This is a genomic window from Tateyamaria sp. GN1-10 (genome assembly GCF_055693845.1).
Genome location: NZ_JBVFUR010000004.1, coordinates 2,073,874 through 2,184,789, shown reverse-complemented (window position 1 = coordinate 2,184,789; position 110,916 = coordinate 2,073,874). Strand labels below are relative to the sequence as shown.

The following is a 110,916-nucleotide window of genomic DNA, read 5'->3' as shown; positions in this document are numbered from 1 at the left end:
GCGCCCATACCGGTGACGTGGCCGCAACCATGCTCAAGGATGCAGGTGCAAGTGCCGTGATCGTCGGCCACTCCGAACGCCGCGCCGATCATCACGAGACCAACGCACAGGTCCGGGCCAAGGCCGAAGCGGCCTATGCCGCGGACCTGACCGCCATCATCTGCATCGGCGAAAGCGAGGAAGAACGACTGGGCCCTGACTGCCTCGACATCATCGCCGCGCAACTGGATGGCTCAACGCCGGACAGCGCCACGGCAGAGAACACAGTGATCGCCTACGAACCCATCTGGGCCATCGGCACTGGGCGTGTGCCCACAATGGACCAGATCGTGGAAACCCACGACATGATCCGCGAAAAACTGACCGCGCGCTTCGGCAGCCAAGGCGCAAACATGCGCGTCCTCTACGGCGGCTCGGTCAAACCCACCAACGCAGCCGAAATCTTCCAGGCCGAGAACGTCGATGGTGCCCTCGTAGGCGGCGCGTCCCTGAAGGCGGCGGACTTCCAACCCATCATCGACGCCCTCGCCGCCTCCTGATCCACTTCATCTTGCCGGGTAAACTTCGGGGGGTTTGGGGGGCAGAGCCCCCATCAGCAAAAATGAATCGCGTCGCCGCAAGGCGCCCTTTGGATCACTAACCCGTCACTGCACGATAATCTCCGGCCCCATCATCAGGGTCGGCAACCAGATCGAAATGGCCGGAATATAGGTCACCATGATCAGGAAGACGAAGAGGACGGCCAGGAACGGCAGCGCCGCCCGGACGACCCGCATCATCGGCATCCCCGCCACGCCTGAAGTGACGAACAGGTTCAACCCCACAGGCGGCGTGATCATCCCGATCTCCATGTTCACCACCATGATGATGCCCAGGTGAATGGGGTCGATCCCCAGCTCAATGGCGATGGGAAAGACCAGCGGCGCCACGATGACCAGCAGGCCCGATGGCTCCATGAACTGTCCGCCAATCAGCAGAATCACGTTCACGATGATCAGGAACACCACCGGGCCAAAGCCGGCATCCAGCATCGCCCCGGCAATCTGCTGCGGGATCTGCTCATCCGTCAGAACATGTTTCAGGATCAAGGCATTGGCGATGATGAACATCAGCGTGACGGTCAGCTTGCCCGCCTCGAAAAGCGCGTGCTTCGTGTCGCGGTGCACCAGCGCCAACGGCATCCGGGCAAAGTCCGTGGCGATCGAAACAGGGTTCAGGTCCAACCCACGGACCATACGCTCTGCCACAGCGCCCAAGGCCGCAAGCGCAAAGCCGATCAGGACTGAGGTGGTCAGATCCAGACCTCCCGACACCAGCCAGATGACGATCCCAAGCGCCAACCCGCCCATCAGCGTGATGCCAGTGAAATTGCCCGCCTTTGGTGCGACCTTCGAAAACGGCCCCATGTCCCGATAGATGAAACTGGCAATCAGGAAGGAATAAACGGCTGCTACGGCGGCGGCTTCGGTCGGGGTAAAGATACCGCCATAAATCCCGCCCAGAATGATGATGATCAGAAACAGACCACCGGACGCGGCCCCGGCAGAGGAGGCCACCTCACCCCAGCCCAGCCAGTCCCCTTTCGGCAGGTTCTTGATCTTGGCAATGGCATAGATCGTGACCATCAGCATCGTGCCCGCCATCAGGCCGGGAATCACGCCAGCCAGGAACATGCGCCCCACGGAAACATCCGTGGCCGAGGCATAGACCACCATCACGATGGAGGGTGGAATAAGGATGCCCAGCGTGCCCGCATTAGCGATGACGCCCGCCGCAAAATCCTTGGAGTACCCCACCTGCCGCATGCCCGCGATCACGATGGAGCCGATGGCAACAACCGTAGCCGGAGACGATCCGGACAAGGCCGCGAACATCATACAGGCGAACACGCCCGCGATGGCCAGACCGCCGGGGAAATGGCCCACAACCGCGATGGAAAACCGGATGATCCGTTTCGCCACCCCACCCGTCGACATGAAGGTCGAGGCGAGGATGAAGAAGGGAATTGCCAGCAACGTGTAGTGCCCCGCCATCGCCTGGAACAGCGTCTGCGCAATTGAGGCGAGCGACGTGTCACTCAGCACCAACAGGAACACGATCGACGACATGCCAAGGGCCACGGCAATCGGCACGCCGATCAGCATCATCCCCACGACGAGGGTAAAGAGAATTGCAACTTCCATGGTCTCAGTCGTCCCGGTTTAGGTGTTTGACGTCTTCGATGGCGTCTTCGGCCTCGTGGCTGACGATCAGGCTGGTGGTTTGTCCTCGCCAGACGCGCACGGTCGCCTGCACGAAGCGGAACAGCAGCAGGCCCATACCGAAAGGCAGAATGGCGTAGGGAATGAAGCGCGGAATTTTCTCGTAGGCTTCACCCTCATTCATCAGGGGTTCGATCCATTTCAGCCATGTGGGATGCGGAATATCGACCGTCTCGTACCACCCGCGATAGGACGAACGCTTCATCTCTTCGAACCCCGTGGGGAACCAGCGGCCCGTGGTCTGCGGCAGGTTGGCGAAGTTGGCCCAATAGTCCCACGCGCCCTTGAAGACGAGGAAGGCGTAGGCGATGCAGATGGCACCTGCGACCAATGCGATAACCCGGCGGACCGGAGCAGAGAAAAGGTTGATGACGGCATCAACGCCAAGGTTCGCGGTGATCTTGACCGCGTAACTGACCCCGAACAGGACCAGCCAGGCAAAGAGGAAGGTCACCATCTCGAGGCCCCAGATCAGGCCTGTGTTGTAGCCGTAGCGCAACACCACGTTGATGAAGGTGATGAGTGTCATCAAGGCCAGCAGGATCGCGATGGCCGTTTCTTCGATTTCGTTGACCCAGCGGCCAAAGCCCGAGCCGGGATCATAAGCGCCTGCCATGGTCCTGCCCCCTTCCCCAAATTTTCAAGAAAAGATGGGCCCGGCGGATGTCCCCGCCGGGCCGCGTCGCGCGACCTTTAGTTGGTCGCGGCGTTGATGGCTTGCGCCGCGTCGATATTGTCCTGGCCTACGTCGTCCTTGAACTGGTCCCAAACGGGTTTCATCACGGACACCCAGGCTTCGCGCTGTGCGGCGTCCAGCTGGCGCACAGTACCACCGGCGTCGATGATGGCCTGCTTGGCCTCTTCATTGACCTCGAAGGCTTGCGTGTTGCGCGTCGTGGTCACCTCTTCGACGATGGTGGCCAGTTGGGCACGTGCGTCGTCGGGCATGCTGTCCCAGAAGTCCGTGGACGTCACGACGAGGTAGTCGATGATGCCGTGGTTCGTCTCGGTGATACCGTCCTGCACCTCGAAGAACTTCTTGCCGTAGATGTTGGACCAGGTGTTTTCCTGACCGTCCACAACGCCGGTCTGCAGCGCGCCATAGACTTCGGAAAAGGCCATGGGCTGGGGCGAGCCACCGATGGCCGCCATCTGCGCCTTGAGCACGTCGGAGTTCTGCACGCGGAACTTCAGGCCGTTGGCATCCGCGGGTGTCATCAGCGGCTTGTTGGCCGACATCTGCTTCATGCCGTTGTGCCAGAACGCCAGACCCAGCAGGCCGCGGCGGGTCATCGATTCTTTCATCGCCTGACCAGTTTCGGAGGCTTGGAACGCGTCAACCGCGTCGATGTCCTTGAACATGAACGGCAAGTCGAAGATGCGGAACTGCTTGGTGAACTGCTCGAATTTCGACAGCGAGGGCGCAGCCATCTGAACGTCGCCCTGCAGCAGCGCTTCAAGCACCTGGTCGTCGTTGTAGAGGGTCGAGTTCGGGAACACTTCCATGCAGGCGGTGCCGTTCATTTCCTCGTTCACGCGCTCTTGCAGCAGCGAGGCGGCGATGCCTTTGGGGTGTTTGTCAGTGTTGGTGACGTGGCTGAACTTGATGACGATTTCGCCATCGTCACAGGCAGCGGCCACGGCGCCTGCGCTGACGGTCAATGCCAGGGCGGCGGCGGTCAGGAATTTCATTGTCTGTCTCCTCCCAGAGATCGTGTTTTTGGGACGTGTCCCCGCGGGGACAGCAATTTGGATAAAAGCAGAGCGTACGGTGGGGTACATAGAAGGAAGTTTTTAACCTCTCTCGTCACCGTCTTATCCGTTATTTTTCAATATCTTAAAGAACACTTTGGAAGTTGTTCAGGTGTTGCGCGCTGCCTGTGTGTGCGGATTTTCGCACTACCCCACGCAACACTGTGTGGAAATCCGCACAATGTTAGCGCCGATAGTCCTCGGGTCAGATCCCGTACTTCTTGAGCTTGTCGTAGAAGGTTTTGCGCGGCAGCCTCAGCGCTTCGGCAGCCGCGCTGGCATGTCCGTTCTGCCGCCCCAACGCCGCAACAAGCAATGACCGCTCAACCCGCGCCATCTGCTCGGCCAAGCCGAGATCAACCGCCTTGGACGCATCCTCGGGCATACCCAGCACAAAGCGCATGGCGGCACTCATCAACGATCGCGCGTTGCCGGGCCAATCCTGTGCCATCAGGGCGGCCATATGATCCGGGGCCAATTCTGGCGGGGTCAGGCCCGCCTGCTCTGCCGCCTGGGCAACATAGTGGCGGAACAGGATCGGGATGTCCTCGGGCCGTTCGCTGAGCGACGGGATGCGGATCGGGAACATCTCGATCTTGTAGTAGAGATCAGCGTTCAAGGCCCCCTCTTCTACGGCTGAGCCAAGGTTGCGCGTGCTGCCTGCGATCAGTCGAGCGCCTTCGCCCGCCTCAAGCGCTTCGAGCAAGGCAAGTTGGCTTGCATGAGGCAGCCCGGTGATTTCATCCAGAAACAGACTGCCCCCGTTGGCCTTGTCCATCGCCTCGGCCAGTGCGCCGGGGCGCAGATCGGCGGCGGCGCGTTTAACAAAGGGCGCCTTGGACCGCAGGGAACTGAGGTGAATGACCTCGGCCACCTTGGAAATGCCCGTACCAGGCGCGCCGGTCACCAGAACCTCGGTCTCGAGCGGCGCCAGCAGGCGCACGCGGTCGCGCAACCCGTTGGCAAGATCGCTTTCGCCAAAGAGCATTCGGGCAGCGGGATCACCGCTTTCCACCAGTTGCCGCAGGCGGCGGTTTTCCAGAACCAGGGCGCGGGTTTTCAATGCGCGCTCAAGAACAGCCAGCAACTCATTGGGTGCACAGGGTTTTTCGAGGAATCCAAATGCGCCATCGCGCATCGCTTGCACGGCCATGGGAATGTCACCTTCACCCGTCAGCAGGATCACCGGCAGGTCCGGGTCGATCTTGCGCGTGTGGGCCAGAAGGTGGAACCCGTCACGCCCCGGCATGCGAATGTCCGACAGGATCACGCCGTTGAAGTCGCGTGTGATGTGATCCTTGGCGACCACGAAAGAGCCAGCCGGGATCGGCTCAAGATCTGCAAGCTCAAGCGTCTGGGCCAGCGCGTCACGCACGGCGGCGTCATCATCGACGAGCAGCACTTGGGTGGTCACGCGGCTACCTCTTGGGTCCAGGGTTGCAGATCGACCGTGAACACGGCGCCATCGGGGCCATTGTCGCCGTGGATTTCGCCGCCAAAGCTTTGCACGATGCCGTATGAGATCGAGAGGCCCAGCCCCATCCCTTCGGATGCGCCAACCTCTTTGGTGGAATAGAACGGGTCGAACACGCGGTCCGGCGTTTCGATGCCCGGGCCGGTGTCGGAGATGATGACGGACGTGTCATGCATGTCGATGGTCAGTGCGCGCGTGTCACGCCCAGCCATGGCGTCGACCGCATTCGAGATCAGGTTGACGAAGACCTGACCCAGCCGCACCTCGCCCCCCGACACCCAGACGGGGGCGTCGGGCAGGTTGAGTGTGAGTGTCACGTCCTCGTTCCGCATGCGGGGCGTGGTCAGTTCCACAGCACTGTGCACAACGTCCACAAGGTTCACGCGCAGCGCCGGTTCGCTTTCCTGCCGGGCAAAGGCGCGCAGGTTCTTGATGATGCGCCCCATGCGGCGGGCCATGTCGGCGATGCGGCCCAGATTGTCCTCGGCCCGGTCGGGTTTGTCGCGCTGCAGAAAGGCCTGCGCGTTGTCGGCATAGGTCTGGATCGCCATGAGCGGTTGGTTAAGTTCATGGCTGAGCCCCGCACTCATCTGCCCCAAGGCGCTGAGCTTGCCCGCCTGAACAAGGTCGGCCTGCGCCCGCGCGAGAGCGGCTTGCGCCTCTTCCCGCTCTTCGGCCTCGCGCCGGAGCTGGGTGTTGGTGTCGGACAGGGCGGCGGTGCGTTCAGCCACGCGTTGTTCCAGTTGCGCATTCGCTTCGGCCAATGTGCGGCGCCGTTCCGTGGCAAGAAACAGAAGCGCGCCGAAGGCAAGGCACAGTCCGGCCACCGCTGCGGCCTGCAGCGTCGCAAGGCGGCGAGCCGGAGCGACATCCACAAGTGCTTCGCCCGTCATGCCGATCACCGGCAAGGGCCGTACAAGGTGCAGGGCGTTTTGCGGCAGGTACGGCCCCCACCCCAGTTGCCAGACCTCGTGCCGGCCCAGTTCGTAGCTGTCGAACGGCAACGCAGGGCCGGTGGCCGGTTTCAGGCCCGGCCCCTCATCCGCGCGCTGCCAATAGACGATTTCGGATCGGTTGGTGATGAACACCCGGTCGCGCGCGTCGGTGAAGAACACCGCAGGGTTCGAGCCGACCCAATCCCATTCGATCCCGGCCAGGTCCGCCGTCACAACCACAGTCCCAGTGACACGCGACCGGGCATCGAACACCGGAGCGGCATAGGCAAAGACGCGGGTGCCGTGCGCCGTGCGCCCGTTGCCCCATCCCAGCGCCCCTTGCGCCGCCCGCGCCACCAGCGGTGCGATGTCGAGCCCCGGTTGATCGGGCCGTGCGGCCGCCAGCACGAGGCCGTCTGCGTTCGTCAGGCGGATGTCCTGCGCCGCCGTTTTGTCTGCAATTTCAAGGAACAGCGCTTCGGCCTGGCTGACATCTTCCCCTGCAAGTGCCGCACTGACACGGGGATGATCCGCCACCAGCACTGCGAGTTCACGGTAGCGCTGGAGCTGCCCTGTCAGGCGGTCCGAGGCAAGCGCAAGATCCGATTGCCCCTGCCGGGCCAGTTGATCAAGTGCCTGGAAGTACCCGTAGCGCCACACGCCGGCGGCTGCCGCCGCAACCAGCGCAACAAAGCCCAGCACCACGCTGATCCGTCTGAGGTATCCGTTTCCCATGGCGGCCACCCTATCCGCGTGCGCAAAGGCTTGCCAAGGCGCGTCCGGCCTGAGACATCTGCCCCATGTTGATCCAGTCCCCGCATGACCCAGCCTTTGTTCAAGACCCATACGCCTTTTACGACCGTGCGCGGGCCGACGGCCCTGTGCTGTTCTGGCAGGATTACGGGATGCACGCGGCCTTTGACCATGCCACCGTGCATGCGCTGTTGCGCGACCGGCGTTTGGGACGTGCGGTGCCGGGGCGCGGGGCAGCACAGGCCCATTTGACCGATTTCGATGCGGTGGAGCGCTATTCGCTGCTGGAGCTGGAGCCACCCGAGCACACCCGCTTGCGCCGGTTGGTCCTGCACGCGTTCACCTCGCGCCGGATTGCAGGTCTTGAGGGCGATATTCGCGCCATCTGTGCCGATTTGTTGGCGAGTTTGCCTGCGGGTCCGTTTGATGTGATCCCAACCTATTGCCAGCTGGTCCCCGTGCGCGTGATTGCGCGCCTGCTGGGTGTGCCGGAGGAGATGGGCCCGGACCTGTTGCGCTGGTCGTCAGCGATGGTGGCGATGTATCAGGCCGGTCGTGATCGGGCGATCGAGGATGCGGCGAATGCGGCGGCCAAGGAGTTTTCGGCCTTTCTGCGCGGCTATATCGAGGAGCGACGGGACGATCCCCGCGATGACCTGATCACCGAGTTGATCGCGGCAGAGGAAGACGGCCAGACGCTGAGCCACGACGAGATGATCGGAACGTGTATCCTGCTGCTGAACGCAGGGCACGAGGCGACGGTGCATAGCTTGGGCAACGCCGTGAAGGCGCTGGTCGAGACCCGCCAGACTGATGCGCTGAACCCGGACCGCGTGGACAGAACGGTGGAAGAGGTCATGCGTTTTGACCCTCCGCTGCATATGTTCACACGCCACGTCTATGAGCCCATCGAAGTGGGTGGTCACAGCCTTGGCCCGGGTGACGAGATTGCCCTGATGCTCGGGGCAGCGGGACGCGACCCAGCCGTGTTTGACGCCCCCGATCAGTTCAACCCTGGGCGGGTCAAGAACACCCATGTCGCCTTTGGCGGCGGGCTGCATTTCTGCGTGGGGGCACCGCTTGCGCGGCTCGAGATGCAAATCGCCCTGCCCATGTTTTTCGAAACGATGCCAAACCTGCGCATTACCGAAGCCCCGAAATACGCAGACAGCTACCACTTCCACAAGCTGGACCAGCTGATCGTCGCAGCGTGAGTCGGGACCGGGTCAAGGATGGCCGGAGGCCACCGCCAGAGGCGGCTTGTCCTTGATGCGGGTGCGACTCACATCACACTTGATCAGGTCGCTTAAGACGCAAAGCGCCTTAAGCGACCTCTCAGCAAAACACCTCGCACCAAGCAACCCGCGCGACGCCAAAAGCAAAGCGGCGCCTCACCGCTGGCTGAACAAACAATGCGCGGTAGCGCTCAATTTGGCTACGTTTCCAAAGGGAGCATCGTGGTGGATTTGATCTCTTCCATCGACAAGAGCGCCGTGACGTTGTGCACCCGCACCTCGGAAATCAGCGCCTGGTAAAACGCATCATAGGCACGTGCGTTTTTCACCCGCACTTTCAATATATAGTCGATGTCGCCGGCCAGCCGATGCGCTTCCTGCACCTCCGGGCGCTCCTGAAGCGCACGCAGGAACTTGGCTTGCCAGTCCGCCTCATGCTCAGACGTGCGGATCAGGACAAAAAAACAGGCCTCGAACCCCAGCGCCTCGGCATCCAGCACAACGGTCTGTTGCCCCACCACGCCCGCCTCGCGCAGCTTGCGAATCCGGTTCCACACAGGCGTCTTCGAAGACCCTACTGCCTTGGCAATATCGTCCAGAGACTGGCTGGCATCGCGCTGCAGCTCGGCCAGAATTTTGCGATCTACCTCATCGATGCGAACAGACATTCCAAAGCGCTCCAAATCGGGAAACAGATGTTCTGCACCTGCACAGAGACAGAACAATCATCCTTATCTGCGCCGCTGTCTAGCAGAAAACCGGGATAATTTCCTATATTGGGGGTCAGTTTTACGGGATCGAGGCCGATATGAACCATTTCCCCATCTTCCTGAACACCGCCGGACGGCGGATCGTGTTGTCAGGCGGCGGCGATGCGGCGCTGGCCAAGCTGCGGCTGCTGATGAAAACAGCGGCCCATATTACCGTCTTTGCACCAAACGCCGATAACCAGATCAAGGCATGGGCGACGGATGGCAAGCTACGCCTGATCGACCGCGCCATGGAGCCCGGCGATGCGATGTGCGCCGCCCTCTTCTATGCCGCCGATGAAGATGAGGTGGAAGACAAGCGCACCGCGGCTATTGCCCACGCAGATGGCGCGCTGGTCAACATCGTGGACAATCTGGCTGACAGTCAGTTCATCACCCCCGCTATCGTGGACCGTGATCCTGTTACGGTCGCCATCGGCACCGAAGGGGCCGCCCCGGTGCTGGCCCGTGCGATCAAGGCCGATCTGGAGGAGCGCTTACCTACATCCTCGGCACCCTCGCCCGCATCGGCAAGGCGTTCCGCAAGGCGGCGGACGTCCTGCCCTTTGGCCGCCCGCGCCGCGACTTCTGGCGCGACTACTATTTCAATGCCGGTCCCAAGGCGATGAGTGATGGCGAAGATGCCGTGCAGCCCGCCCTTGATGGTCTGCTGGCGGATCATCTGATGCGCGACACCCGCAAAGGTCACGTGACCTTTGTCGGCGCAGGCCCGGGTGATCCAGAGCTGCTGACCCTAAAGGCGCGCAAGGCCTTGGATGAGGCAGACGTGGTGATCTACGATCGCCTGATTTCGAAGGAAATCCTGGAGCTTGCCCGCCGCGAGGCCACGATGATCGACGTGGGCAAAGAGGCCTTTGGCCCTTCCACTCCGCAAGAGACCATCAACGATCTGATCGTGGAACATGGGCTGAAAGGTGCGCAGGTCGTGCGCCTGAAATCCGGTGACGCCACTGTCTTCGGTCGTCTGGATGAAGAGATCGAGGCCATGACCGAGGCCGGGGTGGACTATCACATCGTGCCGGGCATCACGGCGGCGTCCGCTGCTGTCGCCTCCATCGGTCAGTCGCTGACCCGCCGAGGCCGCAACTCCTCCGTCCGGTTCCTGACCGGCCACGACACCCGCGGCTTTGCCGATCACGATTGGAAGGCGTTGGCCCGCCCCGGTGAGGTAGCGGCCATCTACATGGGCAAGAAATCGGCCCGTTTCATTCAAGGTCGCCTGATGATGCATGGCATTGATCCAGCCACGCCCGTGACCTTCGTGGAAAACGCGAGCCGCGCTGATCAGCAGGTCCTCTCCACCACGGTGGCCGAGATGGAACCGACCCTCACCGAGGCCGGTCTGGGCGGCCCTGCCCTGACCTTTATTGGCCTTGCCCCACGTGCGGCCATCGCCGCCATCCCCGAGATCCCCATGCCCCACATGCAGGAGGCGCACTGATGCCCAAAGCGTTCACCCCCAAAGTTGTCACCGCCAACCACCTGCTGGCAGGCGATGTGATCTACCAAACTGCTGATGGCTGGACCCGCAAGCTGGAAGAGGCCGAAGTACTGACCGATGAGGCCGATGCCGATCTGCGCCTCATCGAAGCCAGCCAACAGGTGGACGAAGTTGTCGGCGCCTATCTGGCCGATGTGGCGGTTGAGGACGGCGTGCCTGTCCCCACCCATTTCCGCGAAACCTTCCGGGCCACCGGCCCCAGCAACTACGCCCATGGCAAGCAAGTGGAGCTGTCCTGATGTATAGCTATTCCGAATTCGACGCCGCCTTTCTGGCCGAACGCAACCGCCAGTTCCGCCAGCAGGTGGAGCGCCGCGTCTCGGGCGCACTGACCGAGGATGAATTCAAGCCCTTGCGCCTGATGAACGGTCTGTATCTGCAACTGCACGCGTACATGCTGCGCGTCGCCATCCCCTATGGCACGCTGTCGTCAGCCAAGATGCGCAAGCTGGCTGAAATCGCGGAGCGCTGGGACAAGGGCTATGGCCACTTCACCACGCGCCAGAATATCCAGTACAACTGGCCCGAACTGAAAGACGTGCCGGACATGCTGGACGCGCTGGCCGAAGTTGGCATGCATGCCATCCAGACTTCTGGCAACACGATCCGCAACGTGACGGCGGACCATTTCGCGGGCGCTGCGGCGGACGAGATTGCCGACCCGCGCCCCGTGGCCGAGCTGATGCGCCAGTGGTCCACCGACCACCCTGAATTCCAGTTCATGCCGCGCAAGTTCAAGATCGCGATCACCGGCAGCCCGAATGACCGTGCCGTGACAAAGGCGCATGATATCGGCATCCGCATGGTCGCGCGTGACGGCGCGCGCGGCTACGAAATTATCGTGGGTGGTGGTCTGGGCCGGACCCCGATGATCGGCAAGGTTATCAATGACTTCCTGCCCGAAGCTGATTTGCTTCCCTATCTTGAGGCCATCGTGTCCGTCTGGAACCAGATCGGCCGCCGCGACAACAAGTACAAGGCGCGGATCAAGATCACTGTGCATGAACACGGCATTGATGAAATACGCCGCCTTGTGGACGAACGGTTCGAAGAGACACGTAAAACCTTCTCGGGCGTGGACGTGCAGATGCTGCGCGAGATCGAAGAACATTTCGCGGCCCCCGCCTTTATCACGAAGTCGGAGGCACCATTCAAAGACGCCTATCACAACGATCCCGTGTTCCGGTCATGGGCAGATACGAACCTGACGGCGCACAAGGCGGATGGGTACAAGATCGTGTCGATTTCGCTGAAGAAACATGGCGATACCCCCGGCGACGCCACGGCTGACCAAATGCGCCTGATGGCGGACCTTGCCGAAGAGTTCGCCCATGACGAGCTGCGCGTCAGCCACGAGCAAAATGTGATCCTGCCACATGTGCATGTGTCCGACCTGCCCGCGATCCACGCGCGGCTTAAAGAAGCTGGCCTCGCCACTGCCAATATTGGACTGATTAGCGATATCATCGCCTGCCCCGGTATGGATTATTGCGCGCTGGCCACCGCCCGCTCGATCCCGATTGCGCAAGAGATTGCGACCGCCTTTGACGATCTGAAACGCGAGCACGAGATCGGCGCGCTGAAGATCAAGATCTCGGGCTGCATCAACGCCTGTGGCCACCACCATGTGGGCCATATCGGCATCCTAGGCCTCGACCGCGCGGGAGTGGAGAACTACCAGATCACGCTGGGCGGCGATCACACCGAGACGGCCGCCGTAGGGGACCGGGTTGGCCCCGGCTTCTCTGCCGATGATGTGGTGCCAGCGGTCGAGCGGATCGTGGACACGTATCTCGATCTGCGCAGCAGCGAAGATGAGGAGTTCATCGACACCTACCGCCGCACCGGCCTCGCCCCGTTCAAGGCGGCACTCTACCCCGAGACCAAGGTGGCGGCGGAGTAATATCCCATGCTTCATCTTGCCCAGAAAACTTCCCCCGGAGGGCCGGTCCGCCCGGAAGCGCACGTGATGGTCAGCGCGCTGAATGCGCAACTGACCCATCACGGCGCCACCGATGTGCTGCGCGCGGCATTCGAGGCGGTGCCAGACATCGCATTGGTGTCCAGTTTCGGGGCGGAATCGGTGGTTCTGTTGCACCTTGCGGCGATGGTGAAGCGGGACGTGCCGGTGATCTTCATCGACACGGAAATGCTGTTTGCTGAAACGCTGGTCTACCAGCAAGACGTGGCCGAGCGACTCAGATTGGAAAATGTGACCGTGATCCGGGCGGATGAAATCCGCAAGCAGGACCCGGATGGCACGTTGCATCAGCGCGACACAGATGCGTGCTGCGCGTTACGCAAGACCGTGCCACTACAACGGGCACTCGCGCCCCACAGCGGCTGGATGACGGGTCGGAAGCGGTATCAGTCGGGAACGCGCTCGACGCTGGAATTCTTCGAGGTCGAAGAAGCGACGGGGCGCATCAAGGTCAACCCGCTGGCCCGCTGGGCACCTGAGGATGTGCGCGACTACATGGAAGAGAACCGCCTGCCCCGGCACCCGCTGGTGGCACAAGGATATCCCAGCATCGGTTGTGCGCCCTGCACGTCGCCGGTGGCAGAGGGCGAGGACCCGCGCGCGGGGCGCTGGCGGGATCAGGACAAGGACGAATGTGGCATCCACTTTGTCGATGGCAAACTGGTGCGCGTAGGAGAAAGCAAATGACAATTGTTGTAACGGATCAGGGCTTTGGGCCGGACACTTGGGATGGCGGCTACGCTCCGCTTGGCGAGGCTGCGAATGATGCGGCAGCGCTCGACGTACCAAGCGATGCGGACCCCGATCAGATCCCGCTGAATGCGGATATCATCCGCGTGGATTTCCCCAGCTTTGCCGATGGCCGCGGTTTCACCATTGCCCGGATGCTGCGCCTGCGCGGGTATCAGGGCCGTCTGCGCGCCAAGGGCCACGTGATTTCGGATCAATACGCCATGGCCCGCCGCTCGGGCTTTGACGAGGTTGAGATCAGCCAAGCCCTAGCCGCGCGCCAACCCGAGGATCAGTGGCAGTTCCGCAGCGAGTGGCAAGCCCATGATTATCAGGCACGGCTGCGCGGTGCGTCCAACCACTAAAGCCCCGTCATCTGACCCAGATCAAGGCGCGCGACCTTTCGCGCACTTACCCAACTACAAAATTCTTCCCAAATAGAGAGGCGCGGGTGTAAACCCGCGTTGACATATACATGACCGAGCAAACACCCGTGAACGAGACAACCGCCGTCAAGGCCACCCCGACCCTGCCCGATGCCCAGACGGTGACGGAGATCGAACACTACACCGATCGTCTGTTCCGCTTCCGCTGTACGCGACCCGCATCCTTGCGCTTTCGCTCGGGCGAGTTCGTGATGATCGGCCTGATGGGTGATCCGCACCCCGAGACCGGCAAACGGAAGCCGCTTTTGCGCGCCTACTCCATCGCGTCGCCATCCTGGGACGAGGAACTGGAATTCTATTCCATCAAGGTACAGGACGGCCCGCTGACCTCGAAGCTGCAGCACATCCAGCCGGGCGACGAAATCATTCTGCGCCCCAAGCCTGTGGGCACGTTGGTGCATGACGCCCTTCTGCCCGGCAAGCGCATCTGGTTCTTTGCCACGGGCACGGGCTTTGCGCCTTTCGCGAGCCTGCTGCGCGAGCCGCAGACCTATGAGGATTACGACGAGGTCATCATCACCCACACCTGCCGTGAGGTGGGCGAGCTGACCTATGGCCGCGACCTGATCGAGAGCCTGAAAACGGATGAGCTGCTGAACGAGGTGATCGGCGAAGGCTTCTGGAAGAAGATCAAGTACTACCCCACTACCACCCGCGAAGAGAGCCCCAAGATGGGCCGCATCACCGACCTAATGAAATCCGGTGAAGCCTTCAAGGATCTGGGCGTGGAACCGCTGAACCCTGAAAGCGATCGCGCGATGATTTGCGGCAATCTGGCCTTCAACCTCGAACTGAAAGAGATGTTCGAGGAGTACGGGCTGGAAGAAGGCGCCAATTCCAAGCCGGCGCATTACGTGGTGGAAAAAGCGTTCCTCGACTGACGTAAGTGCATCCTTTGCATCAGCTATCCTGATCCTGTGCAATCAGGGTCAGGAACGTATCGATCAGCGTCATGTCTTTGGACACTTCGGGGTCGAACACCCCTTTGTGGGTCCAGCTGAGCGACAGGGCGCTGTAAGCAGCGGCCCATGACAGCAGATGGGTTTGCGAGACATTCAGCGCGGCGGACCACTGCACCGCCCGGCGCAGGATCACAGCCGGGTCAGAAAAGATCGCATCCGATCCAAGCGGGTTTCGGAACGCGTTGGCCAGTTCGTATGTCGCCTCACCCAACACACCCTTGGCGTCAAAGGCCAGAAAGCCGCGGTCGCTGCCCCGCACGTTGTCGTGGTGCAGGTCACCGTGCAACGGGCGGATATTCGTTTGATTGGCCAGCAGCGGCTGCGCCAGTTCGCGTGCGGCTTGTACCGTTGCCCGCACGCTAGACGGACAATCCGGGGTGAAGGTCGCTGCAAAGAGCGCCTCGAACCTATGCGGCAACGGATCAAGGCTGCGCGGCGGGTCTATCCGGCTTTGGTGCAATTGCTGTGCGACATCGCCAAGGATTTGGGTTGCCTGCTGATCGTCCCCCTGACGCACCATGTCGCCCAGCGACGGGCCGTCCAGCCATTCCATCAGAACGGCTGCGCCTGCCCTCTCGAATACGCGCGCCGCACCCTGCCCGTTCAAGGCGGTGAGCAAGTCGAACCCCGGGGCTTCGTCCCGCAAGTCATCATCTGTGTAGCATTTCAAGCAGGCTGTGGTGCCGTCCGCACGTTTGACCCGCCAGAGCGATGCAATAGGCGTGTCCGTCAGGTGTTGAGCCTGTGTGATTTGGAAGGCGGTCAGTAAACTGGTGTCAGGTTGCATGTCGCATGGGTATTGTTCCTGCTTCGACATGTCCAATGCCCGATCAGGTGGGCAAGAAAAAGGCCGCGCCCCAAGGGTTGGGACGCGGCCATATCACCGTTTGCTGACAGCTTGGATCAGAGACCCATCGCCTGTTTCAGCTGGTCCAGAAGGCCTTCCAGCACTTCGGGATTGTTTTGCGCCTGTTCGATCCCGGCTTTGAGCGTTGTTTTTTGCACGACGCTCAACGCTTCGGAGTTGTCGATCATCTCGGCGACCTTGTCGAACTCGAAGCCGTCGACGGTCAGCAGGTCAGCGACACCGCCATCCGTTGCACTTTCAGTTGCTACGCTTGCGGTGTCGGTCGCTGCGTCAGTCGTTGCATCCGTCGCTTCGGCTGCCGTGTCTTCCACGGCCTCTGTCGTTTCGGTTGCTGCACCTTCCGCGGTGTCGGTCGCGGCATCTGCCGTATCGGTCACAGCATCCGTTGTCGCCTCGACGGCGTCGGTTGCACCTTCGGCAGCATCTGTCGCTGTCTCGGTCGCGGCATCAACCGCATCAGAGGCGGTTTCAGTTGCGGCATCCGCTGCATCCGTTGCCGTCTCTGTTGCTGCGTCAACCGCGTCTGCTGCAGCGTCGGCAGTGTCTTCGACCAGGCTCTGCGCGCCTTCCACGGCATCCGCAGACGCATCGGCGGCGCCTTCGGCTGCGTCTGTAGCGGTATCGGCCACGGCATCGGCAGCCGCTTCTGCGCCTTCAGCCACCGCTTCGCCCGCGTCCGTTGCCGCATCCACGGCTTCACCCACGGCGCTTTCGGTCGCTTCTGCAGCCTCGCCAACGGCATCACTTGCGCTTTCCAGCGCTTCGGGTGCGTTCACGGCGTCCGCCGCTTGCGTCGCCACGTCTTGAGGGGTCTGACCCGAGTATAGCAGATACGCCCCCCGCGATCACGACCGCCACGATAATCCAAATGAGATTCTTCATTGCCCACTCCTTTTGTCCGCGGTCACCCCCTGTGACCGTGTCTTTACTCTCGCGTGTCAGATGCGCAGGCCTGTGAAAAGGTGCAAGGGGGAAATTTGCAGATTTCGGCGCAGGATGGCCGATTCAGAGGGTTGAAGAAAACCAGGGCAAAGAGTAGGTTTTGGCCTCATATTTTTCGGAACGATCAAAGGACGACCACCATCGCTCGCAGACCCCACAACGCGCCGCCGCAACGCGACACCGGCCCGCGCGTCAACGACAAGATCCGCGCCAACGAAATCCGCCTGATTGGCGCCGACGGCGAAAATGTCGGTGTCGTCACCCCCGCCCGCGCCATGGATATGGCCGACGATGCAGGCTTGGACCTGGTTGAAATCTCGCCCAACGCCAATCCGCCCGTGTGCAAGATCATGGATTTCGGCAAGTTCAAGTACGAGACGCAAAAGCGCGAAGCCGAAGCCCGCAAGAAGCAGAAGATCATTGAGGTGAAGGAGGTGAAATTCCGCCCCAACACCGACACCAACGATTACGAAGTGAAGATGCGCAATGTCTTCAAGTTCCTCGAGAACGGGGACAAGGTGAAGGTGACCCTACGGTTCCGCGGGCGCGAGATGGCGCACCAGGATCTGGGGCGTGAGTTGCTGGAGCGCGTGGCCGAAGACACCAAGGAAATCGGCAAAGTCGAAAACTTCCCCAGGATGGAAGGCCGCCAGATGGTCATGATGATCGGGCCGCTGCCGCAGAAGTAACGACCTGTTGTTATCCCAAGTCCCAAGGGCGTCGCTTTCGCGGCGCCCTTTTTGGTGTCAGACGGTCTAGACGTTCACGTTGTCTTTCGTATCGTCATCCTCGGACGGCTCGAACAGTTTGGAACTTAGTTCGATCATCTTGCCCGTTTCTGCCGTGTACTGATCAATCGCCTTCTGCAGAAAGGCCATTTGTACCTCCTGCACTTCGGTGGGCGTCTTGGCGTGTAGCAAAGAGTGCTGCAAGGCAACGTCCTCGCGCACCCGTTCGGCAACAAAGGTCATCCATTCGGCACCCATATCGCTCATTCGTTCGATGGAAGAGGCCCCGAACCAATTGAGCGCGCCGAGGCCAGCCGCTTGCCATTGTGACATGGCATCCGCCATGGTTGATTGGTCTGTATCCTTCGTGTGTTTGTCTGTGCGTTTCATCGTGCGCAATCCTCCCTGTGGCGGGATTATGCTAACACGAGTGGCGCCTGCGTACCTTGCGCACAGTCAAAATTGATGTGCGCACGCGGCCCCTTGCCGAAAAAAGAGGCCAACTTGCGTTGGTGCCTTGTCAGGACGAATATCAGGTCTGCGGATTTGCAGCCGTATCGGCAACAACCACCGCCTGCACGAAGCCGCTGAACGGATCGTCAATGTTGCCTGAGCCATCGCGCAGCAGGAAGTCAGTCGCCACAGTCACGGCATTGCCCGATATCCGGGTGATATCCAGGTCAACCTCTTGCTCCAGCACGTGGTGATCGCCGTTGTTGTACCGCTGGCGAAAGCCTTTGAGCATCGCTTCGGCCTTTTGCACTGTGGATCCAAAGGTGACGGTCTGGGATTCCCGCTGTTTGCGCCCGCGGGTTGGATCGAAATGAATAGTCAGTTGGCGAAATTCGACAGCCATAATAGTAACTCCTTGAATAAATCAGTTTTTCAAATCACTGCTAAATATGCAGTGACACTATCATAACGCGAACCCCTCTTTTTTACCCGTCCATATCTGTATCGCCCTGCCCAACTTGTGAATGTCTGCATGTGAGCGCTCACAGACCCAGCCTTGACCTTGCCCGGGGCGCATTCGACAAGGGGCCGTCATCAACGGAGCCAGAGACCATGCCTGAATTTGCCCGCTACCCCAGCCTTGACGGCGCACCTGTCCTTGTCACCGGCGGCGCATCCGGCATTGGCCGGTTGACGGTCGAAGCCTTTGCCGAACAAGGGGCTAAGGTTGCGTTCCTGGATCGGGATGCGGACGGCGCGGCGGAGGTGACGAAAGCAGCCGGTGCCCCCCATGCATTGTGCGACTTGCGCGACATTGCAGCCACACGGGAAGCGATCGCGGACCTGGCCAGGCAGGTTGGCCCCTTCAAGGTTCTCGTCAACAACGCGGCCCGTGATGACCGGCACAACTGGCAAGACGTGACCCCCGAGTATTGGGACGAACGGATGCAGACCAACCTGCGCCACATGTTCTTTGCCATCCAGGCCGTGGCGCCGGACATGATCAAGGCCGGGGGCGGCTCCATCATCAACATGGGCTCCAATTCCTGGTGGGAAGCTGGAGGTGGCTTTCCGGCGTACACCACGGCCAAAGCTGCCGTACACGGCCTGACCCGCACCATGGCCCACGATCTGGGCGACCACCGCATTCGGGTGAACACGGTTGTGCCCGGCTGGATCATGACGGATCGCCAAAAAGAGCTGTGGGCCACGCCAGAGGCGCTGGAGGCGCACCGTGCACGGCAATGCCTGCCCGACCTGATTGATCCCGTGTACGTGGCGCGGATGGTGCTGTGGCTGGCCTCAGACGATGCTGCAATGTGCACAGCGAACAACTTCATGGTCGAAGCCGGCTCGATCTAGGGCAGTGAAACACCTGCGGACCTTGCACCATCGAACAACTCCCGCAGATGACCGAATTCCGCCACAAGCACGCAGCGTGCAAGGTTCGTGTCCTCGCTGTAGCGGGCAATACACAGCGTGTTTGACGCTCCCCGCTGCACGGCGGCCGTATCCAAAAGCGGCTCAAGCAGTTCCGCATAGCGCTGCATGACCATCGTCAGGTCGTTAAAACATGCTTGGGCCGGTCCGCTCTCTGACCCTTCGCATCTTGCGATTGCCAGAGAAAGGCAATGGGTTTGCATCGGCGCGCGCAGCGCATCTCCCAGACCATCAACAGCCTTGGCACACCCCACAATGTTGGCCCGTTGGAATTGTATGTCCTCCGCAAGCAAACTGCAGGCAAAAAGCAAAAGGGCCGCCAGCAGGCAGCCCTTCGATAGGTGAGTCCAAGCGCGGTTCACGCGGCCGCTGTGACGGCCCGCTTGGTCATCACGGCGCAAATATGCGCGCGGTAGTCACCCGTTCCATGCAGATCACTGATCATATTGTCGCCGGACAAGCTCAGGCCGTCGATGGCGTCTGCCGAGAAGTTCGACGACAGCGCCGCCTCGGCCTCGGTCCAGCGGAACACACCGTCATTGCTTGCGCCGGTGATCGCAACACGCACGCCATCAGCGTATTTCGCCACGAATACGCCCACGAGCGCAAAGCGCGATGCAGGTTGCACGAACTTCTGGTAATTCGCTTTCTCCGGCACCGGAAAGCGCACCTCGGTGATGATCTCACCTTCGTCCAGCGCCGTGGCGAACATGCCTTGAAAGTAGTCGTCCGCCGCGATCTCACGCGCGTTGGTCTTGATCGTGGCCCCCGATCCCAAGGCAGCCGCCGGATAACAGGCGGAGGGGTCGTTGTTGGCAAGGCTGCCACCGATGGTGCCACGATTGCGCACGGCCGGGTCACCTATATGCGCCGCTGTCGCCGCCAATGCGGGGTAGCCCCCAGCCTCTGCCGCGACCGTGGCGTGGTTGGTCGCTCCACCAACGCAGATTGATCCGTCTTCTCCTGTGCAAACACCGCGCATTTCGTCGATAGCTGACAGGCTCACCAGCTTGTCCGGGCTTGCAAGCCGCTGCTTCAGCGTGGGGATCAGGGTCTGACCGCCGCCAAGGGGCTGGCTTTCGGTACTGTCCGACAACTCCTTGACCGCATCTGCGATCCGGGTCGGTTTTACGACATCAAAGTTGTACATCTTTGGTCCTTTCTCTCGGCAGGATGCGCGTCTTCATCTTGCCAAATAAACTTCGGGGGTCCGGGGGCTGCCCCCCGGTCCCACACTTTCCATTCAGCCGTTCATTGCCCCCCAAACCCTGTCGGGTGACAGCGGCATGTCGATATGGGTCACATCCTTGCCTGCCGATTGCAGCGCATCGACCACAGCGTTGACCACTGCAGGCGGTGACCCGATGGCCCCGGCCTCGCCACATCCCTTCACACCCAACGGATTGTGTGTGCAGGGCGTCTGGCTGGAGTGATCGACAGCGAACATCGGCAGATCGTCGGCGCGTGGCATCGCGTAATCCATGTAGGACGCACTTAGAAGCTGGCCGTTTTCGTCATAGGCGCAGTTTTCCAAGAGCGCCTGGCCAATGCCCTGCGCAATACCGCCATGGACCTGACCGGTCACGATCATCGGGTTGATGATGTTGCCAAAATCATCGGCGGCAGCGAACCGTTCGATGGTCACTTTGCCGGTGTCGGGATCCACTTCAACTTCACAGGCATAAGCCCCTGATGGATAGGTGAAATTCGCCGGATCGTAGAAGGCCGTTTCCTCAAGCCCCGGCTCGATATCCTCAAGCGGGTAGTTGTGCGGCACATAGGCCGCGAGGGTCACATCGCCCCAGGCGACCGACTTGTCGGTCCCCGCAACAGAAAACGCGCCGTCCTTCAACTCAGTGTCGGCCTCGGACGCCTCCAGAAGGTGAGAGGCGATCTTCTTGGCCTTGTTGATGATCTTTTCGGTCGCGCGCACCATGGCGCTTCCCCCAACAGCGATTGAGCGGGAGCCATAGGTTCCCATGCCCATCGGCGTGTTGGCGGTGTCGCCGTGCACGATCTCGACCATGTTCTCGTCGATGCCGATCATCTCGGCCACCACTTGCGCAAAGGACGTCTCGTGCCCCTGCCCGTGGCTGTGACTGCCGGTCATCACAACCAGACCGCCAGTGGCATTCACACGGACGGTCGCGCTTTCATAGAGACCGGCACGTGCACCAAGTTGCCCGACAAGGTTCGACGGAGCAATGCCGCAGGCCTCGATATAGCAGTTCACACCCAAGCCACGCAGCTTGCCGTTCTTTTCACTTTCCGAGCGGCGCGCGGCGAAACCGGCGAAGTCGCCCATCTCCTCAAGCTTGTCCATGGTGCCGTGATAGTCACCGGTGTCGTACTCGACAGCGACCGGTGTGGCATAGGGGAACTCCGTGATGAAGTTCTGGCGGCGCAGTGCAATTGGATCAACGCCCAACTCGCGCGCGGCCTTGTCCACGACACGTTCCAGCTGGAACGTCGCTTCGGGGCGGCCTGCGCCACGGTAAGCGTCGACTGGCACCGTATTGGTAAAGACCGCCTTGACGTTCACGTAGATCAGCGGGGTTTTGTAGTTCCCTGCCATCAGCGTGCCGTGCAGCCAAGTTGGGATCGACGGCGCGAAAGTCGAAAGATACGCGCCCATGTTGGCGTGCGTCTCGGTCCGGACCGCGGTGAAGTTGTTGTCCGCATCCAGCGCCAGTTCGATCTTGGTCACGTGGTCGCGGCCATGCGCGTCCGAGATGAACGCCTCTGTGCGCGAGGATGTCCACTTGACCGGACGGTTGCAGGCCTTGGCGGCAAAGGTGCAAAACGCTTCTTCCTGGTAGTGGAAGATCTTGGTGCCGAAACCGCCGCCCACATCGGGGGCCACGACGCGCAGCTTGTGCTCGGGGATGCCGAGGACGAATGCGCCCATCAGCAACCGGATCACGTGCGGGTTCTGCGACGTCGTATAAAGCGTGCTGTCGTCGGTGCCCTTGGCATAGTCACCAACGGCGACGCGCGGTTCCATTGGGTTGGCGACGAGGCGGTTGTTGACCAGTTCAAGCGAGGTCACATGCGCCGCATCTTCGAACGCCTTGTTCACGGCATCCTTGTTCTCTTCGACAAAGCCCCAGTCGTAACAGAGGTTGTCGTTGAGATCGTCATGCACCTTGGTGGCACCACTTTCGAGCGCCGCTTTCATATCCACCACGGCAGGCAGCTCGTCGATGTCGAGCACGATGGCCTCGGCGGCATCACGGGCCTGTTCGGCGGTGTCGGCCACAACGGCAGCGACAGGTTCGCCCACGTGCCGGACCTTGCCCTGTGCAAGGATCGGGTGTGCTGGTTCCTGCATGGGCTGTCCATGACGGTCCGTGACCTGCCAACCGCAGGGCATGCCGCCCACGCCCTCGAAGTCCGAGCCGGTAAAGACGCGCACCACACCGGGCATCCCGGCAGCGGCCGCGGTGTCGATGCTTTTGATCGTCCCATGCGCGATATCCGAGCGCAGGAAATGCACATAGGCCTGGCCACGGATGTTGATGTCGTCGGTGTAATTCCCGGCCCCTGTCAGGAACCGCACGTCCTCGCGCCGCTTGCTGCTGGCGCCGATGCCTCCGTCTTTTGGCATGTTGTTATTCCTCCCTGTTGGCGTGGCGCGCCTCCCCGCGCGCCTGCTGACTTACAGCCCGGAAGGATATCCGGGCTGCGGAATTTGGTGCTACTCGGCGGCGATGGCCGACACGTCCTGGCCGCTGGCAGCCATGATCGCCTTGACGATGTTGTGGTAGCCCGTGCAGCGACAGATGTTGCCCTCAAGGTATTCCCGGACTTCCGTCTCGGTCGGCTTTGGGTTGTCCTTGAGCAGTGCTGCTGCCGACATCACCATGCCGGGTGTGCAGAAGCCGCATTGCAGTCCGTGATGGTCTTGAAAGGCCTGCTGGATCACGTTCAGCGATCCGTCCGCGTTGGCCTGACCTTCAATCGTGGCCACATCGGCCCCTTCGGCCTCAACAGCGAGCATCGTGCAGGATTTCACGGCCTGCCCATCCACATGCACCACGCAGGCGCCACATTGTGACGTGTCGCAGCCCACGTGGGTTCCTGTCAGCATCAGCTGGTCGCGCAGGAAAGACGACAGCAATGTGCGTCCCTCGACCTCGCCAGACGCAGCCTTTCCGTTCACGGTCATCGAGACCTGTGCCATGGCATCCTCCCTTTTGGCGTTCTTGTTGTCATCAAGTTAAGCATGGGTCGTGGCACTTGAGAATAGAAAACTTCGCCGCATCCGCGAAATCGCAAGATCGCGCAGTGCCTTAGCATATCAGCTTTCTCTCGGTCGGGGCCGTGTCGGGATTTCCTTGAGCAAACCGCCAACCCCCATCTGCGCGATGTCTGCGGGCGTCAGGTCCACGCCACAGATCAGCCGTTCCAGCACCCAATCAGCACCGTTGAGTGCAGGTGAGCGCGCGCATCCGGGCAGGCCGATCACTGGCCTGTCCTGGTGTGTTCCGAAAAAGAGCAGATTGCCCGGATCAACTGGCATGCCATAGGCAGTGACGGTTCCACCTGCCTCACGCACCGCTGACGGTGCGACATCGTGCATGTCCGATGTGGCGGACGCCGTAAGGATGAAAACAAATTCGCCCTCTGCCTCTGCGACGGCTTGGGCCAGCGGGGCGTCGCGATGCGGCACCACCACCCGGGGCGTCAGCGACACATTCAGGCGGTCAAGCCGTCCGGTCAAAGCAGCGCGGCCCTTGGACGACGGTTCGGCGTTGCCGACCTGTGTTTCGATCAACGTTGCCGTTGAGTATTGCGGGCTCACGATACGGATTGCGTTGGCCGCATCTGCTGTTGCTCTGTCCAGTGCGTCCTGCGACACGGCATAGGATATGATCTTGATCGTGGCGACCATCGTGCGCGCATCGACTCGATGGAATGGCGGCACCGTGGCAATGGTGATCATAGGATCAACGGCATTGATGCCTGAGAGCCGGTCCGCATCTAGCAGGGCGACACCCGGCCCTGTCGCGTAGAGGTTCACGCGCCCTGCCCCAGCCGCACTGACACGCAGCCCCTGTTCCTCGGGCGTTGGCACGACGGCCGCGGCGAGAGCTTCGGCAGCACTGTTTTCTTCGATGTCGCCTGGGTCGAGCGCCGCGACCGTCAGCGTGTCGTGACCCGCCGCTGTCAGTTCTGCAATGTCGTCAACGGTCAGCACGGTTCCTTTGGGCACGCGGCGGGACTGACCCACCAACGAATGGGCGAGCGTTGTGCCAAGCGCATCCGCTGCGGGCCTTGGGCCGAACTTCATGCGTCTTGCCTGAGTGTTGCCACCATCTGTGCCAGGATGGACACCGCGATCTCTGGCGGGCTTGCCGCACCAATATCGAGTCCAATGGGCCCTTTAATCCGCGCGATCTGGTCTGCGGTGAACCCCGCCTCTTCCAGCCGGGCCGCGCGTTTGGCATGTGTGCGCGTCGAGCCGAGCGCGCCGATATAGAACGCCTCGGACTTCAACGCGATATGGAGCGCCGGATCATCCAGTTTCGGGTCATGTGTCAGCAGGACCAGGGCGGTGCGGGCATCCACACCGATCTCGGCCAGCGCTTCGTCCGGCCAGTCATTGATCACGCGTTCACCTGGGAAGCGGGCCTCTGACCCGAAGGCTTCTCGGGGGTCGATGATATAGGGGTCATAGCCAGCCAGTTTCGCCATGGGCACAAGCGCCTGGGCGATGTGCACACCGCCAACAATCGCCAGTCGCAGCGGAGGGTTGTGAATGGCGACAAAGGTCTTGCCATCCTCCTCCATCCCCGTGCGGTCCTTGGCAAAGCGTGCCGCATGGCCGTCGTAGTCCAGCCGCCTGTCCCAGCTTTCAGTGTCGACCACATAGGCTGCCTGTCGGCGCGTCGCGCGGGCCGTAACAAGCGCATCAAGCGTGTCTTCGGGCATCGCCGACCCCACCGGCTCAACGAGGATCTTGATCGTGCCGCCGCAGGCCAGCCCCACTGCAAAGGCGTCGCCATCGCTGACCCCGTATTCAAGCAACCTCGGACTACCATTTTCGAGCGCTTCCATCGCCTCGACCACCACGGCGCCCTCGACGCAGCCGCCCGAGACGGAGCCCATCATATCGCCGTCGCCCGACACGACCATCTGGGCGCCTGCGCGACGTGGCGCGCTGCCCCATGTTTCGATCACGGTGGCAAGGGCCGCGCCCTTGCCCGCTTTGATCCATTCGAGCGCTTGTTCCGGCGCGGTTTCAACCGACGACATGCGATCCGTCCATTTTTGCTGGTTCCATCCCACGCAAAGCGTATGCGGTGACTTTGCGGGAACACAACCCTGACTTAAGCACAGGTTGTTGCGCGCGCTTATGCTTGCGCGTTCCCCGCCTGCGGCCTACATCCGTATGCAAGACCAGCCGGAGACCAGCCAGATGCCCATGCAAGCCCGAGAGATCGAAGATCTGATCCGCGAGAGCTTTCCCGACGCCAAGATCACCATCACGGATTTGGCGGGTGACGGAAACCACTATTCGGCCGAGGTGATCGACGCATCGTTTGCCGGTATGAACCGTGTGCAACAACACCGGGCCGTCACAAAGGCGCTGAAGGGCAAGATGGATGGCAGTCATGGCGAGTTGCATGCGCTGGCCCTGACGACAAAGGCGCCATGATGAATGCCGTTTGGCATATGGTGACCATGCCGTTTCGACGGGCACCGCGGCGTCCATTGTCGGCGCGCCGTCCCGATCGTGACGAGATGGGTCAGACCAGGGTCGTACCGTTGGGTATGGAAGCGACTGATCTGACGCTTGTGAACAAGGTCAACCGACGCAATGACGCTTTGGAGCGTGTAAACCAGGTCAAAACGGATGGAACCGCGAAAAAGGGCGGCTACATGGCGGAAGCCAGCACGCATATCCAAGCGATGCCCGAAGATGAAACCTATGCCGCGCGGTTTCACCGCGCTTTCCACAAGAAAGGCAAATAGAATGAGCGACGCCGCAAACCGGATCACCGAAACCATCAATGCAAACCCTGTGGTGCTGTACATGAAGGGCACCAAGTCGATGCCACAATGCGGTTTTTCCAGCCGCGTGGCCGGTGTGCTGAACTACATGGGCGTGGATTTCGCCGACGTGAATGTTTTGGCGGATGAAGACCTGCGCCAAGGCATTAAGGAGTTTTCGGATTGGCCGACCATCCCTCAGCTGTATGTCAAAGGCGAGTTCGTCGGCGGATGCGACATCATCACCGAAATGACACTGTCCGGCGAATTGGACACGCTGTTTGATGAAAGCGGCGTAACCTATGACAAAGACGCGGCGGACAAAATCCGCGAAGCCAACGGATAAGCAGTTGGGCGCACGACACGTGCGCCTTACGGTTCAAAGAAAGAAGGCGTGCCGGGTTGGCACGCCTTTTTTTGTTTCGCGGGAATGCGCAGCAAGTTGCGCTTTATGCTGTCTTCTCTTCCACTTCTGCGGCGAGAGCTTCGGCTCGGGCCGCCAACTCGGCCAGCGTGTCGGTCACCGCTTGCGGCACGACGGGCACCTCTATCCTTTCCGGCTCTGGCGCGCCCATGGTGCGCAGCCCTTCCAGTTCCGCCTCGCGTTCGGCCAGTTTGGCTTCGACCTCGGCCACGCGATCTTCGACGCTCGCCGTCTTGTCCGCCAGCATCAGACCGGCCATCAGCAGCATCCGCGCTTCCGGCATGCGCCCGGCCTGATCGGCCAGCACCTGCGCTTCGTCATCGAGCATCTTGGCCGCGGAGTGCAGATAGCTTTCTTCACCCTCCTGGCAGGCAACCTGAAAAGGGCGCCCGCCGATGTTGATTGTGACCTCAGGCATCTGCATCCTCCTCTTCCGGGGCTTCGAGTTGGTCGAGCAGCGGGGTCAGCGCCCCGATGATGCTGTTGGCTTCGGCCACATCTGCAGCGCGGGCAGCCCGCAGACCTTCAAGCTCGGCCATCATGGATTTGTTGATCAGGTGCGCTTCCCCGACGCCTTCCTCGTTCGCTGTGCGCAAGGCGGCGTTCGACTCGCGTAACTGCTCGTTCGCCTTGCGCAGCCTTTGGAGTTCAAGGTCCAATTCCTGCACTCGGGCTTGCGCCGCATCGGCAGTGGCCTTGGCGTCGGAGGTGGCAGCTTCTTGCCGTTCGGACAGCTTGCGCACCCGCTCCGTCAGCTGCGCGTTCGCAACACGCTCATCATCCAAGGCTGTTTGCAAGGCCCCCGTGTCGTCGGCCCCTGCCGTGTCCAGCCCCTCAAGGCCGGTGGCGATCCTGTCCATCGCGGCGGTCAGCCGCTGCTGCAATCCGTCGATATCGCTCATTTCCTGTGCCTGTCCCCTTTTTCCTCGCGCATGGGCGCAATGGTTCCATCCGCCCGGACTGTTCAGATCGATTTAGCGTCCGGTTGGGCCTGAGTTTAGCCAAAGAGGTATGGAAATGCGCCCCCCTTTGCGATCAACCACTTGCAGGGCGGCTTTGATGTAGCAAAACGCCGCTTGCCGTCAGATGCCCCGATTTGCTTGGGCACAGCGCCTTGATCTTTGGTCTTTGCCTGATATGCAGCCTCAAACCAAATTCCAAAGGACGAGCAATTCCGTGGATCTGACAGCCCTTCGCACCGCCCATCCCGACCACTGGTCCAAGGCCACCGCCATCCGTGCCTTGACCCTTGATGCCGTGGCCGCCGCCAATTCCGGCCACTCAGGCATGCCCATGGGGATGGCCGATGTGGCCACCGTCCTGTTTGAAAAGCACCTGAAATTCGACGCCAAGTCACCGGACTGGCCCGACCGCGACCGGTTCATTCTGTCTGCCGGTCACGGCTCAATGCTGCTTTATTCCCTGCTGCACCTGACCGGCTACGAGGATATGACCCTTGAGCAGGTCAAGAACTTCCGTCAGTGGGGCGCGATCACTGCAGGCCACCCGGAATATGGCCACGCCAAGGGAATCGAGACTACCACTGGCCCACTGGGCCAAGGCGTTTCGAACGCCGTAGGCTTTGCCATGGCCGAGGAAATCCTGCGCGCCCAATACGGCAAGAAGGTTGTCGATCACTATACCTATGCCATCGCAGGTGATGGATGCCTGATGGAAGGTGTCAGCCAGGAAGCCATCACGCTTGCTGGCCGTCACCAACTGGGCAAGCTGATTGTCTTCTGGGACAACAACAACATCACGATTGACGGGCCGCTATCACTGGCAGACAACACCGACCAGCCGCAGCGCTTCAAGTCTGCAGGCTGGGCCGTGATCGAGATTGACGGCCACGATCCGGAGGCAATTGACGCCGCGATCACCAAGGCGAAGACACAGAAAAAGCCCACCATGATTGCCTGCAAGACGCATATTGCACTGGGTCATGCGGCACAGGATACGTCCAAAGGCCACGGCGCGTTGACCGACCAGACGCAGTTGCAGGACGCCAAGGCGGCATATGGCTGGACCACCGGACCGTTCGATGTGCCCGCCGATGTCAAAGCCGCGTGGGAGGCCATCGGCACCCGTGGGGCCGAAGCGCGCGCAGCCTGGGAAGAGCGGTTTGCCTCCATTTCAGGCTCAAAGCAGGCTCAGTTCAACCGGACCCTCGCCCGTGAGGTGCCCAAGAAGCTGTCGGCTATCATCAAAGCGTTCAAAAAGCAGATGTCGGAAAGCGCGCCCAAGTTGGCGACGCGGGCGGCATCTGAAAAGGCACTTGAAGTCATCAACCCGGTGATGCCTGAAACCGTAGGCGGCTCGGCTGACTTGACCGGATCGAACAACACCAAGACGGGCGATCTGGGTGTGTTCGACACCGACAACCGTGGCGGTCGCTATGTGTACTGGGGTATCCGTGAGCACGGCATGGCCGCCGCAATGAACGGCATGGCGCTGCATGGTGGCATCCGTCCGTATGGCGGCACGTTCATGTGCTTCACTGACTATGCCCGCCCCGCCATGCGTCTGGCGGCCCTGATGAAAATCCCGACGGTGTTCGTCATGACCCATGACAGCATCGGCCTGGGCGAAGATGGCCCGACTCACCAGCCGGTCGAGCACCTGGCCATCAGCCGGGCCACGCCCAATACCATGGTGTTTCGCCCCGCCGATGCGGTGGAAACCGCTGAAAGCTGGGAACTTGCGCTGTCATCCACTGAAACGCCGTCGGTCCTGTCCCTGACCCGTCAGGGCCTGCCGACAGTACGCACAGAGCACAAGCTGAAGAACATGACGGCCCAGGGCGCTTATGTGCTGGCTGAGGCGGAAGGTAAGCGCCAGGTGATTCTGATTGCCTCAGGTTCAGAGGTCTCTATCGCACTCGAAGCCCGTGAAACCCTGCAAAATGCCGGTATCGGTACACGTGTCGTATCCATGCCCTGCATGGAGTTGTTTGCACAGCAGGATGAGAGCTATCGCCGCAAAGTCTTGCCTGCGGGAGCCGCTCGTATCGGCATCGAAGCAGCGGTGCGTCAGGGCTGGGATCGTTGGCTGCTGGGCGAACGTGGCAAGGCCAACAAGGCGAATTTCGTGGGTATGGACGACTTTGGCGCATCCGCGCCTGCCGACGTCCTGTTCGAAAAATTCGGCATCACGGCGGAAATAGTGGTCAAGAAGGCAAAGGCGCTTATGTGAGCGAATGAGTGCCGTTAACGCCCCGGTTGAAATTTTGTGCTGTTATTAGTGTCCCAGGTGTGGAAACTGGCACACACGTATTTGGAGAGTGAGCGCAAACAATAGGGCACGCGTGATTGGCATATTGATCATAGCCACAATTCTGGCCGCCGGTGGGGCAATAACAGCTTTGGCAATGGGCGCCAGTTGGTGGGTTGCCCTGCTTATCTATTCGTTCGGCGGCGCGGCTTTGACCGTTGCCATGACTATGCTTGTTTCGCTTAGAAAAGATACGTGTGATCCCGCCCTGCCCATGTCTTCTGCGGCAGAATCTCAGGACTCGATGGTGGACGCCAAGATCAGTCCCAAGCCGCACGCGGAAACGGTCTGACATCAGATCGCCCGCGCCAGGAAAACTGTACTTAGCTTAATGATCAGGCACGCGAAAGCGATGCAGACACGCCGCGCCAGATCGGCGTGATGATCTTTTCTCCAACCGGAATGAGTGCAAAGCCCAAGGCAAGGCCCAAGATTCCATCAACGCCAGCCTTGGTGATCCAAGACACAAAGCCCGACGCCCCCTCGACCATGGCTCCCGCCGATTTGCCGAGGCCATAGATTATCTCTTCCGGTGTGTGCCAACCCATTTCTGCCAAACCGTGCACGATGATGGACCCACCAACCCACAGCATGGCTGCCGTTCCGACGATTGTCAGCAGCTTCATAAAGCCTGGCATCACCTTGACCAGCCCTCGCCCCAGCGCGCGTGTCAGGCCAAGGCGACCATTGTTTGCCATGGCGAGGCCAGCGTCATCCGCCTTCACGATCAATGCAACGGATCCATAGACCGCCACTGTAATCATGATGGCCACCGCCGCCAGCGTCGCGGCTTCCATCCAAAAATTGCTTTCGGGGATGGCTGCCAGTGAGATCGTCATGATCTCCGCCGATAGGATAAAATCGGTCTTGATGGCACCTTGGGCCTTCTGCTCTTCCAGATGCGCCGGGTCTTGAACTTCAGTCTCTTTGCCTGGGTAATCATCGTGCCCATGGCCCCACCCCAGCACATGCGCCACCTTCTCCGCCCCTTCGAAACACAAATAGGCTCCGCCCAGCATCAGAAGCGGCGGAATGGCCCAAGGCGCGAAGTTGGCCAGCAGCAGACCGATGGGCAACAGGAACACGAGCTTGTTCTTGAACGACCCCTTGGCGATACGCCAGATGATTGGCAATTCGCGGTCAGCTGAAAAGCCCGCAACGTATTTCGGCGTCACCGCAGCGTCGTCGATCACAGCGCCAGCCGCCTTTGCCCCTGCCTTGGCCGCCTGCCCAATCACATCATCCACCGATGCGGCCGCCACTTTGGCGATTCCCGCAACGTCGTCCAAAAGAGCCAAAAGTCCGCTCATTTCGCCCGTTCCCTCGTTTTGTCCTTACGTTAGCGCATAACACAGTGTGGCGGTTCCGCATACTGTTAGCGCGAACTGCATACAATGGAACACGTTTATCGCTAACACTCTGATTAATATTCTCTTTTCCCCTTCTCTCATTGCGGCGTAGCGGCTATCACGCTCGCGACATTCAAGCTGCCCCAGCGGAAGGACGACCGGAAACATGACCATCAAAGTCGGAATTAACGGGTTTGGACGCATTGGGCGCTGCACCCTCAGCCATATTGCAACGTCGCTGCGCAACGACATCGACGTGGTGGCTGTGAACGCCACGGGGCCGTTGGAAACGGCCGCCCACCTGATCAAGTATGACAGCGTGCACGGTCGTTTCCCAAACGAGGTGAAACTGACCAACGATACGATGGATCTGGGCCGTGGGCCGATCCGCATGATGTCCACCTACGACATGAATGAATTGGACTGGACCGGCGTGGACGTGGTGCTGGAATGCACGGGCAAGTTCAACGACGGCGAAAAGGCCAAGGTCCACATGGACCGCGGCGCTAAGAAAGTGCTGCTGTCGGCGCCGGGCAAAAACGTGGACAAGACGGTTGTCTTCGGCGTGAACGACGAACAGCTCGCCGCCAATGACCGGATGATTTCCAACGGGTCGTGTACCACGAACTGCCTTGCCCCACTGGCCAAGGTTCTGGACCGCGCGTTTGGCATCGAACGCGGTGTGATGACCACGATCCACAGCTACACGGGCGATCAGCCGACACTGGACCGTCGGCACGACGATTTATACCGGGCCCGCGCCGCGGCGATGGCCATGATCCCAACCTCGACCGGTGCTGCCAAGGCTCTGGGCGAAGTCCTACCGAACCTCGCAGGCAAGCTCGATGGCACCGCCATGCGCGTGCCCACGCCGAATGTGAGCGCCGTGGACCTGACATTTGAAGCCAGTCGCGACGTGACCGTCGAAGAGGTCAATGCCGCCATGGCCGAGGCTGCAGCCGGCCCCATGGGTCGTGTGCTGGCCTATGATGACGAACAGAAGGTCAGCGTTGATTTCAACCACACCGAACACTCGTCCATCTTTGCCCCCGACCAGACAAAGGTGGTGGGCAACCGAATGGTGCGCGTGCTGGCATGGTATGACAATGAATGGGCGTTTTCGGTCCGCATGGCAGATGTCGCGGTTGCCATGGGTCGCCTGACCTGAACAACTCTACAGGTTGCAAGCATCGGGTGGGGCTGTCACAACAGCCCTGCCCTTTTTCTTTGTGACGCAGCCCCATGACCAACCGCATCGCCCTTGTCCTTGCCCTGCTGATCATCGGCGCGATCACCCTGGATGTGATGCTGTATGGTAAGGAACACCTCATTTTCCTGGGCAAGAAATTCGCTGAGCTGCTGGAGTGGATCGCGTTCTGGCGCTGACCCGCGCCCGACATGTCGCACCGATTTGACCGGCATCCCCGGTTGACAATCGCGTCGCTTTGCATTTGTTAGCGGTAACGGCGCTCCCCTCAGCTTCGGGGCCGCGTTCAGACATCATTCTGACACCAGACATGGGGGATACCATGGCCATCAAAGTTGCAATCAACGGGTTCGGGCGCATCGGGCGCAACGTGCTACGCGCGATCGTCGAAAGCGGTCGGACAGATATCGAGGTGGTCGCGATCAACGACCTCGGGCCGGTCGAGACCAACGCCCACCTGCTGCAATATGACAGCGTGCACGGCCGCTTCCCCGCGACGGTGACCGTCGCAGGCGACAGCATCGACGTGGGCCATGGCCCCATCAAGGTCACGGCAGAGCGCAACCCCGCCGACCTGCCTTGGAGCCATGTAGACATCGTGATGGAATGTACCGGCATCTTCACCTCGAAAGAGGCGTGTCAGGCGCATCTTGAGAACGGCAGCAGCCGCGTGCTGATCTCTGCCCCCGGCAAGAACGCCGACAAAACCATCGTCTATGGTGTAAACCATGACACCCTGTCGGGTGACGATGTGGTTGTGTCGAACGCCTCCTGCACCACCAACTGCCTGACGCCCGTCGCCAAGGTGCTGCATGACCAGTTCGGCATCAAGCGCGGCTTCATGACCACCGTGCACAGCTATACCGGCGACCAGCCAACGCTGGACACGATGCACAAGGATCTCTACCGCGCCCGCGCTGCGGCGCTGTCGATGATCCCCACCTCGACCGGGGCAGCCAAGGCCGTTGGTCTGGTCATGCCGGAACTGAACGGCAAGTTGGACGGTGTGGCGATCCGCGTCCCCACACCGAACGTATCCTGTGTCGACCTCACGGTTGAGGTGAATGGCGACGTGACCGTTGAGCAGATTAACGCAGCCATGACCGAAGCCGCCGCCGCTGGCCCACTGAAAGGTGTGCTGGGCATAACGGACGCCAAACTGGTGTCGATGGACTTCAACCACGATCCGCACTCGTCGATCTTTGCCACCGACCAGACCAAGGTCATGGATGGCAACATGGTCCGTATCCTGAGCTGGTATGACAACGAATGGGGTTTCTCGAACCGCATGGGTGACACAGCGGTTGAGATGGGCAACTACCTCTGACCTTTATCGCACCACAGATCGAAAAGGCGCCCCACATGGGCGCCTTTTTTGTTTGCAGCCCCGGCCCCGCGACACAACGCAGATATCCGAGTGGCCACTCGATCTTTCCCGCTTGACGCGCCCCTGTTTCTAGCAGATCGTTTTTTGCGATGGTTCCCGGATGCCGACGGCTAACCGGGATGAAAAGGGAATACGGTGAGGATGCCGATTGGTGCCAAATCCGTAACTGCCCCCGCAACTGTGAGCGGTGAGCGACCCCGATGATCACCACTGAACGCCTGCGTTCGGGAAGGATCGGGCAAGCCCGGACCCGCGAGTCAGGAGACCTGCCATCATCGATGTAACTTCAACCCGGACGGGGCGTCCGGACAGGAAGCCATGATGGTTTTTGCGGAACGACCCGCCAAAAGTGACATGTCTGCCGTACGCCTCGAACTATCGCGGAGGGCGACATGGGCCAACCACCACAGAAGATCACGATATGTACATCCTGTCGGCACAAGGGCAGCAATTGCCGACCCGGCTATGAACTGATTGCAAAATTGCGCGCTGCGATTGCCGCGGCGGGCGACAGCATCACGGACGAGTTTGAAATCTCTGGCGTGGCCTGCATGGCCGGATGCGATCGCCCCTGCACCGTTGCCTATCATGGCACCCGCAAGGCCACTTACCTGTTTGGGGATATCGAAGCGGACACAGACATAGACGACCTCATGGCATTTGCCCGGCAATATGCACAGATGGACGACGGATGGTGTTCATCAGTGGACCGCCCCGGAAAATTGCGCACATCAACACTTGCCCGGGTCCCGGCCGCCATCATCGCGCTGGAAGACAGCAACGTGCGGGCGTCATGAGCGCCGCTGATCTTGTTGCCGAAAACGTCAGTTGGACACCACAGCGTGGCTCGGCCCCGCTGCTGAAACCGACCAGCTTTCACGTTCAGGCTGGGCAGGTTCTGGGTGTCGTTGGGCCAAACGGGGCTGGTAAATCAACGCTGCTGCGGATGATCTACCGCTACTACCGCCCTTCGACCGGCCAAATTCGCATCGCTGGCAAAGACATCTGGTCTGTCCCGCCGCGCACGGCGGCGCAACGTGTGGCGGCGGTCTTGCAGGAACAGGTCTCTTCCTTTGGACTGACAGTGCGCGAGGTCGTGACACTGGGTCGCACACCGCACGGCGCCGGGTTTTCCGCCAGCGGCGCACGAGATGCTGGCATCGTCGCAAGCACGATCAAGCAGTTGCACCTTCAGGATTTCGCGGATCGGGACGTGGCAACACTGTCAGGTGGAGAACGGCAGCGGGTTATGGTGGCCCGTGCACTGGCGCAGGAACCGCAGGTCCTGGTGCTGGATGAGCCGACCAACCACCTTGATATCCGTCATCAGCTCGAGGTGCTGGCACTGATCCGCCAGCTTGACCTCACCATCATCGTCTCGCTGCACGACCTGAACATGGCCGCGCAGACCTGTGACGCCATCCTGCTTCTTGAGAATGGCCACACCAAGGGCTTTGGCCCTCCCGATCAGGTGCTGACCGAAGCACAGGTGTCATCCGCATTCCGTGTCGATGCGCGGCGCGAGCGGCTGAGCCCAAGCGATACCAAACATTTTTCATTCCATTTGCCGACATAGGGCCCCCAATGAAATTCACACTCACCACCCTCATCGCCATCCTGTGCGCCACCGGCGCATTCGCACAAACCACGGTGCAAAGCTGTGACCGTACTGTCACCTTCGATGCCCCGCCACAGGCTGCAATCTCGAACGACGTAAACCTGACCGAGATGATGCTTGTGCTTGGCCTTGCAGACCGGATGGTCGGTTACACAGGTATTTCGGGCTGGAAAACACTGGACGAAGAGATGACGGCGGGCATCGAAGCGCTGCCAGAACTGTCCGCAAAATACCCCAGCAAAGAGGTGCTGATAGGCGCAGACGCAGACTTCTTCTTTGCCGGTTGGAACTACGGCATAAAGGTTGGGGGCGACGTTACACCCGAAACGCTCGCGCCCTTTGGCATCGACGTCTACGAATTGACGGAAAGCTGCATTCACATCGGCGACAAAGATGCCGCCAGCATGGACGACATGTACAACGACCTGCTGAACCTGGGTGCGATTTTTGACGTTTCTGACAAGGCCGAAGCATTGGTCGCAGACTACCGCGCCGATCTGGAGGGGTTTACGGCGGAGCTAGAGCCACTTGAGGCGGCCCCCCGTGTCTTTGTCTATGACAGTGGTGAAGATGTGCCATTTACGGCAGGGCGCTATGCCATGCCCAACGCCCTGATCGAAGCAGCGGGTGGCGCCAACATCATGAATGACTTTGAAAAAAGTTGGGCCACCGTCGGTTGGGAAGCGGTGGTTGAGCGCAATCCCGAAATCATTGTGATCGTGAATTACGGTGAGGTCACAGCTGAGGAAAAACGCGCCTTCATGATGTCCAACCCCGCCTTTGCCGAGATTGATGCAGTCAAAAATAATCGCTTCGTCACCTTGGAATATGTCGAGGCAACACCGGGTCCCCGCAACATCAACGCGGTCAAGACGCTCGCCGCCGCATTCCGCGTGGAGTGATCCGCATGGAGAGAACCAATGCAGCTGTAAAAAACCGCACTTTGACGCGCCCGTTCGCGATCATGGTGAGCTTTGCTGTTCTGGTCCTTTCCATTTCTGCAGCTATTGGCCTGGGTGCGATTCCGATCCCGATGTCGGTGGTTTGGGGCGTAGTCGCTAGCAAGATATCGCCCGACTGGGTGCCCGTGGCATGGTCCTCGGGTCGCGAGGCGATAGTGTGGGACATCCGCTTTCCCCGCACGCTTCTGGCCTGTTGTGTCGGGGCCGGACTTGCAATGGTCGGGGCCAGCCTGCAGGCCGTTACGCGCAACCCGCTGGCCGATCCCCATCTTCTGGGCATCTCTGCCGGCGGCGCGTTTGGCGCCATTCTGGCCTTGCTGCATACGGGTCTGTTTCTGGGCCTGCTCACCGTACCGCTTTTGGCCTTCCTTGGTGCGCTCGCAGCGACGCTGCTTGTGCTGGCGGTGTCCCAGTTTGCCTCGGCAACCAGCGCAGATCGTCTGATCCTCGCAGGTGTTGCCGTGTCCTTCATCGTCATGTCACTGGCCAACATGCTGATCTTTCTTGGTGATCCGCGCGCAACCCATACTGTAGTGTTCTGGATGCTGGGTGGGCTTGGCCTCGCCCAGTGGGGCCAGCTTGTCTTTCCATTTGCAATCCTGGTCGCAGGCGGCGCTTACCTGCGGTTCAACTCCAGCAACCTGAATGCCATGACCATCGGAGATGAAACAGCATCCACATTGGGTATCCCCGTGGCTCGGTTTCGCCTCTCCGTTTTCGTGGTGGGCGCGCTGATCACCGGTGTCATGGTGGCCTTCTCCGGCATCATCGGTTTTGTTGGCCTGATGGTGCCACACATCGTGCGCCTGATCGTCGGGGGCGACTATGCGCGCGTTCTACCTGCTTCTGCCCTACTGGGTGCCGTGTTCCTGATCTGGGCCGATGTTCTTGCGCGCACATTCATGGCGCCCGACGAGGTGCCAATTGGCGTCATCACCGGGCTAATTGGTGGTGTCTTCTTTGTCTGGCTGCTGCGACGGCGCGTGGGCTAGGTAAAGTTCCCTCGACAAACGTGTCGAAAGATCCAGATCAACCGAACCGCTGTTCCAGCGCGTCATTCACAAGCGGTGTCACAAATTTACTGACATCGCCCCCAAGGCGGGCGATTTCCTTGACCAGCTTGGATGCAATCGCCTGGTGTTCGGCTTCGGCCATCAGGAATACGGTTTCGATGCTGTTATCAAGCTGGCGGTTCATGCCGACCATCTGGAATTCGTATTCAAAATCGGCAACGGCCCGCAGTCCACGAATGATAAGCTGTGCTCCGACGTCACGAGCACAATCGATCAACAGGTTTTCAAAGGGATGGGCGACAATCTCGGTCCCCGTCTGCGCGCTCAACTTCGCGCATTCGGCCTCGATCATTGCCACGCGTTCTTCCAATGAGAACAAAGGCCCTTTGTCGCGGTTGATGGCAACGCCAATCACCAACCTGTCGACCATGGGACTGGCCCGCCGAATGATATCAATGTGCCCCAGCGTGATGGGATCGAAGGTGCCAGGGTAAAGGCCGATGCGCATTGGCGGCTCCGTCAGTCGTCTTGGCCGCAATGCAGCATTTCAGACACGCGATTGCAAGCAAACACGACGCAAGCGTCTGGTCAGTGGCCCATAATCATGCCTTGAAGCGCTTCCTTCTCCATCGACAGCTCGGTCAGCCGCGCCTTGACCACGTCGCCGAGGGTGATCAAGCCCACAAGTTGTCCGTCCTCGACGACGGGCATGTGGCGAAATCGGCCTTCCGTCATCTGGGCCAAGATATCGTCCGCCTTGTCGTCGCGCTGGCATGTCACCAGTTTCGACGTCATGAAGTTGTCCACCGGCTCGTTCAGGATGGCTCCACCCCGCTTGGCCAGAAACCGCACGATGTCGCGCTCCGACAGGATACCCTCGGCGGTTAGCCCATCTGTTGAGATGACGACTGTCCCGATCCTGCGCTCGGCAAGGATCTTCGCCGCTTCGGACACCTGCGTGCCGGGTTTCACCGTAACAACAGCGTCATCGGATTTGGATTTGAGAATCTGGTGCACAAGCATGGATCTGGACCTCGTCAATACTGCGACATAACTCAGCGTCTGCCGCCAAGGCCCTGTCTGTCAAGTGTACGAACGTCGCCCGGCGATCCACTGCCGGTTGAAATTTGTCCATGAGCGCGCACCCCAAGCATCAAAAAAGAAGTTGAATATATTCTCGCAAGAGCTTGATTTTATTTATACATATCCTTCAAGTCTCGCAATCTCGGACCGGACACCCTGCACCAAAAGCTCGGCAAACGCGCTCAACCGTCGGTCACGGGTGTCAGACTGATGCCGGATCAGGAAAAAACTGCGCAACAGAGACATCTGGTCCAGAAGCACGCGGCGCAGACCAGGTGCGAATGGCAAGGCAAAGTCGTGCACCACACCGACGCCCGCACCCTGCCGCAGAAGGTTCAACTGCACCGCGACCGAGTTGGACGCCAGTGCAACCCGTTCGACCCCGGCATCGGCCAGATAATCCAGTTCTCGATCAAAGATCATGTCAGGGATGTATCCAACAATCCGGTGTGACTGCAGGTCGGTCATCTTGGCCAGCGGCGCGGCACCCTCCAAATAAGTCTCGCTGGCAGCCAGATGCAGCCGGTAATCTGTAATACGTTGCACCGTCAGCTGCCCCGCTGTCGGTGCACTTACGCCAATGGCCAGATCCGCCTCGCGCCGGGACAGGTTGAACACCCGGGGCAAGGCAACGATCTGAATATCGAGCGCGGGGTGCGCTTTCCCCAAGGCGGCACAGACCTGCGGCAGCACGTAGTTCGCGCATCCATCCGGTGCACCGATGCGCACCTGACCGGTCAACCCGGTCTCAGCCTGGGTAGGCCCTGCCCCGGAAATCCCTTCCGTTGCGGCGCGCATGGCGGCCTCTGCGGTTTCTGCCCGCTCCAGCAACTGCGCCCCCGCATCCGTCAACGCATATCCCTGCGGAGATTTGCGAAACAGAACCACATCCAGATCCCGCTCCAGTCGCGCCACACGCCGACCCAAGGTCGCGGCATCCTTGCGGACATCCTTGGCGGCCGCCGAAAGCGTTTCAGCGCGCGCCACTGCCAGAAACAGGCGCAGATCATCCCAATGTGGCAGCATCAAAACCCCTTCCAATCTGCAAAAATGCAAAATGGTTTTGCCTACTTGCCTCTTTTGCCAGATATTTTGCAAGACTATCCTGCCGCCAACTTCGAAATTCAACACCCCCTCGGGAGGACGCAGAATGCAGGAACTGACCCACTACATCGATGGTGCCCACGTCAAAGGAACATCGGGCCGTTTTGCCGACGTCATGAACCCCGCCACGGGTGAGGTGCAGGCAAGGGTGCCGCTCGCTTCGGCAAGCGAATTGGCCCATGCCGTCGACATTGCTGCCAAAGCGCAACCGGCTTGGGCGGCCACCAACCCGCAACGCCGGGCACGCGTCCTGATGAAATTCGTGACTTTGCTCAACCGCGACATGGACAAGCTGGCCGAAGCGCTCAGCCGCGAGCACGGCAAGACACTTCCCGATGCGGCAGGCGACGTGCAGCGCGGCCTCGAAGTTGTCGAGTACTGCATCGGCGCGCCGCACCTGCTGAAAGGCGAATACACCGACAGCGCCGGCCCCGGCATCGATATGTACTCCATGCGTCAGGCGCTGGGTGTGACGGCGGGCATCACGCCATTCAACTTCCCCGCCATGATCCCGATGTGGATGTTCGCGCCTGCCATCGCCTGCGGCAACGCCTTCATCCTGAAACCCTCCGAGCGCGACCCGTCGGTTCCCCTGATGCTGGCCGAATTGATGGAAGAGGCGGGCCTGCCCAAAGGTATCCTGCAAGTGGTCAATGGCGACAAGGAAGCCGTGGACGCGATCCTGCACCACGACGTGATCCAGTCCATTGGCTTTGTCGGATCAACCCCCATCGCCGAATACATCTATGCCACGGGCTGTGCGAACGGCAAACGCGTTCAGTGCTTTGGCGGGGCCAAGAACCATATGATCGTCATGCCCGATGCCGACATGGATCAGGCCGCCGATGCGCTGGTCGGTGCAGGCTATGGCGCAGCGGGCGAACGCTGCATGGCAATCTCGGTGGCGGTGCCCGTCGGCGACGAAACCGCAGACCGTCTGATTGAAAAACTGGTGCCGCGCATCGAAAAGCTCAAGGTTGGCCCCTACACCGCAGGCAATGACGTGGACTATGGCCCCGTTGTGACCGGCGCAGCCAAGGCCAACATCGAACGGCTTGTGCAAACCGGTATTGATCAGGGCGCCGAACTGGTTGTCGATGGGCGTGATTTTAAACTGCAAGGCTACGAAGAGGGATACTTTGTCGGTCCGCATCTTTTCGACCGTGCGACCAAAGACATGGATATCTACAAGCAGGAAATCTTTGGCCCTGTCCTGACAACTGTCCGCGCACAAACCTACGAAGAGGCCATCGGCCTCGCCATGGATCATGAATACGGAAACGGGACCGCAATCTTCACCCGGGACGGTGACACGGCCCGCGATTTTGCCAACCGAATCAACATCGGCATGGTAGGCATTAATGTCCCAATTCCCGTGCCATTGGCCTATCATACATTTGGGGGCTGGAAAAAATCCGTATTTGGTGACCTAAATCAACACGGTCCTGACGCATTTAAGTTCTATACGCGTACGAAGACAGTGACGGCCCGTTGGCCATCTGGAATAAAGGAAGGCGGAGAATTTTCGATCCCCGTAATGGAATAGCATGCCCATACGTTTTCGCATCATCCCGGACCGCGGCTTGGTCGTGGTCCGGTATTCAGGTTTCGTGACCATAGACGACACACTCGGTGCCACCCAAACCTATTTGGCCCACCCGCACTATGCGCTTGGCCAAAAGCAGTTGGTCGATTTCAGCAGCATCACCGACTATGAACGGGACTATGTTCGTTTCATGCAGATGCAAGCGACCAAAGTAGATCGCTTTGCTAACTCCGGCGTGCAATCGCTTGTTGTCTATATCGCACCAACGCAGATCAGTCAGGAACTGAGCGCGTTGTTCATCAAATCCTGGGACAACGTGGATGCGGTTGTGCCGATGGTGCAGCACTCGGAATCCGAGGCACTGACGCTACTTGGTCAGCCTGAAAAATCCCTTGATATGCTTCTGCCCCCGGTCGGAAAGCAGGCCTTGCAATAGTCCTGCAAACATCGGAATTTAACGTGCGTTCAATTCAAGCCATTGCGCTATGGGAGGCAGCATGGATTTCGCACTGACCGAGGAACAGACCGCAATTTTCGACATGGCCCATGCCTTTGGCCAGTCCGAGATCGCGCCCCATGCGCGCGATTGGGAAGCTGCTGGCACCATCCCCAAGGACCTGTGGCCCAAGGTCGGTGAACTGGGCTTTGCTTCGCTCTATGTCTCGGAAGATGCGGGCGGCGCGGGTCTGTCGCGGCTTGATGCAACGCTGGTGTTCGAAGCACTAAGCATGGCCTGCCCGTCCGTTGCGGCCTTCCTGTCGATCCACAACATGTGCGCCAAGATGCTCGACAGCTTTGCGGGTGACAATCTGAAGGCCCGCGTGATGCCGGACGTCCTGAGCATGAACACCGTGCTCAGCTATTGCCTGACCGAACCCGGCTCTGGCTCCGACGCGGCGGCCTTGCGCACCCGTGCGGATCGCACGAATGAAGGCTACACCCTGAACGGCACCAAAGCGTTCATCTCTGGTGGCGGATACTCGGATGCGTATGTCTGCATGGTGCGCACTGGAGAAGACGGGCCAAAGGGCGTGTCCACAGTCTATGTCGAAGACGGCACCGAAGGTTTGTCATTTGGTGGGTTGGAAGACAAGATGGGCTGGCGCAGCCAACCCACTGCGCAGGTCCAGTTCGACAATTGCAATATCCCCAGCGGCAATCTGGTCGGAGAAGAAGGCCAAGGCTTTAAATATGCGATGATGGGCCTTGATGGTGGTCGTCTGAACATTGCCGCCTGTTCATTGGGCGCAGCCCAGACGGCTTTGAATGTGACGCTGGCCTATATGGGCGAGCGCAAGGCGTTTGGTCAGCCCATCGACCAGTTCCAGGGCCTGCAATTCCGCCTCGCGGATATGGAGATCGAACTGCAAGCCGCCCGCACCTTCCTGCGCCAAGCCGCATGGAAGCTCGACAATGGCGCGCCTGATGCCACCAAATTCTGCGCCATGGCCAAGAAGTTCGTAACTGACGCTGGGTCCAAGGTCGTTGACCAGTGCCTGCAATTGCACGGCGGTTACGGCTATCTGGCGGATTACGGTATCGAAAAACTGGTCCGCGATTTGCGCGTGCATCAGATCCTCGAAGGCACCAATGAAATCATGCGCGTGATCGTGGCGCGCGACATGTTGAAGAACCGATGACCGACATCAAGCGCTTCGATACGGACAAACGGATGAGCCAGGCGGTTGTGCACGGCGAGACCGCTTATCTTGCCGGGCAGTGTGGCACCGCCTTTGCACCGATCCAGATCCAAACACGCGAAGCGCTGGCCAAGGTCGATCATGACCTTGCCGCCATGGGCACTGACAAAACCCGATTGCTGTCCGTGACCATCTGGCTCGCCTCCATATCCGACTATGACGCCATCAACGAGGTTTGGGATGCATGGGTGCCCGCTAGCACCGCCCCCGCCCGGTCGTGTGGAGAGGTACAGATTGGTGGCGAAGGCTACGACATCGAAATCATCTGCACGGCGGCCTTGCCATGACTGACATCTCCATCCGTATCACCGGGCGCGCGGGCCGAATCACCTTGCAGCGTCCCCAAGCGCTCAACGCGATGACCTATGACATGTGCCTCGCCATCGAGGCGGCACTGGACGCATGGCGCAGCGATGACAGTGTCGAAGTGGTGGTGTTCGACGCGATCGGCGACCGCGCCTTCTGCTCGGGCGGTGACATTGCCGAACTCTACGAAACCGGAACCAAGGGTGACTATGCCTACGGCCAAACATTCTGGGCCGATGAATACCGCCTGAACCACAAGATCTTTCACTATCCCAAACCGGTGGTCAGCTTCCTGCAAGGGTTCACCATGGGCGGCGGCGTCGGCATTGGGTGTCACGGGTCGCACCGGGTTGTGGGCGACAGCAGCCAGATCGCGATGCCGGAATGCGGCATCGGCCTTGTTCCGGATGTGGGCGGGTCGCTGATGCTCGCCCTCGCCCCGGGTCGCCTGGGGGAGTACCTAGGCACGACCGCCGCGCGGATGAATTCAAGCGACTCGATCTTTGCTGGCTTCGCGGACCACTACGTGGCCGAAGCACACTGGCCCGCCCTGATCGCCACGCTTGAGGCCACGGGCGACACATCTTGCATCGCTGCTGCCACCACGGATCCGGAGAGCGGACCACTTCAACAAGCGATGCCCGATATCGACAGACACTTTCATGGCGCGTCACTCAACGATGTGCTGACCACGCTGCGGGACGAGGACAGCGACTTTGCCCGCGATACACGCAAGCGCATGGGCCGCAACAGCCCCCTCTCCATGGCCTGTACCATCGAAGCCCTGCACCGCCTGCGCGGTCCATCGCTGACCTTGGAAAAGGCGCTGGACCTTGAATACCGCTTCACCGCGCGCGCAATGGAGCATGGTGACTTCCTTGAAGGGATCAGGGCGGCCATCATAGACAAAGACCGCGCACCGAAATGGCAATACGCCGACGGCGCGGTCCCGCCCGCCGCGGTCAGCAAGATGCTGATGCCGCTTGGGGACATGGCACTCAAACTGGGAGGAACGGGCATGAAGATCGGATTTGTTGGGCTGGGCAACATGGGTGCCCCGATGGCCGCGAACCTTGCCAAGGCCGGGCATACGGTGACCGGGTTCGACGTGGCCGGAACCACGGCCGAGGGCGTCGCGAATGCCCCAAGCGCTGCTGAGGCCGCCACCGATCAGGACATCGTCATCACGATGCTGCCCAATGGCGACATCCTGCGCGCTGTAGCCGCCGAAGTGATCCCCGCGATGAAACCCGGCGCAACTCTGATCGACTGCTCGACTGTTGATGTGGAAAGCGCGCGCGCGGTCGCTGAACAAGCGGATGCGGCCGGCCTGGGCTGTGTCGATGCGCCCGTATCGGGTGGCATTGGCGGCGCTGCTGGTGGAACGCTCACCTTCATGGCGGGCGGCAGCACCGCAGCTTTCGAAGCAGCCAAGCCCCTCTTCGACATCATGGGCCAGAAGGCCGTGCACTGTGGCGATGCAGGCGCAGGTCAGGCGGCCAAGATCTGCAACAACATGATCCTCGGCGCGACCATGATCGCCACCTGCGAAGCCTTTGCCCTGGCCGACAAACTCGGACTTGACCGACAAAAAATGTTCGATGTGGTCAGCACATCCTCGGGCTATTCTTGGACAATGAACGCCTACTGCCCTGCCCCAGGCGTCGGCCCGCAAAGCCCGGCAGACAATGGCTACACCCCGGGCTTCGCCGCAGAACTGATGCTGAAAGATCTTGGGCTGAGCCAGCAGGCGGCAGAGGCTGTGGACGCGGACACCCCGATGGGTCAACGCGCGCTGGAACTCTACCGCCAGTTTGTCGAAAACGAGGATGGTCTGGGCAAGGACTTCAGCGCCATGCTGCCACGGTTCGAAACCCGCGGGCGCGGCTGACTTCTATTTCCCCACGGTGATCAGCATCAAGCCCGCAAAAATCACAAACACAAGGAACAGGGCCACGATGATCAGGGCTGGATACCCCCATGTTGCAATGGCCAGCCCCCATGCGACCACCAGGGCCAATATGCCCAACAGCACATAAAGCTCCGTACCAACCACGGCAGAGAACATGGTGCGCGCAGCCTCAGATATTTTCTGCATCCCGGCTCGGATAAAACCCAACTGTCGCGCAGCGTTGGTGTTTGTCGTGGTCATGCTTGGTCCGCTCCATCAAAGGTTTCCCATCAGATAAGAGACCTAGAACCGCTTTAAATGCGGCATTCTGACCAAAACAATCGGGCTTACCTCACGTCGTTTTTCCAAACGACACAAGGGCGCAGTGGAAACGATGTGCAACGCGTCCCTGCCCGGTCCGCGCCTCACATAGCAATCAGTGGTTCAGGACCCGGGCAGGCTCACTTCCCCGCCTGAGCTTTCCTTCACCTTCACATCCATCGGCGCACCTTCCACTTTAATGTCACCGCCACTGGAGGCGCGTGCAAACAAGGTCCCGGAGACATGTATTTCGATGTCCGACCCGCTTGAGGCGCGTGCATGGACGTCCCGGCATTCCAGATCTTCACCATCAATGTCCGACCCACTAGAGGCCTCGACCACAAGGGACCCGCAGGAGCCGCGCACGTCCAGGTCCGAGCCCGAACTGGCCTTGAGGAACACCGTTTCGGTGTCCAACCCGTCAATATCGACATCGGCACCACTGCTGCTCATCGCTTCGAACGCATCGGTAAACGTGCCCGAGACTTCGACGTCAACCCCGCGACTGCCAATGATCGACGTCAACTCTGGCATATGCACCGTGACGGTATAGTAATCGGCCATCCCCATGAGGATCATCGACGATCCACCCTGGCGTTTGATCGACAACGTGTCGCCATCCTGTTCCACCACCAGGCGACGTTCGCGCGCAGTGCCAGAGACATCGGACACAACGCGGTAGTCCGAGCCTGAAAACACCCGGACCGTCACACCATCAGCGGCGATTATCTTGGTAAAACCTGAAAAGTCATGAACTGTTTCGCGAGCCGCCAGCGGGGTGGCCAAGGCAACCGCACAGACAGCCGACACGACGTACAAAGGTCGTCTCATCTTCACTCTCCCGATGTGAATACGAAGATGAGATGGTGTTAATCAGATTAACATTCAAGACACCTGAGCTAATTTACTCTGCTGCCACCCTGCGCTGTGCCAGCATCGGCTTCAGGTACCGGCCGGTGTGGCTCTCGGCCACCTCCGCCACTTCCTCCGGCGTGCCGGTCGCGACAACCTGACCACCGCCATCGCCGCCCTCAGGTCCAATGTCGATGATATGATCCGCAGTTTTTACGACGTCGAGGTTATGTTCGATCACAACGACCGAATTGCCCTGATCCACCAATTCATGCAGCACTTCCAAAAGCTTGCGCACATCTTCGAAATGCAGCCCTGTGGTCGGCTCATCGAGGATATAGAGCGTCCGGCCCGTCGACCGTTTCGAAAGCTCTTTCGACAACTTCACCCGCTGCGCCTCGCCCCCGGACAGGGTCGTCGCCTGCTGGCCGACCTTGATGTAGCCAAGGCCCACGCGCATCAGCGCATCCATTTTTTCACGGATCGACGGCACGGCCTGGAAAAACGTCTGGGCATCCTCGACCGTCATACCCAGTACATCGGCAATGGACTTGCCCTTAAACTTGATCTCAAGCGTTTCACGGTTATACCGCGCGCCTTTACACGTCTCGCACTCGACATAAACATCCGGCAGGAAGTGCATCTCAATCTTGATGACACCGTCGCCCTGGCACGCCTCGCACCGCCCGCCCTTCACGTTGAAGGAAAAACGCCCCGGCTTGTAGCCGCGGGCCTTGGCCTCGGGCAAACCAGCAAACCAGTCACGAATGGGCGTGAAGGCCCCGGTATAGGTCGCCGGGTTCGAACGTGGGGTGCGCCCGATGGGCCGCTGGTCGATGTCGATCACCTTGTCGAGGTGCTCTAGCCCCTTGATCGTCTCACAGGGCGCAGGTGTCTGGCGCGCACCGTTCAGCGCCATCGATGCCGTCTTGAACAGCGTTTCAATGGTCAGCGTGGACTTGCCGCCACCCGACACGCCCGTCACACAGACAAATTTGCCCAGTGGGAAATCGACGGTCACGTTCTGCAAGTTGTTGCCCGTCGCCTTGACGACAGTGACCTTCTTTTTGCCTTTCTTACCCTTGCGACGCTCGGTCGGCACCGCGATCTCGCGCTTACCGGACAAGTAGTCGCCGGTGATGGACCCGCTGGCGGCCAGCACATCCGGCGTCCCATGCGCCACGACCTGCCCACCATGCACACCGGCGCCGGGGCCGATGTCGAAGACATAATCGGCCTCGCGGATCGCCTCTTCATCATGTTCAACCACGATGACAGTGTTGCCCTGATCCCGTAGGTTCTTGAGCGTACCCAAAAGGCGATCATTGTCGCGCTGGTGCAAGCCAATCGACGGCTCGTCAAGCACATACAGAACGCCGGTCAACCCAGACCCGATCTGCGAGGCCAGGCGAATACGCTGGCTCTCTCCCCCACTCAGCGTGCCACTTGAGCGTGACATCGTAAGATACTCAAGACCAACGTTATTCAGGAACCCAAGCCGCTCGCGAATCTCCTTCAGAATGGCCCGTGCAATCTCGTTGTTCTGGTCTGTCAGATGCTCCGGCACGGTCTGACACCAGTCAAAAGCCTCGCGGATCGACATCTCGACCACCTGCCCCACATGCAGCAGCCGGTCCGGGTCATCACGTGGCCCGATCTTCACCGCCAACGCTTCGGGCCGCAGGCGGAACCCGCCACAATCGCCACAAGGACGGTTGTTCTGGTAGCGCTCGAATTCCTCGCGGATCCAGTTCGAATCCGTCTCGCGATAGCGGCGCTCCATGTTGGGGATCACCCCTTCGAACACCCGCGTCACCTGGTACACGCGGCCACCCTCGTCATAGCGGAACGGAATCTCCTCGTCGCCCGACCCATAGAGGAATACCTGCTTCACATGCGCTGGCAGGTCCTTCCACTTGGTCTGTGGGTCAAACTCGTAGTGGGCCGCAATCGCCTCAATGGTCTGCAAGAAGTACGGCGATTTCCCCTTGCGCCAGGGCGCGAGCGCCCCGTCATAGACCTTCAATGTCTGGTCCGGCACCACCAACCGCTCATCAAAAAACAGCTCGTGCCCCAACCCGTCACAGGACGGGCACGCCCCAAAAGGGGCATTGAAGGAAAACAGGCGCGGCTCGATCTCGGGGATCGTGAAGCCACTGACAGGGCAGGCAAATTTCTCGGAAAAGGTCGTGCGCTCGGGATCACCTTCGCTCGGCGCAGTCTCAAGGATCGCAATACCATCGGCCAAATCCAGTGCCGTGCGCAGTGAATCTGCTAACCGCGTCTCGAGCCCCTCCCGCACCACGATACGGTCCACCACCACGTCAATGTCATGGCGGAATTTCTTGTCCAGCGTCGGCGGCTCGTCCAGTTCATAGAATTCGCCATCGACCTTCACACGCTGGAAACCCTGCTTGCGCAGCTCCAGAAACTCTTTGCGGTACTCGCCTTTGCGGTCGCGGATGATGGGGGCCAACAGATAGGCGCGCGTGCCCTCCTCCATCACCATGATGCGGTCCACCATGTCCTGCACCTGCTGCGCCTCGATGGGCTTGCCAGTGGCAGGCGAATAGGGTGTACCCACGCGGGCAAAGAGCAGACGCATGTAGTCGTAGATTTCAGTCACAGTGCCAACAGTCGATCGAGGATTCTTCGACGTCGTCTTCTGCTCAATCGAAATCGCGGGGCTCAGGCCTGAAATGTGATCGACATCCGGCTTCTGCATCATGTCCAGGAACTGACGCGCGTAAGCCGACAGTGATTCCACGTAGCGGCGCTGCCCCTCGGCATAGATCGTGTCGAAGGCCAGCGATGACTTGCCCGACCCGGAAAGCCCAGTGATCACAACCAGTTGGTCGCGCGGGATATCCACGTCGATGGACTTGAGGTTGTGCTCGCGCGCGCCACGCACCTCGATATTCTTCTGCTCGGCCATATCAGCCCCCCGGATTAACGGTTTGTACATAGGTCAGATGGCCGAAACAGCCAATGAAAAAGTGAGAACATGTCATGAACATGTCGCTTACTGCCGAATGGTGTCAGTACGCCGCCGCGTCGCCATCCACGCATGGACCGCAATCCCGCAACCAAAGACGGCGACGCACGTCCAGACCAACCCCGGAAAGCCAGCTATACCCAGCACGGCCAACAACACGGGCGTGCCCAGCGTGTTGCCCAGATTGCCGGTCTGCGCCAAGCCACCATAGGCTTGGGATTGGTGGGCGGCAGTCCGGTTCAACTGCGGCACAGCGGCAAAGCTCGCCCCCTGCACCAGCCCCAAGGCTCCTGCCAACGCCAGGCACGCAGCGGGCAAGCCCGGCGCGGCCCAAAGCCATAACAGAGACAGGATGCACAGTACAAAGCCAATCTGCACCAGCATGATCGCAGACATGAACCGCATCGCAAAAACGCCCAGCGTCAGGGACACGGCAATCGAGGTCAAAGGCATCGCCCCCATGACCCAAGCCCGCCATTCCTGTGCGATGTAGGGCGGCAAAACTGTCAGGATCGCCAGAAAGCAAAACGTATAGAACAACCAACCGGCCCCCGGTGCCGCAATGCTGGGGGAACGGTAGATGGTCACGTGATCGCGCAAGATGCCCCGCAGGGACAAAGTACCCCTGGCGGCACCTCAAGTGGGCGCAGGAAAACACCAAGGATAACCGCGAACACGGCCAGCCAAATGGAATGAGCAACGAACAGCGCAGGCACACCCATCGCATCCACAAGCGGCAGGCCAAGGGCGACCAAAAGGGTGAAGGCGACGGAAAAGAACGTGCTCCACAGTGTCAGGGTAAAGCCGCGATGCCGCTCGGCACTCAGCTGCGCGATAAGCGTAGGCGCGGCAACAACCATCGCCAGATGCGACACGCCCTCAAGCGCACGGCTCACCAGCATCAAGGGCAAGCTCGGCAAAGTCGCCTGATAAAGTGACAGCGCCGCACCCGCCCAAAGCGCCCACAGCATCGCCCGCCGATACCGGATACGGGCGACGACAAGGCCCGCAACAACACCCAGAAGGATACCAAGCAACCCAACAAGGGACACGGTGAACCCCAGCGCCGCACCCGCGTCGGGATAAACAGCAGGCAGCTTGTCAAAGATCACAGATATCTTGGCATATTGTCCCGCTGCACCCAGCCCCGCCCCCCACAGGGCAAAGACAAGGGGGAATGAAGTGCGGTCGCTCATCTGTCCGGGCTACGCCTGAATGTCAGGGGCTGCAAGGCCACTTTCTGTGCGTCACGCGCGGCGGGCCTGTTTGGAGGTTTCCCTATTCGATTCTGCATCCTCGGAAACCAAAACGGGTGCAGCTGCGTCACCAAATTAAAAGGCCCTGCCCGGCCTAGCCCTACGCCACCGCCACCAGCAGTTTCGGCTCCGAACCGATGCGGTAAGCCAAGCTGATCATGTCACCCGCACGCGGTATTGGCGTGTCATAAAGCACGATGGGCTGGGTCAGACCGGACAAGCCATAGGTCAACTCAATCTCACCAAAGGTTCGGATTCGGGTGACGATGACCAGTGGTGCGTCACATGTCTGGTGATCTGGCACGCGCAGCGGTGGCAAAGCCGCAATGCCATCGGCGAACGCCAATCCCCTTGCCGTCTCTACCGTCAAGGTCATCGCGCGCCCGATCGCCGGTGGTAACGGCACTGGCGTTTCGCCAAACAGTGTTTCCGGGTGGACCTTCACCAAGTCCATGCTGATCTCTTCCGGGACAAGTACGCCATCCGAGGCCAGCAGCGGCGCCAGCGCCCGCGTCATTTGAACCTGAGGTTCGTTTTTTAATGCTGCCTGCATCACCTCTGTGACAATGACGTCAAACGGGCCTTCATCTTCTGCGGCCCACCGGATCGCATCCACCACATGCCGTGCTTCGACCATGTCCTCGGCCCGCAGGGCCGCAAAAACCTGGCGCGACGCAGTGTCGGATTCCGGGTGAATGTCAAGCAAGGTAAACTGCACCTCATCTGCGCTAAAATGCGGGATTTGCAGCACCGCCAGCGAGGCAAAGGGGCCCGTCCCGGCGTACAGAACACGCGCTGGACGGCCCGGGTGGCGTGCCCGCACCTGCTGAATTGCACGTGTCACACCTTCAGCAAAAGCGTATGTGCGCAGATAGTCGCGCAAACACAGGGCAGCACAGAATGGCGACACGGCTCGCCCATCCTGCCCAAGGGTCTCGTCGAACGCTGCGCCCACGGTATCAGTTGCATCTACAGGTGGCTGATCCGTCAAGCTTACAAACAGGTCGTGCAGCCCCCAGGCCGCCTGCAGCCTGTCAGCAGGCCATGCGCCCGTGTCGCGCAACGCGGCATCCAGCCGAACCAGGGTGCCGCGCGGAGTCTGCTCATCTTTTGGCACAGTCGCCAGCGCTACATGTGGATCACACGATCATAGGCATCCAGCACGCTTTCTGTGCATCATCTCCGACAATGTCGGGTGCGGGAAGACGGCATGCATCAGGTCTTCCTCTGTGGTCTCGAGTGCCTGTCCCACGACATACCCCTGGATCAGCTCGGTCACCTCGGCACCGATCATATGCGCGCCCAGCAACTCGCCCGTTTTGGCATCGAACACGGTCTTGATCATGCCCTCTGGCTCGCCCAGGGCAATCGCCTTGCCGTTGCCGATGAACGGGAACTTCCCGACCTTCAGTGTATAGCCAGCCTCTTTGGCCGCCGCCTCGGTCAGACCAACAGACGCCACCTGTGGGTGGCAGTAGGTACATCCGGCAATGGAGTTGGGTTTGATCGGATGAACATCGTTCTTGCCGGCGATCAGTTCGGCCACCATGACGCCCTCATGTGACGCCTTGTGTGCCAACCACGGCGCGCCAGCAATGTCGCCGATGGCATAAATTCCCTCGACACCGGTCCGGCAGTATTCATCTGTCACAACATGGGTGCGATCCACCTTCACGCCCAGCTTTTCAAGGTTCAGCCCTTCGACATTCCCGACAATACCAACGGCGGAAATCACTGTGTCGAAATCATGTTTCTCAACCTTACCACCCACCTCGATATGGGCCGTCACCTTACCCTTCGCGCGATCAAGCTGCTTGACCATCGCCTTTTGCATGATCTTCATGCCCTGCTTTTCGAACGCCTTCTTGGCAAAGGCCGAAATCTCGGCATCTTCGACGGGCAGCACACGATCCATGACTTCCACCACGGTCGTGTCAGCACCGAGCGTGTTGTAGAAACTGGCAAATTCGATACCGATCGCGCCAGAGCCAATGACCAGCAGCTTTTTCGGCATCCGCTTCGGCGTCAGCGCCGCCCGGTAGGTCCAGACAAGATCGCCATCCGCTTCCAACCCAGGCAATTCGCGCGCCCGCGCGCCAGTGGCAAGGATGATGCTCTTCGCCGTCAGCTCCTCGGTGCCCTTGTCGGTCTTGACGCTGACCTTACCCTTGGACGGGATCGTCCCCTCGCCCATGATGACGGTCACCTTGTTCTTCTTCAGCAGATGTTGGACGCCGCCGGACAACTGACCAGCCACCTTGCGGGAGCGTTCAACAACAGCGGGCAGATCATAGTCCACACCGGTCGCCTTCAGGCCAAACTCCTTGGCGCGGTGCATTAAGTGGAACACTTCCGAACTGCGCAACATCGCCTTGGTCGGGATGCAGCCCCAGTTCAAGCAGATGCCGCCAAGACTCTCGCGCTCCACCACGCAGGTACTCAGCCCCAGTTGCGCCGCACGAATGGCTGCCACATACCCGCCTGGGCCAGATCCGATCACCACCACATCAAAGGATTTCGCCGCCATTTCAATGCCCTCGCCAAACGCTGCGCCAGATTTAGTTTACCGTTAAACTATTTCTAAACACTTCACAACGAAAGCATGGCGCGACAAAACGCCTGACGCAAGGGAAGCCCCGCGCCAGTGAGTAATTTAAACAGAAAAAGTTTGTCAGGCAGCCTTGTCGGCCTGCATGCCCCGCAGAACGGCACCATAACCGCCTGCGTCCAGATGTGCCTTTTCCGCTGCGGTCGTGGCCCGTCTCAGAACCGCATTGCGGTGCGGAAAGCGGCCAAATTCGCGGATCACTTCGCGATGCGCCCGGGCATGTAGCAGAAACTCGTCATCCTTCATCCGCTCACAGATCAGGCGCACGGCTCGATCCTGGTCACACAGGTTTTCCGAATGCTCAAGCGGCATGTAAAAGAACTGGCGCGCAGGCAGATCAATCCGCATGTCCCAGCCTTTCGCGATCGCGGATTTGGCCGCGGCAAGGGCCGCCTTGTCCGTGGAAAAGGCTGCTGCATCATCGCGAAACATATTGCGTGGGAACTGGTCTGTCAGAATGATATAGGCCAGCGCCCCCGACGGATATGTCAACCAAAGCGCAAACTTGCCTTCCGTCGCCGCCTTCCACGCGCCGCCAAAACGGTCGCGTATTTTTTGATCGAATGCAGCGTCAGATTTAAACCAATCATCCGGCGTGCACTCATCCAACCAGAAACTCAATACTTCGTCCGGACCAACCATGGTTTGTCTCCCGCTTCCCATGCCCCGTACTCAAATGGTTACATAAGTTTTCCACAGACCCCAATCACGAAATACGACAGGTGCGACACATTGCGTGTTAGGATGCCGCTTGTGCGTCATCTTCTGCCTCCAAATCAGCCTCGATGGCGTATTCTTGCGCGAATTCCATGCCAACCGGCGTCGTGGTGGCTTGGGACATCACAACATACGAACCCGTTTCTTCGACGGGAACCGCAGCCCGTTGCGTTCTCCGGTAGGCTGCATAGGAAACCAACGCGGCAAACAGCACACCAGTGAACATATAAAAACCCGATGGCCCCACGCTTTCCATCAGCGCACCAACAATCAGCGGACCAAAGACAGCACCCAGACCGTTGATGAACACCAACCCACCGGAGGCGGCCGCCATATCATCGTGATCAAGAAAGTCATTCGTGTGGGCCAAGAGCAGGGAATAAAGCGGGTTTGACATGCCGCCCACGACAAAAGCCGATACCAGAAGCATGGCAAAACTACCGCCCAGAAGCAGACCAAGGACCGAGCCACCACCCCCGATGGCAGCGACGATCAGGATCAATGCCCGGCGATCCATCCGGTCCGAAATCCAGCCAATGGGATATTGCAAAAGCATCGCCCCGACAAAGAAGGTCGACACAAAGGCCGAAATCTGCGCGACCGACAGCCCTACTTGCGTGCCGTAAACCGCCGACATCCCGAATTGCGCAGCAAAGACTCCGCCCAGCAGGAACATGCCCACGCAGCCCAAGGGCGAGGTCGCGACAAGCGCCCGCAGCGACATAGGCTTCGTTGTCTCAAAGGCCGGTACCGGACTGATCGACAACAGGATGGGCGTAATCGCCAGCGACACCAGCACCGACGGAATAACAAACAGGACAAAGCCCGAGGGATCGGCGGTCAGCAGCAAATACTGGCTGACCACAATGCCGAATGTCTGCACGATCATGTACAAAGACAGAGCCTTGCCCCGGTTCGAATTGTCGGCCGCATCGTTCAGCCAGCTTTCCGCCGTGACATAGACGGCAGAAAAGCAAAAACCGATAACAACGCGCCCGATGGTCCATGCCCACGGATCCGCAAAGGTTGGGTACAGGATCATTACCGCCGAAATCAGCGATGCGAGTGCCGCAAAGACGCGCACATGGCCCACCCGCTGGATCATCCTTGGGGCCAGACGGCTGCCACCCAGAAATCCAAGGAAGTAAGCCGACATGACAATCGACATCTGGGCGGTCGAAAATCCCTCGATCTCCCCCCGAATACCAAGCAACGTGCCTTGCATCCCGTTGCCCACCATCAAAAGCCCCATGCCAAACAGCAGGGCCCAGGCGCTTGTCAGAACTTGGAACATGATGCGGAACTCCTTGAAGGGGTGAAATCACCCTGCCCTGCATTTGCCGACCGTGTCGCAGATATGTGCGACCAGTGTGTGTCGGTTTCCGGTGTCACGTTTGCGGCAACAAAAGCGACGCATCCCCATACGAAAAGAACCGGTACTCCGATTTCACGGCGTGGTCATAGATGGCGCGAATGCGATCTCGCCCCATTAGGGCTGACACAAGCATCATCAATGTTGATTTGGGCAGGTGGAAGTTGGTCATCAATCCGTCCGCCACGCCAAAGCTGAAACCGGGATAGATGAAGATATCTGTTTCCCCTTCCCAGGGCGCGATGCCGCCATCCCGCGCCATCGTCTCGATCAAACGCAGGGCCGTGGTGCCAACGGGAATCACCCGGGCACCGCGCGCCTTGGCTGCCGCTATGTCCCGCGCGGCCCGGGCCGACACCTGCCCCCATTCGGCGTGCATCTTGTGCTTGGTGACATCCTCCACCTTGACGGGTAGGAACGTGCCCGCCCCCACATGCAGCGTGACATGGGTTGTTTCGACGCCATGCGCGGCAAGCGCCTGCATCAGCGCATCGTCGAAATGCAACGATGCCGTGGGTGCAGCTACAGCACCGCTGTGCTTGGCCCAGATCGTCTGGTAGTCGGTCTTGTCCTGCGCATCCGCTGGGCGCTTGGCGGCAATGTAGGGTGGCAGCGGCATCGCACCGGCGTCGGCCAACGCTGCATCAAAATCCGCGCCCGTCAGGTTGAACCTCAAATGCCCCTGCCCGTCGGCGCTGCCTTCAAGCGTGGCCGACAGATCATCGGAAAAGCGGATCACCTCGCCCGGCTTCACCTTCTTCAACGGTTTGACCAAAGCCGACCATGTGCCGTCAGCGCGGGGTTCCAGCAGGGTCGCCTCGATCCGTGCTTCGGTCAGGCCTTGCGCACTTTGCCGTGCGCGGGTGCCGAACAGGCGCGCCGGGATCACGCGCGTGTCGTTCAGAACCAGCAAGTCACCCGGGCGCAACCACGACAAAAGGTCCGTGACCACCTGATCGTGGATCGAGTCCCCATCGGCCACCAACAACCGCGCCGATGACCGCGGTGATGCGGGGCGGGTCGCAATCAGCGCCTCGGGCAGATCAAAATCGAAATCATCCAGTTTCATGCGCGCCACGTAGCGACGCAATCACCGATCATCAATGCGTTTTTGCCGTTCAATCCGTCTTTGTTCGGCACGGCTGGGTCCTGTGTCCTCGGGCACAAAGGCCTCCGGTACGACCGGCGCCACCTGCTCCCCTTCGACCCGGGGAACATCCGGCGCCGGGGCGCGGAAAATCTCGCGGAACACGCCGGGCGTCAGCGCCGACAGCGGATTGACCTGCACGCGCGGGTTCGCCGCCGGGCCGCGCAAACGGTAGTTGAAACCGATCAAACCCTCGCCGCGCCGGGGGGTAAAGATGCCGCCGATCCCATTGATCAGAAACAGGGGCGAGATCACGCCCTGCATGTTCAGACGCCCCCCCGCCACATCATAAACACCATCCATGGACAGCCCCATCGATGGCCCCGTGGCACTGGCCTGTGTCAGTGTCATCGTGGATGGGGTCAGGCGGAAAGAGGCATCGACATTCTGAAAGTGAATGCCGCTGCCGCTCATCTGCTCCAACAGGCCGACAACACTAAGCGCATTCAAAAGAGCGGCAATGGCCGGCGCATCCTGCACCCGCGTTTCCTTGACACTCAACGTGCCGTCAAAGGCCGCATCGCCTACAGGCAACAGGGTCAGGGACAAGGACCCGCCGCGCGCCTGTTTCAAAATACCGGCCGAGGCCGCCACACCACCCGCATCGTCCGACGTGATGCGGATCGCACTGCGACCGTTCTGCGGCAGCACCTGGCCCCGGATCGGCGTTCGGCCATTCACACGGGCACGAAACTCGCCATCCAACCCGCGCGCCATGTTGAAATCACCCGTCACGCGATCAAGCGCGATGGTGTCGGTGATCTGCAATCGATCCAAGGTCAGGCTCAACGGCCCGCCCCCCTGCTGCCCGCCGGTGCCCGCACCCGAACCACCAAAATCCGCCGCGCGCAGATCCAGCACGCCGCCACGCACCTCGACCGCCGGCGCAGCCCCAGAACCACGGCCCCACAGATCCACCGGGCCATTCATCCAGTTACCGACACGAACAGAGCTGAAACTCGCCCGCTCCAGCCCCCCGCCCGGAATGAACGTGATCCCCCCTCCGCCTGCAAGCCCGGCGCATCCAGCGCAATCCGATCCACGCGCGGCAACGGCCCAAGTTGCCCGGCCAGGGTCAGGGACGCAGCGGTTGACGCAGGCTTCGACCACCCCAGCGGCGGCGATGACAGGCGCACCCCCCGCAGGTTGGTCGACAAAGCAAAGGAGGGGACACCGTCGCCCGCCGGCAGGTCAATGGTGATGTCACCGGTCCCCCGGCCCGTCACCAATCCGGGCGGAAGGCCCAGTTCAAACGCATCAATCGTCCGCTCTGACAGCTCGATTGTGCCCGTGACCTGGCTCGGTTGCGGCGATCCCTGCCCCAATGGCTGCGCCCAGCGCGCTTCAAACGGCACTCCATCCAACGTTCCGGGGCCCGACACCTCAACCCTGTTTTGCGAGGCGATGACCCGCAACGTGTCAGCCGCCAGACGTCGCCCTTCGATCAGGGTGGTGCTCAACACATCCCGGGCGGTGCCGGTCGCATCATACTCAACATCCTGGGGCTTCAGCCCCTTCTTCATGGCAAAGGCCAGCGTACCGGCGGCCTGCAAACGCCCATCCGCCAGTGTCGGAGACAACCCCGCGCGCTCCATCACGCTCAGCGGTGGCAAATCCAACAGCGACAGGCCCGCCGTCACTGTCCCGTCTGTTTCCAACCGGACGACGGCAGGCACACCCTCACGCGCACGCACATCGGGAATGATGAAGGACGACCCGCTGACATCGATACGGCCACCACGCGGTGACGCGACAAAGCCCTGATCAACGGCAACCACAAAACGGCCATCCAGCAGGCTGGCGCTCCCCCTCGCCTGCTCAACCGGGGGCATCGTCTTGAGATAACGCACACGGGCATCTTCATAAGCGAACCCGGCATAGGCGACCGTCGGACTGCCGGGCGTGTCTCGCAGCGCAACATCAATGTCGCGCATGAACCCATCTTGCAGGTTCTCCAGCACCCATTTGCGAGCCTTGGGCGCATAGCGATCCGGCCAGATCTCAAGCAGACGTTCAGGCATCATGCCCGCCACCTGCGCATCCAACTCATAGCTCCACCCATCCGTGGCAGCCAACAATGCGCCCTGCGCAATCAGGTTTTGCCCATGGTCCTGAAACAAAGCCTGTCCGATATCCAGCCGAAAGGGATCAAGGCGCAAACGGAAATCCAGCTGCGCCGCTTGCATCTCGATCGGTTCAGGATACAGGTTATCCGGATTTGCACTTAACGACGTGGCCCGAAACTGGCCGACAAGATCATCAAGACCGCCCTGATCGTCCAACCCCAAGACCGCCTGACCGTCGATCTGCGCCGTGATCCACGCGCTTTCGACCGACAGTTCGTCGAAAGTCAGAACGGTGTCGCCGGGATCATAGCTGAAGTAACTGCGCGCCGACTGGAACGGCACCGGTCGTGTCGCGTCGGTTGGTTGAATAACACCCGCGCCGATATTCAGCGACACATTTAGCGGGGCCAGCACGCCATCCGCGCCCACGCCGCCACGCACCGCACCCGATATCGGGGCACGCACCACGTCAAGCCATTCAAAGGCCGGTGCGAGAACTGCAATGTCTCCGGCATCCACATCGCTGACCAAGACACCAAAGGTGGCCGATGACTGCCCGACCTGACCCTCGTAATTGGCCTCCAGCGTCGCCACGTCCTCGCCACCGCTCAGCAAGGCAAGGTCCGACGTAATGCGCACCGCCTCGCCGTCGCGCGCCAATCGCATCCGACCACCGTCAACCGTCCACGCGCGGGAGGATCTGACATCCTCGACCCGCAGGGTCAGCGCCTGAATGTCGCCCGAGGTCAGGGCAGACAGTCCTGGCAAGGTCAGCAGTTCATCAACGCTTTCGATCAGCAAGGCCAGGTTGGCCGCCCGTTGTGTTGGCCCGGTCAGATCCAGACCGCCGGACAGAATGACCGATCCATCAATCTCACGCCGCATGCTGGCAAAGACGCCCGACACACTGATGTCCGTGGGGCGAAACTCTCCCCGCGCCAGACCGGTCACGGATAAACCAATCCGCATTTCGGAAAAGCCCACAATCTCAACACCAGCGGTGTTCAGCACTTGCACATTGCTCATGCGGACCCGTGGCTTGCTGCTGTCCTCGACAACAAGATCGAGCGCATCAAAGCGCAGCGACGCCGCGCCCAACGCTTGTCCTGCCCGCACCTCGATCCGGTCGCGCAACCAATCCGGTGCCGCAACCGGTCGCCCGATCAGCACATAGATGGCGGTGCCCAGAATGACGGCAAAGAAAAGACTGAAAAACAGGCTCCCCAGCCCAAGGCGACGCCACAGGCTTTTTTCCGCCGCGCGGGCGGTTCAGGAGTCGGGTCTTCACTGCTCATGTCTTTATTCTTGTCCGCCCAGCCCTATCATGCCAGTCACAACTTTCCCAAGTCTTATGAAAAGGCCGAAACATGCTCGATATCGCCTCCCCCGCCCCTGACTTCACCTTGCCTGACAGTGATGGAAATGATGTGACCTTGTCGGCGATGCAAGGCGGTCCGATCGTACTTTATTTCTATCCACGCGATGACACGCCGGGCTGCACCAAGGAATCGATCGCCTTTTCAGAACATCTGGCCGAATTTGAATCCGCTGGCGCCAAGGTTTTTGGCATCTCCAAGGACAGCGTCGCCAGCCATGCCAAGTTCGCCAAGAAACGCGAACTGACCGTGGGGCTTTTGTCGGACGAAAACGGCTCGGTCTGCGAGGATTACGGCGTTTGGAAGGAAAAGAACATGTACGGTAAAAAGTACATGGGCATCGAACGCACCACCTACCTCATCGACGCCAACGGCAGTGTTGCAATGGTCTGGCCCAAGGTGAAGGTGCCCGGTCACGCCGAAGCGGTGCTGGCGGCTGTCAAAGCCCTGTGACCGGATGGCATCTGCCTGAGCGGTTCCAGACGTCAGCAGGTTTTGTTGCTGCTGGTCGATCCGGCACCGGCCCCGCGCTGGTGCTGGCCCATGGCTGGCCCTGGTCGTCCTTTTCCTGGCACCGCGTGATTGCACGCCTGTCCGAACGGTTCACCGTGCACTGGTACGACATGCCGGACTTCGGCGCCTCGGAGCATCGGGCCGACCGTCCCAGCGGGATTGATGCGCAAGCGCAGATTTTTGCTGAAATGCTCGACCATTTCGACCTGCGCGCACCCATTGTCTGGGCGCATGATTTCGGCGGCGCGATCGCACTGCGGGCGCATCTGACGGGCGGTGTCGACTACACCCGTCTGGTGCTGATGAACGTGGTGATGATGCGCCCTTGGGGCTCCGGCTTTTTCGATCATGTGAAACGTCATGTCGATGTGTTCTCCGCTGTGCCGCCGCACATACATCGGGGTATTGTCGAGGCGTATATTGGCGGCGCTTTCGCACATGGCATCGCCCGGGACGACATGGATCAACTGGTCGCACCTTGGCTGGACGCTGAGGGCCAGATCGCCTTCTATCGCCAGTTCGCGCAGGCGGACGAGGCGCTCACCGCAGCTTTCGAGGACAAGCTGGATCAGGTCAGATGCCCCGTTCACATCTTGTGGGGGGCCGACGATCCGTGGATACCGTTGGCGCGCGGGCGTGATTTGGCTTCGGCGATGGGCCGCCCACCCATGACAGAACTGCCAGGACTCGGACATATGCCACAACTCGAAAATGCTGACGCAACGCTCCGGGCGGCCCTGCCCGCCCTCGCCCCATGATGATGATGCCCCTTGGACAGATGGCCGAGGCTGTGCTGCGCACCGCAGACGGCCGGGAAAAGACGGCCCTGTCCCGCAAGCTGGCCGCCGAATGGAAAGCCGCACGGGCCGACGGGCACACACCTGACATCGGCACGGCTTCCCCGCCCATGCACCCGGCCCGGCCATCAACGCCCGAACTGCTCAGCCCCCGTGACGTGCCGCGCCGCCGCCCCGGCAGCCCGCAGGGGCGCATCGCGCTGCTGCACGCCGTGGCCCATATCGAACTCAACGCCGTCGACCTGCACTGGGACATCATCGCCCGCTTCACCCATGTGCCAATGCCCATGGGGTTTTACGACGACTGGGTGAAAGCGGCAGACGAAGAATCCAAACACTTCAACCTGATGTGCGACTGCCTCGAAGAGCTGGGCAGCCACTACGGCGCCCTTCCGGCCCATGCGGGCATGTGGCGCGCCGCCGAAGACACGGCAGAGGATTTCATGGGCCGTCTGGCCGTTGTCCCCATGGTGCTCGAAGCCCGCGGTCTCGACGTAACGCCGGGCATGATCGACATCTTCCGAAAAGCGAAACTCGACAGCGCCGTCGCAGCACTCGAAACCATCTATGCCGAGGAAGTGGCCCATGTCGCTTACGGCTCGAAATGGTTCCACTTCCTGTGTGGGCGCGACAATCTTGACCCCAAGGATGCGTTCCACGCCTTGGTTCAGAAATACTTCCACAGCCCCCTCAAACCACCCTTCAACGAGGAAAAAAGAGCCGAAGCCGGACTGCCTCCGGATTTCTACTGGCCTCTTGCGCTAACAGACTGATCCGTATGGATATCATGCGCGGTTTTCCGCCAATTTGATACATTTCCGCACCGGTTTTACACAGAACGTAGCGTGAGACTTGCCGCCAAAGCGCTGTGACTTTATGCACAGGCGTTAGGGCGTCGTGTTTGGGGATATGAACGCCGCTGTGGGATGGGAACTAAAGGGACGAGCGTTTTGCGGACACGCCTCGGCATTAAGTGGCACGGACTTCTGGAAAAGTATTTTCCCGAGCGTCGCGTCTTTCTCAAATCGGACAATGACACAAGGTTCATCCGGCTTCGGCCCGGCACACAACTGCTCGCTTTCGCGGGCAGTTCTTTTGTTGTGGCATGGGCAATCGTGGCAACGGCCATCCTGCTCATGGACAGCATCGGGTCCGGCAACTTCCGCGAACAGGCCAAACGCGATCAAAGCACTTACCAGGCGCGCCTGAACGATCTGGCTGGTCAACGCGACGCCCGCGCCGAGGAAGCACTGGCCGCACAAAACCGCTTCAACGCCGCCCTTCAACAGATCTCCGTCATGCAATCCGAACTGCTGACGTCCGAGACACGCCGCCGCGAACTTGAAACCGGGATCGAAGTGATCCAGGCGACACTGCGCGGCACCATGAAGGACCGTGAAACAGCACGCGAACAGCTGGCCGCACTGCAGGACCAGGTTGAGACCGGTGGCGCAGGCACGGCACTCGCCGCAAGTGGTGGTGGGGCACCCATGGATTTTGTGGCAGACGCGCTCGCGAAAACTGCCGCGGAACGCGACAAGATCGAACAGGACGCGGAGGACGCGCTGCTTGCCGCCGACGCAATGGCGACCGAAATCGCGCTGATGCGCGAACAGAACGATCAGATTTTCCGCCAGCTCGAAGAAGCGATGACCGTGTCGGTCGCGCCTCTGGACAAGATGTTCCGCTCCGCTGGCATGCCCACCGACCGCATTATCGAACAGGTCCGGCGCGGCTATTCCGGCCAAGGCGGCCCGCTGACCCCCCTGTCCTTCTCGACACGGGGTGAAGAACCCAGCCCCGATACGCTGCGCGCCAATCGTCTGCTGAACCAGATGGACACGCTGAACCTCTACCGGATTGCCGCACAGAAAGCTCCCTTTGCCACCCCGGTCAAATCCGCCTTCCGCTTCACATCCTCGTTCGGCTTTCGCCGCGACCCCAAAACGGGTGGTCGACGCATGCACAAAGGCGTCGATTTCGCCGCCGGTCTGGGCACACCGCTCTATGCCACGGCCGACGGCGTTGTGACCCATGCAGGCTGGCAATCGGGCTATGGCAGACTTGTCAAAATCCAACATGAATTCGGGATCGAAACCCGCTACGCGCACCTGTCACGGCTGCGTGTGAAAGTTGGTCAAAAGGTCTCGCGCGGGGACCGGATAGGTGATATGGGAGCGTCTGGACGGGTAACCGGCGTGCATCTGCACTACGAAGTCCGCGTCGGCGGAAAAGCCGTCAACCCGATGATCTATATCAAGGCAGCCAACGATGTTTTCTAAGAGCAAAATCAACGATCCCGCGCCCAGCACCGATGCGGAGAAAAAGGCGGCACCGGCCGCCCCTGCCCCCGCAGCGCCCAAACAGCAAAGCGAATTCAAGGCCAGCGCGCCCAAGGCGAAACCACCCGCCTCGCTTCTCTCAGCTGACCTGCACGTCACGGGCAACATGAAAACCACCGGCGATATCCAGGTCGAAGGCACAGTTGAGGGCGACATTCGCGCCCACCTGCTGACCATCGGTGAAAGCGCCACGATCAAGGGCGAGGTCGTCGCGGACGACGTCGTGATCAACGGTCGCATCGTGGGCCGCGTCCGTGGCCTGAAAGTGCGCCTGACCTCGACCGCACGGGTCGAAGGCGACATCATTCACAAGACCATCGCCATCGAAAGCGGTGCCCATTTCGAAGGGTCCGTACAGCGTCAGGACGATCCCCTGAACGCGGGCGGCAACAAGCCCAAGGCACCACCGCAGCAGCCATCGCCAGCGCCGCAAAACGGCTAGGGTCTTCTTCACATGACAGACACACGGGCGCCCCAGACCACCGCGGCGCCCGTTTTTCATCCCGGGTTCTGCGCGGAACGCAGTCGCCCCTATATCCTTGTTGCGGCGGTACTCGCCTCGGCCCTCGGCATCATCGACGGCACGGTCGTGGCCATCGCCCTGCCCGCCATGCGCGACAGCCTGGGCGCGGGGCTGGTGCAGGCACAGTGGATTCACAACGCTTATATGCTCACGCTGGCGGCCCTGATCCTTGTCGGCGGGGCCATGGGCGACCGTTTTGGACTGGGCCGCGTTTTTGGGCTTGGCATTGCGCTTTTTGTTGTGGCATCGATGTTTTGCGCCCTCGCCCCCACGCCGCTCTTCATGATTGTCGCGCGCGCAGTGCAGGGTGTGGGCGCGGCCATCATGGTGCCCGGCTCACTCGCCCTGATTGCCCGCGCCTATCCCCGCGAAAGTCGGGGGGCGCCATCGGCATCTGGGCCTCTGCAACTGCAGTCACCACTGCAGCGGGGCCTATAATCGGCGGGCTTACCCTGACCATTGGCGGGCCCGAAATGTGGCGCTGGATCTTTGCAATCAACCTGCCACTTGGCGCCTTGGCGCTGTTTCTACTATACCGCCATCTGAGCGACGACCCAGCCAAGGAGAATGCCCGCGTTGACATTCCCGGTGCCCTGACCGCCACTGCCGCTTTGCTGGCCATCGCATGGGGACTGACCTCGCTTGATCATGGCGGCAACGCGACGATGTGGCTGATCGGTGGCGCGGTGATGCTGGTGATATTCCTGTGGACGCAAAAGCGTGGCGATCATCCGATGATGCCGCTCACACTCTTTGCCTCGCGCCCCTTCTCTGCCGCCAACGCGCTGACGTTCACGCTCTATTCCGCGCTGTCGATGATGTTCTTCTTCATGCCGATGACCTTCATCGCAGGCTGGGGGCTCAGCGAGATTGCAGCCTCCGCCGCTTTCGCGCCCATGTCGGTGTTCATTTCACTGTTGTCAGCCCGCGCGGGCAAACTGGCTGACCGGATCGGCCCTGCGCCCCTGCTCATTGGGGGATCAATGGTGGTTGCGACGGGCTACGCGGCGATGGCGATCCTCGCACAGTATCAGAATTTCTGGGGTCACATCCTGCCTGCCATGTGCCTCGTAGGCCTTGGCATGGCAGCCGTCGTGGCCCCGCTCTCGACCTCAATCATGGCCGCTGTAGACGAAACACGTTCCGGCACGGCCTCGGGCATCAACAACGCCGTCACGCGCATGGCAGGCCTCATCTCGGTGGCTGCGGTCGGCGGGTTCGTCGCGGCCCTCTACGCAGGCGCAGGGGGCACCGCCAGCTTCGGAATCGAGAGCGATACAGCAGGTCACGGCGCGGCCATGACAACGGCATTCACAGGGCTTGCTTGGATCGCCACAACGCTCGCAGTGATCAGCGCAGGCCTCGGCTGGTTGACCCGAAGTGTAAACGAAAATTAACCTTTAACCACTTTTTAATCGTTGAATACTGCAGGTTAAGTCGTTGCACGAAAACGCAAAAAGGGCACACTTAAAGTGTGCCCTTTCAACGTGTCCCCGCGGGGACAGATTTTTATTCGGTGACCGACACCTTGGTCATCACATCCGGCGCACCTTCAATTGCACCCGACCGCGGGTGCCCCCGCTTGATCTGGTCCAGCACCTCAAGGCCCGAGGTCACGCGGCCTACAACGGTGTACTGGCCATCCAGAAACGGCCCCGGCTGGAACATGATAAAGAACTGGCTGTTGGCACTGTTCGGGTTTTGCGACCGCGCCATACCGACGACCCCACGGTCAAAGGTGACGTCCGAAAATTCGGCTGGCAGATCCGGTTGGTCGGAGCCCCCGGTCCCCGCGCGACGTCCATCATAGTCACCGCTGGTGTCACCGAACTGCACGTCACCCGTCTGCGCCATGAAACCGTCGATCACACGGTGAAAGGCGACATTGTCATACTCACCACCCTCGGCCAGCGCCGTGATACGTGCGACATGCTGCGGTGCCGTGTCTTCCAGAAGATCGATGACGATGGTGCCATTGGCCTCACCGCTCACCGTGATCTCGACACCCGATGCAAAAGCTGTCCCCGCGGGGACAGCAAGCACGGCGACGGCGATCAGGTTACGCCACATCGGCGGCCACCTTCACGCTGATCATACGGTCAGGCTCGGCAGGCGGCTCGCCGCGCACGATTGCGTCCACGTGCTCCATACCTGCGATCACCTGGCCGTACACGGTGTACTGACCGTTGAGGAAATCATTGTCCTTGAAGTTGATGAAGAACTGGCTGTTCGCACTGTCGGGGTTGGCCGAACGCGCAGCCCCCAGCGAACCACGGGCGTGGGGGACCTTGGAGAACTCGGCCGGAACGTCCGGCTTGTCCGAACCACCGGTGCCGGCCATGCGGATGTTGAAACCGTCTTCCATGTCGCCATGCTGCACGTCGCCCGTCTGCGCCATGAAACCGTCGATCACACGGTGAAATGCGACGTTGTCATATTCACCGGCGCGCGCCAATTCCTTCATCCGCTCGACATGCTTGGGGGCCACGTCGGGCAGCAGTTGAATGGTGACGGTTCCGCCTTTGAGCTCCATCAGGATCGTGTTTTCGGGGTCTTTGATCTCGGCCATGTGCGCCTCTTTCCAATTGGTTTGGGCATCTACCTAAGCCGGTGGGCACGCAGGGACAAGTCACCCGGTTGACCCGAGGTGCATTTGCCGCGATGCAAGGGCCGACGCAGAGGCAAAGGAGTGCACGACATGGGCTGGAAATCGCTGGATGACATGGATCTCAAGGCCAAGCGCGTGTTGACCCGCGTGGACATCAACGTGCCCATGGAAGACGGTCGCGTCACCGATGCCACACGCATCGAACGGATCGTCCCAACCATCACCGACATCCGCGCCAAGGGCGGCAGCCCGGTGCTGCTGGCCCATTTCGGACGCCCCAAGGGCCAGCCCAACCCGGACATGTCATTGCAACCGCTGGTCCCCACCCTCGAAGAGGCTTTCGGATGCCCGGTCACATTTGTCGAGCGTCCCAGCCGGGACTGGATTGACGCGCAGCCTGCCGATGCCGTGATCCTTGTCGAGAATACCCGCTTTTCCCCGATGGAAGAAGCCAACGACCCGCAGATGGCGCAGCTCCTTGCCACGCTCGGCGACGTTTACTGCAACGACGCGTTTTCGGCGGCGCACCGGGCACATGCCTCGACCACCGGTGTGGCCCACCTGCTGCCCAACTGCGCGGGTCGGTTGATGCAGGCGGAACTGGAAGCGCTAGAAGCGGCCTTGTCCAACCCGAAGCGTCCCGTAGGAGCCGTTGTGGGTGGAGCCAAAGTGTCGACCAAGCTGGACCTGTTGCAGAACCTCGTGAAGAAGATCGACATGCTGGTGATCGGCGGGGGCATGGCCAATACATTCATCGCGGCACAAGGCGCGGACCTTGGCGCATCGCTGCAAGAGGCGGACCTGCACAACACCGCGCGGGACATCATGGCGGCAGCCAAGGACGCAGGCTGCACCGTGATCCTGCCGACAGACGGACGTGTCGCGCGCGAATTCAAAGCCGGTGCGGACCATGAGGTGATTGCCCTTGGGCAAGATACGAAACTGGCAGATGACCAGATGGTTCTGGATGCTGGCGATGATGCAGCCGACACCATCGCACGGGCGTTTAGCGATTTGGAAACGTTGATCTGGAACGGGCCACTCGGCGCATTCGAGATCACGCCATTCGATACGGCAACAGTGACCGCAGCCAAGGCCGCTGCAGCGCTGACCAAGGCAGGCAAGCTGGTCACCGTCGCAGGTGGCGGAGACACGGTGGCCGCGCTCAATCAGGCGGGTGTTGCAGATGACTTCACCTATATCTCGACCGCCGGGGGTGCATTCCTCGAATGGATGGAGGGCAAAGACCTGCCCGGGGTTGCCGCCCTCACCCAATAGTCAGCGCGTACCGGTTGGCGCAGAGGCGCCTTAGCCCATATGATGCGCTATCGATCTGCATCAAATGGGGGACACGACATGGCCTGGACACTGATCACCGGCGCATCCGAAGGTTTGGGTGTAGAGTTCGCGTGCGTTGCGGCCAAGGAAAACCGCAATGTGATCCTGGCCGCGCGGTCCAAGGACAAGCTTGACGCGGTCGCCGAGGAGGCGCGCAGCCACGGGGTTGAGGCGGTGGTGATCCCCGCCGATCTGTCCGACATGGCGGAGGTCGACCGGTTGTGGTCCGAAGCGAGTAACGGACGCGAGATTGATGTCCTCGTGAACAACGCAGGCCTTGGCTATAACGGGCCGTTCGACGCCGGTCAGGGGTGGGAGCGCGAGATGGCCTCGATCAACGTGAACATGCTGGCACTGACCCGGCTGATGAAGCTGGCGATCCCGCACATGCAAGGTTTGCCCAAGGGGCGTATCCTGAACGTCGCCTCTGTCGCTGGGTTCACCCCCGGTCCGCAGATGGCAGTGTATCACGCCACGAAAGCTTATGTTCTGTCCCTGTCCGAAGCAGTAGCCGAAGAATTGCGCGGATCATCCGTGACCGTGACGGCACTGTGCCCTGGTGCGACTGCCACCAATTTTTTCGATGACGCCGACATGCACGGCGTGCGCCTGCTCAAGATGTCGAAGCCCATGAACGCCAGGGACGTGGCCGAGGCCGGTTGGCTACACGCACGGGTCGGCAAGCGGATCGTCGTACCCGGTGCCATGAACAAGATGTTGGCTTTCCTGCCCCGGATATCGCCGCGAGCCCTGACAACGCGGATAGCCGCGCAAATGATGGGAAAACACTAAACCTTTTAAACAAAAGGGATTCACAGCGCGAATCACCTGTGGCATAGTGTTTGAAACCGCCCAAAGAGGTGGGATCAAAGGCAGTAGTTTCACATGACCCGTACAGCGCGCCCCGCCGTGAGCACATTTATCTTCTTCTCGATTACGTTCGCCTTGGCGATCTATTTCACCTTTGCCGCCGTGCAGGGGGATTTTGGTCTGTTCCGCCGTGCCGAGATTGAAGCAGAAGCGCGGGACCTGTCGCGCCAGCTTTCTGAGGTCCAAGTGCAGGTGGCACAGATGGAGAACCTGACCAAGCGTTTGTCGGATGATTACCTAGACCTTGACCTGCTAGACGAACAGGCCCGCAGCGTGCTCGGCATGTTGCGTAGTGACGAAATCGTCATACGTTGACCCCTGAAAAACAAGCATTATTGGTGCAAGTTGCCCTTGCGGCAGATTGGCACTCGCCTCGCACGAACGAGATCCTGTAGGGAATAGTTTAACGCTAAACTATTCCTTGTCAGGGAGGTCGCCGCCATGGCCGCGCGCAAAGCCCAAACGAAACCAAACGTGTCAGCGGAGGAGCTGCAGGGCTACTACCGCGACATGTTGCTGATCCGCCGGTTCGAGGAAAAAGCCGGGCAGTTGTACGGCATGGGCCTGATCGGTGGGTTTTGCCACCTTTATATCGGGCAGGAAGCCGTGGTTGTCGGTTTAGAGGCCGCGGCCGAGGAAGGCGACAAACGTATCACGTCCTACCGCGATCACGGCCACATGCTGGCCTGTGGCATGGATCCCAATGGCGTGATGGCCGAGCTGACGGGTCGCGAAGGCGGCTACTCCAAGGGCAAGGGTGGCTCCATGCACATGTTCTCGAAAGAGAAGCATTTCTATGGGGGCCATGGCATCGTTGCCGCGCAGGTGCCCCTTGGTGCGGGCCTCGCCTTTGCTGACAAGTATAAGGAAAACGGGCGCGTCACCTTTACCTATTTCGGTGATGGTGCGGCCAACCAGGGCCAGGTCTACGAGGCCTATAACATGGCCGAGCTGTGGGACCTGCCGGTCGTATTCGTCATAGAGAACAACCAGTACGCCATGGGCACCTCCACCAAGCGGTCAACGAAGTCGCCCAGCTATTGGGAACGTGGTGCGGCTTATGGCATCCCCGGCGAGGAAGTAGATGGCATGGATGTGTTGGCGGTGAAGGCCGCCGGTCAGAAGGCCGTTGCGCACTGCCGGGCTGGCAAGGGTCCGTATATCCTTGAGATCAAGACATATCGTTATCGCGGTCATTCGATGTCGGACCCGGCCAAGTATCGGACCAGGGAAGAAGTGCAAAAGATGCGCGACGAACGGGATCCGATCGAGGCGGTGCGGTCCATGCTACTGACCGGCAAGCACGCGAGCGAGGATGACCTGAAGGCCATCGACAAAGAGATCAAGGAAATCGTGAACGCCTCTGCCGAGTTTGCGAAGGAAAGCCCGGAACCAGCGCTCGACGAGCTTTGGACCGATATTTACGCCTGAGGGGAGACAGACTTATGGCAATCGAAATTCTCATGCCCGCCCTGTCCCCCACGATGGAGGAAGGCACGCTTGCAAAATGGCTGGTGAAAGAGGGCGATACGGTATCGTCCGGTGACATCATGGCCGAGATCGAGACCGACAAGGCAACCATGGAATTCGAAGCGGTCGATGAAGGGATCGTCGGCAAGATCCTGATCGCGGAAGGCACCGAGGGTGTGAAGGTGAACACGCCCATCGCCATTCTGGTCGAGGAAGGTGAAGAGGTCGGCGACGTATCTGCCGCCCCTGCCCCGACAGCCGAAACCGCCCCCGCGGTTGAAGCACCTGTTCCTGCTGCCGCTGCGGCGCCTGCCGCGCCGCGGGTCGATCTGACCCCGGACTGGCCCGAGGGCACTGCCATGAAGGAACAGACCGTTCGCGAAGCGTTGCGCGACGCGATGGCTGAAGAAATGCGGTCAGACGACACCGTGTTCCTGATGGGCGAGGAAGTGGCCGAGTACCAGGGTGCGTACAAGGTGTCTCAGGGTCTGCTGGACGAGTTCGGGTCAAAGCGTGTGATTGACACGCCCATCACGGAACACGGCTTTGCCGGGATCGGTGTCGGTGCTGCGTTCGGTGGCTTGCGCCCGATTGTCGAGTTCATGACCTTCAACTTTGCTATGCAAGCGATTGACCAGATCATCAATTCGGCGGCCAAGACGCTCTATATGTCGGGTGGTCAGATGGGTGCGCCCATGGTCTTCCGCGGCCCAAACGGAGCTGCCGCCCGCGTGGGTGCCCAGCACTCTCAGGACTACGCGGCGTGGTACATGCAGGTTCCGGGTCTGAAGGTGGTCATGCCCTATTCGGCCTCGGACGCCAAAGGTCTGATAAAAACGGCCATCCGCGACAACAACCCGGTGATCTTCCTGGAAAACGAGATTCTCTACGGCCGCACCTTCGATGTACCGGACATGGACGATTTCACAGTTCCATTCGGAAAGGCCCGGATCTGGCGTGAGGGTGAAGACGTAACCATCGTATCCTTCGGCATCGGGATGCAATACGCGCTGGAGGCTGCGGACAAGCTGGCCGCTGATGGCATCAATGCCGAGGTTATCGACCTGCGTACCCTGCGCCCGATGGATACGGGCACGATCATCAATTCGGTAATGAAAACAAATCGCTGTGTGACAGTTGAAGAGGGTTGGCCGCAAGGCTCTGTAGGCAACTACATCAGCTCGGTCATCATGCAGCAGGCCTTCGACTACCTCGATGCACCGGTCATCAACTGCACAGGCAAGGATGTTCCAATGCCGTATGCCGCGAACCTCGAAAAGCACGCGCTGATCACCACGGACGAGGTGATCGAAGCCGTCAAGCAAGTCACCTACCGCTAAGGAGCCGCAGACATGCCGACAGAAATTCTCATGCCCGCACTGTCTCCGACCATGGAGGAAGGTACACTTGCGAAATGGCTGGTGAAAGAAGGGGATACCGTATCGTCTGGTGACCTACTGGCCGAGATCGAGACCGACAAGGCAACCATGGAATTCGAAGCCGTGGACGAAGGTATTGTCGGCAAGATCCTGGTCGCGGAAGGTTCGGAAGGAGTGAAAGTCAACACCCCCATCGCCGTGTTGTTGGAAGACGGCGAAAGCGCCGATGATATTGGCGATGTTGGCGCATCGACGGTGGTATCTGAAGCAGCACCTGTTGAAGCTCCAGCCAGCGAACCGACAGCCGCCGCAGCAGCAACTTCTGCTCCATCTGCGCCGAAGAGCAGCGATGGAACACGCATTTTTGCATCCCCTCTCGCCCGCCGGATTGCCGCGCAGAAGGGGCTAGACCTCGGTGTGATCAAAGGGTCAGGGCCGCATGGCAGGATTATAAAAGCAGATGTTGAAAAGGCAGAAGCCGCTCCAGCGCAGGCAGCCGCTGCGATGGCAACAGCCGCTCCTGCTGCGGCGGCCCCTACCGGTCCGAGCAGCGACACTATTGCGAAGATGTACGAGGGTCGCGAATACGAAGAGGTCAAACTCGACGGAATGCGGAAAACCATTGCTGCGCGGCTCACCGAAGCTAAGCAGACGGTCCCACACTTCTACCTCCGACGCGATATCAAGCTGGATGCATTGCTCGAATTCCGCAGCACCCTGAATGGACAACTGTCCGAGCGCGGGGTGAAATTGTCAGTGAACGACTTCATCATCAAAGCCTGCGCACTGGCGCTGCAACAAGTGCCTGACGCGAACGCGGTTTGGGCAGGTGACAAAGTGCTCAAGCTCACGCCTTCCGATGTTGCCGTCGCAGTAGCAATTGAAGGCGGACTTTTCACACCCGTGTTGCAAGACGCACATCAGAAATCGCTGTCCGCACTTTCCGCGGAGATGAAGGATTTGGCCGGTCGCGCCCGTGATCGTAAACTCGCCCCGCATGAGTATCAGGGTGGTAGTTTCGCCATCTCGAACTTGGGTATGTTTGGGATCGACAACTTCGACGCGGTTATCAATCCCCCACACGGCGCAATTCTCGCTGTTGGCGCCGGTGTCAAAAAACCGGTGGTAGGCGCGGATGGAGAACTGGAAGTCGCAACCGTGATGTCCGTCACCCTATCCGTGGATCACCGTGTGATTGACGGAGCCCTTGGTGCGAACCTTTTGCAAGCCATTGTGGACAACCTCGAAAATCCATTGGCAATGCTTGCTTGATACAGAAAAACCCCTGGCGAACGCCAGGGGCTCTACTCGCTATTCGGCTGCACCTGATTTGCCAAGACTGGTAAGAATCAGCCTCAACAACAAAGATTTTCAGCTAGTTTTCACAATCGCAAGATAGATCGCTTACTGGTCTTTACCAAGCATGTGGTTCATGGATACCGAGGGTTGATCACAGCCAGCCTCGCCTACAATCCGCGCCGGAATTCCAGCAACTGTTTTGCACGGCGGGACCTCTTCCAAAACAACAGAACCCGCTGCAATACGGCTGCAGTTACCCACCCGAATGTTTCCAAGCACTTTTGCACCGGCACCAATAAGAACACCATCACCGATCTTGGGGTGCCGATCTTCTTCCTCTTTACCGGTCCCGCCCAGGGTGACGGAATGCAACATGGATACGTTGTCGCCCACAACAGCGGTTTCACCAATCACGATGGAATGTGCGTGATCAATCATGATGCCCTTGCCGATGTGTGCGGCTGGATGAATGTCTACACCAAATATCTCGGACACGCGCATCTGGAAGAAATAGGCAAGATCGGTATGGCCTGCTTGCCAAAGAAAGTGACCCACACGATACGCCTGCATCGCCTGATACCCCTTGAAGTACAAGATGGGTTGCAGCAACCGATGGCATGCCGGGTCACGTTCATAAACAGCGACCAGGTCTGCCCGAGCGGCCTCTACCAGCGCCGGAGACTTCTGGTAGGCTTCTTCCACAATCTCGCGCACGACAACCATGGACATCTCGTTCGATGCCAGCTTGGCCGCGATCCGATAAGACAGCGCTTTTTCCACAGATTTGTGATGCAGGATGCATGCGTGTACGAACCCACCGATCAACGGTTCGTCTGAAACAGCTCGGCGCGCCTCTTCCGTAATCTGGTCCCAAACCGGATCAATAGAAGCGATGTTTGTGCGTAGGTCAGCCATAGAGTGTCCTTTCGGATTCTTCCTACCCTATTTAAGACCTTTTCTCCAAACGCAAACCCGTGATGTGTCCCATCTCGAAACTGGATCATTTGCCCATGCCCGCGCAGGCTGGTTCCACGGCAAAGCTCCCAACACAGTTAATGCCGCGCAAGTGCTACAGGCTGCATAGCCCCTGTTCGAATGGCCATGTCATTCAGACCAGATCGCTGTTTTGAACGGCCCTGGCCCAAATCGGGCAGAGTTCTGGGCCACCGAGACCTCAAAATCTCCAGTAAGTCCATCAGCTTGCTGCATAGCGCTTGTATATGTCCAAGACGGCTCTGATACGACAACTTCACGAACAACTTGTCCAAGCGTCCCTACCCGAACTGTATAGCTCTCTGTCTCTTCAGCCAGCGGTACCTCAGGCAAGTCCCAACCATCACCATCCAATCTCGTGCGACGAACCCACTCGACATCAACACCGGTACCGCTGCTGGCAAGCTTAAGATGAACCGGTGCATAGGGCCTCAATCCATTCCCATTAAAGGCATGAATGGCCTCCGTATAAGATGGGTCGTCATAGCTGCGCTTGGACGGCCCAATTCGGAAAGTTTGCGAGATCCGACGCAAAGAGCGAAGCAGATTGATCTGGGACGGAACACCGTTCATGTGCACAAACCAAGAACCAACTGGCCATTCAATAGGAATATAGGCATCCGTTCCAGCTTGTCCGCGCAACCTGTTGGACAGCAAATACTGGTTCGGCCCAATCAATTCGGCGTCCTTGAACTGGATCAGCTCCCAGTTGTCAGGCGAACCATCTCCGACAGCAACAAGATTTCCACCGCTCAGAAACGCGGACTCTGGGATTGACTGCAGAGTCCCATGGATCATTTTAACATCAAGTGGAGCACCTCGATCTACCAGCCCGGGCACGGCACGCGGCAAGGGCGAATTCAGAAAGCCGATACTCGCCCGGGCGGCAATCACTGTGTTGAGCACAAAGTCAGAGTCAGTTGGCGACTGATACACCGCTACGCCACCCGGCCAAGGTGAGCCTGTCACGGCCAGATGTGGTGCGTGCTCCACCTCATCCCCAGTGAGCAATGGCAAGTCCATGAATACTGATGTCAATGGAACCGGTGGAACAAACTCACGGACACCTGCCAACTCGTCGGAAAGATCCGAAGGCGTATATACTTCAGGTTCAATCCGCACAGCTTCCAACAACTGCATCTGGCCTTGTTCCACCCGGTCCACGCGGTAAAGCCCAGCCCCTTCAGATTGATCGGCCGTCACCTCGATAACGTCACCAGCACCTACACCAATTTGTGACGGCGGCAGCGCAAGCTTGATTGCTTCGCGGGCAACCCTCGCCTCGGTCAACCAACGCTCTGCCACTTGCCGACCCTCGGGACGGGTCAACGCCATCGCAATCTCACTCGTGGATACGGCATGCGTGGTATCGTCCGCCAGAATGGCTTCCTCCGACAGCACGTCGAAGTTCCCGTCAGTCTGTACAAAGCGAACGCGTACACGTCCCGCCAACTCTGCCTCGGACTCGCGCGACTGCTCCAAGCGGCCGTTGAGGTCAGAGTGGATTGCAAGTGTTTCCGGCGGCAGTTCAACCGCCCCTGTTCCCGAGCGCGAGACAAACTTCAGAACACCATCACGCTCAATTGCATCAAAAGCAAATCGCAGCATCAGCGGCTGCAACGCCCCCCGCGCATCTGTGACATCATCAACAACAAACCCACGCACATATCCAAACAGCTCAGATGTGTCGTAGTGTTGTAGCCCGGACCGCTCGCAGATTTCACCAACAACCGACGCAAGCGACCGGCCCGACGTGCGCCCGTTGATCCAGTGACCACGCGGGTAGTTCTCTCCATCGGACCAAATGCGCAGCGAGTTTGGAAAGAATGGATACGGCCTTGCATCCCAAGCCCAGACAAAGGCTCGAGACATGTCCACCATCGGAGCTTCATACTCAACCGATACTGGATTGTTCTCGGCAGCCCGCCAATACGAATGCATCGCCCTAAGGTATTGCTTCTGGATCAGATCGTCGCGCGCGCCATTCGAATACTTCGGCAGGCTGCTCTCCGATGATTTCTGGTCCAAAAACTTGTTGGGCTGGTTCGTACCCTTGTCGATGGCAGCGCACCCAAGCTCTGTGAACCAGATTGGCTTGGATTCCGGGACCCAAGACGTAGGCAGGACTGACCGCACACCCCCAATGCGTTCGTGATGCGCATTGCCCCACCAATTTCGGATGTCCTTGTAGCGATACACCCAAGGCTCGTCATGCGCGCCATCCGTGATGGGAGTTCTTATTTGCGCAGTATCGGCTTCCTGTGACCGATAATACCAATCGTAGCCCTCGCCACCCTCAATGTTGGAGCGCAGGTAGTCGATGTTGTATACACTCTGCCACTCTGCGTCCGCATGATCTTCGCCACCGCGCCAATCCGAAATCGGCATGTAGTTGTCGATCCCGATGAAGTTGATGTTCTCATCTGCCCACAGAGGATCCAGGTGAAAATAGCGATCACCGCTCCCGTCCTGCGGCTGATACCCAAAGTACTCCGTCCAATCGGCGGCGTAGCTGATCTTGGTGTCTGGGCCGAGAATAACGCGTACCTGAGCCGCCAACTCTCGCATTTTCTGGACGGCGTAGAATTGGTTCCCCGTACCACGAATTTGCGTCAAGCCACGCATCTCCGACCCAATGCAGAGCGCGTCAACTCCCCCTGCCTGACGGCACAATGCCGCGTAGTGCAAAATAAACCGCGACAACGTCCATTCCTGTGGGCCCGTGTAGTTGTAATTTCCCTGAATGTTGAAGTGGGATGAATTTACATTACCAAAGAATGCATCGACCTCCGCTTCGGCAGCAACGGTACCATCCGGTGATCCGTCGATCCCTAATGCCCGCGACAAGGTGATCCTACCCCGCCAGGGAAGGTAAGGCTGCGTTTCATCAGGTGCGTACGGGTTGGGCAGCTCATTACCTTCCAACTGATCCATCAGAATGAAAGGATAGAACATGACCTTCTTTCCGGATGCATTCATGGCTTGAATAGCTTGGATGACCGACCCATCCGCAGGTGTGCCGCCATAGATCGGGCGATCATCGACACGAGCGATCTCCGCCACCCCTTGACGTGACACTCCAGCGACATGCCATGGCATGTTCTCAGCCTCAATGTCGCGGCGCTCTACCTTCGGCTGCACCTGGCAAGATCCGCAGCGCAAGTCATTCCCAAACCACGACACAATCAACGAAGCGGCCTCACAATTCGGCAGCTCATCACTCAGCGCATCAAGAGACATGTTAAAGTCGGGCTGGCCTGCCGGCGTGTTAATGTTGGCACTCCAGCGACCGCGATTTTGGTCTACATAGTTCACCGGCGTCGTTGCCAGCGCATATTCTCCGGTTCCCGGCATCAGCGCGACGGCTTTGACAGCGCGGGTAATCTCTTCCTCGGCCCCGGCTTCTTCTGGCTGCTCCGGGCGTACAACCTCGAACGAAAACTGCGGGACGCGATTGCCAAAAGGACCCAAGGCCAGGTTTTCAATCACGACATAGGCGGTTCCACGATACGCCGGCACCAACCCCTGCCCTTCAATGGCTTCCATCAGCGGGTCCGGCAATTGATCCTGCGTTCCCTTGTAAACGCGCATGTTCAGATCATTGATCGCAACTTCTTCGCCATCGGCCCAGACGCGGCCGATACGGGCGATTTCTCCTTCGCAGACAGCAAGTGCCATGCTCAGCGAATAGCTGTATTCACGAACCTCGGGCTGTGGTGACGGTGCCGGGCCACCCTTGCCGCCTCCTCCTCCGCCGCCTGTTACGGTAACAGTCTCCAGAAAGTCCGAGGACCAGATCACCTGCCCACCCAAGCGCATACGCCCATAAAGCTGGGAAATCGGTGCGCCTTCACCCGAATTCGACAAGCGAAACCGGTCCACCTTACCATGCTCAACGACCTCAGACCCCTGACCCATAACACGCTGATCAATCACCTTGCCCAGGGTCGCACCAATGGCACGCCCGATGGCAACGGATGACAACCCAAGCGCAGAGCCACCAATCGAGCCGCCAATAGCCGCCCCAGCGGCAGAAAGTACTACGGTCGCCATCAGTCGGCCTCCACATCAGGGAATTGAAAACGGGCCACGATCCGTCGAGCCCACGGTGCACTCAGCGGGCTCTCGACAACGCCGTGGCCGCTATAGGCATGAATAAACTTGGGCGCAGTGCCCACGTCGGACTGAATACCGAGGTGTTTGGCCACCCCGCCCTCACGCATGCGAAACAGGATCACATCCCCACATGCCGCCAGGGACACAGTTTTTGGCGACAGGTGGCGCAGCGCTGCTGCCCAGAGGTGTTCCTGTCCCTGCGGTTCGGACCAATCCATACTGTATGCAGGCGGCCGCTCCGGCTCGCTGCCAACCACGGCACGCCAAACCCCACGGATAAGCCCAAGACAATCAGTGCCTGCCCCACGCGCGGCCATCTGGTGAATGTACGGCGTGCCGATCCAGGCGCGCGCTTCATCCACAATAAAGGAACGCGCCAGTGTCATCGCAGGCTGCCTCCGCTGTTTGAGCCGCCGGTTGTCGGATATGCCATCATCCAATCGTCACTGGGCAAGTCCGGGAAACCTTGGAAGTTCAAAAGGTTGGCAAACTTCAGACGACAGGTTTCGAACCGCTTGTCACAACCTGCAGTCAAACGCACTTGGTCCTGCGCACTGACCTGGCCGCGCACCGCTTCCCAAAGCTCGATCCGGCGCACACCATCTTCGACGACATCGCGCTTGATCATGCCCCACAGACCACTGGCAGGTCCGGACGTGACATCAAGCCGCCCTCGCATGAACCACTGCGGCTCAAAGCCGCTCAGATCGTCCCACTCAAAGATCCGACCATCGATCACGCGATCTGGCTGCCCTTCGAACCGATACCCCGGCTGCTCCAGATTGAAACGGCATGCACGGTCACCCAGAACGGCGGTACATGGCTTTTGATAGATGCGGCCCAACGGCCGGTTCAATGCCTCAGTCAAGCCGCGCAGTTCAGCATGAAAAGCTCCACCAGAACGCCGCAGCTCACCGATGGAGCCTCGAAACTGCAACCAACGAACATCAGGATCAGCCCAGTTCACCAACCACGCGCGGACCTCCGCATTGTCAAAGCGCCCTGCTTCGATCTCGTCTTCGCGCACCGACGCATCAGTCAGCGCGCCCAGCGCTTCTGTATTGTCAACGCTCAGGCCAGTGCTCTGCGCCAACGCCGCAGCAGACAAGCCAGTGTCAGCGCGAAACTCAAGCCCGTCAAAGGTCAGCGGCGTGTCATGGTCAGTAAACCCGAAAGTCTTGCCATCCGTCCGCAGAATGGCCCAAGCCCGACACAGGGTCGTAACGCCCTTTGCCGTGTGTGCAAGAAACTCTTCGCTCTGCCCGCTCATCACACACGCACCTCGACAATGGGCACATTCGGAACGGTACCGGCCTGAAAACTGGCTACGGATGTCTGAATTTGGTCCGTATCAAAGCGCACAGGCACATCGAATTCAAAGCCGGCGGTGATCTCTTCATCCTGCTCCGGCGGATGCTGAAAGGTGACAAGCCCGGTGTTCAATTCGACTTCGTAATCGACCCCTTCTTGCATCTCATCACGCCCAAGACCCACGCGCACTGTTCCGGAAACGGGCTTCGAGATCGGTCGTGAATAGGCAAACTCTCCTGATCGATACGTCTTGAGCAGCGGAAACGTGGCTTGCACGCCATCACCGGTGGCAATCGTCTGATCCAGAAAAGTCGGATCAGCACTTGCGGCACCCGACTTGAAGTCGGCCCAGTCCTTCCAGCGAAACCCGTACATCTGTCCCATGCGTGCTTCAAAGAAAGCAATCAGGGTTTCTACGTCATCCAGTGACCGCATGCCCAGTCCCGCGTCATAGCGGCGACGCGAGTGTGCCCAGGGCGTGTTGCGTTCCTCGAATCCGTTGGCGAGCGTCACAACCTCTGTCCGGCGCTCCGGCCCGCCGACCGAGCCAAAGCTCAAGGACGCGGGAAATCGAACCTCGTGAAAATTCATGGCCTTGGCTCCCCTTCAATTTGTTATCTGTTGCGGTTTGCGCGGCTCAATGCGCGGTTCATCTGTGCGGCGATCTGGTTTTGCGACCGGGCAAAGCCCTGCACGTCCGGTGTGGTGATGTTCATCACGACAGTCGGACCGCCCTGCCCGCCACCGCCACGCACACCCAGCTTGCCATCAGGACCACGGGCAAGCGGCATGATGGCCTCTGGCCCCGCCTCACCCATCACGCCCATTCCGCCGCGCATGCCAAACGGCGTGGCCGAACTGACGACACCGCCTGATGCAAAGGGCATTACGCGCCCCTGGCTGAACGGCGCACCATCGGCAAAGGGCAGGATATTCTCGAGCAACCCACCCGCACCAGAGGCCAGCAATCCACCGACATGATCAGTCACGGGCTTGATGGCCGCATTGTAAGTCGCGCTGATCATCGAGTTGGCCAGCCCATCCAGGGCATCCGACAGGCTCGCCCCATCAAAAACCAAACCATCAAAGGCCTTGCGCAATCCACGCGACAGCCCTTTCTCAAGGGTCGCCACGTCCTTGTTGGTCGCCGCCAGACTCTCACGCATGCGGCGCAATTCGCTGTCGAAACCGGTGACCATGTCCGAGGTTGCACTCAGCGTGAAGCGCAAATCTTCGGCGTTCTCGTCAAGGTTCTCGATCTCGTCTCGGTAATCAGTCATTCCGGATCCCCTTCCGACCGTTCATCCGGCCAGGCCGCCATCAACGCGTCCAGACCGTCGCTCAACAGCGGTGCGGCCTGTCCGGGTGTGCCCAGCATCATCTGCAATTCGGCAGGGGTCAGCGCCCAGAACGCCTCTGGCGTCAGGCGCAGCCCCTGCATCCCGGCCCGCATCAACGCGGGCCAGTCCAATGTCTTTGTCATGCCTCAGGCACCACGAAGGCCCGCGCGATCAACTCGGCCGCAGCACGAGCCGCCCCCATGGGTCCGCCCGCAATGTCAGCGTGATCCAAGTGGTCGGCATCAAAGGCGCAGCCGCCACCAGCCAAACCAGCCTTCAGCACAGCCAGCACGTCGGCACTGGAAAAGCGGCCCTGCTCGAACCGCTCCACCAAGGCAACCAATGATGGCTCCGCCAAAGCCGTCTCAAGCCCCGCCAAAGCACCAAGGGTCAGCCGCATCACCTGAGGCTGACCGTCGATCACCAGCGTGACCTCTCCCCTCCACGGATTGGTCATCAGGCTACAAGTGCCGTAAAGGTCAATGCACCGGCCGAGGCCAACGACATCTCGTAAGTCGCCTCGCCATTGTGGCTGCCGCTGTACTCAAGCGACGTCACCTGAAACGGCCCTTCGACAACGCCGAAATCAGGAATGATCACCTGAAAATCCGGCGTCTCGCCGTCAAAGAAGATCTGGCGCGCACGCTCATCCGTGCCTTCGTCCTTGAACACACCGGCGCCCGTGATGTTGGCGGACCGCACACCGGCCCCCGCCAGCAGCTCGCGCCACCCGCCCTGGCTCTCAAGGCTCGTGACATCCACGCTCTCGGCGTTAAAACTGACGCGCGTGGCCCGCAGACCCGCAATGGTTTCGAACTGCCCGTCCGAGGTCATGTCGACCTTCAGAAGCAGGTCCTTTCCGTTCTGAGCACCCATGGGTTTTCTCCGTTAGATATTGGTTGATTGGTTGTCTTCCGTCCGCGCGCGGAACGTCAGGTCGATGCGGCGGCCCGTGCCCTTGTCGATCTTTACGGCACGCGCGCGCTCAAATCGCAGGGACACCAGCCGCCCACGATCAAGCGTCAGAGCGGCATCATGCAGAACATCGCAAACAGCGCCCGCCGCTTCCTTGGCGGCAAAGAACCCCGGCACCTCGGTCACGACCGACACGACAAAGCTGTGGACGGCGCCGCTGCCTGTCTTGTCATCCGCAACACGCACGGTTTCCGGGCCAAGGTTGATGTACATGTTCGGCAACGCACCACTGGGCACCGCGTCATAGACAGCGTCGCCAACTGCATCACCAACCGCGATGTCTGACGCAATTGCTGTAAACACGGCACTCTGAAGGGCTGCAGAAACGGCATAGCTCATATCGCGACCTCCTCATCGGTCATGCAGACCAGGTAACGGCCTTCAGGATCACGCTCCGCAACACTGCGGATGTGAAACACACGGTTGCCATCACGGAACCGCTGATCGGCAATAGGACGCTCCGGGTGCCCCACCGGGGCACCACGAACGACAACCGAATACGGAACGGCGGACACCGCCGCGCCGGTGGCGATCGTCTCTCGGCCTGTCCGTGCAGTCAGCTCGGCCCACAGGACACCCAAGGGCATCCAGCGTTCAGAGAAACCACCGGCGCCATCAGACACACGCGATGGGCTCTCCAGGGTCAAGCGCCGGTTCAGGCGCGGCAGTTTCATCGTGCGCCTCCGCCCAAACGTATGGGCCTGTAACGCTCGATCAGGCTGGTCACGCCGAAGGGCATGCAGCCTTCGCTCAATGCCGTCTCGTTGCGGAACTCGTAGTAGTGAGCCGCCAAAAGCATCACGGCCTGCGCCAGATCCGCCGGAATGTCAGACCACACCGCGCCAAACCCGGCGGTGAAAGACACACGCATAGTCCCGGCAGCTGGAATCTGGGGCAAAGAATGCCCGACCGAACGCAACCGCGGACGGTGCGTATCGCGCTCCAACCAATAGGTGTCACCGGCCACACTTGTTTCCGCGCCAGCACGATCCACAAAGGTAACTGTGTGCACCGCCGTCACCGGAGCAACAGGAAATGCAACTGCATCCGTGGTGGCCAGTGACGAAACTGACAAAGAAAAATCATGCTCGATCAGGGCTTTGCCCGTACGAGCCTCAATTGCCGCGACAGCCGCGCGCAGGAAACTGACAAGCACCGCGTCCTGCACGGTATCATTGCCAAACCCACTGCCCAGACGCAGATGCGCCTTGAATTCTTCGACCGGCAGCGCGGCGTCGGGCACCGTGGTCTCTTCGTTCAACATCATGGAACATCTCCAGGAAAATTCTGCCCCTCGGCTCCAAAGGCCCGGGCGCGCGCCAGTCCGCATTGCTCGGACGGAGGGGAGCAGCTAGACAACACGGCGCACTTCCAGCGCGCACCCGGAACCGGGGGCAGTTGCCCACCCCCGGCCATCCGCATCAGCCGTTCAGGCTGTTGCGAATTTCAGCAGCTTGATCGCCGCAAAGTCGCTCACGTCGCCGCCCACGCGCTTGGTGGCATAGAACAGAACGTGAGGTTTCGCGCTGAAGGGGTCACGCAGCACACGCAGGTCGGGGCGCTCGGCCACGGTGTAACCTGCGTTGAAGTCACCAAAGGCGATGGCGTCGGCACCCGTTCCCGCGTCAGGCATGTCCTCGGCGATCAGAACCGGGTAGCCCATCAGGGTCGCGGGCTGACCGGCAGCCAGACCATCGGACCACAGGAAGCGGCCGTCATTGTCCTTGAGCTTGCGCACGATGCCAGCCGTCTTGGAGTTCATGACAAAGGTCGCGTTGGCGCGGTACTCGGCACCCAGTGCATACACCACGTCGATGATCGCCTCGGCAGTCACGTCACCGTCGATGCCCGAAGGCACGTAGCCAAGGTTGCCCCAGGCCCAGACATCATTGTCGACCGATGTGTGGGTCAGGAAACCACGGGGTTTGTCGATGCCGTCACCGTTGACGAATGCCGCAGCCTCGGCGCGGGCAAACTTGTCGGCAATGCGACCTGCCAGCCACGCTTCGATGTCGAACGCGCTGTCGTCCAGCAAACGCTGCGATGCTTTCGGCAGGGCCGACAGCTCGTGCAGCGGGATGGTGATGCGGTCGATGGTGGGGGTGTCGGTCTCGGCCTGTGTGGCGGTTTCGGTCGCCCAGCCTGCACCTACATCGGTGTGATCGACCAGCACGTCAAAGGATGTCGCCTCGACATTCACCACGGACGCGATGGAACGGATCGACGCAGTGGCATTCAGAACCGATTTCACGGTCTCCGACGTCTGCGGGTCAACGAGGTAACCACCGTCCGAGTTCACGGCAGTGGACAGCGATTTGCCCTCCAGCTCCAGGCCACGCAGGCCATCATCCTCACCCGAACGCAGATAGGCGTTGAACGCCTTCTGATGGGGGGCACCCGTTTCGACGGCACCTGCCAGAGGGGTGCGCGCCGCAGTCATGTTTTTCCGATCCAGCATGGTCAGTCGCTCTTCCGTTTGTTGAAGTTTGGTTTGAAAGTCGGCTTGGAAGCCTTTGAATTCGGTCACGAAACCCGTTACGGCCTCTGCAACCTCCTGAGCCGGGGACAAACCTTCCCCGGCCCGAGCCTTGATCTCGGTCTTGCTCATCAGCATGTCCTTGATGGTTGGTGTGAAACGGCCCCGCGCTTTAGCGCTGCGCCAACTCCGCGCGCGCAGCCCGCAGGGCCGCCGCCATGTCGCGCAAATGGTCGTCCTGATCCGAAGGCATCTCCTCGGACTTGGCCGCCACCCGCGCACTGGGCAGCATCGGGAAGGTCACAAGCGACACCTCCCAAAGCTCCAGTTCGGTCAAGAGCCGCTGGCCCTTGTCATTCTTCGTGGCCTTCACGGTCCGGTAGCCGATGGACAGACCATCAATGGCCCTGGCCCCGATCAGCTCCGCCGCCTCGCGGCCCTTGGCGATCGAGGGCAGCAAACGCCCCTTCACCCACAGCCCCTTGGCATCCTCCCGCACCTCGTCCCAAACGCCGATGGGAAAGGCCGGGTCGTGCTGCCACAGCATCTTCACGTTGCGCCCTTCGGCAGCGATGGCCTTGAGGGACGCCGCATAAGCGCCCTTGCCCACCACATCGCCCCCCTGGTCACAGGCACCGAACAGGCTCGCATAGCCCTCGATCACCGTGCCGTCCTGCACCTCGACGCCTTCGCCAAAGCGCGCAAATTTCGTCTCCAGACCGGTCTCTGCCTGCATCTGCATTCTCCTTCTCAATGCGACCCACTAGTGGGGTATCGCCGCCATGATCGATTGAAATCCGGTCGCCAACACCACTGCGACAACGCCATAGACGGTCAGCCACAACCGCTTCTCCAACCGCTCCATCAGCTGCTCAAGCCGATCCAAACGGTCGGAAATATTGGCAAAGTGGACCTCCGTGAGCCGCTCATGGGCCTCCAGCTTCAAGCCCGGACCGCATGCAAACCGTTCCCACAGCTTGGCATCATCCATCGGCACCATCCTCAGCCACGGCAGGCAGTCCAAGCAAACGGCGCTTCTCGGCGACGCTCAGGAAATCGGCCCCGGCAACACGCGCCCACTGCGCATCACGCTCTGCCGACAAGGCAGGCACCTGATCCAGATCCGGGGCCAACACCACATCCTCGCCTGTATGCGCGCCCAGCCACTCAGCCAGCGCTGCCGCCACACGGGTGGCCAGGGGCAACACGGTCAGACGATAGAAAGCCCGGTTCGCCTCCTGATAATTGGCGTAAGTGGCGTCGCCCTGAATGCCCAAAAGCATCGGCGGCACACCAAAGGCCAAGGCAATCTCACGCGCCGCCGCTTCCTTGGTCTTCTGGAACTCCATGTCCGAAGGCGAAAAGCCCATCGGCTTCCAATCCAAACCACCTTCCAGCAACATGGGCCGCCCCGCATTGCGCGCACCCGAATGATTGGTCTCGATCTCACTCACCAAACGATCATACTGATCCCCCGACAATTGCGACTGTCCGTCCTGCCCGCGATACACGATGGCCCCCGAAGGACGTGCGGCGTTATCGAGCAACGACTTTGACCATCGAGACGCCGCCGTATGAACATCCAACGCCATCGCCGCCGCCTGCATGGGCGAGAACCCGTAATGATCATCCTGCGGGTGAAAGCTCTTGATGTGACAGATCGGGCTCACGGGGCCCGATGCATCAAAGCGATGTGTCTTGCCCCCCACGGAATAGTCATAGGCCACAGGCCACCCATCGGCGCCAGGAACCACCGACATCCGATCCGACCGCAAAACATGCAACTCCAGTGGCGCGCCGCTTTCACCGGCAACAGCCTCCACATAAGCGTTCCCCGACAACAGCAGCTGCGCATAAAGCGCTTCCAACAGCTCGGCCCGCCCCTGCCCCGGATTGGGCCGCTTGATCAGCGACAGGATCGGATGAGTCTCAAACCGCTGCTCCACATCCTGCAACACCAAGGGCAAAGCCGCTGCGGCCTCAGCAATCAGCTTGACCGACCGAAACCCGACCGGGTTCCCGGAAAAGCCCGCTCGGGTCAGCGACACGGCATCGCGCGGTGACCAGGCCACACGGCCCCCCGTCTGCCAGGCCACAACCTTCCCCGTCGCACTTGCCTTCTGCTCTGGTACATCCGCCACAGCACGGTTCCGAAAGAAATCAAACACGAAGGGTCTCCTTTTGATCCCAAAGGGCCGCCCGGCCCGTCGCTCAAAGAAAAAGGCGGCCCGAATGGAACCGCCTCACCGCAAGGGGCATCCCCTGCTTCATCTTGCCAAATAAACTCGCCCCGCAGGGCCGCTCACAACCCGCGCACACCGGGCCGTTGATACTGACCAGCCGGCTCAATCATCAGCTCGTGCAAGGCCCAAACCAACGCATCCACGCGGTCCGGCGATCCCTGCCCTTCATACCCAACACGGGTCATACGGGTCATCTGATCCTCCAGAGAACCCAAATCCAACCCGTGCGTCACCCGGTTCTGCTCGTACAATGCGGCCACAGGCTCTGCCCGCGCCACCTTGCCACGGGATGCATGCACGGTCTTCAAAGATACCAGCGGATCGACCTGTCGGATCACCTCGCTGACCAACTGACCACCCTGATTAACCTCGGCCACCAAGCGGTCCGCCTGGTACTTTTTCATTGCATCAATGGCCGCCTTTGCCCAACCGGCAGGGCCCAATCCCTGCACGGTGCAATCGGCAATGACATGGGCGCGCCAATCCTGCGGCGGCCCCTCCATGGACACCCCCGCCACGATGATGCCGCACTCATCCGACGCATTGCCTGACGACACAGCGGGGTCCAGCCCCACCACAACGCGGTCCAGCTTCGGTTTTCGCTTCCGCCGCACGGCATCCAGCATCGCCGTGGTCCACAACGCCCCCTCGGCATCGCTCAGCAATATCCCTTCCAACTCCTGCCGCCCCAACCGGGTCCCGGCATAGCGGCGCTTTACCTCAGCCAGAAACGAGGACGCCAGGTTGGCCGAATTGGCCTCGGTCGGCGCATGGGTGACAACAGTCGACGACTGCTCCAACAAATCCTTCAACACTTCAACGTTGCGGGGCGTCGTTGTCACGCAGACACGCGGATCATCCCCCAGCCGCAACGCGAACTGCAGCATGTCCCAGGTCTCCTGACCGCGCTTCCACTTGGCCAACTCATCCACCCAGGCACAATCAAACTGCGGCCCCCGCAACCCCTCCGGGTCATGGGCCGTGTGAATGGTGGCGATGGCCCCGTTGGGCCATTCCAGCATCTTTCGGGTCGCATGAAACTTCGGACGGCGATCCGCGGGTGAGCACACAAGCAACCCGCTCTCACCAAAAATCATCACTTCGCGGACCTGCTCGATGGTCTCGCCCACCAAAGCGACCCGCTTTGCCTTGCCCTTGTCCAAGGGCATCGGCCCCTCGACCATGGATCGGACCCACTCGGCCCCGGCGCGCGTCTTGCCAGCGCCGCGCCCGCCCATGATCACCCAGGACCGCCAGTCGCCTTCGGGCGGCAACTGGTGCTCCATCGCCCAGAATTCGAACAGAAAAGGGAGGGCGCCCAAGGCGCCCTCTCCCAACTCACTCAGAAACTGCTCCTGCGCTTCCGCAGGCGCGGAGGCGACCAAGCGCGCACCGTACCTCAGCTCGGGCAAGATCAAGGTCGAAGGCATATCCGTTCTGGGCGATGCCGGTTCGGGCTTGTCGAAATTCGTCAAGCTTTTTCTCCATACCTTCCAGGTTCACGATCAGCTTGTTCAACGTGACAAGCTGGCTGTTCACCTCAGTTTCCTTCACATCCTCCCCGGCTTCTGCCTTTCTTGTGAAGGCTTTGAAGTGCTTTCGCATTGTCGTCAGGGTGTCCTGCATCGACGAGACAAGCTCCTCGCTGCGGTCGCCCTCCGCCTCCGGGGTAATCAATGCCATGTGATATGACCTCTCATGCGTTGGGATAGCTCCGCACGAGAGAAATAGAAAAGCGACCTCCGGGTCACCCCGGGGCCGCTTACCCACTTCTTCTAGCTTGTCACAAGTTATACGTGTGACCGTTCGCAAAGTCAAGCGAAATCCACTTGAGGAAAATCCGCTAACCGTACGGTATAATTAACAAAATCTTACTTCAATGGTTAAGATGTGGTTAATGCAAGGCGTAAGCCTTTGATCCCCCACAACAACACTTGTTTGTCCCCGCGGGGACAAACGGGCGGAGGACACCTCCGCCTTACGATTGAACCCTTGCGCCCCGTAAGGCGGACGTGTCGTCCGCCCTACCCATCATCCGACTGGTTGGCCCGCTCCGCCTCGATCTCGCGCCACCGCGCGACGTTGCGGTTGTGTTCATCCAATGTCTCGGCAAAAGCGTGCCCGCCGGTCCCGTCAGCCACAAAGAACACGAAGTTCGTGGCATCCGGCTGCGCCGCAGCCATCAGGCTTTCCCGCCCCGGATTGGCAATCGGAGTCGGCGGCAGACCCTGAATGACATAGGTATTCCAAGGCGTCGCGGCGCGCAGCTCCGACCGGCGCAACCCACGGCCCAAAACGCCCTGCCCCTTGGTGATGCCATAGATCACTGTCGGGTCCGTCTGCAGGCGCATGCCACGGTTCAACCTGTTCACAAACACCGAGGCGACCTGACGCCGCTCCTCAGCCACACCAGTCTCCTTCTCGATGATCGAGGCAAGGGTCAGCAGCTCCTCCGGGCTCTCCAGCGGCAGGGCATCATCGCGAGACTCCCAGGCCGCGGACACCCACAACTCCTGCTGTTCGACCATCTGTGTCAGGATGTCTGCGCGATTGTCGCCGCTGCGCACTTCATAGCTGTCGGGGGCCAATGCGCCCTCCGGTGGGATTTCAGCGACCTCCCCATCCAGCACATCCATGTTGCGCAACGCGTCCACGACCTGCCAGCTCGTCACACCCTCGGCCAGCGCCACACGATATCGCGTGTCCTGTGCCGCACGCACTTCGGTATAAATCTCAGGCACTTCTTCCTCACCCGGCTGGAACTCGGCGCGCTCCACGAAACGGTTTGTGGCCGGGTCCAACTCACGGACTTGCGCACTCAAACGGTTCACTCCGATCCGATAAACCACTTCGGTGCCGCACGTACTGGCCCCACCACGGGTCACAACATCCACGATCTCTTCCATGGACGCACCGGGTTCCACCAGGAAACTCCCGGCCTTCAACGCGCTTGTCTTGCCCGCGTACTCAGCCCCGGTGCGGAAAATCCAGCCATGGTTGACGGCCCCCTGTTCCTCAAGGTCAGCGCTCACACGGCGAAAATTCGATCCCCGATCCACCTGAACACAGATCGCCTCAGTCAGCGGACCCGCGCCCTCATATTGACCGCGTCCCCACAGGATCAGACCGCCCACCACGAACAGGGCCACGATCAGGAATGTCAGTGCGTTCGAGGCGATGGATCGCCACATCAGCTGACCTTTCCGAAGATCACGCTGGCATTCGTACCGCCAAACCCAAAGCTGTTGGACAGGGCCACGTCGACCTTGCGTTCGCGTTTGGCATTGGGCGCTAGGTCAATAGGTGTCTCAACGGCAGGGTTGTCCAGGTTGATGGTCGGCGGGCAGACCTGATCACGGATCGCAAGGATCGAGAAGATGGCCTCGATCGCACCCGCAGCACCCAGCAAATGACCGGTCGCCGACTTGGTCGAAGACATGGTCACATTGGCCGCATGATTGCCCAGCAAACGCTCGACCGCGCCCAGCTCAATGGTGTCCGCCATGGTCGAGGTGCCATGCGCGTTGATGTAGTCGATATCCGACGGCTCCAGCCCTGCGTTGCGCAGCGCTGCTTTCATTGAACGCTCACCACCTTCGCCATCCTCGGACGGCGCGGTGATGTGGTAGGCGTCGCCGGACAGGCCATAGCCCCGAACTTCGGCGTAAATCTTGGCACCACGGGCCACGGCGTGCTCATATTCCTCAAGCACAACAATGCCCGCGCCCTCACCCATGACGAACCCATCACGGTCTTCGTCATAGGGACGGCTTGCCGATTGCGGATCATCAGCACGTTTGGTCGACAGCGCCTTGCAGGCGTTGAAGCCCGCGATGCCGATCTTGCAGATGGCTGCCTCGGCGCCACCGGCAATCATGACATCCGCATCACCATGCTGAATCAGACGGCTCGCGTCACCAATGGCGTGGGCACCGGTGGAACAGGCTGTCACCACCGAATGGTTCGGCCCCTTGAACCCGTACTTGATGCTCACCTGACCTGAGATCAGGTTGATCAGCGCACCCGGCACAAAGAAGGGAGACACGCGGCGCGGCCCCTTCTCTTCCATCATCACGGCTGTATTGGCGATGGAGTTCAGGCCACCGATGCCGGAGCCGATCAGAACGCCGGTGCGCTCCAGGCTCTCGGTGTCCTCGGGCATCCAACCGGCATCTTCAACGGCCTGCTGTGCCGCGGCCAAACCGAACATGATAAAGGTATCGACTTTACGTTGTTCTTTTGGCGCCATGTAGGCATCGCCATTGAACGTGCCATCTGTGCCGTCCCCGCGGGGCACTTCGCACGCGTATGTTGTGGTCAGCCCCTCGGGATCGAACTGCGTGATCGGACCCGCGCCCGATTGCCCGTCCAGAATACGGCTCCAGCTTGCCTCGACCCCGTCCGCCAATGGCGTCACCAGTCCAAGACCTGTCACGACAACTCTGCGCATCTGCTCATGCCCCTCTCGTTTCTGGCTCGCCTCTTACCGCGCCCGCATACCCCTATTCAAGTCCCGACGAGGTAGGGCTCTTTCGCCTCGGCAAGCCAGAAGCGGTATATAATCAATGTCGTGCGCCGCAGGCGCGCCTTTGGATCACACCTACGGCGGAGACTTGCGCAGTTTCAGTTGAATGGGGCCGTCATCATCTTCGGCCAAACGCATGTCGACATAACCAAGTTGTTCGGCGATGCGCGCCGAAGCGGCATGATCAGGGTCCATCATACAGACCAAGGGGCCCGTCACCACGCGGTCAAACCAATCATGAGCCGCCTGGGCCGCTTCAATGCCCAAGCCAACGCCCTGCGCCTCGGGCGCCAGAACCCAGCCTGCCTCCGGCACAGAATCGAAATCCTCACCCAAACCGCGCGCGCCAAAAAAGAACCCGACCTGCCCCACCAGCCGTTTGGTTGCATGTTCTTCGATGCCCCACTGGCCAAAGCCGGTCATCTGCCAGTGGCCCGCATTGATCAGGAACGATTTCCAGCTTTCGCTGCGATTGCGTGGTGTACCGCCAATGTAAACCGCAACCTCGGGCATGGCCCAAATCTCGGCAAATCGATCAAACTCGGCTGGTCGTATTGCGCGCAAGGTCACGCGCGCCGTGTTGATGGTCGGCACATGTCTGCCCATGGATGTTGTCCTGCCCGAACGTTTTGTCGTTTTGCATAACTTTGTCCGTGCACAACCGCCAAAGCAAGAGCGCATGATACATGCACAAAAAAACGGCGCCCTTTCGCACGAAAGAACGCCGTTTTGTCGGGCAGTTGCCCGGAATGCTTAGGAGGCTTTCGAGATGAAGCCCACTGCGTCGCCGAAGGTCTGGATAGTTTCGGCCGCGTCATCGGGGATCTCGATGCCGAACTCTTCTTCGAAGGCCATCACCAGTTCCACGGTGTCCAGGCTGTCTGCGCCCAGATCATCAATGAAGGACGCGCTTTCGCTGACCTTTTCTTCGTCCACACCCAGGTGCTCTACAACGATCTTTTTAACGCGATCGGCGATGTCGCTCATATGACTGTCCTCATTTTACCGGGGCAAATATTCGCGCCCCCAAGTGGTGTCCCCGTGCAAGCAGGGCTCTGGTCTTGCCCCCCTGGGGCGGTGAAGCAACAGACCATTTGCATGGTCTGCCGCCGGAATCTGCGCCGCCTATAGCACATCCCGTAAAGATGGCAATACGCGGCGTGTTAGCGCCTACAACATGGCCATGCCGCCATTGACGTGCAAGGTCGTGCCCGTGACGTAGGCCGCTTCGGGGCTGGCAAGGTACAGCGTTGCGGCGGCAATTTCATGCGCTTCGCCCATACGACCGGCAGGAATTTGCCCCATGATTCCAGTCTTTTGGTCGTCAGTCAGCTTATCCGTCATTGCCGTGGCAATGAACCCGGGCGCAATGGCGTTCACAGTAATGCCTCGGCTTGCCACCTCGTAGGCTAGGCTTTTGGACATGCCGACCATACCGGCCTTGGAGGCCGCGTAGTTCGCCTGCCCCGGGTTGCCTGTGGCGCCCACAACCGAACTGATATTCACGATCCTGCCCCAGCGCGACTTCATCATGCCGCGCATGACGCCTTTGCACAATTTGAAGGTCGACGTTAGGTTCACGTTGATCACCGACTGCCATTCCTCGTCCGACATGCGCATAAAAAGGTTGTCCCGCGTGATGCCAGCGTTGTTCACAAGGATATCGACGGCCCCCATCGCCTCGATCGCCTGTTTCGGCAGGGCATCCACAGCCTCTGGATCGCTCAAGTTGCACGGCAGCACATGCGCGCGTTCGCCAAGCTCTCCCGCCAGCGCCTCAAGCGGGTCAGTCCGCGTGCCGCTCAGGCCCACGGTCGCACCCGCGGCGTGCAGGGTGCGCGCGATCTCGGCCCCGATGCCGCCCGATGCGCCTGTAATCAGCGCGGATTTACCTGTCAGATCAAACATATGAACCTCTTTCGTTAAGTCTGGGCCACGTCCATGTAGACGTCGCAAATGTTCAGGGACGCGCCCTTGGCCATAAAGCGGTAGACCTCGCGCGCCCAACCGGTCCGCGTCAGGTCCCGCGCCTCGACCTCTGCGGTCAGCGCCTGGTAAATGCGCGGCAGCGTATCAAAGGCGCCGTGATGGCGGATATGGAGGGCCCGCGTTGCATCCACATCGAACATCTGGAAGCCCGGTAAGGGCTTCGGCAGCGGTACGCCGATCCGGATTTCCATATCGTCGCCGTTGACCCGGTACAGCGCCGTTTGGGGACCGGCAAAGAAGATACCCGCCTGCCCGAGCAGCGAATCCATTCGCCCGAACACATCCGGGATCAGCTGGAACCGACGGGAAAACGGCACCGTATCGATCACACCACCCAAGGTTTCAGGCGGCAAGGTGACCAGATCAGCCATCAACGGCCGCCTTCACGTCATCGGGTGTGCCCACAGGACGGGTTGCGATGGAGCGGTCGATGCGGCGGATCATGCCGGACAGCGCTTTGCCAGCGCCAATCTCCCAGATCTCGGTCACGCCTTGCTGGCCCATATACATCACCGTTTCGCGCCAACGGACCGAGCCCGTGACCTGCGACACAAGATCTCGCGCGCAAGTCGTCCGGCGTGCTGCAGGCCACAACCGTGACATTGGGAATCACGGGGGTAGCAGGTGCATGGATATCAACCGCGCCAAGCGCATCGGCCATCGCGCGGGCTGCAGGCTCCATCAGGCTGCAATGAAACGGCGCAGAGACAGGCAGCATCACGGCGCGCTTTGCGCCCTTTTCCTTGGCGATCTCGACAGCCCGTTCAACGGCCCCCAAGTGGCCGGACACGACCACCTGACCGGGATCGTTGTCATTCGCGGCCTGACACACTTCACCCTGTGCCGCTTCGGAGGCTATGGCTGTTGCCGTTTCGAAATCCAGACCGAGCAAGGCTGCCATGGCCCCGACGCCAACCGGCACGGCCTCTTGCATGGCCTGCCCGCGTGTGCGGAGCAATCGTGCGGTGTCAGCAACACTCAGTGCGCCAGCCGCGCAGAGGGCGGAATATTCACCAAGCGAGTGCCCTGCAACGAAGCTGGCTCTGTCGATACCGATCCCTTCCGACTCAAGCGCGCGCATGGCAGCCACGGATGTCGCCATCAGCGCCGGTTGCGCGTTCTGGGTCAGTGTCAGCGTGTCCTGCTCGCCTTCCCAGATCAGCGCGCTCAGTTTCTCGCCCAGCGCCTCGTCCACCTCGTCGAACACAGCGCGCGCTGCCGGGTAGGCATCTGCCAACGCCTTGCCCATCCCGATGGTCTGCGCACCCTGTCCCGGAAATACAAATGCCACGCTCATGGCCTGCCCCCTCGTTGTCGTTTCCACCGGGTGTAAAGGCCATCCCCGCGCCAGACAAGGGATCGGTGCACGTCATATGTGCGGGAATTGCGTGTTGTCCCGCGCGCAGGTCGCATAACATTTAGGGCAAAGGTGTTAGACCTACACACAAACGCCCGGAGACCGCTTATGGCCCTCGCCAACACCGCCAACCGCTACGGCAGCCTGTCCAAGACTTTTCACTGGCTGACCGCCCTTCTGATCCTGACGCTTTTCCCGCTGGGTCTTGTCGCGAACAACATGGCTTATGAATTGCAGGCCATGTCCGCGCCTGCGGATGACTTGGTGGCCCGCACGGCGTTGCTGTTTTCGCTGCACAAGACATTGGGCGTCACCGTGTTCTTCGTGGCGCTGCTGCGCATCCTGTGGGCACTGAACCAGCCAAAGCCAGGCCTTCTGCACCCGGATCGCAAGCTGGAAAGTCTGGCTGCGGAAACCGTGCACTGGCTGCTGTATGGCAGTCTGGTTGTCGTGCCTTTGTCCGGATGGATCCACCACGCTGTGGCCAGCGGCTTTGCCCCGATCTGGTGGCCCTTTGGCCAGACCTTGCCACTGGTGCCCAAATCCGAAGCCGTTGCAGCGGCTATGGCTGGCGCGCACTGGGTGCTGACCAAGGTGCTGGGTGTCGCATTACTCCTCCACATCGCGGGCGCTTTGAAACACCACGTCATTGATAAGGATGCCACCCTGCGCCGCATGTGGTTCGGGCGTACCGATGTGCCCCGGACCAGCCCCGAACACAAACATGCCGCACCGATCACCGCCGCACTTGCCTTGTGGGCGCTTGCCCTGTCCGGCGGCGCAGCCCTGGGTGTCTATGCAACGCACGGGGATGGGATCGCAGTCGCCGAACTGGAAGATGTTCAGTCCGACTGGCAGGTCCAGGATGGAACATTGGCCATCACGGTCACCCAGCTTGGATCCGAAGTCGAAGGGCAATTCGCCGACTGGACCGCAGTGATCAGCTTTGACGAAACCATTGAAAACGGCACGGCCGGCGCGGTTGAGGTCACGGTGGCGATTGGCTCCCTTTCCCTAGGGTCGGTCACAGATCAGGCGATGGGGCCGGACTTCTTCAACACGGCAGACTTCCCAACGGCCACGTTGACGGCAGATATCGTTACGGTGGTGGACGGGTACGAGGCGCAAGGAACGCTAACGATCAAAGGGCAGTCGATGCCGATCACCCTGCCCTTTGGTCTGTCGGTCGACGGCGACACCGCCTCGATGACCGGGGGCCTGACGCTGGACCGCCGCAGCTTTGGCATCGGGGACAATATGGCCGATGAAAGCTCCCTTGCCTTTGCAGTCACCGTAGACGTCAGCCTGACCGCCCTACGCGCAGCATCGGAATAGAGTTCACCCCGCTTCCCTGTTTCAAAAAATCCCCGCCGGAGGCATGGGTCAGGAGGGTCTGAAAAGGCCCTCTTGAATAAAATCATGTCGCGCGCACGCGCAGCCTTTCGACAGCGGCCACAAAAAAAGCCGCGCGAGAAAATCGCGCGGCTCTCAGATAGTATGTGAGTGGTGGTCTTACTCAGCCTTCTGGGCTTCGACCGAAATCTGCACCTGCACTTCGTCACCGACCGCCGGAGCGAAGGCGCCCAAATTGAAGTCGGACCGCAAGAGGGTTGTTGTGGCGTTAAAGCCAGCCCAGTCTTTCTGGTTCAGCGGGTTGGCACCCGCCTGGTTCAGCGTCGCGTCGAGAACAACAGATTTGGTCACGTCATTCATGGTCAGATCGCCTGTGATCTGCGCCGTGTCATCCCCGGTCAATTCGATGCCGGTTGATGTGAACGAAATCACATCTTCATCCGTGGCCCCAAAGAAATCATCGGACATGAAGTGGCCATCGCGCTGCTCCCACCCTGTGAACATCGATTTCGTAGGCATCGACACGGTCACGCTGGAATTGGCGGGATCTTCCTGATCAAACATGATCTCGCCTTCAAAGCCCGAGAACATGCCCCAAGTGGTCGAGAAACCGAGGTGGTTGTAGGAAAACAGCACCTGGCTGTGGCTTGAATCCAGCGTGTAGCGCTCTGCTGCGAAGGCGAAAGACGCAGTTGAGGCCAGCGCTGTGGCAAGAAGAAGGGATTTCATGGGGCGTGCTCCACAAGAGTTTATGTATGCAGACAAGATGTCGCATATTGCCGCAGAGGCAACTGCACATCCGTCAACATATCGTGCGCATGGCTGAACATCGCTCATGCGCATGGGGAGTGCCCGATTGAAATTTTAGAGTTTGCCAGCGTCCTGCAAGGCGCCATACAGGCTGGACCACGCATCCGGATCCGGCAGTGTTATTGCAGCCAGAAACGCGCCATTTGCCGCCGTCAATCGGATCACGTCACCGACAGCTTCCGCGCGCCCCAGATCACGGATGGCGATGCGACGGATCACTGAGCGGCGGCGCCCACCCGGTCGGGCGATGCGAACTTCGCGGCGCACGGTATCGATTTGCACTTCAGGGTCCTGCGCCTGGGGCTTGTCCTGCATCAAAGCGAGGCCCGCAAATCCGAGAAACAGGGACACGCCCAGCTTCATCAGCACAAGATCGGCGGCCATTTGCGTGCCGGGTTCAATCCAAAGACCAAGCGATGTCAGAACAAGGACGGCACCAAATGCGCGGCTTGCGAGCCCCTGGCCCCCAGCGACCACATGCGCATCCGCTTGGTTCCCTGTTGTTCGGCATCGGTCAGTGTATCGAATGTGGCAGTCATGGCAGTGATCCTCCAGCGTGTTGCCGTGACAATGTCGATCAAAAATGACTAAATTGCGGCCCATCCAAGGAAAGCCCATGATCACGCCGTGCGGCGCGATCTGCCCTTGCACCGCAGCGTCAAGAGTGTATACGAGCGCATCCCTGCAAACCCGTTTTGCCGCGCAGTCTCTCGTGACCATCCCGCAGGGCCTTGATGGATCGGTCTATGAAATGCGCCTTGATAGAAGTGGAGATATCCCATGCCTCTTTATGAGCATGTGATGATTGCCCGTCAGGACCTGTCGAACACGCAGGCCGAAGGGCTCATCGAACATTTTGGCACCGTTCTGGCCGACAATGGCGGTCAACTCGTGGACAACGAGTACTGGGGCGTCAAAACAATGGCCTACAAGATCAACAAGAACCGCAAGGGCCACTATGCCTATATGCGCACCAACGCACCGGCCCCCGCCGTGCAAGAGATGGAGCGCCTGATGCGCCTGCATGACGATGTCATGCGCGTTCTGACGATCAAGGTGGACGAGCATGCCGAAGGCCCCTCGATCCAGATGCAGAAACGTGACGAACGCGACAGCCGTCGCGAGCGCCGCTAAGAGAGAGGGAGCTAAACCATGGCTGCAAAACCGTTTTTCCGCCGTCGTAAAGTGTGTCCCTTCTCGGGCGAGAACGCACCTTCGATCGACTACAAGGACACGCGCCTGCTGCAACGCTACATTTCCGAGCGTGGCAAGATCGTGCCCAGCCGTATCACCGCCGTCTCGGCCAAGAAGCAACGCGAGCTGGCCCGTGCCATCAAGCGCGCCCGTTTCCTGGCCCTGCTGCCCTACGCCGTGAAATAAGGAGCGACTGACATGCAAGTTATCCTTCTCGAACGTGTGGCCAAACTGGGCCAGATGGGTGACGTCGTTGACGTCAAGCCTGGCTACGCCCGCAACTACCTGCTGCTGCAGAAAAAGGCGCTGGTCGCATCCAAAGCCAACATCGCAGACTTCGCAGCGCAGAAATCGCAGCTTGAAGCCCGCAACCTTGAAACCAAAAAAGAAGCCGAAGCGCTGGGTGAAAAGCTGGATGGCCAGCAGTTCATCGTGATTCGCCAAGCTTCGGACGGTGGCAACCTCTACGGCTCCGTCACGCCTCGTGACGCATCCGACGTTGCCACGGCTGAAGGTTTCAGCGTTGATCGCAAACAGGTTGTGATCCCGAACCCCATCAAGGAGCTGGGCCTGCACGATGTGCACATCACCCTGCACCCTGAAGTGGACGTGGTCATCCAGCTGAACGTCGCCCGCTCGGAAGAAGAAGCCGAGCTGCAGGCGTCGGGCAAATCGATCCAGGAGCTGGCCGCCGAAGAGGAAGCCGCTGCCGAGTTCGAAATCCAGGAACTGTTCGACGATATCGGTGCTGCCGCATCGGAAGACGAAGAGCTGGCAGAATCTGCAGGCATCGCACCCGAAGAGGCACCCGCCGAGGAAGAGCCCAAGGACTGATCCACCTTCGGAATGAAACACGTAAACCGCGTCCCTTCGGGGCGCGGTTTTTTCTATGCCTCCCCCATTTGACCTTTGCACATCGCGCAGCCAAGGTGCGCGCATGTTGCGACGCCTCGGCCTGTTCTTGCTATTACTTGCTGCCTGCGATGAGCCCGACCTGGGTCGCGACCCGGCCACGATTGTGATGGCCCCCCGCCCCCAGCCGCAGACCGAGGCCGAAATCGCCTTTGCCGCAAACCTGTTCAATGACCTTCAGGCACAGTCCATCGATGAGGGGCGCGAATATTGCGGATTGATCGGTGTCGATGCCAGCGGGTCCTATGTCGCGACGACCGCCCGCCGTGGGGAAACCTCGACCTGTCTGCCGCCCCTATCCGCTGGGTCCAACATCACCGTCCTGGCCTCTTACCACACCCATGGCGCTTATGATCCGGAATATCTGACCGAGATTCCTGTCCTATGATGATATCCGGACGGACATTGAGGATGGTACGGACGGCTATGTCGCCACGCCCGGCGGGCGTCTGTGGTATGTCGATGCCCGGGCCCAAGAGGCACGGCTTGTCTGTGGTGCGCGATGCCTGGTGAGTGACGCGGAGTTTGAGGAAGACCCCGCGTTTCCGGTACGTCCGCGATATTCGTTGCAGGATTTGAGTGGGTTCTGAGACGGGCCTTGTTGTGACCGACATATTGAATGGCTCAGGGATGCCCGACAGGAATATGGAGTGCGTATTGTCGCACGGACGCGATTGACTGAACCGCACACCGTCAGAAAAGCTGATAAACGCATGCCCAAGCCAAAACTTGTAAAAAGGAGCCTAAGGAATGATTGCTTATGTCACCGTTGGTGTTGATGACATCGCTCTTGCTGAACGGTTTTATTCTGCATTCCTGCCAGCCCTCGGTTACGGGCTGGAGGAGTATCATGGTGACCTGAGTTACGCGTTGCCTGTACCAGCGGGCCAGTCTCCGGTGTCGCCGGAATTTTACGTCAAATCGCCCTTCAATGGAGGGTCAGCCACGGCTGGGAATGGGACGATGATTGCATTCGAGGCGCGCAATCAAAAGCAAGTGCGCGACCTGCACGCGGCAGCACTTACCGCTGGCGGGTTTGACGACGGGCCGCCGGGATTTCGTGCCATGTACGGGCCGAATTTTTATGTCGGCTATCTTCGCGACCCTCAGGGCAACAAGATCGCATTGTTCTCCAGCAATCCAGACGAACCGGGCCGCGACGGATAGCGCGGGTTTCGCCGACGGAACACGCGCCCGGTCCGCGTTTCAGGGCAAAAGTCAGCACACTTGTGGATCGTGGCGGAGCGTCTTGTTTTGCGCCGTCACGATCCTTCTCCAAAACCAATGCCCCTTACTTTGCTGGGATTGCGTCGCGCCGGGCAGACAGTGAGACTTCGCGCGCATTTTCAGGTTGCTGAGGGCGCTTTGCGGACAGGGTCAGACCGACCGACAAAGCGGCAACGCCCAAACCGATGACACCGGCAAATGTGAGCGTCTCGCCAAAAAACATCCATGCCATCACCATGGTCACCGGCGGTGACAGGTAGGTCAGGCTGGCAACGCGCGGCGCAGGCATTTGGCGCAGCAAGACAAACATCAAGCCGTAAGCGGCCAGCGACACGACGGTAGCCAGCCATACGATGGCAAACACCAGATTGCCGTTCCATTCGGCCTGAAGCCCTTCGATACCCACGGCCAAAGGTACCAAGACCAGCAAAGATGCGAGGCAATGCAGGAAGGTCACCAGCACCAAAGGTGCCTCGTTTTCGTTGCTGACGGTTGCACTGCGATCCACAAGCGACGCTATGGTGATCGAGATCACCGCAAGAAACGGCAAGGCATAAGCCAGAAACGCGCCACCGAGAGCAATACCGTCTCCGATCACGATCGCTACGGCCACGAGACCAAGGCAAAGCCCGAGCCATTCGCGCGTGGCCACCCGTTCTCCGGTCATCCGTGCGGACAATGCGCCGGTCATGATCGGCTGCAAGGCCGTGATGAACGCCGCAAGACCCGCAGACAGGCCCAGATCAATCGCACCCAACACGGCGGCCAACCACCCCGCATGTGCCAGTGCGCCAACAACCATGTGCCGTGCGACCACGCGGCGTGGCATCCATTGCCATTGCCACAGGATACTGACCAGAACCCCGAGGATCACCACGACCAAGAGGTAACGCCAAAACAGGATCGTGAACGTTCCCGCGTAGTCGAGGCCAAATTTGGCCCCGACAAACCCTGAACTCCAAAGCACGACAAAGAGCGTGCACAGGACCGGGATGCCCATCATGCGCGCGCTCATCTCGCGCCCCCCTGCCCGACGACAATGCGCTGGTAGCCCGCCAGATCATCCAGTTCCATGTAAACCTGTTGGAAGTGCCGAACGCCTTCGCCATCACCAAAGGCGTCCCGCCCATGCAGTACACGATGATTGTTGATCAGCAGGATTTCACCCGGTTCACACCAATAGGACAGCCGGTTTTCAGGGGCATTCACCCGGGCCGCAAGGGCACGCCACGCATCATACCATTGTGGCACCAGGTCGAAGGGCACGGTGCGTAACGGCTGCACTGTCCAGTTGGCATATCGCAGGATCACCAATTCCCCCGCATTGTTCAGGATCACCGGCGGGAATTGCGACAGCGTGTCTGCCTTTCCTGACCACAACCGGAATTCGACGTCATGGGTGGTCAGAACCTCAAGCGCCTCTGGGTTTTCGTCGCGCAGTTGCGCCACGACCTGCGCACCATCCACATATTGCGACGCCCCACCCGCCACATCGTTCTGCAGGCAATGGAACACCATCACATTGGGCGGCCATGAGTAGCCCGAGCAATCCGTGTGAAGCGGCAATGCTGCATTGGCAAAACCCAGCGTGTAGGGATCAACGCTGACGCGAATGTTGGCAACCCGATCGAATGCGGTCTCGCGGACATAGGCCAGATGCTCGGCAAAGCGCTCAACCTCGCCCTGCTCGGTCGGCACGTCGACCATCCGCACCAGACCGAAACGCTGGAAATCAGCAATCATTGCAGCCGCTGCATGCGGATCGTTCATCACGTCCTGGTAGGAAAAGCTGCGCAATGCCTGTGTGTACTCAGCGCCCCAGGGCTGCGGTTTGACACGAGGTTCGGCACCGGGCAGATCATACGCATTCTTGGCCAGCCACGCGGGGTCAAAAACACTGTCGGTATCGTCATCCGTCCACTTGATATGAAGCCCGCTGTCCTTGATCTCGACCTGCTTGGCGCCAAGGTTGGCCGGGATGGTTTCGGTCAGTGCCTTGCGTTCTCGCGTGTTGATGTCGAACCGCTGATCCGAACGGCAATTGTCGCGCAGCCACTGATAGTGGAACCGCGACAAACCACCCTGCGCCCAATGGACCGTCAGATGGTCGGTGTTGATGTCGGTGGCGATAACGCTTGGTGACGTGAAATGCGTGTCGTGCTTACCCATGGGAAACCTCCTTTTGCTGAGCTGTACCCATAGAATTGGAGCGACCGAGGCTTTTCAGAAGATGTGGATTGTGCGAACCTCCTTTGCGTAAAACGCAAAACCATGCAGATCGCGAAAAGGGTGGATCATGGACCTCATCGGTGACTTGGAACTCATGCAGGACCTTGCGGAGCTGGGCAGCTTTTCAGCCGTGGGTCGTCAGAGATCACAGGCCGCGTCGAGCATCGCGCGTCGTCTGGATCGGCTTGAAGCCCATGTTGGGGAACGTTTGTTCAACCGCGCCCCGACGGGGCTTTTCCTCACTGCCGCTGGCGCGCGCAAACTGGGGGACGCACGGGAACTGACCGCGGCCGCCGCCGCCTTTGCCGAGCGTGACGAGGGCAACGGCCAGCTCAGAGGCCATATAGTAATATCGGCGCCGTCCCGGTTAGGCGAGGTTTGCATCGCACCGATCGTCGGTGCGTTCCTTGATGCGCATCCTGCCGTGTCGATTGACTTGCATCTGACGGACGCGGTTCAGGATCTGGACCGAGGCAGGATTGACCTTGCCATTCGGATCGGCGGCACATCCGAGAACCATCATATCATCCGACGGATCGCCAACAATCGCCGGACCCTTGTTGCCGCCCCCGCTTACCTTGAGCACCGCGGACCGATAGTGGCCGTCGAAGACTTGGACGGCTGTGACGGGTTACTTTTGGGAGACGCACCATCCTGGCGGTTGCTGGGCCCCGGCGGTCAATCTTACCTGGCCAAGCCACGGGCGCGGCTCAAATGCGTGTCGGGCGATATTGTTCGCACGATGTGCGTTGCGGGTCTGGGTGTTGCGCTCAAATCCTATTGGGATGTTCAAAGCGCGCTTGTGGATGGCACGCTGGTGGAAATTCTGCCGGATTGGACCCAGGCGAACCCTGTGGACGTGATGATCGTGATGCCGGACCGCAGGCTAACCTCTGCAACACTGCACGCCTTCCGCGAGGTGCTTGAAAAGCGGCTGAAATCCATGCTGGCTGTGCCATCGGCATAGGCTGACGCCGACGACATTCCTGATGGCGGGCGCACACTACTCGCGCGTCCAAGGTCCGTGCGCGAACTCGAATTGAGGACGGAACGCGGCACTTGAGCCGTCATACTTCAAATCCAGATAGCTGGAACGGGCCCACCAACGCTGCGATGGGTCATCAGCATCGCAGGCGGCGGTTCCGACGTCGGGCCCTTCCGCAGGTCCGACCGTTCTGGGAACGAGCAAGCACCGATCGCTGTTTCGGTTGCAGATCAGCACGCCGGGCAAGCCGCGGTTCGGTTCGTTGACGATCTCGAAGTACTGGCGGGAGTCATTTGAATTGCAGCCGAACAACTGTATGAAAGGCGGCTCCTCCGCGCTGAGCCCAGTGTTAATTCCAAGACAGGACTGCCCTTCGCTGCCTTGATGATTGCGCCAGACCAACCGGATAGAACCAAAATGCGCCTCGACGGGAACCACCTCGAATGACTGATCATTGAAGTCGCCATCAGCAGTGGCGCACGCCTGCGCACGCACATTCAGCGGGGCCTGCTCCGGAAGATCGGCAGCGATGATGCACGCATTCTGGTTAACGCTAAAGAGTTGGTGTGTGGAATACGGGCTTCTGAACTTTTGACGTATGCACAGCTTTGCAGAGTTAAGCTGGGTGACACTGTTGCCCGGCGCTGCATTGGGATCAACAGAGAAAACTTCGAATGGTCCAAAGCCCAGAAAGCTGGGATCGACCACTTGCAGCTCAAACGCATCGCGCGGTTCGCAGCGCGACGGCAGGTCGGTCAAGAACCGCGGCAAGACAAGCTTGTATGTGTGCGATGTGTCGTCACCGCGCGTGCAATTGAAGAACTCGGATGCCGAGCAATCGGCCTCGAATGTTTCGACCGTGCTGTCGATGCGTGCCCGGCTCCGCCTCAACCGATAAGGCTTGTAGTGGCCGGTATGCAGGCAAGCCGAGGCGGATCAGGTTGTTCGCGCGAATGTCCAGTTTGCCGCGCTGCCCAATCGCGGCATGAGTGCTAAAAAGGGGCGCTGCCCGGTTGCTTCAGGAGTGACCGTGGCATCGCGCAATTCCGCAACGCCATCCGTTTCCTTGACGTCTGTTCCGACGCGCAGCACGGAATAGTCGATCAGCTCGATCACGTAGGACGTCAGTGAGGGCGTTCTGTTGTCGGATCGGCCAAACTCTTGTGCGGCCACCGTTCCCGCGCCGAATACCAAAGCAACAAAGATAGAAGTTGGTTTTCCAAAGACTTTCACAATAACTTCCCGGTCCGTCAGGGTTGGCACAAAGAAATCGTTAAATAATGACTAGCATATCGCAGCCGGACCAAAGCGCACTCTGGCGTTGTAGCTGATCAAGTGGGTCGCATCAGCAGAAGGTCATTGCCTTCAACACGTTGCGCCCACGCAAAACGAAAAAGGGCCACGCCCAGTGGCGCAGCCCTAAGATACTTTTGGAAGAGACGGCGACTTAGTCTTCGTTTTCCAACGCTTCGACTGCCTTTTGCAGATCGTCCTTGCTGACATCCTTGTCCTTCACCGATGCGTTTTCGACGATGTGGTCAACCACCTTGTCCTCGAACAGCGGGGCGCGCAGTTGCTGTTGCATCTGAGCGTTCTGCTGAACGAATTCAAAGAACTGGCGTTCCTGGCCCGGATACTGACGCGCCTGCTGCATGATGGCTTGGCTCATCTCGGCGTCGGTCACTTCGACCTCGGCCTTCTGGCCCAATTCGGCCAGCAGCAGGCCAAGACGCACGCGGCGCTCTGCCAGCGTGTTGTGTTCGTCTGTCGGCTCGACCTCGGGGTGGTCATGCCCTTCGACATCGGGGTTTTCCTCGTGCCACAGCTGGTGCGCAATCTGCTTGGCTTCGGCTTCGACCAGCGACGGCGGCAGGTCGAACTTCACGATGTCATCCAGTTGGTCAAGCAGCGCGCGTTTCATGACCGCGCGCGCGGCACCGCCATATTCACCTTCCAGCTGTTCGGTGATGCGGGACTTCAGACCGTCCAGATCTTCGGCCCCGTATTTCTTGGCCAGCTCGTCGTCGATCTCAGCGGCAACGGGTTCTTTCACTTCCTTAATGGTGCAATCGAACACGGCCTCTTTGCCGGCCAAGTTCTCAGCCTGATAATCGTCAGGGAAAGAAACAGTTACGGCCTTTTCTTCACCTACCTTCGCACCCACAAGCTGCTCTTCAAAGCCAGGGATGAAAGAGTTGGAGCCCAGTGCGAGAGGATAGTCCTCGGCCGAACCACCTTCGAAGGCTTCACCGTCGACCTTGCCCACGAAGTCCATAACAACCTGATCGCCGTCCTTGGCCTTTGAGCCTTTTTTGCGCGCTTTGAAGTCCTGCGCGTTTTCAGCAAGCGACCCGAGTGTTTCCTCGACCGCAGCGTCGTCAGCTTTTACAACCAGTCGTTCCAACTTGATCTTGCTCAGGTCCACTTCGGGAATCTCGGGCAGCGCTTCGTAGGACATCTCGACATTCACGTCGTCGCCTTCTTTCCAGTCCTCGTTGGTCATCTTGACCTCGGGCTGCATGGCAGGCCGATCGCCGCTGTCTTCGAAATGCTTGTTCATGGCGCCATCGATGCTTTCCTGCATCGCTTCGCCCATCAGGCGCTGGCCAAACTGCTTTTTCAGCAGGGCCATGGGCACCTTGCCCTTGCGAAAACCCTTCATCTCGACGTCGGGCTGCGCCTCGGTCAGTTTCTCGTTGACCTTGTCGTCCAGTTCAGCGGCGGTCACGGTGATGGCATAGCCGCGTTTCAGCCCTTCGTTCAGCGTCTCGGTGACCTGCATGTGTGCTCCCATAGCATTAAAGCCCCGTCCATGGGGGCTGATCGGAAATTCGCGCCCTTCTATGCAGCGTGGATGCGGTGTGCAAGGGGATTGGCGCATGTCACGCGAAATTGGGTGGATTGGACGCGCCTGACGGATTGATCCGCGAGGGCTTGCAACGCTCGTGCGCCACCACAAGGCGACCACACAGCAACTTTTTGGTGCGGGCGGGGAGACTCGAACTCCCACACCTTGCGGCGCCAGAACCTAAATCTGGTGCGTCTACCAATTCCGCCACGCCCGCAACTCCGGCCCCTTTAGCAAAGCAATTGGAAGGATGCGAGACGTATTTGCGCAAAAACCACGCGACATTAAGGGCGTGTTCAGCTATTGTGCCCGTAACCTAGAGGCAGGTTACAGAAAGAGACGCCATGAAACCGAATACGGTCGGGCGCGAAACGGGCACAACGATGCCCCCTTTGCGCATTGATATTGCACATGTCGGACTTGTGTCCGGCACCCTTATTCTCACAGCGGACGGTGAAATCCCGGTCGAGTACCTCTCGGCCGGTGATAGGATTATTACGCGGAATGCGGGCCTTGTGCCGCTGAACGCAAGCCAGTCCTATCGCACAACCGACGAGGCGGTGAAGATCGCCGCAGGAGCGCTGGGTGACACCAAGCCCACCCACAGTGTCATCATCCCCGCCGCTCAGATGGTGCTTGTGCGCGACTGGCGCGCCAAGGCCTTGCGCGGGGCTGCGCAAGCGGTGATGCCAGCCGGGTGTCTGATCGATAATGAGTTCATCACGTCGCTGGGCCCGCGCGAAATGACGCTGGTGCGGCTTGGGTTCGAAGCACCCCACATCATTTATGCTGACGGGCTGGAACTGTCCGTACCGGCAATGGCCCTGACGGGTGCCGCGGCGGCCTAAACGCCGACATCGCGCAGCACCCGCGGTAGCATCTCGGGCAGATCCTCGGCGATCAGGCCCGGGCCGAACCTGCGCGCGCATTCGATATGCAGCCACGCGGCGGTTCCGGCTGCGGCCATCGGATCAAGCCCGCGGGCCAGCAGGCCCGTGATGAACCCGGCCAGTACGTCCCCCGCCCCGGCCGTGGCCAACCAGGGCGCTTCACGCCCATAGGCCGCCGTATGGACAGAGCAACGCCCGTCGGGGTGTGCAATCACGGTGTCATGCCCCTTGAATACAACCACGGCACCGCAGCGTGCCGCGGCGTGCCGGGTTGCATCCACTTTTGAATACGCCGGCCCTTGATCCGGTATCGCCTGAAGGCTTGCGGCGATATCGGGGAAAAGGCGCGCAAACTCTCCACCATGTGGGGTAAGAATTGCGTTTTCATTCAATGCTTCCAATCGCGTTGCGTCCCGCGCAATGAGCGTCAGACTGTCGGCATCGAAAACGACGCGGCGCGTAAAGCGGAGATGCCCTTCACCCAAGATGACATCCAAGAGCGCAGCTGCCTGGTCATGCAGCCCAAGGCCGGGCCCGAGACATAGGGCATTTATCCGTTGATCTTCCAGAACAGCGTTCAATGCATGCGCATCGCTTACCCGCGTGAGCATCAAGGCCGTGATCTGTGAGGCAACCTCCATTTGAGCCGCAGGCGGCACACCCAACGTCACCAGCCCTGCGCCAATCCGCAATGCACCGCGGGCTGCCAGGCGCGCGGCCCCGGTTCGCCCTGCCCCCCCGGACAGGATCAGGGCATGTCCGTGGTCGAACTTATGCTGGAACCTATGCTTTTTGACGTTCGGGCGATCTATTTCGGCAACATCCACGAGGCGGACCAATTGTTCTTCTGCGACCTCTGCGGGCAGGTTCTCGTCCAATCCAATGGGCTTGACCCGGACGACGTCGGGCGTGAAGGGGAGGCTCATGTAAACACCAACCTTGGCGCGATGAAATGTAACGATCAAGTCGGCGACCAGTGAAACGGGACCGATCTGTTTGCCACTGTCGGAACAGATTCCGGAAGGCACATCGATGGCGACGTTCCTGCTGAACATACGATCCGCCAATTGTTGCACCTGCCATTGGAAAACGTCCTGGAACTCGTCTGGCAAAGCACGTCTCAGCCCGGTCCCGAACCCACCATCCACAAAAAGGTCCATGGTTTCGAAGGCTGTATTCATATTGCGCATGTCGGATACCTGGCCCACCTCGCGCCACCGCTCGCAATTGGTTTTCGCATCCGATGGAAGCATCTCAGGGTCGCCGTATAGGAACACCTCAACCTTCCAGCCAAGATCAGCCAGCAATCGCGCCACGACAAATCCGTCGCCACCATTGTTGCCGGGACCGCAAAGAACCACAGCCCGATGCGCACCCTCGCTCAGCTCAGGCCATTCCTCGAAGACACCCTCGACAACGCCGGCTCCGGCACGCTCCATCAGCTCGAGGCCAGTAACCTTTCCCGACTCAATCGCGGCCTGTTCGATGGCCCGCATCTGGGCCTGGGTCAGCAGCTCAGTCATGCGCAAATCCTCAAAGTTTTCAAAACGCTCATTTTTTATGCACGTCGCCCAATTTGAGGGCGCACGCCTCATAATCGCGTCTCATCCCCGGCAATCTCTACAGCATGCCATGGACGCCCCAAACCACAAATGGTCCACCGCCAACACAAGGCGCGACAAAGGGAGGCAGCCCCATGAAAAAGATCGAAGCTATCATCAAGCCCTTCAAGCTTGATGAAGTCAAAGAGGCACTGCAAGAGGTCGGTGTCCAGGGTCTGTCCGTGATCGAGGTCAAGGGATTTGGCCGCCAGAAAGGCCACACTGAACTTTATCGCGGCGCCGAATATGTTGTCGACTTTCTGCCAAAGGTGAAAGTCGAGGTCGTGCTGGACGATGATCAGGTTGATGCCGCCATCGCCGCCATCGTGGACGCCGCCAAGACCGAGAAAATCGGTGACGGCAAGATTTTCGTATCACCCATCGAACAAACCATTCGCATCCGTACCGGCGAGACCGGCTCGGACGCGCTCTAAACTCTACTCAAAGACAGGAAGGACCCATAGGAAATGGCCAACCCCGTTCTCGATATGATCAAGGAAGAAGGCGCCGAGTACGTCGACATCCGTTTCACAGACCCGCGTGGCAAGCTGCAGCACGTGACCGTCATGGCCGACCAGGTCGACGAGGATTTCCTTGAAGAAGGCTTTATGTTCGACGGCTCGTCGATCGCGGGCTGGAAGTCGATCGAAGCGTCCGACATGAAATTGATGCCCGACCAGGCCAGCGCCTATGTCGATCCCTTCTATGCCGAGAAAACCATCTGTGTTCACTGCTCAATTGTTGAGCCTGACACAGGTGAGGCCTATGAGCGTGACCCACGCGGTACCGCCGAAAAAGCCGAAGCTTACCTGAAATCCACAGGTATCGGCGACGCGGCATACATGGGCCCCGAAGCCGAATTCTTCCTGTTTGACGATGTGCGTTATTCCAACAGTATCAACAAGGTATCCTACGAAGTTGATGCAACTGACGCGCCGTGGAACACCGACACCGAATACGAAATGGGCAACATGGGCCACCGCCCCGGCGTCAAGGGCGGTTACTTCCCTGTAAACCCAACGGACGAAAGCCAGGACCTGCGCTCCGAGATGCTGAGCACCATGAAGCGTCTGGGCATGAAGGTCGACAAGCACCACCACGAAGTGGCGTCCTGTCAGCACGAGCTGGGCCTGATCTTTGACAGCCTGACCAAGCAGGCAGATGAGCTGCAGAAATACAAGTACGTCATCCACAACGTCGCCGCCGCCTACGGCAAGTCGGCCACGTTCATGCCCAAGCCTATCGCGGGCGACAACGGCACAGGGATGCACGTCAACATGTCGATCTGGAAAGACGGCAAGCCGCTCTTTGCTGGCGACAAATACGCTGACCTGTCGGATGAGGCGCTGTTCTTCATCGGTGGTGTGCTGAAGCACGCCAAAGCGCTGAACGCCTTCACCAACCCGTCGACCAACAGCTACAAGCGCCTGATCCCGGGCTTCGAAGCGCCTGTGCTGCGCGCCTACTCGGCCCGCAACCGCTCGGGCTGTGTCCGGATCCCATGGACCGAGTCGCCCAAAGCCAAGCGCGTCGAGGCCCGCTTCCCCGACCCATCGGCGAACCCCTACTTGTGCTTTGCCGCCCTGCTGATGGCCGGCCTCGACGGCATCCAGAACAAGATCCACCCGGGCGAGCCTTCGGACAAGGACTTGTACGATCTGCCGCCAGAAGAGTTGGCCGGCATCCCGACGGTTTGCGGCAGCTTGCGCGAAGCGATGCAAGAGCTGGAAGCCGACATGGACTTCCTTCTGGCCGGTGACGTGTTCACCAAAGACCAGATCGAAGGTTACATCGCACTGAAGATGGAAGAGATTGAAACATACGAGCACACACCGCACCCGGTTGAGTTCGGTATGTACTACAGCTGCTAAGCTGCCAAGCTGCTAACCGATCAAACGAGATTTTGAGGGGCGCCCGCAATAGCGCCCCTTTTTCGTACACGGAGCCATGCCGCAAAGAGCGGTCACGTTTGACCCAGAACCATTCTGTTTTAGCCGCATGTCATTAGATGACGCGGCGCGGTCGCATGCGGCAATTTCAGCAAAAATCACATGGCGCGTCACGGCTGCGCGACCGTCAACCCGCCACGCGATACAGCATCTCCGCAAGATCGGCGATGACTTGCTCATATGACGTCTTGGACGCCCTAAGGTCCTGAATTCCTTACTTGCATCCGCTACCAGCAGTTAAGACTATGGCAGCATTACAGAACTATTTTAACCAGGTGACCATATTATGACCACGACACAGTTTTGCTTCCGCGTCTGTATTGCAGCGTCCGCCATTATGGCGCTGCACTTGATCCTGACGCACGTCGCCTAGACAGCCAACAAGGTTGATTTTGAAAACCAAGCGCGTGCAGGTTACTCTGCACGCGTTTTGCAGGAGAGCTAACATGCATTTCAAACAGCGTGCGCGCAACCTATTTGCCGCTGGACTCATTCTAACAGCAGGCGCCGGATCAGCACTGGCGCAGTGCGGGAACACCTCTGCAGGCTTTGAAACATGGAAGACCGGCTTTGCGAATGATGCGAGGAAAGCAGGCGTCAGATCGTCGGGGCTGCAAGCGCTCGCAAACGCGCAGTATGCGACACGTACGATTGCCGC

The 110,916-nt window shown here is 60.0% G+C and carries 118 protein-coding genes, 1 tRNA gene, 4 pseudogenes and 1 riboswitch (2 of these 124 cut by a window edge); of the genes and pseudogenes, 53 read left to right on the top strand and 70 right to left on the bottom strand.

The window, feature by feature from the left end; all coding sequences use genetic code 11:
- A protein-coding gene (tpiA, locus tag ACZ1HN_RS12670; RefSeq protein WP_472727759.1) for a triose-phosphate isomerase crosses the window boundary here: on the top strand, positions 1-539 show its 3' portion. It extends 208 nt beyond the left edge of the window; the window shows 539 of its 747 coding nt (coding positions 209-747); its start codon lies off the left edge, out of view; its stop codon occupies positions 537-539.
- 105 nt (positions 540-644) lie between these two features.
- On the opposite strand, the gene ACZ1HN_RS12665 is transcribed toward tpiA, so the two are convergent.
- The 5 genes from ACZ1HN_RS12665 to ACZ1HN_RS12645 all read right to left on the bottom strand — a co-directional run bounded on the left by ACZ1HN_RS12665 (position 645) and on the right by ACZ1HN_RS12645 (position 7,157).
- Positions 645-2,183, bottom strand: a complete 1,539-nt coding sequence (locus ACZ1HN_RS12665) for a TRAP transporter large permease (protein WP_472727758.1) — start codon at positions 2,181-2,183, stop codon at positions 645-647.
- Between the two features lie 4 nt (positions 2,184-2,187).
- Complete coding sequence (locus ACZ1HN_RS12660; protein ID WP_472727757.1) at positions 2,188-2,877, bottom strand: TRAP transporter small permease; 690 nt, start codon at positions 2,875-2,877, stop codon at positions 2,188-2,190.
- A 77-nt stretch (positions 2,878-2,954) separates the two neighbouring features.
- Positions 2,955-3,953, bottom strand: a complete 999-nt coding sequence (locus ACZ1HN_RS12655; RefSeq protein ID WP_299206436.1) for a DctP family TRAP transporter solute-binding subunit — start codon at positions 3,951-3,953, stop codon at positions 2,955-2,957.
- A gap of 265 nt (positions 3,954-4,218) precedes the next feature.
- Positions 4,219-5,427, bottom strand: coding sequence for a sigma-54-dependent transcriptional regulator (locus ACZ1HN_RS12650; RefSeq protein ID WP_472727756.1), 1,209 nt, complete (start codon positions 5,425-5,427; stop codon positions 4,219-4,221).
- On the bottom strand, positions 5,424-7,157 hold the full coding sequence (locus tag ACZ1HN_RS12645; protein WP_472727755.1) for a sensor histidine kinase: 1,734 nt from the start codon (positions 7,155-7,157) through the stop codon (positions 5,424-5,426). Before ACZ1HN_RS12645 ends, ACZ1HN_RS12650 begins: the two co-directional genes overlap by 4 nt.
- A 65-nt stretch (positions 7,158-7,222) precedes the next feature.
- On the opposite strand from ACZ1HN_RS12645, the gene ACZ1HN_RS12640 reads away from it, so the two are divergent.
- Positions 7,223-8,389, top strand: a complete 1,167-nt coding sequence (locus ACZ1HN_RS12640) for a cytochrome P450 (protein WP_472727754.1) — start codon at positions 7,223-7,225, stop codon at positions 8,387-8,389.
- 221 nt (positions 8,390-8,610) lie between these two features.
- Here ACZ1HN_RS12640 and ACZ1HN_RS12635 read toward each other — a convergent pair whose 3' ends face one another.
- On the bottom strand, positions 8,611-9,078 hold the full coding sequence (locus ACZ1HN_RS12635; RefSeq protein WP_299549142.1) for an Lrp/AsnC family transcriptional regulator: 468 nt from the start codon (positions 9,076-9,078) through the stop codon (positions 8,611-8,613).
- Positions 9,079-9,218: 140 nt separating this feature from the next.
- Here ACZ1HN_RS12635 and cysG point away from each other — a divergent pair.
- The 6 genes and pseudogenes from cysG to ACZ1HN_RS12605 all read left to right on the top strand — a co-directional run bounded on the left by cysG (position 9,219) and on the right by ACZ1HN_RS12605 (position 14,718).
- A pseudogene (cysG, locus tag ACZ1HN_RS12630) lies at positions 9,219-10,621 on the top strand (siroheme synthase CysG).
- A complete protein-coding gene (locus tag ACZ1HN_RS12625) occupies positions 10,621-10,920 on the top strand; it encodes a DUF2849 domain-containing protein (RefSeq protein WP_299602946.1) in 300 nt (99 codons plus the stop codon). The pseudogene cysG and the gene ACZ1HN_RS12625 overlap by 1 nt, the downstream one beginning before the upstream one ends.
- Positions 10,920-12,584, top strand: coding sequence for a nitrite/sulfite reductase (locus tag ACZ1HN_RS12620; protein ID WP_472727753.1), 1,665 nt, complete (start codon positions 10,920-10,922; stop codon positions 12,582-12,584). Before ACZ1HN_RS12625 ends, ACZ1HN_RS12620 begins: the two co-directional genes overlap by 1 nt.
- A gap of 66 nt (positions 12,585-12,650) precedes the next feature.
- On the top strand, positions 12,651-13,349 hold the full coding sequence (locus tag ACZ1HN_RS12615) for a phosphoadenylyl-sulfate reductase (protein WP_472729319.1): 699 nt from the start codon (positions 12,651-12,653) through the stop codon (positions 13,347-13,349).
- Complete coding sequence (locus tag ACZ1HN_RS12610; RefSeq protein ID WP_299206455.1) at positions 13,346-13,756, top strand: DUF934 domain-containing protein; 411 nt, start codon at positions 13,346-13,348, stop codon at positions 13,754-13,756. Before ACZ1HN_RS12615 ends, ACZ1HN_RS12610 begins: the two co-directional genes overlap by 4 nt.
- A gap of 110 nt (positions 13,757-13,866) precedes the next feature.
- Positions 13,867-14,718 carry a ferredoxin--NADP reductase gene (locus tag ACZ1HN_RS12605; protein ID WP_472727752.1) on the top strand — a complete coding sequence of 284 codons (852 nt, stop codon included), beginning with the start codon at positions 13,867-13,869 and terminating at the stop codon, positions 14,716-14,718.
- Positions 14,719-14,737: 19 nt separating this feature from the next.
- Here ACZ1HN_RS12605 and ACZ1HN_RS12600 read toward each other — a convergent pair whose 3' ends face one another.
- Both ACZ1HN_RS12600 and ACZ1HN_RS12595 read right to left on the bottom strand, forming a co-directional pair.
- Positions 14,738-15,586, bottom strand: coding sequence for an aminoglycoside phosphotransferase family protein (locus ACZ1HN_RS12600; protein WP_472727751.1), 849 nt, complete (start codon positions 15,584-15,586; stop codon positions 14,738-14,740).
- A gap of 116 nt (positions 15,587-15,702) precedes the next feature.
- The gene (locus tag ACZ1HN_RS12595) at positions 15,703-16,467 is read right to left on the bottom strand and encodes a hypothetical protein (RefSeq protein WP_472727750.1); all 765 of its coding nucleotides are present in this window, start codon (positions 16,465-16,467) and stop codon (positions 15,703-15,705) included.
- Between the two features lie 135 nt (positions 16,468-16,602).
- Between ACZ1HN_RS12595 and infC the strand changes: the two genes are divergently transcribed.
- Positions 16,603-17,298 (top strand): translation initiation factor IF-3, encoded by a 696-nt coding sequence (gene infC, locus ACZ1HN_RS12590; RefSeq protein WP_472727749.1) that lies wholly within the window; start codon positions 16,603-16,605, stop codon positions 17,296-17,298.
- Between the two features lie 66 nt (positions 17,299-17,364).
- Here the strand turns inward: infC and ACZ1HN_RS12585 are convergent, their stop codons facing one another.
- On the bottom strand, positions 17,365-17,727 hold the full coding sequence (locus ACZ1HN_RS12585) for a phasin family protein (protein ID WP_472727748.1): 363 nt from the start codon (positions 17,725-17,727) through the stop codon (positions 17,365-17,367).
- A gap of 142 nt (positions 17,728-17,869) precedes the next feature.
- Positions 17,870-18,193 (bottom strand): hypothetical protein, encoded by a 324-nt coding sequence (locus ACZ1HN_RS12580; RefSeq protein ID WP_472727747.1) that lies wholly within the window; start codon positions 18,191-18,193, stop codon positions 17,870-17,872.
- Positions 18,194-18,402: 209 nt separating this feature from the next.
- Here ACZ1HN_RS12580 and ACZ1HN_RS12575 point away from each other — a divergent pair, with 209 nt between their 5' ends.
- The gene (locus ACZ1HN_RS12575) at positions 18,403-19,152 is read left to right on the top strand and encodes an SDR family NAD(P)-dependent oxidoreductase (protein ID WP_472727746.1); all 750 of its coding nucleotides are present in this window, start codon (positions 18,403-18,405) and stop codon (positions 19,150-19,152) included.
- On the opposite strand, the gene ACZ1HN_RS12570 is transcribed toward ACZ1HN_RS12575, so the two are convergent.
- From ACZ1HN_RS12570 to ACZ1HN_RS12545, 6 genes are all read right to left on the bottom strand, one after another.
- Entirely contained in the window at positions 19,149-19,523 is a 375-nt protein-coding gene (locus tag ACZ1HN_RS12570; RefSeq protein WP_472727745.1) for a hypothetical protein, read from the bottom strand. The genes ACZ1HN_RS12575 and ACZ1HN_RS12570 overlap by 4 nt on opposite strands.
- Positions 19,524-19,588: 65 nt before the next feature.
- Positions 19,589-20,380 (bottom strand): FAD binding domain-containing protein, encoded by a 792-nt coding sequence (locus ACZ1HN_RS12565; protein WP_472727744.1) that lies wholly within the window; start codon positions 20,378-20,380, stop codon positions 19,589-19,591.
- Positions 20,381-20,473: 93 nt separating this feature from the next.
- Entirely contained in the window at positions 20,474-22,837 is a 2,364-nt protein-coding gene (locus tag ACZ1HN_RS12560; protein ID WP_472727743.1) for a xanthine dehydrogenase family protein molybdopterin-binding subunit, read from the bottom strand.
- A gap of 90 nt (positions 22,838-22,927) precedes the next feature.
- The gene (locus tag ACZ1HN_RS12555; RefSeq protein WP_189368599.1) at positions 22,928-23,413 is read right to left on the bottom strand and encodes a (2Fe-2S)-binding protein; all 486 of its coding nucleotides are present in this window, start codon (positions 23,411-23,413) and stop codon (positions 22,928-22,930) included.
- Between the two features lie 117 nt (positions 23,414-23,530).
- On the bottom strand, positions 23,531-24,523 hold the full coding sequence (locus ACZ1HN_RS12550) for a molybdopterin-binding protein (protein WP_472727742.1): 993 nt from the start codon (positions 24,521-24,523) through the stop codon (positions 23,531-23,533).
- Positions 24,520-25,488, bottom strand: a complete 969-nt coding sequence (locus ACZ1HN_RS12545; protein WP_472727741.1) for an XdhC family protein — start codon at positions 25,486-25,488, stop codon at positions 24,520-24,522. The genes ACZ1HN_RS12550 and ACZ1HN_RS12545 overlap by 4 nt, the downstream gene beginning before the upstream one ends.
- 163 nt (positions 25,489-25,651) lie before the next feature.
- Between ACZ1HN_RS12545 and ACZ1HN_RS12540 the strand changes: the two genes are divergently transcribed.
- Genes ACZ1HN_RS12540 through grxD form a run of 3 tightly spaced genes read left to right on the top strand, consistent with a single transcriptional unit; the run spans position 25,652 to position 26,572 of the window.
- Positions 25,652-25,891 carry a BolA/IbaG family iron-sulfur metabolism protein gene (locus tag ACZ1HN_RS12540; protein WP_299206808.1) on the top strand — a complete coding sequence of 80 codons (240 nt, stop codon included), beginning with the start codon at positions 25,652-25,654 and terminating at the stop codon, positions 25,889-25,891.
- Positions 25,888-26,208 carry a hypothetical protein gene (locus ACZ1HN_RS12535; protein WP_472727740.1) on the top strand — a complete coding sequence of 107 codons (321 nt, stop codon included), beginning with the start codon at positions 25,888-25,890 and terminating at the stop codon, positions 26,206-26,208. The genes ACZ1HN_RS12540 and ACZ1HN_RS12535 overlap by 4 nt, the downstream gene beginning before the upstream one ends.
- A 1-nt stretch (position 26,209) precedes the next feature.
- Positions 26,210-26,572, top strand: coding sequence for a Grx4 family monothiol glutaredoxin (gene grxD / locus ACZ1HN_RS12530; protein WP_299206481.1), 363 nt, complete (start codon positions 26,210-26,212; stop codon positions 26,570-26,572).
- A 103-nt stretch (positions 26,573-26,675) separates the two neighbouring features.
- Here grxD and ACZ1HN_RS12525 read toward each other — a convergent pair whose 3' ends face one another.
- Positions 26,676-27,068, bottom strand: a complete 393-nt coding sequence (locus ACZ1HN_RS12525; RefSeq protein ID WP_299206483.1) for a cell division protein ZapA — start codon at positions 27,066-27,068, stop codon at positions 26,676-26,678.
- Positions 27,061-27,552: a hypothetical protein gene (locus tag ACZ1HN_RS12520; RefSeq protein WP_472727739.1), complete on the bottom strand. Its 492-nt coding sequence runs from the start codon at positions 27,550-27,552 to the stop codon at positions 27,061-27,063. The genes ACZ1HN_RS12525 and ACZ1HN_RS12520 overlap by 8 nt, the downstream gene beginning before the upstream one ends.
- A gap of 274 nt (positions 27,553-27,826) precedes the next feature.
- Between ACZ1HN_RS12520 and tkt the strand changes: the two genes are divergently transcribed.
- Together tkt and ACZ1HN_RS12510 are read left to right on the top strand one after the other, a co-directional pair.
- Entirely contained in the window at positions 27,827-29,842 is a 2,016-nt protein-coding gene (gene tkt, locus ACZ1HN_RS12515; protein WP_472727738.1) for a transketolase, read from the top strand.
- 112 nt (positions 29,843-29,954) lie between these two features.
- Positions 29,955-30,212: a hypothetical protein gene (locus ACZ1HN_RS12510; protein ID WP_472727737.1), complete on the top strand. Its 258-nt coding sequence runs from the start codon at positions 29,955-29,957 to the stop codon at positions 30,210-30,212.
- Between the two features lie 43 nt (positions 30,213-30,255).
- On the opposite strand, the gene ACZ1HN_RS12505 is transcribed toward ACZ1HN_RS12510, so the two are convergent.
- A complete protein-coding gene (locus tag ACZ1HN_RS12505; RefSeq protein ID WP_472727736.1) occupies positions 30,256-31,230 on the bottom strand; it encodes a DUF808 domain-containing protein in 975 nt (324 codons plus the stop codon).
- Between the two features lie 205 nt (positions 31,231-31,435).
- Between ACZ1HN_RS12505 and gap (ACZ1HN_RS12500) the strand changes: the two genes are divergently transcribed.
- The 7 genes from gap (ACZ1HN_RS12500) (at position 31,436) to ACZ1HN_RS12470 (ending at position 37,435) form a co-directional block, all read left to right on the top strand.
- Complete coding sequence (gene gap / locus ACZ1HN_RS12500) at positions 31,436-32,437, top strand: type I glyceraldehyde-3-phosphate dehydrogenase (RefSeq protein ID WP_472727735.1); 1,002 nt, start codon at positions 31,436-31,438, stop codon at positions 32,435-32,437.
- A 74-nt stretch (positions 32,438-32,511) separates the two neighbouring features.
- The gene (locus tag ACZ1HN_RS12495; RefSeq protein ID WP_189368609.1) at positions 32,512-32,655 is read left to right on the top strand and encodes a hypothetical protein; all 144 of its coding nucleotides are present in this window, start codon (positions 32,512-32,514) and stop codon (positions 32,653-32,655) included.
- Positions 32,656-32,798: 143 nt separating this feature from the next.
- Positions 32,799-33,803: a type I glyceraldehyde-3-phosphate dehydrogenase gene (gene gap / locus ACZ1HN_RS12490; RefSeq protein ID WP_472727734.1), complete on the top strand. Its 1,005-nt coding sequence runs from the start codon at positions 32,799-32,801 to the stop codon at positions 33,801-33,803.
- A gap of 133 nt (positions 33,804-33,936) precedes the next feature.
- A riboswitch (cobalamin riboswitch) is annotated at positions 33,937-34,151 on the top strand.
- 104 nt (positions 34,152-34,255) lie between these two features.
- Positions 34,256-34,660 (top strand): DUF1636 family protein, encoded by a 405-nt coding sequence (locus ACZ1HN_RS12485; RefSeq protein WP_472727733.1) that lies wholly within the window; start codon positions 34,256-34,258, stop codon positions 34,658-34,660.
- Positions 34,657-35,439: an ABC transporter ATP-binding protein gene (locus ACZ1HN_RS12480; protein WP_472727732.1), complete on the top strand. Its 783-nt coding sequence runs from the start codon at positions 34,657-34,659 to the stop codon at positions 35,437-35,439. The genes ACZ1HN_RS12485 and ACZ1HN_RS12480 overlap by 4 nt, the downstream gene beginning before the upstream one ends.
- 8 nt (positions 35,440-35,447) lie before the next feature.
- Complete coding sequence (locus ACZ1HN_RS12475) at positions 35,448-36,383, top strand: ABC transporter substrate-binding protein (RefSeq protein ID WP_472727731.1); 936 nt, start codon at positions 35,448-35,450, stop codon at positions 36,381-36,383.
- 62 nt (positions 36,384-36,445) lie between these two features.
- Positions 36,446-37,435 (top strand): FecCD family ABC transporter permease, encoded by a 990-nt coding sequence (locus ACZ1HN_RS12470; RefSeq protein WP_472729318.1) that lies wholly within the window; start codon positions 36,446-36,448, stop codon positions 37,433-37,435.
- A 37-nt stretch (positions 37,436-37,472) separates the two neighbouring features.
- Here ACZ1HN_RS12470 and coaD read toward each other — a convergent pair whose 3' ends face one another.
- The 3 genes from coaD to ACZ1HN_RS12455 all read right to left on the bottom strand — a co-directional run bounded on the left by coaD (position 37,473) and on the right by ACZ1HN_RS12455 (position 39,565).
- Entirely contained in the window at positions 37,473-37,964 is a 492-nt protein-coding gene (gene coaD / locus ACZ1HN_RS12465; RefSeq protein ID WP_299206508.1) for a pantetheine-phosphate adenylyltransferase, read from the bottom strand.
- An 80-nt stretch (positions 37,965-38,044) separates the two neighbouring features.
- The gene (locus tag ACZ1HN_RS12460) at positions 38,045-38,479 is read right to left on the bottom strand and encodes a CBS domain-containing protein (protein ID WP_472727730.1); all 435 of its coding nucleotides are present in this window, start codon (positions 38,477-38,479) and stop codon (positions 38,045-38,047) included.
- Positions 38,480-38,653: 174 nt separating this feature from the next.
- The gene (locus ACZ1HN_RS12455) at positions 38,654-39,565 is read right to left on the bottom strand and encodes a LysR family transcriptional regulator (RefSeq protein ID WP_472727729.1); all 912 of its coding nucleotides are present in this window, start codon (positions 39,563-39,565) and stop codon (positions 38,654-38,656) included.
- Positions 39,566-39,689: 124 nt separating this feature from the next.
- Between ACZ1HN_RS12455 and ACZ1HN_RS12450 the strand changes: the two genes are divergently transcribed.
- The 6 genes and pseudogenes from ACZ1HN_RS12450 to mmsB all read left to right on the top strand — a co-directional run bounded on the left by ACZ1HN_RS12450 (position 39,690) and on the right by mmsB (position 45,086).
- Positions 39,690-41,189, top strand: coding sequence for a CoA-acylating methylmalonate-semialdehyde dehydrogenase (locus tag ACZ1HN_RS12450; RefSeq protein ID WP_472727728.1), 1,500 nt, complete (start codon positions 39,690-39,692; stop codon positions 41,187-41,189).
- A 1-nt stretch (position 41,190) separates the two neighbouring features.
- Positions 41,191-41,625 (top strand): hypothetical protein, encoded by a 435-nt coding sequence (locus ACZ1HN_RS12445; protein WP_299206516.1) that lies wholly within the window; start codon positions 41,191-41,193, stop codon positions 41,623-41,625.
- Positions 41,626-41,686: 61 nt separating this feature from the next.
- Positions 41,687-42,829: an acyl-CoA dehydrogenase family protein gene (locus tag ACZ1HN_RS12440; RefSeq protein ID WP_472727727.1), complete on the top strand. Its 1,143-nt coding sequence runs from the start codon at positions 41,687-41,689 to the stop codon at positions 42,827-42,829.
- Entirely contained in the window at positions 42,826-43,176 is a 351-nt protein-coding gene (locus ACZ1HN_RS12435; RefSeq protein WP_472727726.1) for a RidA family protein, read from the top strand. The genes ACZ1HN_RS12440 and ACZ1HN_RS12435 overlap by 4 nt, the downstream gene beginning before the upstream one ends.
- Positions 43,173-44,132: pseudogene (locus ACZ1HN_RS12430) on the top strand (enoyl-CoA hydratase/isomerase family protein); the annotation flags it as partial. The gene ACZ1HN_RS12435 and the pseudogene ACZ1HN_RS12430, both read left to right, overlap by 4 nt.
- A gap of 81 nt (positions 44,133-44,213) precedes the next feature.
- Positions 44,214-45,086 carry a 3-hydroxyisobutyrate dehydrogenase gene (mmsB, locus tag ACZ1HN_RS12425; RefSeq protein WP_472729317.1) on the top strand — a complete coding sequence of 291 codons (873 nt, stop codon included), beginning with the start codon at positions 44,214-44,216 and terminating at the stop codon, positions 45,084-45,086.
- Between the two features lie 3 nt (positions 45,087-45,089).
- Here mmsB and ACZ1HN_RS12420 read toward each other — a convergent pair whose 3' ends face one another.
- The 12 genes and pseudogenes from ACZ1HN_RS12420 to ACZ1HN_RS12365 all read right to left on the bottom strand — a co-directional run bounded on the left by ACZ1HN_RS12420 (position 45,090) and on the right by ACZ1HN_RS12365 (position 59,590).
- Positions 45,090-45,347, bottom strand: coding sequence for a hypothetical protein (locus ACZ1HN_RS12420; RefSeq protein ID WP_472727725.1), 258 nt, complete (start codon positions 45,345-45,347; stop codon positions 45,090-45,092).
- A 183-nt stretch (positions 45,348-45,530) separates the two neighbouring features.
- Complete coding sequence (locus ACZ1HN_RS12415; protein WP_472727724.1) at positions 45,531-46,238, bottom strand: head GIN domain-containing protein; 708 nt, start codon at positions 46,236-46,238, stop codon at positions 45,531-45,533.
- A gap of 73 nt (positions 46,239-46,311) precedes the next feature.
- Complete coding sequence (gene uvrA, locus ACZ1HN_RS12410; protein ID WP_472727723.1) at positions 46,312-49,194, bottom strand: excinuclease ABC subunit UvrA; 2,883 nt, start codon at positions 49,192-49,194, stop codon at positions 46,312-46,314.
- 87 nt (positions 49,195-49,281) lie between these two features.
- Entirely contained in the window at positions 49,282-49,842 is a 561-nt protein-coding gene (locus ACZ1HN_RS12405) for a hypothetical protein (protein WP_472727722.1), read from the bottom strand.
- Positions 49,839-50,450 carry an MFS transporter gene (locus ACZ1HN_RS12400; RefSeq protein ID WP_472727721.1) on the bottom strand — a complete coding sequence of 204 codons (612 nt, stop codon included), beginning with the start codon at positions 50,448-50,450 and terminating at the stop codon, positions 49,839-49,841. Before ACZ1HN_RS12400 ends, ACZ1HN_RS12405 begins: the two co-directional genes overlap by 4 nt.
- 160 nt (positions 50,451-50,610) lie before the next feature.
- Positions 50,611-51,627: an SAM-dependent methyltransferase gene (locus tag ACZ1HN_RS12395; protein ID WP_472727720.1), complete on the bottom strand. Its 1,017-nt coding sequence runs from the start codon at positions 51,625-51,627 to the stop codon at positions 50,611-50,613.
- A gap of 11 nt (positions 51,628-51,638) precedes the next feature.
- Positions 51,639-53,037, bottom strand: a pseudogene (lpdA, locus tag ACZ1HN_RS12390) (dihydrolipoyl dehydrogenase).
- A 144-nt stretch (positions 53,038-53,181) separates the two neighbouring features.
- A complete protein-coding gene (locus tag ACZ1HN_RS12385) occupies positions 53,182-53,760 on the bottom strand; it encodes a DUF924 family protein (protein WP_299603053.1) in 579 nt (192 codons plus the stop codon).
- A 97-nt stretch (positions 53,761-53,857) separates the two neighbouring features.
- A complete protein-coding gene (locus ACZ1HN_RS12380; protein ID WP_299703028.1) occupies positions 53,858-55,129 on the bottom strand; it encodes an MFS transporter in 1,272 nt (423 codons plus the stop codon).
- A gap of 94 nt (positions 55,130-55,223) precedes the next feature.
- The gene (gene queA / locus ACZ1HN_RS12375; RefSeq protein ID WP_472727719.1) at positions 55,224-56,276 is read right to left on the bottom strand and encodes a tRNA preQ1(34) S-adenosylmethionine ribosyltransferase-isomerase QueA; all 1,053 of its coding nucleotides are present in this window, start codon (positions 56,274-56,276) and stop codon (positions 55,224-55,226) included.
- A 21-nt stretch (positions 56,277-56,297) separates the two neighbouring features.
- Complete coding sequence (locus tag ACZ1HN_RS12370) at positions 56,298-57,284, bottom strand: hypothetical protein (RefSeq protein WP_472727718.1); 987 nt, start codon at positions 57,282-57,284, stop codon at positions 56,298-56,300.
- Positions 57,281-59,590, bottom strand: coding sequence for a hypothetical protein (locus ACZ1HN_RS12365; protein WP_472727717.1), 2,310 nt, complete (start codon positions 59,588-59,590; stop codon positions 57,281-57,283). The genes ACZ1HN_RS12370 and ACZ1HN_RS12365 overlap by 4 nt, the downstream gene beginning before the upstream one ends.
- A gap of 197 nt (positions 59,591-59,787) precedes the next feature.
- Here ACZ1HN_RS12365 and bcp point away from each other — a divergent pair, with 197 nt between their 5' ends.
- From bcp to ACZ1HN_RS12330, 7 genes are all read left to right on the top strand, one after another.
- Complete coding sequence (bcp, locus tag ACZ1HN_RS12360) at positions 59,788-60,249, top strand: thioredoxin-dependent thiol peroxidase (protein ID WP_299206570.1); 462 nt, start codon at positions 59,788-59,790, stop codon at positions 60,247-60,249.
- Positions 60,246-61,067, top strand: coding sequence for an alpha/beta fold hydrolase (locus tag ACZ1HN_RS12355; protein ID WP_472727716.1), 822 nt, complete (start codon positions 60,246-60,248; stop codon positions 61,065-61,067). The genes bcp and ACZ1HN_RS12355 overlap by 4 nt, the downstream gene beginning before the upstream one ends.
- Before the next feature lie 2 nt (positions 61,068-61,069).
- Positions 61,070-61,879, top strand: coding sequence for a ferritin-like domain-containing protein (locus ACZ1HN_RS12350; RefSeq protein WP_472729316.1), 810 nt, complete (start codon positions 61,070-61,072; stop codon positions 61,877-61,879).
- Positions 61,880-62,056: 177 nt separating this feature from the next.
- Complete coding sequence (locus ACZ1HN_RS12345) at positions 62,057-63,388, top strand: DUF5930 domain-containing protein (RefSeq protein ID WP_472727715.1); 1,332 nt, start codon at positions 62,057-62,059, stop codon at positions 63,386-63,388.
- On the top strand, positions 63,378-63,890 hold the full coding sequence (locus tag ACZ1HN_RS12340; RefSeq protein ID WP_299206578.1) for a bactofilin family protein: 513 nt from the start codon (positions 63,378-63,380) through the stop codon (positions 63,888-63,890). The genes ACZ1HN_RS12345 and ACZ1HN_RS12340 overlap by 11 nt, the downstream gene beginning before the upstream one ends.
- A 12-nt stretch (positions 63,891-63,902) precedes the next feature.
- Positions 63,903-64,409 (top strand): MFS transporter, encoded by a 507-nt coding sequence (locus tag ACZ1HN_RS12335; RefSeq protein ID WP_472727714.1) that lies wholly within the window; start codon positions 63,903-63,905, stop codon positions 64,407-64,409.
- Positions 64,358-65,368, top strand: a complete 1,011-nt coding sequence (locus ACZ1HN_RS12330; RefSeq protein WP_472729315.1) for an MFS transporter — start codon at positions 64,358-64,360, stop codon at positions 65,366-65,368. Before ACZ1HN_RS12335 ends, ACZ1HN_RS12330 begins: the two co-directional genes overlap by 52 nt.
- A gap of 112 nt (positions 65,369-65,480) precedes the next feature.
- Here ACZ1HN_RS12330 and ACZ1HN_RS12325 read toward each other — a convergent pair whose 3' ends face one another.
- A complete protein-coding gene (locus ACZ1HN_RS12325) occupies positions 65,481-66,041 on the bottom strand; it encodes a peptidylprolyl isomerase (RefSeq protein ID WP_472727713.1) in 561 nt (186 codons plus the stop codon).
- A complete protein-coding gene (locus ACZ1HN_RS12320) occupies positions 66,031-66,540 on the bottom strand; it encodes a peptidylprolyl isomerase (RefSeq protein ID WP_472727712.1) in 510 nt (169 codons plus the stop codon). The genes ACZ1HN_RS12325 and ACZ1HN_RS12320 overlap by 11 nt, the downstream gene beginning before the upstream one ends.
- Positions 66,541-66,669: 129 nt before the next feature.
- Here ACZ1HN_RS12320 and ACZ1HN_RS12315 point away from each other — a divergent pair, with 129 nt between their 5' ends.
- From ACZ1HN_RS12315 to ACZ1HN_RS12290, 6 genes are all read left to right on the top strand, one after another.
- Positions 66,670-67,857, top strand: a complete 1,188-nt coding sequence (locus ACZ1HN_RS12315; RefSeq protein ID WP_472727711.1) for a phosphoglycerate kinase — start codon at positions 66,670-66,672, stop codon at positions 67,855-67,857.
- Positions 67,858-67,935: 78 nt separating this feature from the next.
- Positions 67,936-68,709, top strand: a complete 774-nt coding sequence (locus tag ACZ1HN_RS12310; protein WP_472727710.1) for an SDR family NAD(P)-dependent oxidoreductase — start codon at positions 67,936-67,938, stop codon at positions 68,707-68,709.
- A 93-nt stretch (positions 68,710-68,802) separates the two neighbouring features.
- Entirely contained in the window at positions 68,803-69,102 is a 300-nt protein-coding gene (locus ACZ1HN_RS12305; protein WP_472727709.1) for an FtsB family cell division protein, read from the top strand.
- 126 nt (positions 69,103-69,228) lie between these two features.
- Positions 69,229-70,218 carry a pyruvate dehydrogenase (acetyl-transferring) E1 component subunit alpha gene (gene pdhA, locus ACZ1HN_RS12300; protein WP_472727707.1) on the top strand — a complete coding sequence of 330 codons (990 nt, stop codon included), beginning with the start codon at positions 69,229-69,231 and terminating at the stop codon, positions 70,216-70,218.
- Between the two features lie 14 nt (positions 70,219-70,232).
- Positions 70,233-71,597, top strand: coding sequence for a pyruvate dehydrogenase complex E1 component subunit beta (locus ACZ1HN_RS12295; protein ID WP_472727705.1), 1,365 nt, complete (start codon positions 70,233-70,235; stop codon positions 71,595-71,597).
- A 12-nt stretch (positions 71,598-71,609) separates the two neighbouring features.
- A complete protein-coding gene (locus ACZ1HN_RS12290; protein ID WP_472727704.1) occupies positions 71,610-72,908 on the top strand; it encodes a pyruvate dehydrogenase complex dihydrolipoamide acetyltransferase in 1,299 nt (432 codons plus the stop codon).
- A 132-nt stretch (positions 72,909-73,040) separates the two neighbouring features.
- Here ACZ1HN_RS12290 and cysE read toward each other — a convergent pair whose 3' ends face one another.
- The 25 genes and pseudogenes from cysE to fabD form a co-directional block, all read right to left on the bottom strand.
- Entirely contained in the window at positions 73,041-73,850 is an 810-nt protein-coding gene (gene cysE / locus ACZ1HN_RS12285; RefSeq protein ID WP_472727703.1) for a serine O-acetyltransferase, read from the bottom strand.
- 189 nt (positions 73,851-74,039) lie between these two features.
- Positions 74,040-77,981, bottom strand: coding sequence for a baseplate multidomain protein megatron (locus tag ACZ1HN_RS12280; protein ID WP_472727702.1), 3,942 nt, complete (start codon positions 77,979-77,981; stop codon positions 74,040-74,042).
- A complete protein-coding gene (locus ACZ1HN_RS12275) occupies positions 77,981-78,430 on the bottom strand; it encodes an NlpC/P60 family protein (RefSeq protein ID WP_472727701.1) in 450 nt (149 codons plus the stop codon). The genes ACZ1HN_RS12280 and ACZ1HN_RS12275 overlap by 1 nt, the downstream gene beginning before the upstream one ends.
- Positions 78,427-79,314 (bottom strand): DUF2163 domain-containing protein, encoded by an 888-nt coding sequence (locus ACZ1HN_RS12270; protein ID WP_299206605.1) that lies wholly within the window; start codon positions 79,312-79,314, stop codon positions 78,427-78,429. The genes ACZ1HN_RS12275 and ACZ1HN_RS12270 overlap by 4 nt, the downstream gene beginning before the upstream one ends.
- The gene (locus tag ACZ1HN_RS12265) at positions 79,314-79,946 is read right to left on the bottom strand and encodes a DUF2460 domain-containing protein (RefSeq protein WP_299772318.1); all 633 of its coding nucleotides are present in this window, start codon (positions 79,944-79,946) and stop codon (positions 79,314-79,316) included. The genes ACZ1HN_RS12270 and ACZ1HN_RS12265 overlap by 1 nt, the downstream gene beginning before the upstream one ends.
- Positions 79,947-79,969: 23 nt before the next feature.
- Complete coding sequence (locus ACZ1HN_RS12260; RefSeq protein WP_472727700.1) at positions 79,970-80,635, bottom strand: phage tail tape measure protein; 666 nt, start codon at positions 80,633-80,635, stop codon at positions 79,970-79,972.
- Positions 80,632-80,838 carry a rcc01693 family protein gene (locus ACZ1HN_RS12255; protein ID WP_299206611.1) on the bottom strand — a complete coding sequence of 69 codons (207 nt, stop codon included), beginning with the start codon at positions 80,836-80,838 and terminating at the stop codon, positions 80,632-80,634. Before ACZ1HN_RS12255 ends, ACZ1HN_RS12260 begins: the two co-directional genes overlap by 4 nt.
- A complete protein-coding gene (locus tag ACZ1HN_RS12250; RefSeq protein WP_472727699.1) occupies positions 80,835-81,152 on the bottom strand; it encodes a gene transfer agent family protein in 318 nt (105 codons plus the stop codon). The genes ACZ1HN_RS12255 and ACZ1HN_RS12250 overlap by 4 nt, the downstream gene beginning before the upstream one ends.
- Entirely contained in the window at positions 81,152-81,571 is a 420-nt protein-coding gene (locus ACZ1HN_RS12245; RefSeq protein ID WP_299603121.1) for a phage major tail protein, TP901-1 family, read from the bottom strand. The genes ACZ1HN_RS12250 and ACZ1HN_RS12245 overlap by 1 nt, the downstream gene beginning before the upstream one ends.
- 12 nt (positions 81,572-81,583) lie before the next feature.
- Entirely contained in the window at positions 81,584-82,009 is a 426-nt protein-coding gene (locus ACZ1HN_RS12240; RefSeq protein ID WP_299703079.1) for a DUF3168 domain-containing protein, read from the bottom strand.
- Positions 82,006-82,344, bottom strand: a complete 339-nt coding sequence (locus ACZ1HN_RS12235; RefSeq protein ID WP_299206619.1) for a head-tail adaptor protein — start codon at positions 82,342-82,344, stop codon at positions 82,006-82,008. Before ACZ1HN_RS12235 ends, ACZ1HN_RS12240 begins: the two co-directional genes overlap by 4 nt.
- Positions 82,341-82,937, bottom strand: coding sequence for a head-tail connector protein (locus tag ACZ1HN_RS12230; RefSeq protein WP_299603126.1), 597 nt, complete (start codon positions 82,935-82,937; stop codon positions 82,341-82,343). Before ACZ1HN_RS12230 ends, ACZ1HN_RS12235 begins: the two co-directional genes overlap by 4 nt.
- 162 nt (positions 82,938-83,099) lie before the next feature.
- Positions 83,100-84,278 (bottom strand): phage major capsid protein, encoded by a 1,179-nt coding sequence (locus tag ACZ1HN_RS12225; RefSeq protein WP_299206624.1) that lies wholly within the window; start codon positions 84,276-84,278, stop codon positions 83,100-83,102.
- Positions 84,279-84,318: 40 nt separating this feature from the next.
- Positions 84,319-84,882, bottom strand: a complete 564-nt coding sequence (locus tag ACZ1HN_RS12220) for an HK97 family phage prohead protease (RefSeq protein ID WP_472727698.1) — start codon at positions 84,880-84,882, stop codon at positions 84,319-84,321.
- A 27-nt stretch (positions 84,883-84,909) separates the two neighbouring features.
- Positions 84,910-85,137 carry a GTA head formation protein, RCAP_rcc01685 family gene (locus tag ACZ1HN_RS12215; protein WP_472727697.1) on the bottom strand — a complete coding sequence of 76 codons (228 nt, stop codon included), beginning with the start codon at positions 85,135-85,137 and terminating at the stop codon, positions 84,910-84,912.
- Positions 85,130-86,314 (bottom strand): phage portal protein, encoded by a 1,185-nt coding sequence (locus tag ACZ1HN_RS12210; protein ID WP_472727696.1) that lies wholly within the window; start codon positions 86,312-86,314, stop codon positions 85,130-85,132. The genes ACZ1HN_RS12215 and ACZ1HN_RS12210 overlap by 8 nt, the downstream gene beginning before the upstream one ends.
- 134 nt (positions 86,315-86,448) lie before the next feature.
- A complete protein-coding gene (locus ACZ1HN_RS12205; RefSeq protein ID WP_472727695.1) occupies positions 86,449-87,819 on the bottom strand; it encodes a DNA-packaging protein in 1,371 nt (456 codons plus the stop codon).
- Positions 87,728-88,072, bottom strand: a complete 345-nt coding sequence (locus tag ACZ1HN_RS12200) for a hypothetical protein (RefSeq protein ID WP_299206632.1) — start codon at positions 88,070-88,072, stop codon at positions 87,728-87,730. Before ACZ1HN_RS12200 ends, ACZ1HN_RS12205 begins: the two co-directional genes overlap by 92 nt.
- Before the next feature lie 341 nt (positions 88,073-88,413).
- Positions 88,414-89,580, bottom strand: a complete 1,167-nt coding sequence (gene mltG / locus ACZ1HN_RS12195; protein ID WP_472727694.1) for an endolytic transglycosylase MltG — start codon at positions 89,578-89,580, stop codon at positions 88,414-88,416.
- Positions 89,580-90,839 (bottom strand): beta-ketoacyl-ACP synthase II, encoded by a 1,260-nt coding sequence (gene fabF, locus ACZ1HN_RS12190; protein ID WP_472727693.1) that lies wholly within the window; start codon positions 90,837-90,839, stop codon positions 89,580-89,582. Before fabF ends, mltG begins: the two co-directional genes overlap by 1 nt.
- Before the next feature lie 150 nt (positions 90,840-90,989).
- Positions 90,990-91,520 (bottom strand): GNAT family N-acetyltransferase, encoded by a 531-nt coding sequence (locus ACZ1HN_RS12185; protein ID WP_299703092.1) that lies wholly within the window; start codon positions 91,518-91,520, stop codon positions 90,990-90,992.
- A gap of 147 nt (positions 91,521-91,667) precedes the next feature.
- Positions 91,668-91,901: an acyl carrier protein gene (locus tag ACZ1HN_RS12180; RefSeq protein WP_472727692.1), complete on the bottom strand. Its 234-nt coding sequence runs from the start codon at positions 91,899-91,901 to the stop codon at positions 91,668-91,670.
- Between the two features lie 183 nt (positions 91,902-92,084).
- Positions 92,085-92,822, bottom strand: coding sequence for a 3-oxoacyl-[acyl-carrier-protein] reductase (gene fabG / locus ACZ1HN_RS12175; RefSeq protein ID WP_472727691.1), 738 nt, complete (start codon positions 92,820-92,822; stop codon positions 92,085-92,087).
- Between the two features lie 14 nt (positions 92,823-92,836).
- Positions 92,837-93,274, bottom strand: coding sequence for a GyrI-like domain-containing protein (locus tag ACZ1HN_RS12170; protein ID WP_472727690.1), 438 nt, complete (start codon positions 93,272-93,274; stop codon positions 92,837-92,839).
- A pseudogene (gene fabD, locus ACZ1HN_RS12165) lies at positions 93,267-94,200 on the bottom strand (ACP S-malonyltransferase). The gene ACZ1HN_RS12170 and the pseudogene fabD overlap by 8 nt, the downstream one beginning before the upstream one ends.
- A gap of 168 nt (positions 94,201-94,368) precedes the next feature.
- Here fabD and ACZ1HN_RS12160 point away from each other — a divergent pair.
- On the top strand, positions 94,369-95,595 hold the full coding sequence (locus ACZ1HN_RS12160) for a cytochrome b/b6 domain-containing protein (protein ID WP_472727689.1): 1,227 nt from the start codon (positions 94,369-94,371) through the stop codon (positions 95,593-95,595).
- Positions 95,596-95,772: 177 nt separating this feature from the next.
- Here ACZ1HN_RS12160 and ACZ1HN_RS12155 read toward each other — a convergent pair whose 3' ends face one another.
- Together ACZ1HN_RS12155 and ACZ1HN_RS12150 are read right to left on the bottom strand one after the other, a co-directional pair.
- On the bottom strand, positions 95,773-96,342 hold the full coding sequence (locus ACZ1HN_RS12155) for a YceI family protein (RefSeq protein ID WP_299206654.1): 570 nt from the start codon (positions 96,340-96,342) through the stop codon (positions 95,773-95,775).
- Between the two features lie 135 nt (positions 96,343-96,477).
- The gene (locus tag ACZ1HN_RS12150) at positions 96,478-96,807 is read right to left on the bottom strand and encodes a hypothetical protein (RefSeq protein ID WP_472727688.1); all 330 of its coding nucleotides are present in this window, start codon (positions 96,805-96,807) and stop codon (positions 96,478-96,480) included.
- 396 nt (positions 96,808-97,203) lie between these two features.
- Between ACZ1HN_RS12150 and rpsF the strand changes: the two genes are divergently transcribed.
- The 6 genes from rpsF to ACZ1HN_RS12120 all read left to right on the top strand — a co-directional run bounded on the left by rpsF (position 97,204) and on the right by ACZ1HN_RS12120 (position 99,696).
- On the top strand, positions 97,204-97,557 hold the full coding sequence (rpsF, locus tag ACZ1HN_RS12145; RefSeq protein WP_299206658.1) for a 30S ribosomal protein S6: 354 nt from the start codon (positions 97,204-97,206) through the stop codon (positions 97,555-97,557).
- 18 nt (positions 97,558-97,575) lie between these two features.
- Positions 97,576-97,803, top strand: coding sequence for a 30S ribosomal protein S18 (rpsR, locus tag ACZ1HN_RS12140; RefSeq protein ID WP_299206661.1), 228 nt, complete (start codon positions 97,576-97,578; stop codon positions 97,801-97,803).
- A 12-nt stretch (positions 97,804-97,815) separates the two neighbouring features.
- A complete protein-coding gene (gene rplI, locus ACZ1HN_RS12135; RefSeq protein ID WP_299206663.1) occupies positions 97,816-98,451 on the top strand; it encodes a 50S ribosomal protein L9 in 636 nt (211 codons plus the stop codon).
- Positions 98,452-98,554: 103 nt separating this feature from the next.
- Positions 98,555-98,917 (top strand): DUF4329 domain-containing protein, encoded by a 363-nt coding sequence (locus tag ACZ1HN_RS12130; protein ID WP_472727687.1) that lies wholly within the window; start codon positions 98,555-98,557, stop codon positions 98,915-98,917.
- Positions 98,907-99,119 (top strand): DUF4329 domain-containing protein, encoded by a 213-nt coding sequence (locus tag ACZ1HN_RS12125; RefSeq protein WP_472729314.1) that lies wholly within the window; start codon positions 98,907-98,909, stop codon positions 99,117-99,119. Before ACZ1HN_RS12130 ends, ACZ1HN_RS12125 begins: the two co-directional genes overlap by 11 nt.
- A gap of 160 nt (positions 99,120-99,279) precedes the next feature.
- On the top strand, positions 99,280-99,696 hold the full coding sequence (locus tag ACZ1HN_RS12120; RefSeq protein WP_472727686.1) for a VOC family protein: 417 nt from the start codon (positions 99,280-99,282) through the stop codon (positions 99,694-99,696).
- 124 nt (positions 99,697-99,820) lie between these two features.
- On the opposite strand, the gene ACZ1HN_RS12115 is transcribed toward ACZ1HN_RS12120, so the two are convergent.
- Both ACZ1HN_RS12115 and ACZ1HN_RS12110 read right to left on the bottom strand, forming a co-directional pair.
- Positions 99,821-100,771, bottom strand: a complete 951-nt coding sequence (locus tag ACZ1HN_RS12115; RefSeq protein WP_472727685.1) for a DMT family transporter — start codon at positions 100,769-100,771, stop codon at positions 99,821-99,823.
- Complete coding sequence (locus ACZ1HN_RS12110) at positions 100,768-101,925, bottom strand: TauD/TfdA family dioxygenase (protein ID WP_472727684.1); 1,158 nt, start codon at positions 101,923-101,925, stop codon at positions 100,768-100,770. Before ACZ1HN_RS12110 ends, ACZ1HN_RS12115 begins: the two co-directional genes overlap by 4 nt.
- A gap of 127 nt (positions 101,926-102,052) precedes the next feature.
- On the opposite strand from ACZ1HN_RS12110, the gene ACZ1HN_RS12105 reads away from it, so the two are divergent.
- Positions 102,053-102,952 (top strand): LysR family transcriptional regulator, encoded by a 900-nt coding sequence (locus ACZ1HN_RS12105; protein WP_472727683.1) that lies wholly within the window; start codon positions 102,053-102,055, stop codon positions 102,950-102,952.
- A gap of 36 nt (positions 102,953-102,988) precedes the next feature.
- Here ACZ1HN_RS12105 and ACZ1HN_RS12100 read toward each other — a convergent pair whose 3' ends face one another.
- The 4 genes from ACZ1HN_RS12100 to ACZ1HN_RS12085 all read right to left on the bottom strand — a co-directional run bounded on the left by ACZ1HN_RS12100 (position 102,989) and on the right by ACZ1HN_RS12085 (position 106,035).
- Entirely contained in the window at positions 102,989-103,729 is a 741-nt protein-coding gene (locus ACZ1HN_RS12100; RefSeq protein ID WP_472727682.1) for a hypothetical protein, read from the bottom strand.
- 177 nt (positions 103,730-103,906) lie between these two features.
- A complete protein-coding gene (locus ACZ1HN_RS12095; RefSeq protein WP_472727681.1) occupies positions 103,907-104,233 on the bottom strand; it encodes a hypothetical protein in 327 nt (108 codons plus the stop codon).
- A gap of 184 nt (positions 104,234-104,417) precedes the next feature.
- The gene (gene tig, locus ACZ1HN_RS12090; RefSeq protein ID WP_472727680.1) at positions 104,418-105,752 is read right to left on the bottom strand and encodes a trigger factor; all 1,335 of its coding nucleotides are present in this window, start codon (positions 105,750-105,752) and stop codon (positions 104,418-104,420) included.
- A 198-nt stretch (positions 105,753-105,950) separates the two neighbouring features.
- Positions 105,951-106,035: transfer RNA gene (locus tag ACZ1HN_RS12085), tRNA-Leu, on the bottom strand.
- Positions 106,036-106,162: 127 nt separating this feature from the next.
- Here ACZ1HN_RS12085 and ACZ1HN_RS12080 point away from each other — a divergent pair.
- Positions 106,163-106,666, top strand: a complete 504-nt coding sequence (locus ACZ1HN_RS12080; RefSeq protein WP_299206680.1) for a Hint domain-containing protein — start codon at positions 106,163-106,165, stop codon at positions 106,664-106,666.
- Here the strand turns inward: ACZ1HN_RS12080 and ACZ1HN_RS12075 are convergent.
- On the bottom strand, positions 106,663-108,231 hold the full coding sequence (locus ACZ1HN_RS12075; protein ID WP_472727679.1) for an NAD(P)H-hydrate dehydratase: 1,569 nt from the start codon (positions 108,229-108,231) through the stop codon (positions 106,663-106,665). The genes ACZ1HN_RS12080 and ACZ1HN_RS12075 overlap by 4 nt on opposite strands.
- Positions 108,232-108,404: 173 nt before the next feature.
- Between ACZ1HN_RS12075 and ACZ1HN_RS12070 the strand changes: the two genes are divergently transcribed.
- The 3 genes from ACZ1HN_RS12070 to ACZ1HN_RS12060 form a co-directional block, all read left to right on the top strand.
- A complete protein-coding gene (locus ACZ1HN_RS12070) occupies positions 108,405-108,743 on the top strand; it encodes a P-II family nitrogen regulator (RefSeq protein WP_299206684.1) in 339 nt (112 codons plus the stop codon).
- 33 nt (positions 108,744-108,776) lie between these two features.
- The gene (gene glnA, locus ACZ1HN_RS12065) at positions 108,777-110,180 is read left to right on the top strand and encodes a type I glutamate--ammonia ligase (RefSeq protein ID WP_472727678.1); all 1,404 of its coding nucleotides are present in this window, start codon (positions 108,777-108,779) and stop codon (positions 110,178-110,180) included.
- Between the two features lie 524 nt (positions 110,181-110,704).
- Positions 110,705-110,916 carry the 5' end (the start) of a lytic murein transglycosylase gene (locus tag ACZ1HN_RS12060; protein WP_472727677.1) on the top strand. The gene runs 598 nt beyond the window's last position, so the window shows 212 of its 810 coding nt (coding positions 1-212); it begins with the start codon at positions 110,705-110,707; its stop codon lies beyond the right edge, outside the window.

Coding starts and splice junctions, on each gene's coding strand:
- ACZ1HN_RS12665 (WP_472727758.1), bottom strand. CDS start 2,183: ATGGAAGTTGCAATTCTCTTTACCCTCGTCGTGGGGATGATGCTGATC.
- ACZ1HN_RS12660 (WP_472727757.1), bottom strand. CDS start 2,877: ATGGCAGGCGCTTATGATCCCGGCTCGGGCTTTGGCCGCTGGGTCAAC.
- ACZ1HN_RS12655 (WP_299206436.1), bottom strand. CDS start 3,953: ATGAAATTCCTGACCGCCGCCGCCCTGGCATTGACCGTCAGCGCAGGC.
- ACZ1HN_RS12645 (WP_472727755.1), bottom strand. CDS start 7,157: ATGGGAAACGGATACCTCAGACGGATCAGCGTGGTGCTGGGCTTTGTT.
- ACZ1HN_RS12640 (WP_472727754.1), top strand. CDS start 7,223: ATGTTGATCCAGTCCCCGCATGACCCAGCCTTTGTTCAAGACCCATAC.
- ACZ1HN_RS12635 (WP_299549142.1), bottom strand. CDS start 9,078: ATGTCTGTTCGCATCGATGAGGTAGATCGCAAAATTCTGGCCGAGCTG.
- ACZ1HN_RS12625 (WP_299602946.1), top strand. CDS start 10,621: ATGCCCAAAGCGTTCACCCCCAAAGTTGTCACCGCCAACCACCTGCTG.
- ACZ1HN_RS12620 (WP_472727753.1), top strand. CDS start 10,920: ATGTATAGCTATTCCGAATTCGACGCCGCCTTTCTGGCCGAACGCAAC.
- ACZ1HN_RS12615 (WP_472729319.1), top strand. CDS start 12,651: ATGGTCAGCGCGCTGAATGCGCAACTGACCCATCACGGCGCCACCGAT.
- ACZ1HN_RS12610 (WP_299206455.1), top strand. CDS start 13,346: ATGACAATTGTTGTAACGGATCAGGGCTTTGGGCCGGACACTTGGGAT.
- ACZ1HN_RS12605 (WP_472727752.1), top strand. CDS start 13,867: ATGACCGAGCAAACACCCGTGAACGAGACAACCGCCGTCAAGGCCACC.
- ACZ1HN_RS12600 (WP_472727751.1), bottom strand. CDS start 15,586: ATGCAACCTGACACCAGTTTACTGACCGCCTTCCAAATCACACAGGCT.
- ACZ1HN_RS12585 (WP_472727748.1), bottom strand. CDS start 17,727: ATGAAACGCACAGACAAACACACGAAGGATACAGACCAATCAACCATG.
- ACZ1HN_RS12580 (WP_472727747.1), bottom strand. CDS start 18,193: ATGGCTGTCGAATTTCGCCAACTGACTATTCATTTCGATCCAACCCGC.
- ACZ1HN_RS12575 (WP_472727746.1), top strand. CDS start 18,403: ATGCCTGAATTTGCCCGCTACCCCAGCCTTGACGGCGCACCTGTCCTT.
- ACZ1HN_RS12565 (WP_472727744.1), bottom strand. CDS start 20,380: ATGTACAACTTTGATGTCGTAAAACCGACCCGGATCGCAGATGCGGTC.
- ACZ1HN_RS12560 (WP_472727743.1), bottom strand. CDS start 22,837: ATGCCAAAAGACGGAGGCATCGGCGCCAGCAGCAAGCGGCGCGAGGAC.
- ACZ1HN_RS12555 (WP_189368599.1), bottom strand. CDS start 23,413: ATGGCACAGGTCTCGATGACCGTGAACGGAAAGGCTGCGTCTGGCGAG.
- ACZ1HN_RS12550 (WP_472727742.1), bottom strand. CDS start 24,523: ATGAAGTTCGGCCCAAGGCCCGCAGCGGATGCGCTTGGCACAACGCTC.
- ACZ1HN_RS12545 (WP_472727741.1), bottom strand. CDS start 25,488: ATGTCGTCGGTTGAAACCGCGCCGGAACAAGCGCTCGAATGGATCAAA.
- ACZ1HN_RS12540 (WP_299206808.1), top strand. CDS start 25,652: ATGCCCATGCAAGCCCGAGAGATCGAAGATCTGATCCGCGAGAGCTTT.
- ACZ1HN_RS12535 (WP_472727740.1), top strand. CDS start 25,888: ATGATGAATGCCGTTTGGCATATGGTGACCATGCCGTTTCGACGGGCA.
- grxD (WP_299206481.1), top strand. CDS start 26,210: ATGAGCGACGCCGCAAACCGGATCACCGAAACCATCAATGCAAACCCT.
- ACZ1HN_RS12525 (WP_299206483.1), bottom strand. CDS start 27,068: ATGCCTGAGGTCACAATCAACATCGGCGGGCGCCCTTTTCAGGTTGCC.
- ACZ1HN_RS12520 (WP_472727739.1), bottom strand. CDS start 27,552: ATGAGCGATATCGACGGATTGCAGCAGCGGCTGACCGCCGCGATGGAC.
- ACZ1HN_RS12505 (WP_472727736.1), bottom strand. CDS start 31,230: ATGAGCGGACTTTTGGCTCTTTTGGACGACGTTGCGGGAATCGCCAAA.
- gap (WP_472727735.1), top strand. CDS start 31,436: ATGACCATCAAAGTCGGAATTAACGGGTTTGGACGCATTGGGCGCTGC.
- ACZ1HN_RS12495 (WP_189368609.1), top strand. CDS start 32,512: ATGACCAACCGCATCGCCCTTGTCCTTGCCCTGCTGATCATCGGCGCG.
- gap (WP_472727734.1), top strand. CDS start 32,799: ATGGCCATCAAAGTTGCAATCAACGGGTTCGGGCGCATCGGGCGCAAC.
- ACZ1HN_RS12485 (WP_472727733.1), top strand. CDS start 34,256: ATGGGCCAACCACCACAGAAGATCACGATATGTACATCCTGTCGGCAC.
- ACZ1HN_RS12480 (WP_472727732.1), top strand. CDS start 34,657: ATGAGCGCCGCTGATCTTGTTGCCGAAAACGTCAGTTGGACACCACAG.
- ACZ1HN_RS12475 (WP_472727731.1), top strand. CDS start 35,448: ATGAAATTCACACTCACCACCCTCATCGCCATCCTGTGCGCCACCGGC.
- ACZ1HN_RS12470 (WP_472729318.1), top strand. CDS start 36,446: ATGGTGAGCTTTGCTGTTCTGGTCCTTTCCATTTCTGCAGCTATTGGC.
- coaD (WP_299206508.1), bottom strand. CDS start 37,964: ATGCGCATCGGCCTTTACCCTGGCACCTTCGATCCCATCACGCTGGGG.
- ACZ1HN_RS12460 (WP_472727730.1), bottom strand. CDS start 38,479: ATGCTTGTGCACCAGATTCTCAAATCCAAATCCGATGACGCTGTTGTT.
- ACZ1HN_RS12455 (WP_472727729.1), bottom strand. CDS start 39,565: ATGCTGCCACATTGGGATGATCTGCGCCTGTTTCTGGCAGTGGCGCGC.
- ACZ1HN_RS12450 (WP_472727728.1), top strand. CDS start 39,690: ATGCAGGAACTGACCCACTACATCGATGGTGCCCACGTCAAAGGAACA.
- ACZ1HN_RS12445 (WP_299206516.1), top strand. CDS start 41,191: ATGCCCATACGTTTTCGCATCATCCCGGACCGCGGCTTGGTCGTGGTC.
- ACZ1HN_RS12440 (WP_472727727.1), top strand. CDS start 41,687: ATGGATTTCGCACTGACCGAGGAACAGACCGCAATTTTCGACATGGCC.
- ACZ1HN_RS12435 (WP_472727726.1), top strand. CDS start 42,826: ATGACCGACATCAAGCGCTTCGATACGGACAAACGGATGAGCCAGGCG.
- mmsB (WP_472729317.1), top strand. CDS start 44,214: ATGAAGATCGGATTTGTTGGGCTGGGCAACATGGGTGCCCCGATGGCC.
- ACZ1HN_RS12420 (WP_472727725.1), bottom strand. CDS start 45,347: ATGACCACGACAAACACCAACGCTGCGCGACAGTTGGGTTTTATCCGA.
- ACZ1HN_RS12415 (WP_472727724.1), bottom strand. CDS start 46,238: ATGAGACGACCTTTGTACGTCGTGTCGGCTGTCTGTGCGGTTGCCTTG.
- uvrA (WP_472727723.1), bottom strand. CDS start 49,194: ATGGCCGAGCAGAAGAATATCGAGGTGCGTGGCGCGCGCGAGCACAAC.
- ACZ1HN_RS12400 (WP_472727721.1), bottom strand. CDS start 50,450: ATGAGCGACCGCACTTCATTCCCCCTTGTCTTTGCCCTGTGGGGGGCG.
- ACZ1HN_RS12385 (WP_299603053.1), bottom strand. CDS start 53,760: ATGGTTGGTCCGGACGAAGTATTGAGTTTCTGGTTGGATGAGTGCACG.
- ACZ1HN_RS12380 (WP_299703028.1), bottom strand. CDS start 55,129: ATGTTCCAAGTTCTGACAAGCGCCTGGGCCCTGCTGTTTGGCATGGGG.
- queA (WP_472727719.1), bottom strand. CDS start 56,276: ATGAAACTGGATGATTTCGATTTTGATCTGCCCGAGGCGCTGATTGCG.
- ACZ1HN_RS12370 (WP_472727718.1), bottom strand. CDS start 57,284: ATGAATGGCCCGGTGGATCTGTGGGGCCGTGGTTCTGGGGCTGCGCCG.
- bcp (WP_299206570.1), top strand. CDS start 59,788: ATGCTCGATATCGCCTCCCCCGCCCCTGACTTCACCTTGCCTGACAGT.
- ACZ1HN_RS12350 (WP_472729316.1), top strand. CDS start 61,070: ATGATGCCCCTTGGACAGATGGCCGAGGCTGTGCTGCGCACCGCAGAC.
- ACZ1HN_RS12340 (WP_299206578.1), top strand. CDS start 63,378: ATGTTTTCTAAGAGCAAAATCAACGATCCCGCGCCCAGCACCGATGCG.
- ACZ1HN_RS12335 (WP_472727714.1), top strand. CDS start 63,903: ATGACAGACACACGGGCGCCCCAGACCACCGCGGCGCCCGTTTTTCAT.
- ACZ1HN_RS12325 (WP_472727713.1), bottom strand. CDS start 66,041: ATGTGGCGTAACCTGATCGCCGTCGCCGTGCTTGCTGTCCCCGCGGGG.
- ACZ1HN_RS12320 (WP_472727712.1), bottom strand. CDS start 66,540: ATGGCCGAGATCAAAGACCCCGAAAACACGATCCTGATGGAGCTCAAA.
- ACZ1HN_RS12315 (WP_472727711.1), top strand. CDS start 66,670: ATGGGCTGGAAATCGCTGGATGACATGGATCTCAAGGCCAAGCGCGTG.
- ACZ1HN_RS12310 (WP_472727710.1), top strand. CDS start 67,936: ATGGCCTGGACACTGATCACCGGCGCATCCGAAGGTTTGGGTGTAGAG.
- ACZ1HN_RS12305 (WP_472727709.1), top strand. CDS start 68,803: ATGACCCGTACAGCGCGCCCCGCCGTGAGCACATTTATCTTCTTCTCG.
- pdhA (WP_472727707.1), top strand. CDS start 69,229: ATGGCCGCGCGCAAAGCCCAAACGAAACCAAACGTGTCAGCGGAGGAG.
- ACZ1HN_RS12295 (WP_472727705.1), top strand. CDS start 70,233: ATGGCAATCGAAATTCTCATGCCCGCCCTGTCCCCCACGATGGAGGAA.
- ACZ1HN_RS12290 (WP_472727704.1), top strand. CDS start 71,610: ATGCCGACAGAAATTCTCATGCCCGCACTGTCTCCGACCATGGAGGAA.
- cysE (WP_472727703.1), bottom strand. CDS start 73,850: ATGGCTGACCTACGCACAAACATCGCTTCTATTGATCCGGTTTGGGAC.
- ACZ1HN_RS12280 (WP_472727702.1), bottom strand. CDS start 77,981: ATGGCGACCGTAGTACTTTCTGCCGCTGGGGCGGCTATTGGCGGCTCG.
- ACZ1HN_RS12275 (WP_472727701.1), bottom strand. CDS start 78,430: ATGACACTGGCGCGTTCCTTTATTGTGGATGAAGCGCGCGCCTGGATC.
- ACZ1HN_RS12270 (WP_299206605.1), bottom strand. CDS start 79,314: ATGAGCGGGCAGAGCGAAGAGTTTCTTGCACACACGGCAAAGGGCGTT.
- ACZ1HN_RS12265 (WP_299772318.1), bottom strand. CDS start 79,946: ATGAATTTTCACGAGGTTCGATTTCCCGCGTCCTTGAGCTTTGGCTCG.
- ACZ1HN_RS12260 (WP_472727700.1), bottom strand. CDS start 80,635: ATGACTGATTACCGAGACGAGATCGAGAACCTTGACGAGAACGCCGAA.
- ACZ1HN_RS12255 (WP_299206611.1), bottom strand. CDS start 80,838: ATGACAAAGACATTGGACTGGCCCGCGTTGATGCGGGCCGGGATGCAG.
- ACZ1HN_RS12250 (WP_472727699.1), bottom strand. CDS start 81,152: ATGACCAATCCGTGGAGGGGAGAGGTCACGCTGGTGATCGACGGTCAG.
- ACZ1HN_RS12245 (WP_299603121.1), bottom strand. CDS start 81,571: ATGGGTGCTCAGAACGGAAAGGACCTGCTTCTGAAGGTCGACATGACC.
- ACZ1HN_RS12240 (WP_299703079.1), bottom strand. CDS start 82,009: ATGAGCTATGCCGTTTCTGCAGCCCTTCAGAGTGCCGTGTTTACAGCA.
- ACZ1HN_RS12235 (WP_299206619.1), bottom strand. CDS start 82,344: ATGAAACTGCCGCGCCTGAACCGGCGCTTGACCCTGGAGAGCCCATCG.
- ACZ1HN_RS12230 (WP_299603126.1), bottom strand. CDS start 82,937: ATGATGTTGAACGAAGAGACCACGGTGCCCGACGCCGCGCTGCCGGTC.
- ACZ1HN_RS12225 (WP_299206624.1), bottom strand. CDS start 84,278: ATGAGCAAGACCGAGATCAAGGCTCGGGCCGGGGAAGGTTTGTCCCCG.
- ACZ1HN_RS12220 (WP_472727698.1), bottom strand. CDS start 84,882: ATGCAGGCAGAGACCGGTCTGGAGACGAAATTTGCGCGCTTTGGCGAA.
- ACZ1HN_RS12215 (WP_472727697.1), bottom strand. CDS start 85,137: ATGGATGATGCCAAGCTGTGGGAACGGTTTGCATGCGGTCCGGGCTTG.
- ACZ1HN_RS12205 (WP_472727695.1), bottom strand. CDS start 87,819: ATGCCTTCGACCTTGATCTTGCCCGAGCTGAGGTACGGTGCGCGCTTG.
- ACZ1HN_RS12200 (WP_299206632.1), bottom strand. CDS start 88,072: ATGGCATTGATTACCCCGGAGGCGGAGGGCGACCGCAGCGAGGAGCTT.
- mltG (WP_472727694.1), bottom strand. CDS start 89,580: ATGTGGCGATCCATCGCCTCGAACGCACTGACATTCCTGATCGTGGCC.
- fabF (WP_472727693.1), bottom strand. CDS start 90,839: ATGCGCAGAGTTGTCGTGACAGGTCTTGGACTGGTGACGCCATTGGCG.
- ACZ1HN_RS12185 (WP_299703092.1), bottom strand. CDS start 91,520: ATGGGCAGACATGTGCCGACCATCAACACGGCGCGCGTGACCTTGCGC.
- ACZ1HN_RS12180 (WP_472727692.1), bottom strand. CDS start 91,901: ATGAGCGACATCGCCGATCGCGTTAAAAAGATCGTTGTAGAGCACCTG.
- fabG (WP_472727691.1), bottom strand. CDS start 92,822: ATGTTTGATCTGACAGGTAAATCCGCGCTGATTACAGGCGCATCGGGC.
- ACZ1HN_RS12170 (WP_472727690.1), bottom strand. CDS start 93,274: ATGGCTGATCTGGTCACCTTGCCGCCTGAAACCTTGGGTGGTGTGATC.
- ACZ1HN_RS12160 (WP_472727689.1), top strand. CDS start 94,369: ATGGCCCTCGCCAACACCGCCAACCGCTACGGCAGCCTGTCCAAGACT.
- ACZ1HN_RS12155 (WP_299206654.1), bottom strand. CDS start 96,342: ATGAAATCCCTTCTTCTTGCCACAGCGCTGGCCTCAACTGCGTCTTTC.
- ACZ1HN_RS12150 (WP_472727688.1), bottom strand. CDS start 96,807: ATGGCCGCCGATCTTGTGCTGATGAAGCTGGGCGTGTCCCTGTTTCTC.
- rpsF (WP_299206658.1), top strand. CDS start 97,204: ATGCCTCTTTATGAGCATGTGATGATTGCCCGTCAGGACCTGTCGAAC.
- rpsR (WP_299206661.1), top strand. CDS start 97,576: ATGGCTGCAAAACCGTTTTTCCGCCGTCGTAAAGTGTGTCCCTTCTCG.
- rplI (WP_299206663.1), top strand. CDS start 97,816: ATGCAAGTTATCCTTCTCGAACGTGTGGCCAAACTGGGCCAGATGGGT.
- ACZ1HN_RS12130 (WP_472727687.1), top strand. CDS start 98,555: ATGTTGCGACGCCTCGGCCTGTTCTTGCTATTACTTGCTGCCTGCGAT.
- ACZ1HN_RS12120 (WP_472727686.1), top strand. CDS start 99,280: ATGATTGCTTATGTCACCGTTGGTGTTGATGACATCGCTCTTGCTGAA.
- ACZ1HN_RS12115 (WP_472727685.1), bottom strand. CDS start 100,771: ATGAGCGCGCGCATGATGGGCATCCCGGTCCTGTGCACGCTCTTTGTC.
- ACZ1HN_RS12110 (WP_472727684.1), bottom strand. CDS start 101,925: ATGGGTAAGCACGACACGCATTTCACGTCACCAAGCGTTATCGCCACC.
- ACZ1HN_RS12105 (WP_472727683.1), top strand. CDS start 102,053: ATGGACCTCATCGGTGACTTGGAACTCATGCAGGACCTTGCGGAGCTG.
- tig (WP_472727680.1), bottom strand. CDS start 105,752: ATGCAGGTCACCGAGACGCTGAACGAAGGGCTGAAACGCGGCTATGCC.
- ACZ1HN_RS12080 (WP_299206680.1), top strand. CDS start 106,163: ATGAAACCGAATACGGTCGGGCGCGAAACGGGCACAACGATGCCCCCT.
- ACZ1HN_RS12075 (WP_472727679.1), bottom strand. CDS start 108,231: ATGACTGAGCTGCTGACCCAGGCCCAGATGCGGGCCATCGAACAGGCC.
- ACZ1HN_RS12070 (WP_299206684.1), top strand. CDS start 108,405: ATGAAAAAGATCGAAGCTATCATCAAGCCCTTCAAGCTTGATGAAGTC.
- glnA (WP_472727678.1), top strand. CDS start 108,777: ATGGCCAACCCCGTTCTCGATATGATCAAGGAAGAAGGCGCCGAGTAC.